Annotated in this window: 98 protein-coding genes and 1 pseudogene (2 of these 99 running past the window's edge); 47 read left to right on the top strand and 52 right to left on the bottom strand. The window is 64.6% G+C overall.

Annotated features, from left to right (window positions below):
- The 4 genes from P0D80_RS21310 to P0D80_RS21295 form a co-directional block, all read right to left on the bottom strand.
- Positions 1–545, bottom strand: the 5' portion of a protein-coding gene (locus P0D80_RS21310) for an ABC transporter permease (RefSeq protein ID WP_408286556.1). Its footprint begins 364 nt before the window's first position; 545 of the gene's 909 nt are visible here — the first part of the coding sequence; its start codon is at positions 543–545; the stop codon falls past the left edge of the window.
- The gene (locus P0D80_RS21305; protein ID WP_408286554.1) at positions 542–1,879 is read right to left on the bottom strand and encodes an NAD(P)/FAD-dependent oxidoreductase; all 1,338 of its coding nucleotides are present in this window, start codon (positions 1,877–1,879) and stop codon (positions 542–544) included. The genes P0D80_RS21310 and P0D80_RS21305 overlap by 4 nt, the downstream gene beginning before the upstream one ends.
- A 4-nt stretch (positions 1,880–1,883) precedes the next feature.
- Positions 1,884–2,597 (bottom strand): HAD-IA family hydrolase, encoded by a 714-nt coding sequence (locus P0D80_RS21300; protein ID WP_408286552.1) that lies wholly within the window; start codon positions 2,595–2,597, stop codon positions 1,884–1,886.
- A gap of 65 nt (positions 2,598–2,662) precedes the next feature.
- Positions 2,663–3,739, bottom strand: coding sequence for an ABC transporter ATP-binding protein (locus P0D80_RS21295; RefSeq protein ID WP_408177776.1), 1,077 nt, complete (start codon positions 3,737–3,739; stop codon positions 2,663–2,665).
- 101 nt (positions 3,740–3,840) lie between these two features.
- On the opposite strand from P0D80_RS21295, the gene P0D80_RS21290 reads away from it, so the two are divergent.
- Positions 3,841–4,812: a LysR substrate-binding domain-containing protein gene (locus P0D80_RS21290; protein ID WP_408286551.1), complete on the top strand. Its 972-nt coding sequence runs from the start codon at positions 3,841–3,843 to the stop codon at positions 4,810–4,812.
- Positions 4,813–5,056: 244 nt separating this feature from the next.
- A complete protein-coding gene (locus P0D80_RS21285) occupies positions 5,057–6,541 on the top strand; it encodes an esterase-like activity of phytase family protein (RefSeq protein WP_408286550.1) in 1,485 nt (494 codons plus the stop codon).
- Positions 6,542–6,627: 86 nt separating this feature from the next.
- Here P0D80_RS21285 and P0D80_RS21280 read toward each other — a convergent pair whose 3' ends face one another.
- Positions 6,628–7,215 (bottom strand): TetR/AcrR family transcriptional regulator, encoded by a 588-nt coding sequence (locus P0D80_RS21280; RefSeq protein WP_408177778.1) that lies wholly within the window; start codon positions 7,213–7,215, stop codon positions 6,628–6,630.
- Between the two features lie 197 nt (positions 7,216–7,412).
- Between P0D80_RS21280 and P0D80_RS21275 the strand changes: the two genes are divergently transcribed.
- Positions 7,413–8,189 (top strand): SDR family NAD(P)-dependent oxidoreductase, encoded by a 777-nt coding sequence (locus P0D80_RS21275; RefSeq protein WP_408286589.1) that lies wholly within the window; start codon positions 7,413–7,415, stop codon positions 8,187–8,189.
- Between the two features lie 58 nt (positions 8,190–8,247).
- Here P0D80_RS21275 and P0D80_RS21270 read toward each other — a convergent pair whose 3' ends face one another.
- From P0D80_RS21270 to P0D80_RS21240, 7 genes are all read right to left on the bottom strand, one after another.
- On the bottom strand, positions 8,248–9,213 hold the full coding sequence (locus tag P0D80_RS21270; protein WP_408286548.1) for a D-2-hydroxyacid dehydrogenase: 966 nt from the start codon (positions 9,211–9,213) through the stop codon (positions 8,248–8,250).
- An 18-nt stretch (positions 9,214–9,231) separates the two neighbouring features.
- The gene (gene tkt, locus P0D80_RS21265; protein WP_408286546.1) at positions 9,232–11,295 is read right to left on the bottom strand and encodes a transketolase; all 2,064 of its coding nucleotides are present in this window, start codon (positions 11,293–11,295) and stop codon (positions 9,232–9,234) included.
- A 144-nt stretch (positions 11,296–11,439) separates the two neighbouring features.
- Positions 11,440–13,299 carry a TRAP transporter large permease gene (locus P0D80_RS21260; protein WP_408286545.1) on the bottom strand — a complete coding sequence of 620 codons (1,860 nt, stop codon included), beginning with the start codon at positions 13,297–13,299 and terminating at the stop codon, positions 11,440–11,442.
- Positions 13,300–13,303: 4 nt separating this feature from the next.
- Positions 13,304–14,347 (bottom strand): TRAP transporter substrate-binding protein, encoded by a 1,044-nt coding sequence (locus P0D80_RS21255; RefSeq protein WP_408286544.1) that lies wholly within the window; start codon positions 14,345–14,347, stop codon positions 13,304–13,306.
- A 168-nt stretch (positions 14,348–14,515) separates the two neighbouring features.
- Positions 14,516–15,280: an SDR family NAD(P)-dependent oxidoreductase gene (locus P0D80_RS21250; protein ID WP_408286542.1), complete on the bottom strand. Its 765-nt coding sequence runs from the start codon at positions 15,278–15,280 to the stop codon at positions 14,516–14,518.
- Positions 15,281–15,368: 88 nt separating this feature from the next.
- Positions 15,369–16,367 carry a transketolase family protein gene (locus P0D80_RS21245; RefSeq protein WP_132381757.1) on the bottom strand — a complete coding sequence of 333 codons (999 nt, stop codon included), beginning with the start codon at positions 16,365–16,367 and terminating at the stop codon, positions 15,369–15,371.
- Positions 16,364–17,209 carry a transketolase gene (locus P0D80_RS21240; RefSeq protein ID WP_408286540.1) on the bottom strand — a complete coding sequence of 282 codons (846 nt, stop codon included), beginning with the start codon at positions 17,207–17,209 and terminating at the stop codon, positions 16,364–16,366. The genes P0D80_RS21245 and P0D80_RS21240 overlap by 4 nt, the downstream gene beginning before the upstream one ends.
- A gap of 134 nt (positions 17,210–17,343) precedes the next feature.
- Between P0D80_RS21240 and gcvA the strand changes: the two genes are divergently transcribed.
- The 10 genes from gcvA (at position 17,344) to P0D80_RS21190 (ending at position 30,324) form a co-directional block, all read left to right on the top strand.
- A complete protein-coding gene (gcvA, locus tag P0D80_RS21235; protein ID WP_207915768.1) occupies positions 17,344–18,234 on the top strand; it encodes a transcriptional regulator GcvA in 891 nt (296 codons plus the stop codon).
- Positions 18,235–18,638: 404 nt separating this feature from the next.
- On the top strand, positions 18,639–19,274 hold the full coding sequence (locus P0D80_RS21230) for a hydrolase (protein WP_132381763.1): 636 nt from the start codon (positions 18,639–18,641) through the stop codon (positions 19,272–19,274).
- 236 nt (positions 19,275–19,510) lie between these two features.
- Entirely contained in the window at positions 19,511–21,379 is a 1,869-nt protein-coding gene (locus tag P0D80_RS21225) for an amidohydrolase (protein ID WP_408177786.1), read from the top strand.
- Positions 21,380–21,418: 39 nt separating this feature from the next.
- Positions 21,419–22,888 (top strand): mechanosensitive ion channel domain-containing protein, encoded by a 1,470-nt coding sequence (locus P0D80_RS21220; protein WP_408286537.1) that lies wholly within the window; start codon positions 21,419–21,421, stop codon positions 22,886–22,888.
- Positions 22,889–23,027: 139 nt separating this feature from the next.
- Positions 23,028–23,669 (top strand): HD domain-containing protein, encoded by a 642-nt coding sequence (locus P0D80_RS21215; protein WP_408177788.1) that lies wholly within the window; start codon positions 23,028–23,030, stop codon positions 23,667–23,669.
- A gap of 99 nt (positions 23,670–23,768) precedes the next feature.
- The gene (locus P0D80_RS21210) at positions 23,769–24,020 is read left to right on the top strand and encodes a DUF1427 family protein (RefSeq protein ID WP_408177789.1); all 252 of its coding nucleotides are present in this window, start codon (positions 23,769–23,771) and stop codon (positions 24,018–24,020) included.
- Between the two features lie 48 nt (positions 24,021–24,068).
- Positions 24,069–25,016, top strand: coding sequence for a glyoxalase (locus P0D80_RS21205; protein ID WP_408286536.1), 948 nt, complete (start codon positions 24,069–24,071; stop codon positions 25,014–25,016).
- On the top strand, positions 25,006–26,520 hold the full coding sequence (locus tag P0D80_RS21200) for an alginate export family protein (protein ID WP_408177791.1): 1,515 nt from the start codon (positions 25,006–25,008) through the stop codon (positions 26,518–26,520). The genes P0D80_RS21205 and P0D80_RS21200 overlap by 11 nt, the downstream gene beginning before the upstream one ends.
- A gap of 82 nt (positions 26,521–26,602) precedes the next feature.
- The gene (locus tag P0D80_RS21195) at positions 26,603–27,118 is read left to right on the top strand and encodes a DUF3331 domain-containing protein (protein WP_408177792.1); all 516 of its coding nucleotides are present in this window, start codon (positions 26,603–26,605) and stop codon (positions 27,116–27,118) included.
- A 170-nt stretch (positions 27,119–27,288) separates the two neighbouring features.
- The gene (locus tag P0D80_RS21190) at positions 27,289–30,324 is read left to right on the top strand and encodes an ATP-binding protein (protein WP_408286534.1); all 3,036 of its coding nucleotides are present in this window, start codon (positions 27,289–27,291) and stop codon (positions 30,322–30,324) included.
- A 7-nt stretch (positions 30,325–30,331) separates the two neighbouring features.
- Here the strand turns inward: P0D80_RS21190 and P0D80_RS21185 are convergent, their stop codons facing one another.
- From P0D80_RS21185 to P0D80_RS21170, 4 genes are all read right to left on the bottom strand, one after another.
- Positions 30,332–31,252: a LysR family transcriptional regulator gene (locus P0D80_RS21185; protein ID WP_132381779.1), complete on the bottom strand. Its 921-nt coding sequence runs from the start codon at positions 31,250–31,252 to the stop codon at positions 30,332–30,334.
- Between the two features lie 102 nt (positions 31,253–31,354).
- On the bottom strand, positions 31,355–34,642 hold the full coding sequence (locus P0D80_RS21180) for an autotransporter (protein WP_408286532.1): 3,288 nt from the start codon (positions 34,640–34,642) through the stop codon (positions 31,355–31,357).
- 81 nt (positions 34,643–34,723) lie between these two features.
- On the bottom strand, positions 34,724–37,888 hold the full coding sequence (locus P0D80_RS21175) for an ATP-binding protein (RefSeq protein WP_408286531.1): 3,165 nt from the start codon (positions 37,886–37,888) through the stop codon (positions 34,724–34,726).
- A 186-nt stretch (positions 37,889–38,074) separates the two neighbouring features.
- Positions 38,075–38,698 (bottom strand): GNAT family N-acetyltransferase, encoded by a 624-nt coding sequence (locus tag P0D80_RS21170; RefSeq protein WP_408286529.1) that lies wholly within the window; start codon positions 38,696–38,698, stop codon positions 38,075–38,077.
- A 323-nt stretch (positions 38,699–39,021) separates the two neighbouring features.
- On the opposite strand from P0D80_RS21170, the gene P0D80_RS21165 reads away from it, so the two are divergent.
- Positions 39,022–39,504 carry a hypothetical protein gene (locus tag P0D80_RS21165; RefSeq protein WP_408286527.1) on the top strand — a complete coding sequence of 161 codons (483 nt, stop codon included), beginning with the start codon at positions 39,022–39,024 and terminating at the stop codon, positions 39,502–39,504.
- 139 nt (positions 39,505–39,643) lie between these two features.
- On the opposite strand, the gene P0D80_RS21160 is transcribed toward P0D80_RS21165, so the two are convergent.
- The 11 genes from P0D80_RS21160 to sctU all read right to left on the bottom strand — a co-directional run bounded on the left by P0D80_RS21160 (position 39,644) and on the right by sctU (position 49,676).
- Complete coding sequence (locus tag P0D80_RS21160) at positions 39,644–40,099, bottom strand: CesT family type III secretion system chaperone (protein WP_132381789.1); 456 nt, start codon at positions 40,097–40,099, stop codon at positions 39,644–39,646.
- A 189-nt stretch (positions 40,100–40,288) separates the two neighbouring features.
- Complete coding sequence (locus tag P0D80_RS21155; protein ID WP_162831287.1) at positions 40,289–40,456, bottom strand: hypothetical protein; 168 nt, start codon at positions 40,454–40,456, stop codon at positions 40,289–40,291.
- Positions 40,457–40,611: 155 nt separating this feature from the next.
- Complete coding sequence (locus P0D80_RS21150) at positions 40,612–40,860, bottom strand: type III secretion protein (RefSeq protein ID WP_132381791.1); 249 nt, start codon at positions 40,858–40,860, stop codon at positions 40,612–40,614.
- Positions 40,861–40,911: 51 nt separating this feature from the next.
- Positions 40,912–42,189: a type III secretion protein gene (locus tag P0D80_RS21145; protein ID WP_408286524.1), complete on the bottom strand. Its 1,278-nt coding sequence runs from the start codon at positions 42,187–42,189 to the stop codon at positions 40,912–40,914.
- Positions 42,190–42,345: 156 nt separating this feature from the next.
- Positions 42,346–43,380, bottom strand: a complete 1,035-nt coding sequence (locus tag P0D80_RS21140) for a hypothetical protein (protein ID WP_408286523.1) — start codon at positions 43,378–43,380, stop codon at positions 42,346–42,348.
- Positions 43,381–43,429: 49 nt separating this feature from the next.
- The gene (gene sctS, locus P0D80_RS21135) at positions 43,430–43,693 is read right to left on the bottom strand and encodes a type III secretion system export apparatus subunit SctS (RefSeq protein WP_132381797.1); all 264 of its coding nucleotides are present in this window, start codon (positions 43,691–43,693) and stop codon (positions 43,430–43,432) included.
- Positions 43,694–43,706: 13 nt separating this feature from the next.
- Positions 43,707–44,357 (bottom strand): type III secretion system export apparatus subunit SctR, encoded by a 651-nt coding sequence (sctR, locus tag P0D80_RS21130; protein WP_132381799.1) that lies wholly within the window; start codon positions 44,355–44,357, stop codon positions 43,707–43,709.
- Entirely contained in the window at positions 44,341–45,726 is a 1,386-nt protein-coding gene (sctQ, locus tag P0D80_RS21125) for a type III secretion system cytoplasmic ring protein SctQ (protein WP_408286520.1), read from the bottom strand. The genes sctR and sctQ overlap by 17 nt, the downstream gene beginning before the upstream one ends.
- On the bottom strand, positions 45,723–46,433 hold the full coding sequence (sctP, locus tag P0D80_RS21120; protein ID WP_408286518.1) for a type III secretion system protein SctP: 711 nt from the start codon (positions 46,431–46,433) through the stop codon (positions 45,723–45,725). Before sctP ends, sctQ begins: the two co-directional genes overlap by 4 nt.
- A 10-nt stretch (positions 46,434–46,443) precedes the next feature.
- On the bottom strand, positions 46,444–48,474 hold the full coding sequence (sctV, locus tag P0D80_RS21115) for a type III secretion system export apparatus subunit SctV (RefSeq protein ID WP_408286587.1): 2,031 nt from the start codon (positions 48,472–48,474) through the stop codon (positions 46,444–46,446).
- A gap of 86 nt (positions 48,475–48,560) precedes the next feature.
- Positions 48,561–49,676 (bottom strand): type III secretion system export apparatus subunit SctU, encoded by a 1,116-nt coding sequence (gene sctU, locus P0D80_RS21110; RefSeq protein ID WP_408286517.1) that lies wholly within the window; start codon positions 49,674–49,676, stop codon positions 48,561–48,563.
- A gap of 333 nt (positions 49,677–50,009) precedes the next feature.
- Between sctU and P0D80_RS21105 the strand changes: the two genes are divergently transcribed.
- The 10 genes from P0D80_RS21105 to sctC all read left to right on the top strand — a co-directional run bounded on the left by P0D80_RS21105 (position 50,010) and on the right by sctC (position 59,764).
- On the top strand, positions 50,010–50,609 hold the full coding sequence (locus tag P0D80_RS21105) for an HrpB1 family type III secretion system apparatus protein (RefSeq protein WP_132381807.1): 600 nt from the start codon (positions 50,010–50,012) through the stop codon (positions 50,607–50,609).
- Positions 50,610–50,623: 14 nt separating this feature from the next.
- Positions 50,624–51,022 (top strand): type III secretion protein HrpB2, encoded by a 399-nt coding sequence (locus tag P0D80_RS21100; RefSeq protein WP_132381809.1) that lies wholly within the window; start codon positions 50,624–50,626, stop codon positions 51,020–51,022.
- A 34-nt stretch (positions 51,023–51,056) separates the two neighbouring features.
- Positions 51,057–51,923 (top strand): type III secretion system inner membrane ring lipoprotein SctJ, encoded by an 867-nt coding sequence (sctJ, locus tag P0D80_RS21095; RefSeq protein WP_408286515.1) that lies wholly within the window; start codon positions 51,057–51,059, stop codon positions 51,921–51,923.
- Between the two features lie 18 nt (positions 51,924–51,941).
- Entirely contained in the window at positions 51,942–52,718 is a 777-nt protein-coding gene (locus tag P0D80_RS21090) for a type III secretion protein HrpB4 (protein WP_408286513.1), read from the top strand.
- Complete coding sequence (sctL, locus tag P0D80_RS21085) at positions 52,703–53,497, top strand: type III secretion system stator protein SctL (protein ID WP_408177808.1); 795 nt, start codon at positions 52,703–52,705, stop codon at positions 53,495–53,497. The genes P0D80_RS21090 and sctL overlap by 16 nt, the downstream gene beginning before the upstream one ends.
- A complete protein-coding gene (sctN, locus tag P0D80_RS21080; RefSeq protein ID WP_408177809.1) occupies positions 53,494–54,843 on the top strand; it encodes a type III secretion system ATPase SctN in 1,350 nt (449 codons plus the stop codon). The genes sctL and sctN overlap by 4 nt, the downstream gene beginning before the upstream one ends.
- Positions 54,843–55,370: a type III secretion protein HrpB7 gene (locus tag P0D80_RS21075; RefSeq protein WP_408286510.1), complete on the top strand. Its 528-nt coding sequence runs from the start codon at positions 54,843–54,845 to the stop codon at positions 55,368–55,370. The genes sctN and P0D80_RS21075 overlap by 1 nt, the downstream gene beginning before the upstream one ends.
- A complete protein-coding gene (gene sctT, locus P0D80_RS21070) occupies positions 55,367–56,230 on the top strand; it encodes a type III secretion system export apparatus subunit SctT (RefSeq protein WP_408286508.1) in 864 nt (287 codons plus the stop codon). Before P0D80_RS21075 ends, sctT begins: the two co-directional genes overlap by 4 nt.
- A gap of 189 nt (positions 56,231–56,419) precedes the next feature.
- Positions 56,420–57,895 carry a helix-turn-helix transcriptional regulator gene (locus P0D80_RS21065; RefSeq protein ID WP_408286506.1) on the top strand — a complete coding sequence of 492 codons (1,476 nt, stop codon included), beginning with the start codon at positions 56,420–56,422 and terminating at the stop codon, positions 57,893–57,895.
- Between the two features lie 78 nt (positions 57,896–57,973).
- Entirely contained in the window at positions 57,974–59,764 is a 1,791-nt protein-coding gene (sctC, locus tag P0D80_RS21060; RefSeq protein WP_132381825.1) for a type III secretion system outer membrane ring subunit SctC, read from the top strand.
- A gap of 110 nt (positions 59,765–59,874) precedes the next feature.
- On the opposite strand, the gene P0D80_RS21055 is transcribed toward sctC, so the two are convergent.
- On the bottom strand, positions 59,875–60,942 hold the full coding sequence (locus P0D80_RS21055) for a response regulator transcription factor (RefSeq protein WP_408286504.1): 1,068 nt from the start codon (positions 60,940–60,942) through the stop codon (positions 59,875–59,877).
- Between the two features lie 495 nt (positions 60,943–61,437).
- Between P0D80_RS21055 and P0D80_RS21050 the strand changes: the two genes are divergently transcribed.
- From P0D80_RS21050 to P0D80_RS21035, 4 genes are all read left to right on the top strand, one after another.
- Positions 61,438–62,535, top strand: coding sequence for an aromatic ring-hydroxylating dioxygenase subunit alpha (locus P0D80_RS21050; protein ID WP_408177814.1), 1,098 nt, complete (start codon positions 61,438–61,440; stop codon positions 62,533–62,535).
- Positions 62,535–64,493 carry a 2-succinyl-5-enolpyruvyl-6-hydroxy-3-cyclohexene-1-carboxylic-acid synthase gene (gene menD, locus P0D80_RS21045; protein WP_408286501.1) on the top strand — a complete coding sequence of 653 codons (1,959 nt, stop codon included), beginning with the start codon at positions 62,535–62,537 and terminating at the stop codon, positions 64,491–64,493. The genes P0D80_RS21050 and menD overlap by 1 nt, the downstream gene beginning before the upstream one ends.
- The gene (locus tag P0D80_RS21040) at positions 64,490–65,854 is read left to right on the top strand and encodes a polysaccharide pyruvyl transferase family protein (protein ID WP_408286499.1); all 1,365 of its coding nucleotides are present in this window, start codon (positions 64,490–64,492) and stop codon (positions 65,852–65,854) included. The genes menD and P0D80_RS21040 overlap by 4 nt, the downstream gene beginning before the upstream one ends.
- Before the next feature lie 247 nt (positions 65,855–66,101).
- A complete protein-coding gene (locus tag P0D80_RS21035) occupies positions 66,102–69,632 on the top strand; it encodes a hypothetical protein (RefSeq protein ID WP_408286497.1) in 3,531 nt (1,176 codons plus the stop codon).
- Positions 69,633–69,679: 47 nt separating this feature from the next.
- Here the strand turns inward: P0D80_RS21035 and P0D80_RS21030 are convergent, their stop codons facing one another.
- Both P0D80_RS21030 and P0D80_RS21025 read right to left on the bottom strand, forming a co-directional pair.
- Positions 69,680–70,756, bottom strand: a complete 1,077-nt coding sequence (locus P0D80_RS21030; protein ID WP_408286495.1) for an LLM class flavin-dependent oxidoreductase — start codon at positions 70,754–70,756, stop codon at positions 69,680–69,682.
- A 20-nt stretch (positions 70,757–70,776) separates the two neighbouring features.
- Positions 70,777–71,439, bottom strand: a complete 663-nt coding sequence (locus tag P0D80_RS21025; RefSeq protein WP_408286493.1) for a DUF3455 domain-containing protein — start codon at positions 71,437–71,439, stop codon at positions 70,777–70,779.
- 389 nt (positions 71,440–71,828) lie between these two features.
- Between P0D80_RS21025 and P0D80_RS21020 the strand changes: the two genes are divergently transcribed.
- From P0D80_RS21020 to P0D80_RS20965, 11 genes and pseudogenes are all read left to right on the top strand, one after another.
- A complete protein-coding gene (locus P0D80_RS21020) occupies positions 71,829–72,710 on the top strand; it encodes a TylF/MycF/NovP-related O-methyltransferase (protein WP_408286492.1) in 882 nt (293 codons plus the stop codon).
- On the top strand, positions 72,707–73,861 hold the full coding sequence (locus P0D80_RS21015) for a cupin-like domain-containing protein (protein WP_408286490.1): 1,155 nt from the start codon (positions 72,707–72,709) through the stop codon (positions 73,859–73,861). Before P0D80_RS21020 ends, P0D80_RS21015 begins: the two co-directional genes overlap by 4 nt.
- Positions 73,858–74,265 (top strand): hypothetical protein, encoded by a 408-nt coding sequence (locus P0D80_RS21010; RefSeq protein ID WP_132381840.1) that lies wholly within the window; start codon positions 73,858–73,860, stop codon positions 74,263–74,265. Before P0D80_RS21015 ends, P0D80_RS21010 begins: the two co-directional genes overlap by 4 nt.
- Before the next feature lie 631 nt (positions 74,266–74,896).
- A pseudogene (locus P0D80_RS21000) lies at positions 74,897–75,169 on the top strand (hypothetical protein); the annotation flags it as partial.
- A gap of 206 nt (positions 75,170–75,375) precedes the next feature.
- Entirely contained in the window at positions 75,376–76,089 is a 714-nt protein-coding gene (locus P0D80_RS20995; RefSeq protein WP_132381842.1) for an alanyl-tRNA editing protein, read from the top strand.
- A gap of 20 nt (positions 76,090–76,109) precedes the next feature.
- Positions 76,110–76,964, top strand: a complete 855-nt coding sequence (locus P0D80_RS20990) for an AraC family transcriptional regulator (RefSeq protein ID WP_408286489.1) — start codon at positions 76,110–76,112, stop codon at positions 76,962–76,964.
- 366 nt (positions 76,965–77,330) lie between these two features.
- Positions 77,331–77,705 (top strand): hypothetical protein, encoded by a 375-nt coding sequence (locus tag P0D80_RS20985; protein WP_408286487.1) that lies wholly within the window; start codon positions 77,331–77,333, stop codon positions 77,703–77,705.
- A gap of 8 nt (positions 77,706–77,713) precedes the next feature.
- Positions 77,714–80,029: a type VI secretion system Vgr family protein gene (locus P0D80_RS20980; protein ID WP_408286486.1), complete on the top strand. Its 2,316-nt coding sequence runs from the start codon at positions 77,714–77,716 to the stop codon at positions 80,027–80,029.
- Between the two features lie 14 nt (positions 80,030–80,043).
- Complete coding sequence (locus tag P0D80_RS20975) at positions 80,044–81,213, top strand: DUF2515 family protein (protein ID WP_408286485.1); 1,170 nt, start codon at positions 80,044–80,046, stop codon at positions 81,211–81,213.
- Entirely contained in the window at positions 81,213–82,136 is a 924-nt protein-coding gene (locus tag P0D80_RS20970) for a hypothetical protein (RefSeq protein ID WP_408286483.1), read from the top strand. The genes P0D80_RS20975 and P0D80_RS20970 overlap by 1 nt, the downstream gene beginning before the upstream one ends.
- 13 nt (positions 82,137–82,149) lie before the next feature.
- Entirely contained in the window at positions 82,150–82,437 is a 288-nt protein-coding gene (locus P0D80_RS20965) for a PAAR domain-containing protein (protein WP_408286482.1), read from the top strand.
- A 124-nt stretch (positions 82,438–82,561) separates the two neighbouring features.
- On the opposite strand, the gene P0D80_RS20960 is transcribed toward P0D80_RS20965, so the two are convergent.
- The 12 genes from P0D80_RS20960 to P0D80_RS20905 form a co-directional block, all read right to left on the bottom strand.
- Positions 82,562–82,960, bottom strand: coding sequence for a hypothetical protein (locus P0D80_RS20960; RefSeq protein WP_408286480.1), 399 nt, complete (start codon positions 82,958–82,960; stop codon positions 82,562–82,564).
- An 11-nt stretch (positions 82,961–82,971) separates the two neighbouring features.
- Positions 82,972–83,640, bottom strand: coding sequence for an RraA family protein (locus P0D80_RS20955; protein ID WP_408286478.1), 669 nt, complete (start codon positions 83,638–83,640; stop codon positions 82,972–82,974).
- Positions 83,637–84,686, bottom strand: a complete 1,050-nt coding sequence (locus tag P0D80_RS20950) for an amidohydrolase family protein (RefSeq protein ID WP_408286475.1) — start codon at positions 84,684–84,686, stop codon at positions 83,637–83,639. Before P0D80_RS20950 ends, P0D80_RS20955 begins: the two co-directional genes overlap by 4 nt.
- Positions 84,687–84,783: 97 nt before the next feature.
- Positions 84,784–86,106, bottom strand: coding sequence for an MFS transporter (locus P0D80_RS20945; protein ID WP_408177831.1), 1,323 nt, complete (start codon positions 86,104–86,106; stop codon positions 84,784–84,786).
- A 103-nt stretch (positions 86,107–86,209) separates the two neighbouring features.
- Positions 86,210–87,130 carry a LysR family transcriptional regulator gene (locus tag P0D80_RS20940; protein WP_408177832.1) on the bottom strand — a complete coding sequence of 307 codons (921 nt, stop codon included), beginning with the start codon at positions 87,128–87,130 and terminating at the stop codon, positions 86,210–86,212.
- An 85-nt stretch (positions 87,131–87,215) separates the two neighbouring features.
- Positions 87,216–88,166 (bottom strand): LysR family transcriptional regulator, encoded by a 951-nt coding sequence (locus tag P0D80_RS20935; RefSeq protein ID WP_408177833.1) that lies wholly within the window; start codon positions 88,164–88,166, stop codon positions 87,216–87,218.
- A gap of 29 nt (positions 88,167–88,195) precedes the next feature.
- On the bottom strand, positions 88,196–88,903 hold the full coding sequence (locus tag P0D80_RS20930; protein ID WP_408286472.1) for an EthD family reductase: 708 nt from the start codon (positions 88,901–88,903) through the stop codon (positions 88,196–88,198).
- A gap of 2 nt (positions 88,904–88,905) precedes the next feature.
- Positions 88,906–89,463 carry a 4-hydroxyphenylacetate 3-monooxygenase, reductase component gene (hpaC, locus tag P0D80_RS20925; protein WP_408286470.1) on the bottom strand — a complete coding sequence of 186 codons (558 nt, stop codon included), beginning with the start codon at positions 89,461–89,463 and terminating at the stop codon, positions 88,906–88,908.
- 23 nt (positions 89,464–89,486) lie between these two features.
- Positions 89,487–90,704: an acyl-CoA dehydrogenase family protein gene (locus tag P0D80_RS20920; RefSeq protein ID WP_408286468.1), complete on the bottom strand. Its 1,218-nt coding sequence runs from the start codon at positions 90,702–90,704 to the stop codon at positions 89,487–89,489.
- A 57-nt stretch (positions 90,705–90,761) separates the two neighbouring features.
- Positions 90,762–92,120 carry an MFS transporter gene (locus P0D80_RS20915; protein WP_408286466.1) on the bottom strand — a complete coding sequence of 453 codons (1,359 nt, stop codon included), beginning with the start codon at positions 92,118–92,120 and terminating at the stop codon, positions 90,762–90,764.
- 544 nt (positions 92,121–92,664) lie between these two features.
- Positions 92,665–94,137: an NAD-dependent succinate-semialdehyde dehydrogenase gene (locus P0D80_RS20910; RefSeq protein WP_408286464.1), complete on the bottom strand. Its 1,473-nt coding sequence runs from the start codon at positions 94,135–94,137 to the stop codon at positions 92,665–92,667.
- A gap of 180 nt (positions 94,138–94,317) precedes the next feature.
- Positions 94,318–95,334, bottom strand: coding sequence for a LacI family DNA-binding transcriptional regulator (locus P0D80_RS20905; RefSeq protein WP_408177839.1), 1,017 nt, complete (start codon positions 95,332–95,334; stop codon positions 94,318–94,320).
- A gap of 204 nt (positions 95,335–95,538) precedes the next feature.
- Between P0D80_RS20905 and P0D80_RS20900 the strand changes: the two genes are divergently transcribed.
- From P0D80_RS20900 to P0D80_RS20875, 6 genes are all read left to right on the top strand, one after another.
- Complete coding sequence (locus P0D80_RS20900) at positions 95,539–96,678, top strand: ABC transporter ATP-binding protein (RefSeq protein ID WP_408286463.1); 1,140 nt, start codon at positions 95,539–95,541, stop codon at positions 96,676–96,678.
- A 121-nt stretch (positions 96,679–96,799) separates the two neighbouring features.
- Entirely contained in the window at positions 96,800–98,053 is a 1,254-nt protein-coding gene (locus P0D80_RS20895) for an ABC transporter substrate-binding protein (RefSeq protein ID WP_408177841.1), read from the top strand.
- 86 nt (positions 98,054–98,139) lie between these two features.
- Positions 98,140–99,045 (top strand): carbohydrate ABC transporter permease, encoded by a 906-nt coding sequence (locus P0D80_RS20890; RefSeq protein WP_132381878.1) that lies wholly within the window; start codon positions 98,140–98,142, stop codon positions 99,043–99,045.
- 19 nt (positions 99,046–99,064) lie between these two features.
- Positions 99,065–99,916, top strand: a complete 852-nt coding sequence (locus P0D80_RS20885; protein WP_408286460.1) for a carbohydrate ABC transporter permease — start codon at positions 99,065–99,067, stop codon at positions 99,914–99,916.
- A gap of 37 nt (positions 99,917–99,953) precedes the next feature.
- Positions 99,954–101,918 (top strand): beta-galactosidase, encoded by a 1,965-nt coding sequence (locus tag P0D80_RS20880; protein WP_408286458.1) that lies wholly within the window; start codon positions 99,954–99,956, stop codon positions 101,916–101,918.
- Between the two features lie 138 nt (positions 101,919–102,056).
- Positions 102,057–103,217: a glycoside hydrolase family 53 protein gene (locus P0D80_RS20875; RefSeq protein WP_408286456.1), complete on the top strand. Its 1,161-nt coding sequence runs from the start codon at positions 102,057–102,059 to the stop codon at positions 103,215–103,217.
- A gap of 16 nt (positions 103,218–103,233) precedes the next feature.
- Here the strand turns inward: P0D80_RS20875 and P0D80_RS20870 are convergent, their stop codons facing one another.
- The 6 genes from P0D80_RS20870 to P0D80_RS20845 form a co-directional block, all read right to left on the bottom strand.
- A complete protein-coding gene (locus P0D80_RS20870; RefSeq protein WP_408286454.1) occupies positions 103,234–103,563 on the bottom strand; it encodes a hypothetical protein in 330 nt (109 codons plus the stop codon).
- Positions 103,564–103,756: 193 nt separating this feature from the next.
- A complete protein-coding gene (locus tag P0D80_RS20865; RefSeq protein ID WP_132381886.1) occupies positions 103,757–105,115 on the bottom strand; it encodes an MFS transporter in 1,359 nt (452 codons plus the stop codon).
- A 75-nt stretch (positions 105,116–105,190) separates the two neighbouring features.
- A complete protein-coding gene (locus tag P0D80_RS20860) occupies positions 105,191–106,393 on the bottom strand; it encodes a porin (protein ID WP_132383248.1) in 1,203 nt (400 codons plus the stop codon).
- A gap of 374 nt (positions 106,394–106,767) precedes the next feature.
- Entirely contained in the window at positions 106,768–107,112 is a 345-nt protein-coding gene (locus P0D80_RS20855; RefSeq protein ID WP_132381888.1) for a cupin domain-containing protein, read from the bottom strand.
- 34 nt (positions 107,113–107,146) lie between these two features.
- Positions 107,147–108,136, bottom strand: coding sequence for a succinylglutamate desuccinylase/aspartoacylase domain-containing protein (locus P0D80_RS20850; RefSeq protein WP_408177847.1), 990 nt, complete (start codon positions 108,134–108,136; stop codon positions 107,147–107,149).
- 33 nt (positions 108,137–108,169) lie between these two features.
- Positions 108,170–109,252 carry a tartrate dehydrogenase gene (locus P0D80_RS20845; RefSeq protein ID WP_408177848.1) on the bottom strand — a complete coding sequence of 361 codons (1,083 nt, stop codon included), beginning with the start codon at positions 109,250–109,252 and terminating at the stop codon, positions 108,170–108,172.
- 135 nt (positions 109,253–109,387) lie between these two features.
- Between P0D80_RS20845 and P0D80_RS20840 the strand changes: the two genes are divergently transcribed.
- On the top strand, positions 109,388–110,335 hold the full coding sequence (locus P0D80_RS20840) for a LysR substrate-binding domain-containing protein (RefSeq protein WP_132381894.1): 948 nt from the start codon (positions 109,388–109,390) through the stop codon (positions 110,333–110,335).
- A 50-nt stretch (positions 110,336–110,385) separates the two neighbouring features.
- On the opposite strand, the gene P0D80_RS20835 is transcribed toward P0D80_RS20840, so the two are convergent.
- The 4 genes from P0D80_RS20835 to P0D80_RS20820 all read right to left on the bottom strand — a co-directional run bounded on the left by P0D80_RS20835 (position 110,386) and on the right by P0D80_RS20820 (position 114,322).
- Positions 110,386–110,883 carry an Lrp/AsnC family transcriptional regulator gene (locus P0D80_RS20835; RefSeq protein ID WP_011491802.1) on the bottom strand — a complete coding sequence of 166 codons (498 nt, stop codon included), beginning with the start codon at positions 110,881–110,883 and terminating at the stop codon, positions 110,386–110,388.
- A 53-nt stretch (positions 110,884–110,936) separates the two neighbouring features.
- Positions 110,937–112,334, bottom strand: a complete 1,398-nt coding sequence (locus tag P0D80_RS20830) for an aspartate aminotransferase family protein (protein ID WP_408177849.1) — start codon at positions 112,332–112,334, stop codon at positions 110,937–110,939.
- 183 nt (positions 112,335–112,517) lie between these two features.
- On the bottom strand, positions 112,518–113,444 hold the full coding sequence (locus P0D80_RS20825; RefSeq protein ID WP_408286452.1) for a 2-hydroxyacid dehydrogenase: 927 nt from the start codon (positions 113,442–113,444) through the stop codon (positions 112,518–112,520).
- Positions 113,445–113,449: 5 nt separating this feature from the next.
- Entirely contained in the window at positions 113,450–114,322 is an 873-nt protein-coding gene (locus P0D80_RS20820; protein ID WP_408286450.1) for a GNAT family N-acetyltransferase, read from the bottom strand.
- A gap of 278 nt (positions 114,323–114,600) precedes the next feature.
- Here P0D80_RS20820 and P0D80_RS20815 point away from each other — a divergent pair, with 278 nt between their 5' ends.
- Positions 114,601–115,343: the 5' portion of an aldehyde dehydrogenase family protein gene (locus tag P0D80_RS20815; RefSeq protein WP_408286448.1), read on the top strand. 742 nt of this gene lie beyond the right edge of the window; the window shows 743 of its 1,485 coding nt (coding positions 1–743); it begins with the start codon at positions 114,601–114,603; its stop codon lies off the right edge, out of view.

Here is a 115,343-nt window from a genome sequence, read left to right as displayed (position 1 = left end):
AACGGCAGCAGGATATGCACCATTGCGATGACCGTGCCGAACTGGTTGTAGGCGAGCTGCACCGGCCGGTCGACCAACCCTGAGGCGATCAGCGCCTTGTTCACGAGTCCCGTGCGCTGCAACAGCACGAGCCACGCGTAGGTGCGCACGAGTACGCTGGTCCAGAACGGCAGAATCACCATGCCGAGGACGAGCGCGCTCAGCTTCGGCGGCGACGAGGCGGCGAAGTAGGCCACCGGATAGCCAAGCAGGAGCGTGATGACAGTCACGACGATGCTCAGCTTGAACGTCAGCAGAAACGTTTCAAGGTAGGCGCCGGTGAACATGCGGCGGTAGTTTTCGAGCGTGAAGCCGTCGTGATAGATGGACTGCCACGACAGCCACGCGAGCGGCACCACCAGCAGCACGACGATCACGAGGAGCGCCGGCGTCATCAGGAGAAGCATCGTGCGATCCTCGCGGCGCTGATAGCGCGCGGCGGGATCGGACTCGGTGGCCTGCATCAAGGTGGTTCCCTGGAGCATCCGTTTGGCGGTTGTCATCATGCACCTACGGCGTCGAGAAACTGATACCACGCCGCGACGAGTCTCACACCCGGCGCGCGCAGCGAATGAAAGGGCACGGGCCGCAGGCCGGGCGCGCCGAGCAGCGAGAGCTCGGGCGTTTCGCCGAGCGCGAGCGCGGCGGCATGCTGGCCGAGCAGGCTCGCCATCGCGACCCCCGCTCCGTTATACCCCAGACAAAAGGTCGTGGCGTCGTCGCTGCGTCCGACATGCGGCAGCGAATTGAACGTCATGCCCACATAGCCCGACCAGCGATAGTCCACACGCACGTCCGCGAGATCGGGAAAGAGCGCGACCATCGCGCGTTGCAATGCGTCGAAACCCGTTGTTTGCCCTTCCTTGCCGAACGCGTCGCGTCCGCCGAACAGCATGCGGCCGTCCACTTTGCGGAACCACTTCATCATGCGCCGCGTTTCGGTGTAGCTGCGGCGCTCGACCATGAGACGTGCGTCAAGCTCGGCGGGCAGGCGCTCGGTGGCGATCATTGCGCTGCGAAACGGCACGAGCTCGCGCTGATACGCCGAGGTCGCCGCCGTGAGATCCGAATACGCATTGGTCGCGACGATGACCTGCTTCGCGCGCACCGTGCCGCCGGGCGTGCGCAGCGTCACGCGTGTCTCGCCGGACGCGCGTTGCATCTGCTGTACCGGCGTCAATTCGTAGATCGGCACGCCGCGCAGCGTGAGTCCGCGCGCGAGTCCGCGCACGTACTCGAGCGGCAGAATGGTGCCGGCGTCCGCGCTCAGCACGCCGCCGACAAAGCCCTTCGAACCCGTCTCGTGCTCGATGGTGGCGCGCGATTGCACGGTCATCGAGGTATCGCCGAGATTCGTGCGAACCCAGTCGACTTCGGCACGAATCGCGGCGAACGCGGCCTCCGTGTGAGCGCAGCGCAGGCTGCCGGTATGTTCGAAGCGGGCGCGCGTCAACTGGAATTCGTCTACCAGCGTCTCGACGACGCGCACGCCTTCATGCGCGAGACGATGCATGCGCTTCGCGGTATCGAGACCGTGCAGCTTGTCGATGGTGGGAAACGACAGTCTGAACTTCGACGACACCACGCCGCCATTGCGCCCGCTCGCACCCCAGCCAACCGGATTCGCATCGAGCACCACGCACTCGACGCCGCGCTTTTGCAGCGCATACGCGGCGGCGAGGCCCGAGTACCCCGCGCCGATCACGGCGACCTCGACTTCGAGATCGCGCGCGAGCGGCACGCCGGTGCTGACCGCCGCACCGGCGCCTGGCGATGCCGCGAGGAGCGCCCGCCAGAGCGAATCAGGCGCGGGCGTGTGCAGTGTCATCGGCGCAAGCATCGGCTCAGGCCGCGAGACGCGCTTCGGCTTCGACGGCGTCCGCAAGCGCGCCGAGCGTCGCGAACTTGAAGGTCGGCGTGGTCACGGTTTCCGGCACGGGCGTGGCGCCGAAGCCCTTCACGTTCTGACGGCGTTCGATCCAGCAGGTCGCGTAGCCGAGCTTCGTGGCGATGCCGATGTCGTGATACTGGCTTTGCGCGGTGTGCAGGATTTCGCCGAACTTGTAGCCGAACGCTGCCTGACGGCCGCGGTTGTATGCGAAGAATTGCGGGTCGGGTTTAGCGACGCCGGTTTCGTCGCAGCAGACGGTGTCGTCGAACGGATCGCCGAGCGTGTGCGCATAGGCCGAGAGTGCCACGCGGTCCGCGTTGGTCATCGCGACCAGGCGGAAGTGTTTGCGCAGACGCTTGAGCGCCGCGACCGAATCCGCGAACGCCGGCCATTCGAGCACGTCGCGCTGGAAGGCGGCGGCCGATTGCGCGTCGTCGGGCAGACCGAGTTCTTTCGCGAGCGAGAGATAGACGTTCGCCATTTCGTGGCTCGACCGGCCCGGATAGGTCGCGCGGCCACGCATGTACGGTTCGAAGATCTGGTCGTCGGTCAGGTCCTTCGCTTTCGGGCCGCCAATGCGCCGCACGGAGGCGAGCACGCCGCGCTCGAAGTCGATGAGTGTGCCGACGACGTCGAACGTCAGGACCTTGAAATCGGTGAGCTTCATGAAATCATCCTTTTGCAGTATGCGGTGAATCGGAGAGAGAGTGCCCCACGCGTGGGCGGAGAAAATCAGGCGGGCACGACGATCGTGTCCTGCGGGTCGAGCGTCACGCTCATCTGTGCGCCCGGCTGCGGGATGCGGCGGCGTGCGTCGTGGCCGCCGGGCTGCCGGAGACTGATGGCGGTGCCGTCGGCGAGCGCGGCGAACACGCGCAGGCTTTCGCCCTGATACAGCACCTCGGTGACGCGGCACGACAGACGGTTCACGCCTTCCTGGCGATCGCCGCCGTCGATCACGAGTTTTTCGGTCTGCACCGCGAGCAGCAGTTTGTTGCCATGCGGCAGCGGATGCGCGGTGCGCAGCACGGTATCGCCGAGACGCACGGCGTCGTCGCCGGCGCGCGTCACGTCGAGCAGCGTCGCCTCGCCGATGAAGCTCGCCACGAACGCGTCGCACGGCCGGTCGTAGAGCCGCTCGGGCGTGTCGATCTGCACCAGGCGGCCGTTCTTCAGCACGGCCACGCGGTCGCTCATGGTGAGCGCTTCGCGCTGGTCGTGCGTCACGTAGACGATCGTCGCGCCGAGCTTGCGATGCAGCCGGCGCAGTTCGATCTGCATGGTTTCGCGCAGTTGCTTGTCGAGTGCCGAGAGCGGCTCGTCCATCAGGATCAGTTGCGGCTCGAACACCATTGCGCGAGCGAGTGCCACGCGCTGCCGCTGACCGCCGGAAAGCTGGCTGATGCCGCGGCTCTCGTAGCCGGAGAGTTCGACCATCGCGAGCGCGTCGGCGACTTTCTTCGCCCACGTGCCTTTCGGCAGACGGCGCGCGCGCAGCGGAAACGCCACGTTCTCGCCGACGCTCATATGCGGAAACAGCGCGTAGTTCTGAAACACGATGCCGATGTCGCGTTTGTGCGGCGGCGCGAATGTAATGTCGCGTTCGCCGACCCAGACCGCGCCCGAACTCGGCTGCACGAAGCCGCCGAGAATGCCGAGCAAGGTGGTCTTGCCCGAGCCCGAAGGGCCGAGCAGCGAGACGAATTCGCCGGGGGCGATGTCGAGTGAAACGTCGTCGAGGGCCACGACCTGGCCATAACGTTTCGCTGCCGATCGGATCGAAACACCTGTTTTCGCTCGTGCGTCCATTGCGTCCTGTCTCGCTGAAGAAGCCTGCGTTAGGGAAAATATAGGCTGCGTCCTTTTTGGCGGCAATTCCCAAATTGTTGGAGAAGGCATAACATCAGGTCATGCCTAACCTTCGCAAAAAACTTCCGAGCGCCAATGCGCTGTTCGTGTTCGAAGCTGCCGCGCGCTGCGGCAACTTCACGCGCGCGGCGCAGGAGTTATATGTGAGCCAGCCCGCGGTGAGCCGCATGCTGGCGCGCATGGAAGACCATCTCGGCGTGCGCCTGTTCGAGCGGGTGCGCGGCGGCATCGAGCTGACCGAGAACGGCAAGATCCTTTACCGGAAGATTTCCGAGGGCTTCAACGGCATTGAAGGCGCGATCCGCGAGATCGAGGCGCGCGCCACGGGTGTGGAGTCGGTCACGCTGTCGGTGTCCACGGCCTTCACCACGCACTGGCTGATGCCGCGCATGAACCGGCTGAATCAGGCGTTCCCGAACGTCGACTTGCGATTCCAACTGATCTCGGGGCGGATCGGCGGGCCGCTCGTCGACGTCGATCTCGGCATGCGCTTTCGGCGCGAGGACGAGATCGGCGAGAACAGCGTGCTGGTCATGCCGGAGACGCTGCTGCCGGTGTGCAACCGGCGCTATGACGAAACCGCCGCCACGGAGGCGGGGCGCGCGCATGGCGACACGGTGATCGTCATGGACGACGGCGAGCGCGGCTGGCATGAGCGCTTTGAAGCGTTCGCCGCACACGGGCGGCACGCCGCGAGCATGCTGAGCTTCAACGACTACGCGATCGTCGTGCAGGCCGCGTTGCTCGGCCAGGGTGTCGCGCTCGGCTGGCTCAACGTGGTGTCGCACTGGCTGCTGGAGGGCGCGCTTCAGCCAGCGGAACAGGAACTGATCGTCACGAACCGGCGTTGCTGTCTGGTGTGGCCGGAGAGCCGCGCGCTGCGGCCGGCCGCGGCCGACGTGCGCGACTGGATCATCGAGGAAACGCGCGCCGACGTGCGCGCGGTCGATCGCGCGTATCCGAAGCTCGGGCTGCGCCGCTCGCTGGCCGACGCAGGATTGGCGATCGGGTAGGGTTCGCGGGCGCTCAGCGACTTTTCTGGCGCAGTGCAATACTGCCGCGTCGCTTCGAGGCTGGTTCTCGACGTCATTATTCGGTCACGAACCTCACGCAGTATTACCGACGGCCTTCAATCGGCCGACGGGCCGCAGGCCGGCCCGCCTTCACTTCTTTCGCACCTCCACGCGGACCAGGCGCCCATGTACGACGCCGCGCGCCCGATCCGTCGACAACAAGCATTCCACTCAAGGAGACACCGTGGCTCGTTCAAGAATCTTTGCTCTGACGGCGATCGCTTCGTCGCTTTTCGTCGCAACGGTCGCGCACGCCGGCGTCGATCTTATTGCGGTTGGCCAACTGAGCGGCCTCACGGGCGATCTATCGAAGGAAACCGCGGCGCCGCTGGAGAACGGTGTGGCGGGCAATCTGCTCGGCGGCCTCGGTTCGGGCATCGGTTACGCGGGCTGCCATACGTTCGTCGCCGTGCCGGACCGTGGCCCGAATGCCGTGTCGTACAACGCGGCGATCGACGACACCGCCTCGTATATCAACCGTTTTCAGACCTTGCGCCTGCGTCTGAAACCCGGCGCGGCCGGCGCCTCGCTTCCGTACACGATGACGCCGACCCTGCTCGCCACGACGCTGCTCCACACCAACGACAGGCTGGTTTACGGCACAGGCGCTGCCGCGGGCGTGCCTAACGGCGCGCCGGCGCTCAACCGCCGCAATCACACCAGCTACTTCACCGGCCGCTCGGACAACTTCGATCCGACGCGCCTGTCGACGGACGACCGCGACGCGCGCTTCGATCCCGAAAGCGTGCGCGTGAGCAATGACGGCGACAGCGTCTTCATCTCGGACGAATACGGCCCTTACGTCTATCGTTTCGATCGCCGTAGTGGCCGCCGCATCGACACATATAAGCTGCCGGACGCATTCGCGGTTGCCACGCTGAGCCCGATCGGCAACGACGAAATATCGGAGAACACCTCGGGCCGCGTCGCCAACAAGGGCATGGAAGGCCTCGCGATCTCGCCGGACGGCAAGACGCTGTTCGGCGCAATGCAAAGCCCGCTGATCCAGGATGGTGGCGCGAACGGCGCTTACACGCGCATCGTCAGGATCGACGTGCGCACGGGCAGGACGACCCAGTTCGCGTATCCGCTGACGAACATCGGCACGGCGGCCAAGCCTAAATATCCGACCATCAGCGACGTGGTCGCCGTCAACGATCACGAATTGCTGATGGACGAGCGGGACGGGCAGGGGCTAGGCGACAATTCGACGGCCGTGTTCAAGAAGGTGTTCCATATCGACCTGAACGGCGCTCAGGACGTGAGCAACACGAGCGGCGAGGCCGGCCTCGCGCCGTACGCGGTGCAGAAGACGCTGTTTCTGGATGTGGTCGCCACGCTCACCGCGCACGGCTACAACGCGAACGATATTCCGGCGAAGCTGGAGGGTCTCGCGTTCGGTCCTGACGTCGTGGTCGGCGGTGTGAAGAAGCACACGTTGTTCGTCGCCAACGACAACGACTTCCTGGGCACGATCACCGACACCAACCATCCGGCCGGCATTGCGAACCCGAATCAGTTTTTCGCCTTCGCGTGGGACCCGAGCGACTTGCCCGCGTACGTCGCGCAAAAACTGCCCGGCGTGGATGACGATCGTCACGGCGATCATCGTCATGACCACGGCGACTCGGACCGCACGTGCGGCCCCGATCGCGACGACGATCATTGAGCCGCTGACGCGCGCCTCGCATTTCCCGACGCGCATTGAAGCAACAGAAGGGCGGCGCCGGTTGATGCCGGCGCCGCTACATCAAGCTAAGCGTCACCGCCTTGCGCCACGATCAGATCCAGCGAGCCCGCGAGAATCGATCTGGCGAGTTCGGGGTCGTCGACGGCGCGCGCGAGCGTCACCGCGCCGACGATGGTCGCGACGATGCCGAGCGCCAGGTTTTCGCTATCGCCGGCCAACGTCTGCGCGATTCGCGATGCCAGTTTGTGCACGTATTGCGTGAGACGATCGCGAACTTCCGGTGCCGCGTGCCGCGCCTCACCGGCAAGCGCGCACAACGCGCAGCCGTTGCCCGGATTCTTGATGTGTTTCTCGCTGAGAAACATTTCGCCTAACGCCCGCAACGGTTCTTTCTTCGCCGACCCGTTCGAATTCGCCGCCGCGATCGAAGCGGCGATACGTTTCTCGCTTTGCGCGACGGCATATTCCAGCGCCTCGACGATCAACGCGTCACGCGACTCGAAGTGGCCGTAGAACGCGCCATGCGTGAGGCCGGCGCGCCGCATGCAGTCCGCCACGCCGAGCGCCTCGATCCCGTCTTCCCGAATCTGCCGCGCCGCCGTTTCCAGCACACGCTGACGGCTTTCTGCTTTTTGCGCCTGCGAGTAGCCCATTTCCGTCACCCCTCTTGACAATCTGCATGATGAGCATAATACTGAAAATGTGCATGATGATCAACATGCAGATTGTTGGATGAGGGCGTCTTTGGCGGATGTCCGTACGCGGCGGCGTTTTTGGGCCGCCTAACCGTTACAGGCGTCGCACGGCCGTGATTTCCGGCGCGTTGGCGGCGCAATCTAGGAGAGAGATGATGCGTTTCACGGGAAAAACAGCGTTGATTACCGGTGGGAATAGCGGCATTGGTTTCGTCACGGCGAAGCTGCTGATTGCCGAAGGCGCGCAGGTGGTGATCACCGGCCGCGACAGTGCGAAGCTGGATCAGGCCGTGTCCGAACTCGGCGAAAATGCGCTGGGCGTGCGGGCCAATCTGGATAACGAAGCGGATATCGACTCGTTGTTCGAACAGATCAAGAGCAAATTCGGGTCGCTCGATATCGTGTTCGCCAACGCCGGCATCTCCGGTCCGACGCCGCTCGGCGGCACGACGGCCGCGGCGTTCGAGGCGATTCTTCGCACCAATCTGACCGCGGTCTTTCTGACGGTGCAAGCCGCATTGCCGTTGATGAGCGAGGGTGGCGCGGTCGTGTTGAACGGTTCGGTGATGCGCGAACTCGGCTCGCCTGGTTCGTCGGCGTATTCGGCCACCAAGGCCGGCATCACGGGCATGGCGAAGGTCTTCGCGTCGGAGTTGGTGCAGCGTGGTATTCGCGTGAATACAGTGATCCCCGGCGGCACGCGCACGCCGATCTGGACGCGTGGCGCGCGCGAAGGCGCGACGCTCGACGGAACCGAACAGGCCCTCGCGCCGCGCGTTCCGATGGCGCGCCTCGCCGCGCCGGAAGAAGTGGCGGCAGCCGTGCTGTTCCTTGCTTCCAGCGATGCGTCGGGAATGACGGGCGCGGAGATCGTCGTGGATGGCGGTACGATCGGAGCCCCGTGGGGCGCGCCGATTTTCCGTCAGGCTTGATGCGGCGGTAGCGATAGACAGCCGCGCCGGACGATGAATCGGCGGCGCGGCTATCGATTCAATACGCTCCGCTCACCAGATTGTTCGGCGCACCATCGACGAAGTTCTCGATGTTATCCATCAACTGATTCGCCAGACTCTGCTGCGCCTCGTCCGATGCCCACGCCACGTGCGGCGTCAGAATCACATTCGGCCGGCCGGCGGCGCGCAACAGCGGGTTATCGTCGGCGGGCGGCTCGGCCGCGGTCACGTCGAAACCCGCGCCGCTGATCAGCCCTTCATCGAGCGCCTGCACGAGCGCCGCTTCATCGACGAGTCCGCCGCGCGCCGTGTTGATGATCAGCGGCCGGCGCTTCATCGCGCGAAACTCGGGCATGGCCAGCATGTTGCGCGTGTGCGGGGTGAGCGGGCTGTGCACGGTGATGATGTCGCTGGTCGCGAGCACTTCATCCCACGGCGTGTACAGCGGGCCGAGCCCTTCGCGTCCCTTGTGCGCCGCGAACATCGGCTGCATGTCGAAGGCTTTGCCGAGTTCCGCCATGCGCTGCCCAAGCACCCCTTCACCGATGATGCCGAGCCGTGCGCCGGCCAGATCGTGAATCGCATGCGTGAAGAAGCAGAACTGCCCGGACTTTTGCCACTCGCCGGCGAGCACATCGTCGCGATAGGCGACCAGATTGCGCCGCAGCGCGAGAATCAGCGCGAAGGTATGCTCGGGCACGGTGTTGATCGCATAGCCGCGAATATTGCTCACCGCAATGCCAAGCCGCTGGCAAGCTGCCTTGTCGACGCAATCCGTGCCGGTCGCGGCCACCGCAACGAGTTTCAGATCGGGCAATTGCTCCAGCACTTCGCCGGTTAGCGCGACTTTGTTGGTAATCGCAATCGATGCGCCAGCGAGGCGCTGGATTAATTGATCCGGCGTTGTGCGGTCGTGCTCGATCAACTGATGCTCGAAGCGCGGCTCGCGCAACACGATCTGCGGGGCGAGGGTCGTGCGGTCCAGAAAAACGATCTTATGCATGGTCAAGTCCCCGATGATTTACAGATGCCGCTTCGCTTCAGCGACGATATGCTGCGCGGTGATGCCGAAGTGCTCGTACAACGTCTCCGCCGAAGCCGACGCGCCGAAACCCGTCATGCCGACAAAGCCGCCGCGTTCGCCGAGATAGCGGTCCCAGCCGAAACGCACCGCCGCTTCCACGCCGACTCGCACCGTGCCGGAACCGAGCACGGCGGCGCGATAGGCGTCGTCCTGTTCGTCGAAAATCTCCCAGCACGGCATGGACACCACGGCCGTCGCGATGCCTTCGTCCTGCAACTGGCGGCGCGCCTGCAAGGCCAACGCGACTTCAGAGCCGGTTGCCAATAGCGTCACGGCGCGCGCGCCACCCTCGGCTTCGGCCAGCACGTAAGCGCCGCGCTGCGAGAGCGGCTCGGCGCTATATTCACGGCGCACCAACGGCAGCGCCTGGCGCGCGAACACCAGCGTGCTCGGCCCGCGCCGATGTTGGAGCGAGAGCGCCCAGCACTCGGCGGCTTCGACGGCATCGGCGGGACGCAGCACGAGCATGTTCGGCATCGCGCGCAGCGAGGCGAGAATCTCGACGGGTTGATGCGTCGGTCCATTTTTGCCGACACCGATCGAATCGTGGCTGAACACGTAGTGCACCGGCAGGCCCATCAGCGCCGCCATGCGCATGGCCGGACGTTGATAGTCGGAGAACGCCAGGTAGGTGACGCTGGTCGCGATCACGCCGCCGTGCGCGGCCATGCCATTGGCCATCGAGCCCATCACGTGTTCACGCACGCCGCAATGGACGTAGGCGCCGCTGCGGTCCTGAGCGGTAAAAGCATGCAACCGGCGCTTGTGGCCGGTGGGCGCTTCGAGATCGGCGCAACCGACCATGCGTTCCGGCAACAACGGCGCAAGCAGATCGCTGATCTCGCCCGATACGGTGATGCCGGGCTGCGGCTCGTCGCGCTCCACGGCGCGCTTGCGGTAGTCGTCGAGCACGTCGCGCCAGCCTTGCGGCAGATGGCCTGACTGGATCCGTTCGAACTCGTCGCGCTGTGCGGCGGGCAACGCAGCGAGACGTTCGTGCCATGCGTAATACTGCGGGTCGCTACGCCGTCCTGCCGCGTGCCATGCTGCCAGAATCTCCGCGGGTATCTCGAACGGCGCGTGCGGCCAGCCGAGTGCGTCGCGCGCCGCGTCGGCGTCCGCCTGGAACAGCTTGCCGCTATGGCCGCCGCGCTGCCCTTGCAGGCGCGCAATGCCGCGGCCGATCACGGTCTTGCACGCGATCATCGAAGGCCGCGGGTCCGCGCGGGCGATCGTCAGTGCCGCCGACACCGCTTCGAGATCGTGCCCGTCGACTTCGACCACATGCCAGCCGCCGACGCGAAAGCGCGCGCAGACGTCTTCGCTGATCGAGAGGGAAGTGCTGCCATCGTCGGTAATCTGATTGTCGTCCCAGCAGAGGATCAGCTTGCCCAGTTGCAGATGCCCGGCCAGCGAAATCATCTCCTGACCGATGCCTTCCTGCAGACAGCCGTCGCCGACGAACGCATACGTGTAGTGGTCGATGAGGTCGCTGCCGAATTTCGCAGCGAGATACGCTTCGGCGATCGCCATGCCGAACGCGTTGGCGATGCCCTGGCCGAGCGGGCCCGTAGTGGCCTCGATACCGTGCGCGGGTTCGTACTCGGGATGGCCCGCGCAATGCGAGCCTAGCTCGCGAAAGGTCTTGATCTGTTCCAGCCCGATCGCGCCATATCCGGTGAGATACAACAGCGAGTACAGCAGCAGCGAGCCGTGGCCGTTCGACAGCACGAAGCGGTCGCGGTCGGGCCAGGTCGGATCGGCGGGATTGAATTTCAGGTGGCGCGTGAACAGCGCGGTCGCGATTTCCGCCATGCCGAGCGGCACGCCCTGATGGCCTTCGCCGGCGCGCAGAATCGCATCGATGGAGAGGAAGCGGATCGCGTCGGCCAAGGGCAACGGCGCCGCTTGCGTGGCTGATACCGACGCGACCTGCGGCGGTGAAGTGATCGAAGCAGACGAAGCGTTCGGTGCAACAGATAGGGCTTCGGTGGTGGACATGGCAAAAGGCTCCTCTACGCCGCTGCGTCATGCGCCGCGGGCGGTGATCGGACAAATCTAACGAACCGGCCTGAAGGAACGGGCGGAAGAACATCGCGCGAGGCGGGGCACGCCGCATGCCTCGCGCTTGAAGGACTCAATGGCTCAATGCAGGAAGCCCGTCGAAATCCACGGCACGGCGGCCACGATGATCAGCCCGGCCATCAACGCGGCGATGTAGCCGAGAATCGGCTTCATGCCTTCGTCCGGATGGATGCGGCTCACCGCGCACGCGGAGTAGTAGCCCACGCCGAACGGCGGCGCGAAGAGGCCCACGCCCATCGAGAGGATCACGACCATCGCGTAATGCACGTCGTGGATATGCATGGCCCGCGCAATCGGAAACATCAGCGGGCCGAACAGCACGATGGCCGGAATGCCTTCGAGTACGCTGCCGAGAATCACGAACATGCAGATCGACGCCGCCATGAACATCGCCGCGCCGCCCGGCAAACCGCCCAAGGTCTGCGCGAGTTGCCCCGAGAAGCCGGATTGCGTCAACGCCCACGCCATGGCGGTGGCCGCGCCGATGATCAGCAGGATCGCGCCGGACAGCGTCGCGGTATCGATCAGCATCGGCTTGAGGCGCGTCCACTCGAAACGGCGGTAGATCAGCAAGCCGGCAAGAACCGCATAGGCAATGCCGATGGTGGAGACTTCGGTCGCCGTCGCGATGCCTTCGACCACCGCCGCGCGAATCACGAACGGCAGCGCGATTGCCGGAAACGCGATCACGAGCTTGCGCAGAATCTCGCCGCGAGTCGCGCGCTTGACGCCCGACATGTCTTCGCGCCGATAGCGCCATTGCACGACGATGCACAGCGTGATCGCCAGCACGATGCCCGGCAGCATGCCGCCGGTGAAGAGCGCCGAAATCGACACGCCGGTCACCGAGCCGAGCGTGATCAGCACGAGGCTAGGCGGAATCGTTTCGGTCTGCGCGCCGGTCGCGGCGAGCAGCGCGACCAGGTCGCCGGGTTTCGCGCCGCGTGCTTTCATCTCCGGAAACAGGACCGGCGCGACCGCCGCCATGTCGGCGGCTTTCGATCCCGAGATGCCCGACACCAGATACATGGCGCCGACCAGCACGTACGAAAGACCGCCGCGCACGTGGCCGAGCAGGCTCGCGAGAAACGCGATCATCGCCGCGGCCATGCCGGTCATCTCGATCAACTGGCCGAGAAACACGAAGAGCGGCACGGAGAGCAGGATCAGATGCGACATGCCTTCGTCCATCCGGCCGACCACCACCGGCATCGGCGTATTCGTGGTCAACGCGAGATAGCCGAAGGTGGCGAGTCCGAACGAGAACGCGATGGGCACGCCGCTCAGCACGCCGAGCGCCACGAGGCCGACGAAGAAGATCAGCAGGTTCAGATTGCCGAGGTCGCGTAATTCCGGCCCGAGCGCGATGAAAATGCCGACCAGCGCGCCGACCGACGCGAGCGCGCCCAGCACGAGGCGCCAGTTGCTCATGCGCGCGAGCCGCACCACGGCGACCAGCAGCATCAGCGCCGAGCCGACCGGCAACGCGGCGGCGCGCCACGAGTTGGACAGTTCGAGCGCGGGCGTGGTGATGAACGACTCGTCCTGCGCGAAGCTGATTGCCGGGCCGATCACCATCGCGAGAAACGCGATCGGCGCGGCGATCGCCACCACGTCGAGGAACGCGCGCACGCCTGGCGGCGCCATGCCCACGAGCGCCGTCATCCGCATATGCTCGCCGCGCCGCAAGGCGATCACGGCGCCGAGCATGGCGAGCCACAGGAACAGCATCGAGGCGAGCTCGTCGGACCAGACGAGCGGCGAGTGCAGGATATAGCGGCTCGTCACACCGGCCAGCAGCACGACGATTTCGGCGAGCACCAGCAAGGCGGCGGGAATCTCCACCAGGTGCCCGAGCGCCGAATCGAGCGCGCAGGCGAAGCGGTGCTGCCGCTCGTGCGAATATGAGATCGTGGTCATCGCATTACCCCAGTTTTCCGACGGACTTCTCCAGCAGACTCCAGGCTTCGTCGCCGTATTTGCTCTTCCAGTCGTGGTAGAAGCTCGTCTTGGCTAGCGCGCCGCGGAACGACTCGCGGTCCACGTCGATGAAGGTGATGCCCTTCGTCTTCAGATCGTCGCGCAGGGAGCTGCTCAGCTTCGCGATGTCCGCGCGCTGCAGCATCGCGGCTTTTTCGAATAAGCGCGTGACGATGGCGCGGATATCCGCCGGCAGCCGTTCCCACGCGGCGCGGTTGCCGAGAATCCAGTAACCGTCCCACACGTGCGAAGTGAGGCTGATGTACTTCTGCACTTCGTAAAGCTTGGCCGTGGCGATGATCGGCAGCGGATTTTCCTGGCCTTCCACCACGCCGGTTTGCAGAGCCGAATACAGTTCGTTGAAGTTGATCGGCGCGGGACCGGCGTCGAGTGCCTTGAACAGCGAGGTCAGCATCGGCGCCTGCGGCACGCGGATCTTGAAGCCTTTCAGATCGGCCGGCGCACGCAGCGCACGCGTGGACGAACTGATCTGCCGGAAGCCGTTGTCCCACACCTTGCTGACCGACACGATGCCGGACTTGCCGATCTGCGCGCGAATGTAATTGCCGAGGTCGCCGTCCATGGCTTTCCACACCGCGTCGTAGTCCTTGAACGCGAAGCCGGTGTTGACGATGCCCGCGGCCGGCGTGAGCGTCGCGAGAATCGACGAGGCCTGGTTGAAGAACTCCACGCCGCCGTTGCGCACCTGCGAGAGCAGATCGGTGTCGGAGCCGAGCTGGTTCTGCGGAAACAGCTTGATGTCGAGGCGGCCGTTGGTCGCCTCGCGAATGTGATTGATCGCCTCCTGGGCGCGGATATTGACCGGATGAGTCGGGTCCTGGCCGGTGGCGAGCTTGTACGAAAACTCGGGCGCTGCCATGGCGCGCCGCGAGACGCTCCATAACGGCACGGCTGCGGACAAGGTCGCACCGGCTTTCAGAAAGGTGCGGCGGCTGATGCCCTGCGGGGCGTTCGAACGGTTAGTCATGGTGTCTTCCTCCAAACCTGGATCGCGCGTCGTTATGTTTTTCGAACTTCGAGCGCGGCGGCTGCACGTGTCGCGCGCCGCGCCTGGTTGTTATCCACTACTGTGTCTCCATCGCTGCCGCCGGCCTCCCGCCAGACGGCTCGTCCTGCTGGACGAATCGGCCTTGAATCAGCCGTGAATCAGCATGCCGCCGTTCACGTCGATCACCGCGCCGGTGATATACGAGGACAGGTCCGACGCGAGGAACAGGAACGCGCCGGCTACGTCGTCGGGCACGCCGAGGCGATTCAACGGAATGCCCGCGAGAATCTCGACGCGCTTGTCGTCACTGATCTTGCCGGCGTTGATGTCGGTCTGGATCAGACCCGGCGTCACGCAGTTCACGCGGATGCCGTCGTTGCCGAGCTCGCGCGCCATCGCTTTCGCGAGACCGAGCACACCGGCTTTGGCCGCCGAATAGTGCGGACCGCCGAGAATGCCGCCGCCGCGCTGCGCCGATACCGACGACATGCAGCCGATCGAACCGCTCTTCTGCTTCTTCATTTGCGGCACGACCGCTTGCGACAGGTACAGCACGCCGCGCAAATTGACGTCGAGAATGCGATCCCAGCTTTCCGGGTCGATGTCGAGCAGCTTGGCCGCCTGGGTGATGCCGGCGTTATTGATCAGGATATCGATCGAACCCAAATCGGCGACGGTGCGCTCGACAGCAGCCTGGCATGCGCCGCGATCGGTGACGTTGCACACATAGCCGCGATGCTCCGGCCCGATCGAAGCGGCGGCTTCGATCGCGGCCTTTTCGTTGAGATCGAAAATGGCGATGCGCGCGCCATGAGCGGCGAATTTGCGTGCGGTCGCCATGCCGATGCCGCGCGGCGACGCGCCGCCGGAAATGACGGCGACCTTGCCGTCGAGAAGACGTGACTCTGACATGATGCGGATCTCCTGAGTGTGATGCTTATGTTGTGCTGCGTGGTTGGCAATCGGTGATTACGATTTGCCCTGCGGATCGATTCAATGCCTAGCGCAGCCAGCCTTTGATCGTGTCGCACATCGCCTCGGTGGAAATGCCGTAGCGGTCGTGCAGTGTCGGCAGCGCGCCGGCATCGAGAAAGGCGTCGGGCAGGCCGATCTGACGGAAGGGCGGCGTGACGCCGTTGGTCAGCAGCACGGTGGCCACCGCTTCGCCGAGGCCGCCGATCACCGTGTGGTTCTCCGCGACGATCACGAGACGCCCCGGCCGGCGCGCTTCGCGCAGCAGCGTGACGGCGTCGAGCGGCTTGATGGTCGGCACATGCAGCACGCCCACGTCGATGCGGTCCGTGGCGAGCGCCTTGGCCGTTTCGAGCGCACGCATCGTCATGATCCCGGACGAGATGATCAGCACTTCGGCGCCGTCGCGCAGCAGCTTGGCTTTGCCGAGTTCGAACTGATAGTCGTATTCGTCGAGCACGACCGGCACGTTGCCGCGCAAGAGCCGCGCATACACCGGGCCGCGATGGTCGGCAATCGCCGGCACCATCTGTTCGATTTCGAGCGCGTCGCACGGATCGATCACCGTGAGGTTCGGCATCGCGCGGAACAGGGCGAGGTCTTCGGCCGCCTGGTGGCTCGGGCCGTAGCCGGTCGTGAGGCCGGGTAGCGCACAGACCAGCTTGACGTCGAGGTTGTCCTCGGCGATCGCCTGGTGGATGAAGTCGTAAGCGCGGCGCGCGGCGAACACCGCATAGGTGGTGACGAACGGCTGCGCGCCTTCGTGCGCCATGCCGGCGGCGGCGCCCATCAACAGTTGTTCGGCCATCCCCATCTGATAGAAGCGCTCGGGGAATTCCTTCGCGAACAGATGCAGGTCGGTGTATTTGCCGAGGTCGGCGGTCATGCCGACCACTTCGGGGCGATTGCGCGCCAACTCCACCAGCGCGTGGCCGAACGGCGCGGAGCGGGTGATCTGGCCTTCACCGGCGATCGAGGCGATCATCGCCGAAGTCTTCAGACGCGGTTTCGGTGCGGCGGCGCTCATACGGTTCTCCCGGCTTCCAGCGCCTGCAGCGCGAGTTGCCACTCGTGCGCATCGACGCGGATAAAGTGGTTCTTCTCGCGTGCTTCGAGGAACGGCACGCCACAGCCCATGCGCGTATCGCAGACGATGATCCGCGGCTGCGCTTCGGGATGCGCGCGCGCCGCATCGAACGCGGCGACTACCGCCGCGAGATCGTTGCCGTCCACGCGCTGCACGAACCAGCCGAACGCCTGCAACTTCTCGACCAGCGGCTCGAACGCCATGACCGCCGAAGACGGCCCGTCGGCCTGCTGGTTGTTGACATCGACCATCGCGATCAGGTTGTCGAGCTTCCAGTGCGCGGCCGACATCAGGCCTTCCCACACCGCGCCCTCGTCGAGTTCGCCGTCCGAGAACAGCGTGTAGACGGTGGCGTTCGAACCCTTGCGCTTAAGACCGAGGCAGCGGCCGACCGCAATCGTCAGCCCCTGGCCGAGCGAGCCGCCGGACATCTCCATGCCGGGCGTATAGCTCGCCATGCCGGACATCGGCAGGCGGCTGTCGTCGCTGCCATAGGTCTCGAGTTCTTCGTCGGCGATGATGCGGGCTTCGATCAGCGCCGCGTACAAGGCGATCGCGTAATGACCGTTGGAGAGCAGGAAGCGGTCGCGGCCTTCCCAGTCGGGGTCGTCGGCGCGATAACGCATGGCGCGGAAGTAGGCGACCGCCAGCACGTCGGCAATGTCGAGCGCCTGGCCGATATAGCCTTGGCCTTGCACCTCGCCCATACGCAGGGCGTTGCGGCGGATCTGATAGGCGTGCTCCGCGAGTTCGGGATACGGCGCGGTTTCGCTGATGTTCACTGTTGTCTCCTAGGTCTTTTGCGTGGGCCGCATTGACGCCGCAGCCAGTGATGACAAGCGTAATCGCGCGCCTGCAAGCGCTCAAACGAATTAAGATGGGTCGATAGATGAATTGATTTCACGTGGATGCTGCCATGCACAATCGCGTCACTCTCAAGTCGATACAAGCCTTCGAAGCGGCCGCCCGGCTTTCGTCGTTCGCGCTCGCAGCAGAAGAACTGTTCGTGACGCCCTCGGCGATCAGCCATCAAATCAAGCTGCTCGAAGAGCAATTGAGCATTCGTCTGTTCCATCGGCTGCATCGCACGGTGCTGCTGACGGACTCGGGGCGGCAATACGCAGAGGAAATCACTTCGGCGTTCGCGCGCATCGATGCGGCCACGCGCGAGATCGGTCGCGTGGCGAAGAGCGACATCCTCACGATTCACTGCACGCCGAGTTTCGCGACCCAATGGCTGATGCCGCGCATCGCGCGCTTCAGCGCGGCGCATACCGATATCGACGTGCGTTTGAATGCGTCTTCGGAAGCGGCGGACCTGATTTCGGAAGCGGTCGATATCGACATTCGCTATGGTCCGCGCAAGCTGCAACCGGCCGGCACCCTGGTGCTGGAGTTGCCGCCGGAGACGATCGTGCCGCTATGCGCGCCGGCTCTGATGAGCGGCGACTATCCGCTCATCAGCGTCGCGGACCTGCAGCACCATCCGCTGATTCACAGCGAAGGTTGTCTGGTCGGCTGGCGGGACTGGATGCGTTTGCATCGGAAGACGCGGGTCGATATTGGACGCGGGCCGCGCTTCGACCGTTCGTTCATGGCGTTGAGCGCCGCGGTCGACGGCCTGGGGGTGTGTCTGGAGAGCCTGCTGCTTGCGCAACGCGAGCTGGAAACCGGGCGGCTCGTCGCGCCGTTCGGTGTGGAGGGACTCAGCGTGAATGGCTATACGTTGAATCTGTTGAAGTCGCGTGCCGACTTGCCGAAGCTGCGCAGCTTTCAGGACTGGCTGTTTGCTGAATTGGAAAGGTGAGATGCGCGGCCGGACTTCGAATGGCGAGGTTCGTCTGGCGATTCGCCGACGGAATTCCAGACGGGCTAGCCAGGCTTCCTCTCCAGTCTAGTGTTGTTGAAGGACGTCCCGTCCTGACGATGCATCACGCGACATCGCAGCCTTCAATGCATGGTGCGAGGCACTGTAGAGAACTTCAGATTGCTTAATTGTTCTGAATGCGGATCTTCGCCGGTCGGCGTTATCAGCGCGCGCCGTGCGTCGCGCCGCACGCTTTCATTGGGTCTTTTTTAATAACGATTAAGGACTTCGACAAGGACTCCGCGCAGCGCCGTCGATAAACTCGGTTCCAGTTTTTCACTCGCTGCTCGAGCGAGCACGGCAAGTCACTCAGACTGCTTTGTCCATTCAATACGGAGCCCGTAATGCCGAAAGAACTCTTGACCCCTGATTCATGTGCGGTTGCCCTGATCGACTATCAGCCGCAGATGTTCTTTGGAACGACGTCGCATGAGCGCACCACCATTCTGCACAACGTCCAGGCGATCGCAAAGGCCTCGAAGCTCTTCAAAGTCCCGACGATCCTGACCACGGTGGCCGCCAAGTCGTTCAGCGGCGACATGGTGCCGGAAGTGCAATCGGTGTTTCCAGAGTACACGCCGATCGACCGCACGTCGATGAACTCGTGGGAAGACGTGAATTTTCGCAAGGCCATCGAGGCGACCGGCCGCAAGAAGATCGTGATCGCCGGCCTGTGGACGGAAGTGTGCGTGTCGTTCCCGACTATCCAGATGATCAACGAAGGCTACGAAATCTACGTGCCGACCGACGCCTGCGGCGACATCACCACGGAAGCACACGAACGCGCGGTACAACGCATCATCCAGGCCGGCGCGGTGCCGATGACCTCGTTCCAGTACATGTTCGAACTGCAACGCGACTGGGGACGCAGCGAAACGTACGAAGGCTGCATGGACATCCTGAAGGCGCACAGCGCATACGGCATCGGCGTGCGTTACGCCAAGTCGATTCTCGGCGAGCACGCGAGCGAAGCAGGCTGATTCGCCGCGGCCGGCGTGACATGACGCCGGCCAATCCGTATCGACAGACGCCGGGCCGTTCGGCGTCGGCGTGCTGGCGTCCCCGATGCGCCGTTGCCGGCCGCAGCACCTGTTCGAATGCTCGATGGAAGGCGCGCCCCGTGTGCGCCTCCAGGCCTCCCTGTTTCCCGATTTCCGGGCTTGCCCGGACATAGCTCCGCGCGCGCCAACCGGAGCGTTCTCCCATGAGGATCGCCATGACTTCCACACCTTCCGCGCCGACGCCGGCCGAGGTCGTCTTCTTCAACGGCAAGATCGCCACGCAGGACGACAAGCGCTCGTTCGCCGACGCGCTCGCCGTGGCGAACGGCCGCATCGTCGCCGCGGGATCGCGCGATGCAGTGATGCGGCACGCCAACGACGCCACGCGGCACGTCGATCTGAAAGGCCGTACGGTCATTCCGGGCCTGAACGACTCGCACCTGCACATCATTCGAGGCGGCCTGAACTTCAACCTGGAGTTGCGCTGGGACGGCGTGCCGTCGCTGGCGGACGCGCTCGACATGTTGCGCAAGCAGGTGGCCCGCACGCCGGCGCCGCAGTGGGTGCGCGTGGTGGGCGGCTGGAACGAATTCCAGTTTGCCGAGCGCCGCGGACCGACGCTCGAAGAAATCAACGCGATTGCGCCGGATACGCCGGTGTTCGTTCTGCATCTGTACGACAGTGCGCTTCTGAATGCAGCGGCATTGCGCGCGGTCGGCTATACGAAAGACACGCCCAATCCTCCCGGCGGCGAGATCCAGCGTGACAAGCGCGGCAATCCGACGGGCATGCTGATCGCACGGCCCAACGCCGGGTTGCTGTACGCGACGCTCGCGAAAGGCCCGAAACTCGCGCCCGAGGATCAGCGCAATTCCACGCGCCACTTCATGCGCGAGTTGAACCGCCTGGGCGTGACGAGCGCGATCGATGCGGGCGGCGGCTATCAGGCCTATCCCGACGACTACGCCGTCATCATGGACATGGCGAAGCACAGCGAACTGACCGTGCGTATCGCCTACAACCTGTTCACGCAGAACGCCAAAAAGGAAATCGAAGACTTCGCCAAGTGGGTGAAGATGACCAAGCCCGGCGAGGGCGACGATTTCCTGCGCATGAACGGCGCTGGCGAAATGCTGGTGTTTTCCGCGGCGGACTTCGAAGACTTTCTCGAACCGCGTCCCGATTTGCCGGACGCGCTCGAGGACGAACTCGAGACAGTCGTCAAACTGCTGGTGGCGAACCGCTGGCCGTTCCGTCTGCATGCGACCTACAACGAATCGATCGAACGCTTCCTGAACGTGTTCGAACGCGTGAATGCCGAGATTCCGTTCAACGGGCTGCGCTGGTTCTTCGATCACTGCGAGACCATCACGCAGAAAAATATCGAGCGTGTGCACGCGCTCGGCGGCGGCATTGCGATCCAGCATCGCATGGCGTATCAGGGCGAGTACTTCATCCGTCAATACGGTGAGGAGGCGGTGAAGCGCACGCCGCCGATCCGCCACATGCTCGACGCCGGCCTGCCGGTCGGCGCGGGCACGGATGCGACGCGCGTCGCGAGTTTCAATCCGTTCGTCTCGCTCTACTGGATGGTGTCGGGCAAGACGGTGGGCGGCACGTCGATGTATTCGAGCGAGAACAAGCTCGACCGGATGGAGGCGTTGCGCCGCTACACGGTGGGCAGCGCATGGTTCTCGAACGAGGAAGACCGCAAGGGCGCGCTGGTGCCCGGCCAGTTCGCGGACTTCGCGGTGCTCAGCGAAGACTACTTCTCGGTCGACGAGAGCCGCATCAAGTTCCTCACCTCGAACATGACGGTGGTGGGCGGCAAGGTGGTCTATGCGGACGACGAGTTCGCGCCGCTCGCGCCGCCGGACTTGCCGGTCAGTCCGTCGTGGTCGCCGGTCACGGAATTCGGCGGCTACAGCCGTTACAAGCCGACCGCGGTCGCGTGCGTGGACGGTTGCGTCAATCTGTGCGGCGTGCATGCCCATGCGCACGGTTGGGCGTGGCGCAAGAACGTGCCGGTCAGCGATTCGAATGGTTTCTGGGGCGCGCTGGGATGTAGCTGTTTCGCGTTCTGACAGCCACCGCTTCGTGCCACCCGACAAGCGAGAACCTTTATGCCGACCCTCGACGATGGCGTGCTGTATGGGCTAGGCATCCTGGTTCTCGATTTCCTCGCCTGGCGGTTCATGAGCCGTAAAACGGACAAGGGGCGTCTCGCGCTGCGTGCGCTGATGTTCGGCTTGTCGACTTACGTGCTGTTCAGTTATGGCATGAATCCGCTGCGTGCGGCGCCATGGCCGGACGAGCCGTTGCGCCATCTGCTCGCGCAATTGCTGGAGGTGGTGTGGTGGTTGCAAGGGGCGCGGCTCGTGACGATCGTGCTGGATCGCACGGTGCTGCCGGAGACATGGCACGAGGAGCGCCTGTTTCAGGACGTGCTCGGTGCGCTGGTGTTCCTCGCGGCCGGGGTCGGTGCGATTGCCTTCGTGCTTGAACTGCCGGTGCGCGGCCTGCTCGCGACCTCGGGTGCACTCGCGATCGTGCTCGGTCTCGCGATCCAGAGCACGCTCAACGACGTGTTTTCGGGCGTGGTGCTCAACGCAACGGAGCCTTTTGCGATCGGCGACTGGGTCACCATCGGCGAGGTCGAAGGCAAGGTGGTGGAGACCAACTGGCGCGCGACCAGCCTGCTCAACGGTCAGGGCAATATCGTCGTGATTCCCAACAGCGTGGCGGCGCGCACGAATATCGTCAACGCCAACCAGCCTTCGCACACGCACGGCATCAGCGTACTGCTGCCGGTCAAGCCGTCGATCCGGCCCGCTACCGTGTTGCAGGCGCTCGCCAACGCCGCCGCCAGTTCGGAGAACGTGCTCGCGGATCCGAAGCCGGTCGTCAGCGTGCGGCGGGCGACCAATGACGCGATCGAATACGAGATCGTCTGCTACGTCGATGCGCTCGGCAAGAAGACCGAGGTGCGCAACGAGCTGTTCGATCTGGCGCACCGGCATCTGTTATCGCGCGGCGTGGTGCTGCGTTCGTTGTCCGTGCCCGAACCCGTGGTCGACGCCGCGGATGAAAAGCAGCGCCTGCTGCGCAACGTGCTCATCTTCCAGACGCTCGACGACGGTGGGATCGCGGAGTTGGCCGCGCAACTGACATGCCACGAGTTCGACATCGACGAGACCATCTACAGCGCCGCCGATGAAAGCAGCCACGCGCTGCACATTCTGGCGCGCGGCGTGGCGAAAGTGAGCGTGCCGAAGGACAGCGGCGAGGTCGAATTGCGCCGGCTCGCGCCGGGGGACTCCATCGGTCAGTCGGGCATCCTCGCCGGCGTTAGAACTGGCGTGGTCGTTCATGCGATGACGCACGCCACGGTGTTCCAGCTCGACAAGGCCGCGTTGACGCCGATTCTCGCGCGGCGTCCCGAAGTGGCGCGCGAGATGTGCCGGCTGCTGTCCGAACACCATGAAACGGAGAAGCTGATGCTGGCGTCGACGGACGACGCCGACCCAAGCTCCGGCGGTCTGCTGCAATGGATTCGCGACGGCGTTCGGCGCATCCATGAACTCACGTTGTGAGCGCAGCGAGACGCGCCGCATCGATTCAGTCTTTTTAAGGATTCGCCAAAGTCTTTATGAGGTTAATTCGGTACGCTGCATTGATCGGTCGGTCGGCGATGCGCACCCGCGGCGGCGTGCCGGATAGGGAGAAGATGACATGAAGAAGAACATTGCGGGAGTCGGCATTCCCGACAGTCCGATGGCGCGGGCGGCAACCGATCAGATTCGGGCCGCGGAGTCCAGCTTGATGTTTCATCACGCGCTCAGGGCGTTTCTGTTCGGCGCGCTGACCGGCTCTCGCGACAAGCTGACGTTCGACCCGGAGTTGCTGTACGTGAGCGCGTTGTTTCACAACGTCGGTTTGAATGTGCGACACCGGCGCTCTCCGTATCGCTACGAGGTGGACAGCGCGAATGAGGCGCGCGACTTCATGCTGCAGTACGGCGCCGCCGCCGGCGCGATCGACGAGGTCTGGGCGGCGATCGCGTTGCACACCACGCCGGGCATTCCCGAGCATTTGTCGCCGCTCGTCGCGCTGGTGAGCGCGGGCGTGCAGATGGATATTCGCGGTGCCCGTTATGACGAATTCACCGCGCAGCAGCGCGATGAGATCGTGCAGGCCTGTCCGCGTGAAGCCGGCTTCAAGAAGAAGATCCTCGAAGCCTACGCGCGCGGCATGGAGCATCGTCCCGAGACGACGTTCGGCACCGTGAATGCCGACGTGCTGGACCGGTGGGACCCGAACCATCGCCGGCTGAATTTCTGCGGGCTGGTGCTGGGTTCCGACTGGGCGAATTGACGCGGTTCGCCGCATATGACGACTGGCTCGCCGCGTGTCGGACGCCGCCTGGAAACGGGCCACGCGAACGCCGCAAGCGGGCATCGAAAGGAAATCAGAATGGGCTACATCATTTCATTGGGCGTTGGCTTCGGCATTGGACTTCTCTACTGGCTGCTCAAGGTGCAGTCGCCGGCGCCGCCACTGATCGCGCTCGCCGGCCTGCTTGGGATGGTGCTGGGCGAGCACGCGATACCGGTCGTCAAGGCGCAGTTTTTCGCGCAGACGGCCACGGTTCGGGTCGCCGAATCGCAGCAGAGCACCTCGGCGCAAAAGCCGGCCACGCCCGGCGCGACAAAAGAGGGCGGCTGATCCTGCAAGCCGTCCGTTCAGATCTTGCTAACACCATCGGGTAATCACATGTTCACTTCGCTTCAACGCTTTCGTCCCATCGCGGCCTTCTGCGCTGCCGTGTTGATCGGCCTCGCGCCGGTGTCGTCCGCTTTCGCCGATAACGGCCCGCCGGAAGTCTCGAACAAGACCGCGCTCGCGGCGCGCATGCCCGACGTCTCGGTCGGCGCGCAGTACGACACGACACACGTGTATGTCGCTTCGGCGGATCTCGACGCGTTCGTCACCAGCTTTCTCGCCACGTTCGGCGGCAAGGCATCGCCGCGCGCGGTGTTCACCGTGACGCCGACGCCGAGCAAGACCGCGTCGCAATACGTGCAGACGCCGGTCGGCATGCTGTCGGTGTTCGGCTTCGAAACGCCGATTCCCTATCCGTTCGGCAATGAGCGGACCGGCTATCTGGTCACCAACATCGACCAGGCGGTAAAGGCGGCGCGCGCGGCGGGCGCCGACGTGCTGGTCGATAGCTTCGACGATCCGATCGGCAAGGACGCGATCATCCAGTGGCCGGGCGGCCTGACGATGCAGCTCTATTGGCACACCAAGGCGCCGAACTATGCGCCGCTGCACAGCGTGCCGGATAACCGCGTCTATGTGTCGCGTTATGAAGCCAACAACTTCGTGCGCCGCTGGCTGCATTTTTCGCATGGCAAGGTCGTGTCGGATAACCCGCGCGCGGATGCCGGCGTGATTGGCCGGCCTGGCGAGACGATTCGCGAGATCCGGATCAATTCGGGCTTCGGCCGCATGGTGGTGTTCGTCACGGACGGCAAGCTGCCGTTCCCGTTCGGACGTGAAACGACCGGCTATGCCGTCGACGATCTGACGCAGACTCTCGAGCGCGCACAAGCGGCCGGCGCGAAGGTGCTGTCGCAGCCGTATAGCAGCGAAGCAGGCAAGAGCGCCGTGCTCGAATTCCCGGGTGGGTATATCGCCGAAGTGCACGATGTCCAGTAAAGCAGGCCTCATCCAGAACTTGCAGGCGTTGCGGCGGCGTTCGGCGCTGCGTGCCGCCCGTGCGCTGTTGATCAGCACGGGACTGGCGGCCGCGCTGCCGGCGTCGGCGGCGGATACGGCGCTCGGCGGCGCAGAGGATACCAGCACGACCGGCGCGCCCAGCAGCACGGCAGCGGCCGCAAGCACTTCATGCGCGCGGCCGGCTGTCATGTTCAATCGCTGGCAGGAAAACTGGTCGGCACTCGCCAATCCGTGCGTGCCGAAGAAGCCCTTCGATTCGCTGAAATACATTCCGCTGTTCGGCAATCCCGACGCGTATATCTCGCTCGGCATGGTGCTGCGCGAGCGGCTCGAAATGAACGACGCGCCGCTCTTCGGCCTCGGTTCGGGCCGCGACGACACGTACGTGCTGCAACGTCTTGAAGTCCACGCGGATGTGCGCCTCGGCCCGCACGTGCAGATCTTCACGCAGTTCGAGGATGCACGTCCGTTCGGCAAGGACAACGTCTCGCCGGTCGACAAGAATCCGCTCGACTTGCGCCAGGCGTTCGTCGCCATCACCGAGCCGCTCGGACCCGGCACCTTCAAGTTTCGTGTCGGCCGGCAGGAGATGGCGTTCGACTTGCAGCGGTTCATCTCCGTGCGTGACGGCCCGAACGTGCGCCAGGCCTTCGACGCCATCTGGGCTGACTATGAAACCGGCCCGTGGCGCTGGATCGCTTATGCGACGCAGCCGGTGCAGTACCGCGACAACTCGGATTTCGACGACGTCTCCAATCGCGACCTGACGTTCAGCGGCGTGCGGGTGGAGCGCAAGGCCGTCGGTCCGGGCGACCTGTCCGCCTATTACTCCCGCTACAACCGCAGTAATGCGCGCTTTCTCGACGCCACCGGCGACGAACATCGCGACGTGTTCGACGCGCGTTACGCGGGCTCCGTCAATCACATCGACTGGGACGCGGAGGCGATGTATCAGTGGGGCCATGTCGGCAGCAAGACGATCGGCGCATGGGCGGTGGGCACGCTCGCCGGCTACACGCTGGCTTCGTTGCCGTGGACCCCGCGTCTCGGCCTGCAAGTGGATGCGGCCTCAGGCGACACGCATCCAGGAGACAGCCGCATCGGCACCTTCAATCCGCTCTTTCCGAACGGCTACTACTTCGCGCTCGCTGGTTATACGGGCTACTCGAACGTGATTCACGTCAAGCCGTCGCTCATCGTCAAACCGAACAGCAAGCTGTCGCTGCTCGCGGGCGTGGGGCTGCAATGGCGCGAGACCACCGCCGACGCGGTGTATCAACAAGGCTCGGCGGTCGTGCCGGGAACCGCCGGACACGGCAGCCGCTGGACCGGTTTCTACACGCAGCTGCGCGCCGACTATGCGGTCACCGCGAATCTCGCCACCGCGCTCGAAGCCGTGCATTTCCAGGTCGGTCCGTCGCTGCGCGACCTGGGTGCGCGCAATTCCGACTATGTAGGCGCCGAACTCAAGTTCGGCTGGTAACGCCGTATCGGCACCATGTCGTCAGCGAGGCGTGTCGGAAGAGGGATCCGGTTCTACCCGCAAACACTTCGGGAGCAGCATCATGCATATCGACACCCCCTTGAAGCAACGCACCGAGACGGCTCAGCACGAGACGCGCGATCGTCGTGAAGCGTACTGCCAGGTCAGCGAGAACCCGTCGGCGATGCCGGACGACGGCCGGGCGCCAGTGTGGAACCACGTGATCAACCGGCTGTTGGCGGACTATTGCAATGAGACCGAAGGTGAAGCCTATCTGAAGGCGCGGGCGAAACGCGTCGCCGCCGCGCACGCGCCGTCGCGGCATATCCAGATCGAAGTGCTCGAGCGTCTGTCGGATACGTCGATTGCCGTGCTCTGGCAGGATGCGACCCGTTGCCAATATGTCGACCAGGTGTGGATCTGCTGCCGCGCGCGCAGCAAGGGACGCTGCGCTTTGAGCGGCGCGACGATTCGCCGTGACGATGCGATCTACAAGCCGAGAGTACGCAGCGCGATCCCGGCCAATGCCGACGCCATGATTCTGGCTTCCGTTATCGCGTGCATGCCGTCCACTCTCATGTCAGGCGACTCGCGCTAGACCGCGCGATCCGCAGCCGGCAGCCGCTTGCTCAGTACAAAAAATTTGAACGATAGGATCAGTTTTTTCCGCGCATGCGTACTCGCGGTTGATCTAGACTTCGGGGACGCTTCGCTGAGCAGTCAGTCCTCAGCGGTTCCTCATCCCGCTGTGTCTTGGATACTCAGGCAATGACCCGCATTGGCCCGCTTCAGGTGGACCTCGCCAGCCGAGAGCTGTTGCTCGACGGACAGCCTGTGCGCATCGGCACCCGTGCATTCGACATACTCGCCGTGCTGATCGCCGCGAACGGCGCGCTGGTGTCGAAGGACGCCCTGCTCGAACAGGTATGGCCGGACACCATCGTTGAAGAGAACAATCTTCAGGTGCATATGTCCGCCTTGCGCAAGGTGCTGGGCGAGAGCCGCAACCTGATACAGACCGTGTCGGGAAGAGGCTACCGGCTGGTATCCAGAGAGGCTTGCGCGGAACAGCCGGCCAACGCCGTTCGCGACAACGCGCCCGATACCTCCGAACCAGTCCCGTCGGTTCGCAACGTCCCCAACAATTTGCCTGCCACTAGCTCGTCGCTGATCGGCCGGGATCAGGCCATCAGCGACGTTGCGCAGGCGCTCGCTTCGACGCGCCATGTCACGCTCGTCGGTTCCGGCGGGATCGGCAAGACCCGTCTGGCTATCGAGATCGCGCGCAGCTCGCTGGCGCACTTTCCGGAAGGCGTCTATCTGGTGCCGCTGGCGTCCGCCGTCGACGCAAATAGCGTGCTTGCCATGTTCGCCAACAGCGTCGGCGTGAGCGCGGCGAGCGGCCCGCTTACGCTGGCGCGCGTCAGCAAGGAACTCGGCGAACGGCGCGTGCTGTTCGTACTGGATAACTGCGAGCACGTGCTTTGCCCCGCCGCCGAGCTGGCCGAAGCGTTATTGAACGTGAGTCCGGCCATCCGGATTCTCGCGACCAGCCGCGAGCCGCTGCGTGTCGTGGACGAGCACCTGTACTGGGTGGCGTCACTCGACGTGCCCGCGCGCGACGATGAGAGCCAGCATGTTTTGCAACGCAGTGCCGTGCAGTTGTTCCTGTCACGCGCCCGCGCGATCGACGCGCGCTTTTCGTTTGACGACCGAAGCATTCATCTGACCGGCACCGTGTGCCGCCGCCTGGATGGCATTCCGTTGGCCATCGAACTGGCGGCGGCGCGCGCTGCGATACTCGGCATCGAGACGCTCGCCGACCATCTCGACGACCGCTTCAACATGCTGACGGGCGGCAATCGCACGGCGCTGCCGCGCCACCAGACCTTGAAGGCGACGCTCGACTGGAGTCACGCCTTGCTCGACGACACCGAGCGCACGACGTTGCGCCGGCTCGGCGTTTTTGTGAACAGCTTCACGATCGATTCGGCGATCGCCATGGTGAGTGACGAAGGCTTGCGTGAGTCCGGCGTGATCGCGGCGCTATCGGGACTCGTCGAAAAATCGCTGGTCGTGATGCACGCGGAGCGCGGCAAGGCAAGCTACCGGCTGCTGGAAACCACGCGTGCCTACGCGATGCAAAAGCTCGACGACAACGGCGAGCGGCGCCTCGTCACGCTCAGGCATGCACGTTATTTCGCGGACCTGGTCGCATTCGATTCGCCGAGCAATGCGCGTGAAGCACATGAAGCCCATGACACAAATGCCGGGGGCGTCGGCCCGGAGCATTGGCGCCACCACATGCGCGAGCAACTCGACGATTTGCGAGCCGCGTTGGCCTGGGCGTTATCACCGAAAGGTGACGCTGCGCTGGGCGAAACGCTGGCGGTGAAGTTCGTGTCGCTGCTTTATGAACTCTCGCTGGTCGACGAATGCTGCGTGTGGGCAAGGCGTGCTCTTGACACCGTGGACGCGATGCATCAGGGTGCGCGCTCGCCGCGCCATTTGCGCTTGCGCATGCAGCTGCTCGCCGCGCTCGGTGCGGCGCTCGTCCATGTGAACGGACCGAACCGGGAAACGCTCGGCATCTGGGCCGAGGTGCTGGCACTCGCGATCGCGTCGGGCGATCAGACGTTCGAAGCGCGCGCGTTGTGGGGAATGTGGAACGCGAGCCAGTCGGCCGGTGCGGCGCGCAATGCGCTGGCGTTCGCGCGGCGCTTCGCGTCGCTCGCCGCGCAGACGGGCGATACCGCCAACGGGATTCTCGCTCATCGCTTGCTCGGCATTGCCTCGCACTACGTGGGCGATCAGCAAGAGGCGCGTGCCTCGCTCGATCAGTTCTTGCAGCACACCGGCCGCTTGCAATATCGGCTGCCGCTCGGACAATCCATCGATCAGGGCGTGGTCGGCCGCGCGACGTTTGCCCGCCTGCTCGGCTTGCAGGGCGCGCGCGATCAGGCGCTCAGAGTCGCCGAGGCATGCGTTGCGCAAGCATGCCGGCAGGAACAGGCGATGGTCACGTGCTACGTGCTGGTCGAGGCGGAAATTCCGCTGGCGCTGCTGGCGGGCCGGCGAAAGCGGGCGGCTCAGGCCATCGCGCTGTTGCGGGACGTGTCGGCGCGTGCCGGGCTGCGGGTGGCGCATGCGTGCTGCCGCTGTTTCGACGAATACCTGCATTCGCTGGACGACACCAGTGCGCAGCGTGTGCGTAGCTTCCGCGCCGCGCTGGGCGATCTCCAGGCGCTCGAATATGCCGCGCCGCGCGCCATGCTTGCCGCGCAATACAGTCTCGCGCTCGGCCGTGCCGGACAGCGGGAGAAGGGCATCGCCGCCGTGGCCGACGCGCTCGCGCAGGGCGATGAGACCGGCGACCAGTGGTATGCCGCCGAACTCAGACGCGTGCATGCCGAATTGCTGCTGATGGAGTACGCCGGCCAGTCACCGTTCGGCGATGCGGCGACGCATGCACAGGCGAGTCTCACCGCGGCAATGGAGGAATCGTTGGTACAGGGTTGCCGCTCGTTGCAACTGCGGGCCGCGACCAGTCTCGGGCGGCTTTGGCATGCGCAAGGCCGAAGCGTCGAGGCGGTGCAACTGGTGAAGTCAGCCTGCGCGAGACTCACGGAAGGCCGCGACTGGGACGACTTCAAGGCCGCTAAAGACTTGCTGCGTGTCGCGACTGAAGCGTGCGCGCCGGTCGGTACTTCCGCCGGCGGCGATACGCGGATGGACACGAATGCGCATGCCACTGCAGCACCGTTCGACGACCCGCCGCCGGACGAGATCAGCGAAGCCTGCTAGTCGAACCTCAACCGTGCAGCGTTCGCTGTTGCACCACTTCGTCGATCAGGTCTGGCCGGTTCAACTGCTCGACCCACCATTGCAGCGCCTTGCCGCATTCGTTGTCGCGCCACGCCAGATAGAAATGCGTGACGTCGCGCATGCCGATCACTTCCTTTTGCACCAGTTCGCCCTGGCTCAGCGCCTCGACGGCGAGGCATTCTGGAATCGTGCCCGCTGCCAGGCCCTTGATCTGCGCGGCGAGTTTGGCCTCGAGCGTCGGCACCGTGAGCACTTCCTGATTGACGGCGAGCGCGATCGTGCGCGGCGCGAGTTTGCGTGACGTATCGCCGATCGCGACCGCGCGATGGCGCGCGACGACGTCCAGCGTGAGCGGTCCGGGTATCGACGCCAGCGGATGATCCGGCGCCACCACGAACACATGCCGCAGCGAGCCGATCGGTTTCGCGATCAGATTGGGAATGGGCGGCGGATCGCCGGCCGCGCCGACGATCAGGTCCGCGCGACGAGTGAGCAGCGCGTCCCACGAGCCGCCCAGCACTTCTTTCGACAGATGCAGCCGCGTGTCCAGCTTGAGCTTGTAGAACTCGCTGACGTGATGCCAGAGCAGATCGAACGGAATGATCTCGTCGACGGCAATGTGCAGATCGGCCTCCCAGCCATGCTGGATTCGCTTCGCCTTGAATTCGAGCGCTTCGGCCGCCTCCAGCAGACGGCGGCCTTCCTCGACGACCACACGCCCCGCGTGCGTCAGCGTGGCGCGCCGGCCGGTGCGGTCGAACAGCTTGACGCCGAGATCGAGTTCGAGTTTCTGAACCAGATAACTCAGCGAGGACGGCACCTTGTGAAGCGTTTCGGCGGCGTTCGCAAACGTGCCGGTTCGATCGATTGCATCGAGCACCTGCAGGACTTCAAAAGATAGATTCATGGAGAAGAGCCGGCTCTGTCGGATACGTTCAGCAGGATGTTCAGGATACTGGATTTCCTGAGCTCCGCAATGATCCGGCCGCACTCACCACACGTCCCGCCTCTAACCGTCCAGCCGATCCACCAGCGCAAACGGAATACTCTCCGCAAACAGTTCGCGGTCGCCCGTCGCGCTGGTCTGCGTATTCAGCTGCAGCGCGAAATTGAAACCCGGGCTGCGCGTGCTGGTGGTGCGCTCCTTGACCTTCAGTTCGATCGGCATCCAGGAGGCCGGATCGTTGAGAATGCTGTCCACCTTCGCGTCGATTTGCGCGTGCCCCGCGGCGGCCTCGGCGGGCGGCAACTGTTTCGACATTGCCGCCAGCATGTCCAGTTGCTTCGCCGCGCCGCGCTTGAGCCGGTAGCGGTGGAAGTAGGTCTGATTCGGCCGCCGGTTCGCCTTCACGTCGCCGAGATGGCGGTCGAGACGTTGCGCCGCGAGCGTGCGCGCTGGCGTTTGCTGCGGTTCGGGACGGCCATTCAGCCGCGCGTCCTGGCGTTCGCCTTCCTGCTCGGCGAGCACCTGTTCCGTGAACAGATCGAGCCACTGGTCGCGGCTCGCGTCGAGCGCGCGCGTGTAGGTTTCAGCGCTGGAATACTCGGTGTCGAGCAGACACGCGCGATGCGTCAGCGCGCCGTCCTCGCGCACGAGTTGCACTTTGGCGAGGTGGCTGTCGTCGGCGAAGGTCATGGTCGCCGAGGGTGCGTCGAGCGAGACGAGGCCCACCCCCACACTCGACGCAGGCGCACCGACCGCTTTCGTGGCGCTGACGGTTCCGCTCAGCCGTCCGATCAGACGCGAGCCCGCGCCCACCCGATGCTGCTCGATCTGCATGCGGCCGCTTTGTTCATTTGAATCGAGCGTCTGCTTCGCGGTCTTTTCATAGCCGATGCCGATGTTCGCGCCCGCGCGAAACGGCGAGCCGATCTTCGGCACGGTCACGGAGACGCCGGCATCGGCGGACCCGCCGCGCTTGACGGTGCGTGCCACCGAGTCGGTCCAGCTGATCGACACGTCGGGGTCGTCGAAATAATGGTCGGCGAGCCGGTTCCAGGTGCCACGCGCGCCACCCGAATTTGCGCCGTGCGCCTCGGTCGTCTCGTCGAACACATGATCGATGATGCCTTCGAGTTTCGCGCGCATCGCGCTGTCGTCGTAGCCGGTGCCGTTCCGATTGACACGGCGCGCCACCCGCAGCGATACGCCGCTCGGCTCGGACAACTCCTGCGAATGCAGCACGGCCTGCGTGGTCAGCCCGGCGCGCAGCTGGGTCAAGCCGACGTCGACGTCGTAGCCCACCAGCACGCCGACGCCCGCATGCCGCAGCTGGGTTTTCGCGGTGCCGACGAACATCTCGACGCCATGCGTGCCGCGGCTCAACTCGACCACGGCTTCACGGGTTTGCGACGCGCGCAGATCGACGCGCGGCGCGATCGGCACCGCGCCCGCATGCAGCACCTTGCTCAGATTCGCGGAGAGCCCGCGCGTGCTCACGCCGATGCGGCGGCCATCGGTCAAGCGCAAGCGCGAACTCGACTGCAGATCATGCGCGACGTCCTTGAGCGTTTGCCGGACCGCGTCGGCGCTGTCGGCCTGGGCGGCCGGGGCGGGCGGGCGCGCCTGATCCTTCAGGGCCGACACCTGCGTCCAGAACGGCGAATCGGCGGGCACCCCGGCGACCTTGCCCCATGCAGCGAGCCGCTCCAGCTTGAACGGCTGTTTCGCGATCGACTTGAACGGCTTGCTGCGCGCGAGCGTGTGCGGATCGGTGTTGGCCCAGCGCGTGGTTTCGGCGCGCAGGCGATCGAGCGTGGCGGGTGAGCCGACATCGCGCGGCTGCAACTCGGCGCACATCTGCTGCGCGCGTTCGGTGACCTGGTGCAACTGATCGGCATCCATCCGGCCGTTCGGAAAGCCGCCCGACTCGAGCCACACATGCAAGGCCGCGAGTTCGGCAATCGACTGCTCCGGACGCGCGTGCGAAAGCGCGGCGGCGGCGCGCATTTCCGGACGCTCGCGCAGCGGCTCCAGCGCCCCGCGCATGGCCTCGTCGAGTTTGCCCTGCTCGGCGCCGATCGTTTTGCGCGGCACGCCCTGGGTGCCGAAGCGCAGCGCCGAGAGCGGCGAGCTGCGTTTGCCGGCGAGACGCGGCAGGAAACTCTTCCAGCGGTTTTCGCCAACCCGGTCGATGGTCTTCGCGGAGAACTTGTTCAAACGCTCGCGGGCTTGCGACAGGTCGCTGCCGCGTCCGTCCTCGCGGAAATTCTGACGCCACGCGAAGAACGCGCCTTTCTGATCGGCACTCAGTGCCGCGCGTCCTTGCGTGGTCAGTGTCGAGGCGGCGTCGTAGGCTTGCCAGGCGAGCGGCGTTTCATTGAGCGGCGCGCCTGCTGCCGGTGCCGCGCGCGCGGCGACGGCGGCGGGCGCGGGGTCCTGCGCCGGGCCTGCGCCGTGGAGCGGCGGATCGAGCGCATCGGCGGCTTGCAGCATCATGCGTTGCGCGAGTTGCGTCGACACATCGCCGGGGGCGGGTTGGCCGCGATGGCGCAACTGGCTGAGCGCTTCGAAACCGGCGTCGGTGCGCGCCAGTGTGCGGGCCACCTGCCAGGCGCCGGCTTCGGCGGGCGTGCTCGAGCGGGCGGTGTGCATCTGCGCGAAGTCGAGATGTTCGAGGGCGTCGAGCACGTCGTTGGCGCTGGGCGCGTCGCCGATCCTCGCGCCGTGCAACGCCTGGGCGACGAGCGAGCCCCGGCTGGTCGGCAAGGCCGCGTCGGGGCTGCCCAAAGCGGCCAGCCGATGCGAGAGTTCGGCCTGCGCGAGCAGATCGTGCGACGGACCGGGCAGTTGATGGCGCACGTACTCGCTCAACGCGGCCTCGCCGGTCATGGCATCGAGCGGGATCGCCGTCGATGCTTCGTTGCCGTGCTCCACCGCAAGCGCGGTGTTCGAAGTGGAAGAATCCGCGGCGCGCGCCGTTTTCCCCAGCGCCTGGCGGCTTTGCCGCTCGGTCTTGGCCAGCGCCGTTCCCGCCGCGTTCGACCCTGCTACCGGCTTCGCCGCATAACGCTCGCCGTCGGCGGTGAAATCGGCCGGCGCGAACGGCTTGCCGTGCTGACTGGTTTGCGACAAGGCGGTGCTGACGTCGAACTTGCTCGCCCGCAGCCGCGCGCCGGTCCGCGAGGGCGTGTTGCCGAGCCGGCCCAGCAGCGTGTCATCGACGAGCGGCCGGGCCTGCGGCGTGCCGGTGGGCGGCGTGGCGGGCGCACCGCCGGGCCGCTGCGCGGGCGTTTGCGCCGCTTCGGTGTCCGGCGTGTGGGGCAGGTGCGGCGGCAGGGCATGAATGTCGGACATGGCGCGTGGCGTTCAACGAGCGGCAGTTGAACCCACGGTATTAAGCGCGTGTGACACCCCCATGCAGCGTGCGAAGCGAAGTCACCGCACGCGAAGCAGCCCCGCGGCGGCCGAAGCGTGCAGCGCTTCGAGATCGACGGTGATGCGCAGTTCGAGCCGGCGCGCGCCATGCTGACGCGCGCGCAGCAGCGCGTCGTCGAGCAACTCGCGCACCGTGCGCGGGTCGTCGCCGGTGCGCAGGCGCAGCATGGCGTCCAGACGCAGCAGCTCGGGCACGTACCAGAGCTCGCCGGTGCGCTCGCTGCGGCTCACGGCGTCGCGCAAGGTAGCGCCGAGCGACACCGCGAGTTCCGGCTTGCCGTGCAGCGCAATGCGCGGCAACAGCGTGGCGATGAACGCGATGTCGGGCACATAGATGCGCTCGCGCGCGATCCGCTTCAACGCGCCGGCAATCAGGCGCCACGCGGCTTCCTCGTCGCCGCGCCGGGCCTCGAGCCAAAGCTGGAAATCGAGCCCGAGGCGCAGCCAACGCTTGACGCCTGCCGCACGCGCGCGCGTGACCAGCGCCGCGGCGCACGACTCGGTGAGCGCGATGTCGTCGTCGAGCGCGGCGAGCGCGCAGGCAAGACCGAGCGCGATGCAGCACGCGAGCGGTTCGCTCTCGTCGGCGGAGTCGCGGATCGTGACGCGCGGCGGCGTCGTCAGATGCGGTTCGCCGACCAGCCACAGCGCGACGGCATGAATCGCGCGCGCCACGAGATGCAGCGAGAGTCCATAACTGGTGGCCACCGCGTTGGCCTCGCGGCTCAGGTCTTCGTCGATGTCGTCGGCGGTGTCGTCGTTCAGGCCGACCACCGGCGCGAGCAAACGGATCGCGGTGTCGAATTCGCCCGCGTACGCCTTGACGATGCCCTCGATGCGCCGCGCGTTGATGCTCACGGCGGCACTCTGCGCGACCGGCGCGATCTCGCTGAATTCGTTCGCGAGGCGCCGGCATTGTTCGATCTCGCCGGCGTCGAGCGCGCACATCACGAGGCAAAAGAGCGCACGCAGGCGGTAGGGCGTGTCGGCGCAGATATTGGCGAGTTCATAGGTGCGCTGCCAGCTCTCGACGATCTCCGCCGACGCGCCGCGCCTGAGCATCAACGCACGCGCGAGCACGGCGCGCAGCCGCATTTCGTCGCGGATGCGCCGCATCGACACGCTGTCCACCCGCGCCAGCACGGCACGCACCCAGCCGATGTATTCGTCGACGAGCGCGAGCGCCACCCAGATCGGCGCGGTGTTGTCGAGCAGCTCGATGCACAGCTCCACCTTGTCGACGGACACGGCCCATTCGAGCGCGGCGCGCAGCGCGTCGATGTCGTGGCGGCTGTGCGCGGTGGCTACGGCGACGCCCGCGCCGAACCGGCGCGCCATGTCGCGCGCGACGAACTGCGCATGATGCAGTTCGGCCTCGGCGCTTTCGCGATTGCGCTCCAGCGCGTCGAGCGCGAAGCGGCGCACGGCGGGCGGCAAGCGCAGCCGCAAGGCGCCGTCGCAGTCGACGGCATTCACGAGGCCCGCGTCCATCAGCGTATGGAGCTGGCGTTCCAGCAGATGCGGCTCGGGCGGGCCGAAACCGTAGTCGCTGCCGAACGCGCCGAGCATTTCATAGGCGGCGTCGTGCGAGAACGCGGTGGCGAAAATGCCGAGCCGGCGCAGCATGGTGCGAGTGGGCGCTTCGAGCGCCGCGTACGAGAGATCGAGCATCACGTGCACGATCGCCGCGCGCGGCAGCACGATGCGGCGACCGCCGCTGCGATACGTCATGACGGTGTCGAGTTCGCGCGCGAAGGCCACGATCGCCTCTTCCGGCGGCACGCCCGCGCGCACCTGGCCGGCAATGGTCGCGGCCGCCAGTTCGAGCGCGAACGGCACGCCGTCGACGCGCCGGCAGATCAGCGCCGCCGCCGCGAACGTGGCCGGCGCGATGCCGCTCACTTCCGGCAGCGGCGCGTGCAATGCGGCGGCCTTCACGCAGCGCGCGAGGCGGGAGAAAAGCAGCCGCAACGCGTCGTAGTCGAGTGTGGCGGGCGTGCCGTCGATCTGCTCGGGCGGCACGCGCAACGCGGCCACCGGCACGGTGGTCTCGCCGCCGATGAAGAGCGGCGACTCGCACGTGGCGATCACATGCAGGCCGCCCGTGTTGGCGACCAGCGTGTCGATCAGGCTGGCCGCCGCTTCGCTCAGATGATCGCAATGATCGACGATCAGCAGCATGCGGCGCTCGCCGATCTGCGCGGCCAGATTGGCGGCGCTGGCCAACTCGCTGGCCGGCTCCAGCCCGACGGCCGCGCCGATCGCGTTGGCCACGCGATCCGGTTGCGCGAGCGAGGCGAGCGCCGCGCAGAAGTCGCCGTCGGGAAAGTGCGGCGCGAGATGGCTTGCGGCTTCGATCGCCAGGCGCGTTTTGCCGACGCCCGAGGCGCCCGTCAGCGTGACGATGCGGCGCGTGGGCACCAGCGCGAGCAATTCCGACAATTCCGCATGACGGCCGATGAACGGCGACGGATCGATGATCTGCGAACGCAGCGAGGTGACCGCGCTGGTCGGCATCAGCGCGGGGAACGCGGACACGGCCGGCGCGACCGCCGCGGCGAGACTCGATGCGCCGGCGACGGATGCGATCGCGGCGGACGGACTGTACGGCGCGCTGCTGAAGCGCGCGGTGCGGGTGGAGGCCGAACCGGCCGCGCCGAACGCGGCGCTATAAGCGGACGCGGCAGTCGCGGCGGACAACGCGCGGGCCGGCGCACCGAACCGGAACCCGGCCGTGGTCAACGGACTCGCCGCCACCGTCGTGGCGAACGAGGTGGCCAGCGACGCGGCAATGCTGCCGGCGTTCGCCACCGCGAGATCGAGCCCGGTGTCCGGCGTTTCGAGCACGCGGACCTCGCCCGCAAAACGGTAGCCGCGGCCGGCCACGGTGACGATCAGATCGCGGTCGCCGTCGAGCGCGCGGCGAATCGCGGAGATTTGCGCCTGCACCGTGTTCGCGTCGACATTGCTGCCCGGCCAGACGATTTCGCGCAACTCGGCGCTCGACACCACGCGGCCGCGTGCGTCGAGCAGCGCCGCGAGCATCGCGAACGGACGCGCGCCGAGTTCGATGACGGCGCCGTCGGAAATCAGCAGGCCCACGTCGCGCGCGAGCCAGAATCGCGAGAAAGCGATCACCTGACCAGTGAGCCGCGGTAGCGACATGATGAATCTCCGGCGTAGTAGTGTTTCGGTCCACCGGCGAGGAATACTCGCGAGGCATGCATAACGAAATGCCGCGCTGCGGCTATTCGTCAGACCAAAGTATTATCGCCCGAGAAGTGAACAATTGCCTGGACTGCGGACACTTCTTCAATGCAGGGTGCGCCGTCGACGGTTAAAACGCTTGCTTCACGCGTCCGCGAGACTCCATTGCATGGTATTGCGCAACCACGCGACGCCTTCGCTGGCCGGTTCGGGCGGCACCGGTGCGGGACGCGTGAGCGCGTAGAGGTAGCTGTCGGCGGCGGCGAGGCCACGGTTCGGACGCGGTTCGTGATTCGTCAGGCGCGCTTCCTGTACGAAGCCGAGCCGCTCCATCGAACTGTGCGCGGCGCCATCCACGGCGCAGCACGCGAATACGCGGTACACGCCGGGCTGCTCGATCAGCCAGTCGATCACTTCCTGCAAGGCCAGCACACCGGCCCGGCGCCGCCGCGCGCCGCCATGCCGGCTGATGATCACGCCGATCTCCACGCGCGGCAGCGTCGGCTTCAATTCGATCAGCGCGGTCAGGCGGCCGGTCTCCTTGCATTCGAGCGTGTAGCGGATCAGGCTGCCGTCGTCCCAGCCGCGCCGCGCCTCGACGATGAATTCCGCGGTCTGGCTCACGCCGGTGTGGCGCAGCACAGGCAGGTCGCGCATCGTGTCGGCGTCGCCCAGCATCTGGTCGAACAGGGCGGGAGCGTCGGCGGGGCTCAGGGGGCGTAGCCGCAGATACGGCGTGTCCAGAGTGTCGAGCGGAGTGAAACGCATGAGTCGGATTCCGAGTGAGCGACGAACCCCGGCAGTGTGGCGCCGTCGCATGACCGGCGCACGACGCGCCGCGAATCGGCGTAAGGGCGCGCGAAGACCTGGCAGCGGGCCGGGCGGCTGGCGTCGGCCCGCCGCTGAACACGCAAGTGCGGCGGCTACGGTGTCGTGCTGCTGAGCGCTCGCGCTTCGTATCGGTGCACGCGAGTTCGCACGCCGGCAGCGGGTTTCGTACGCTGCTTGTAAGGTCGAACAGGATGCCTGTTCGACGTCCTTGTCTTGTGCTTCGCGTTGACGGCGCACATTCACACCAGGAGCCCCGCACCATGCCGAATTCCCCATCGATCGGACGTTCGAGCAGTACGCTGCCGCTTTCCGACTCCAACGCCCCATCGTCGTCGTCGCCGGCGGACGGCGGCAAACCCGCCGGCGGCTTGCCGCACGCCGGTCCACAAGCCGACGACAAACTGGGCGCACTGGCCGGCAACGGCAGCGGCGCCGCGGCGGGCAAGGGCGCGCGCGCATCGTTCGCGGCGAAGGTGCCGTCGCCGGCCACTTCGACAACGACTGCGCCGGGCGCGGCTCAGTCGGCCGCTCAATCAGCCGCTGGCGGCGCGCCGGGGCGCGCCGGACGCCTCGGCGCTTTCTCGCAAGGCGCGGCGACACTCGCGAACGGCGCCACCGGTGTCGCAACGGTGGGCGTGAACGTGGTCGGCGGCCTGCTGCAACTGGAACAGGCCGCGGTCATGCAGCTCGCCGAATTGCTGAAGCAGGGCGCGCGCAACGTGGAAGAAGCATCGAAGGGATGAGGCGTGCAACGAGGTCCGCCAGGCGCGGACCTCGTGTAAGCGTGTTGCGGGTGCAGTGCCTGCGTTGCTGGTGAGTGGCGTTGCTGGTTGCCCTTGTGATTGCTCCGGCGTTGCTTGATCGGTCGCGCTCGGCGTTGCATCACGCCCGCAGCCAGAAAAACTCTCCCGACGCGATCCCTTCGAACATCTCGTCGTTCGACTCCACGATGTTCTGTCGCCAGTAGCGCCCGTGCTCCGCGTAGTGCGCGAGCAGATCGGCGAGCGCCTCGCCGTTCAGATCGTCCGCGAACGGCAGCCGCAGCACCAGCACGACGCCGCCGGTATCGGTGTCGAGCCCCAGTTGCGCCTGGTCCTGCGCATAGATCAGCAGGTTGGCCTCCAGCATCAGCCGGAACACGACGAGCGTGCGTCCGGCCGTGACCGTGCCGAAATGGAAATTCGCGTACATCGCGTCGAGATCGCGCTCGAAGTAATCGAGCCGCACGTCGAAGCCCTCGACTTCGATCGACCGCGTGCGCAGCACATGGTCCGCGTCGCCGAGACCGACGGTCGCGCACAGATCCATGATCAGGCTGGTGTAACGCTCGCTGCTCATTCTCGACCCTTGCTTGGCGGTTGCGCGCGGTGCCCGGCTGGCCGGGCGTTCTTTTGTCCGCTTCGTGAGCGGCGGACGCCGCGCCGCGCCTCTCGCGCATGCCGAAAAAAACACGGCCGGACCTCGTGTGCGACGGGGCCGGCCGCGTGCGGACCGCCGCCTGTGGCGAACGGCCCGCGTCTGCAATGCTTAGCCGCCGCGCGAAGCATCCTTGACGTTGCTTGCGCCGCTCTTCGCGATGTTCGCCACCGATGCATACATGCTTTGTTCAACTTGCATCTGGGCGGACATCATCGTCATCTGGTCCATTTCCTGCGTGAGACCAGCCATCATTCCGCCTGCGCTTCCTACGGACATAAGAACCTCCAGTGACTATGGGTAGAGAGTGAGTGGCCTACATCGAGACCTGCCGCCGCGCCGGCCGCTCCTGAGAGCGGGCCGCCGCGGCAAGCGCGTTATCCGCGTGCCGCGCGCGTGCTGCGCCGGGCATGCGGTGAGCCGCCGCGTCGCGCTCAGGCGCGCGCGCCGGCCTGTTTTTCCTGCAGCCGCGCGATCACGCGCGACGCGGCGAGAAAGCCGCGATACAGCTTCGCCAGATTGTTGCGATCGAGGTCGGTGGCGCCCTGCGTGTCGCTGATGCGCTGCGCCGTCGCGTCGAGCGCCTGGCGGATCGCTTCCACTTTGGGCGCGCCGGCCGGATCGGCGAGCGTCTTCTGCAGGTCGTTGAATTCGCTGGCGTGGGCTTCGAGCTGCTCGTACATGTCGATCTCCTGGTTGTCCTGGTTGAAGCGTGGCGGTGTGCCGTTGATGGGTCAGCTCGACGGACCGCGCGGCTGGGCCGGCGGCAGTGTCGCGGGATTGGGCAGTGGCACGACGCTGGCCGCGCTGCGAGTGACGGTGTCGTTGTCCACGATCGAGGCGTTGGCGGTGTTTTGCGTGTTGCTCGCAGCGGTTTTGCTGTTCGCTGCCGCGTTCGTGTTCGTGGTGGTTGTGTTACTGGCATGGCCGGCCGCGTTCGCATCCGCAAGCGCCGCGCCGCTTGCACCGGCGGCTGCATTCGCATTCGCAGCCGCATCGCCGTCCGACGCCGGCGTGTCGATCGCGTAGATGTGTTTGACGCCATCCGGCGTTTGCGCGTAACGGACGTCGTCGGAGGAAATCATTTCGGAGTACGCCGCCGCCGCTGGACCGGCCGCCATGACGTTGGAGTTTTCCGCGGCCTGCACCACGATGTTCTTCACGTTCGGATCCAGATCGGCCCGCACGCGCGCGAGCGCCGCATCGAGATCCGCGCGGCTGCTGACCGCGCCGGTCACCGCGAAATTGCCGTCGCCGAGATAGCGCACGTGCGCGCCCGCCACGCCGAGCGAATCCTCGATGCTGCGCGCGTCGTTCTGCGCGACGTCGTAATTGCGCGAGATGCCGGTCGGCGAAATGCGCGCGAACAGATTGCGCACGGCGTCGTCGTCAGCGGGGCTCGTGACCATGCCGGTCACCACCACCGTGTTGCCGACCGCGTGCGCCTGCAAGCCGGTCACATGGGCCGCGGCCAGCCCTTCGTTGACGCGCTGCGCGCGGTCGTCGGCATTGCGCGGCAACGCGGCGCGGCTCATCTGTGTCGTGGTCAGCAGCGAACCCGCGACGATCACGATGCCGAGCACGAAGCACGCCACGACCGCGCCCACATAGCGGCGGCGCTTCTTGCGCTCGGCGGCGAAGCGCGCTTCGGCGGGGCGCGTCAGCAGCATCGACAGCAGGTCGAGATCGGACGGCCACGCGGCGTCGTCCGCGCCCACGCACAGAATCATGTCGTCGAACTGCATCGGCACGAAGTCCACCAGCAGCACCACTTCTTCGCCGGCCACCGGCGGCGCGGCCCGCCCGTCCGCGGTGTCGGCCATCTGCACCGCTGCGGCGACGCGCTGTGCGCTGACCACACCGCTCGCGTCGACGTGCAGCAGCGCATCCGCGCCGCGCCAGTCGGTGAGGCGGATGTCGGCATCGTCGTCGGCGCCGACGCGATGCGTGCCCGGCGTGAGCTGCAATTGCGCTCCCGCGTGGACGCCCGTCAGTATCCGCAGCAGTTTCATCGTGCTCGCACAGGGTGGGTGGGAGAAGCGCCGGAGAAGCGCGCGGCTTGCGCGCTCAGGCCGGCTCGATCGACCTTAATGTAGCCGCGCGATGTGGCGTGTCAGCGAACGGATGCGAAGGCGCCGCATGCGATGCGAAGCCGCGCGGCAAACCGTTTAGCGGCGGTTGTCTGGAAAGGCGCGGCGTGGTCCAGGCGGGCTTGCGGGGGCGTCGGATGGGGACGGCGCTGTGCCGCCGGCGCCGTGCGGGCTCGCTTCAGCGGCGAGGCGACGGGATGCACCAGACGCACCAGATGCGCCCGAAGCCGAAGCCCGCCCAAGCACCCCGCCGCGCAGCCCGCACAACGTATCGATCGAGCGCCCGAGCTGCGCCGCGTTCGACGGCTTATCCGCGTGCAGCCACAGCAACGGAAACAGCAGGTTGAAACGCTGCACGCGCTCGGGCGGCGGCAGACGCGTGACGGCTTGCCCGGACGCACTGCCCGCGCGCTCACGCAGCGCGGCCACGCCCGAACTCGCCCCCGGCTGCGCGGCGGCAAGACTGCCGATGCGCTGCTGCACACTGAGCAGATCGATCGACTGCTCGAGCACGCGCGCGTCGAGCGGCATCTGCGGATTGGCGGCCAGTTGCTCGCGCAAGTTCAGCATGTCGCTGCGCCATGCGTCGCGCACCGCCGCCGCGCGCGCGCTTTCCTGGCCCGGCTGCGCGTACTGCGCGGCGACCGCGTCGAGCCGGCCGGACGGCGGCGGTGGCACGGCGCCGCGATCGCCGCGCGCCTTGATCCCGGCCGCCGCGCCCGTGCCGTGCTCGTCGCTGTGATCGCCTTGCGAATGACCGCCGCCGCCCCCGCGTCCGCCGCCGTCGCGGTTGACCTTCTGGCCTTCCGCGTGATGCGCTTCGGCGTCGTCTGGGCCATCGTCGTCGAGACCCGCGCCGTTGCTGCGCTGTTTCTTGGCGGCGCGTCGTTTGCGCGCCAACTGGTCGGCCATGCGCTTCGCGCGCACCGAACTCACCGAGGGTCCGCGTTGCGCGTCGCCGCCATAGGTGAAATTGGTGGTGCCGCGATACAGCGCCGCGAATTGCGCGCCGTTACGCGCGCCTTGCGCGTTGGCCGATTTCTGCTGCGCCTCGGCCGTGCGCTGCGCGTGGGCCGCCGCTGTGTCGCTGCCCTGATGGGAGATTCGGCTCATGTCGCGCGCCTCGCAAAGTGGCCCGGTTCAACGGCCGACCTGCGCCGCTTCAGAGCGGCACGGCCGCCTGCATCAACTCGTTGGCGAAGTGCAGGATCGCCGCGCACGAGAGCGGCGCGGCGACCACGATCACCACCGTCACCGCGATCAGCTTGACCGCGTGCGACAAGGTCTGATCCTGCATCGACGTGATCGCCTGCAGGAACGACACGCCGAGACCGACCACGGCCGCGACGATCACCGCGGGCAGCGACACGGTCAGGCACAGCAGCATGCCTTCGGTGGTGAAGCGGATTAGCGAATCGATTTCCATCTGGTCTCCCGCGCTATTTGTAGGACATCACGAGGCCGTGAATCAGCGTCGACCAGCCGTCCATCACCACGAACAGCAGCAGCTTGAACGGTATCGCGACGTTGGTCGGCGTGACCTGGTTCAGGCCCATCGCGAGCAGCACGTTTGCGATGATCAGATCGATCACGATGAAGGCGATGTACAGCAGAAAGCCGATCTTGAACGCGTCGGTCATTTCCGTCAGCGTGAAGGCGGGCGCGAGCACGATCAGGTCGTCTTCCTTGATCTGCGCGGCTTCTTCCTTCGGCCACACCACCGAAGCCGAGCGCAGAAAGAAGCGCTTCTCGCGCTCGTTGGTGTGCTTGACGAGAAACGCGCGGAACGGCTCGCGCGCCGCGCCGAACGCCTGTATCAGCGCCTGCGATGGTTGCGAGGCAAGTTGCTGGCCTTCGAGCGTCTTCGCGGCGAGCATGCCGATCGGCGCCATCACGTAAATGGAAACGAGAATCGCGATGCCGTTGAGCACCATGTTCGGCGGCACCTGCTGCACGCCGAGCGCATTGCGCAACAGACCCAGCACGACGACGATCTTCGCGTACGAGGTGACCACCATGGCGACGAAGGGCAGCAGGCTGATCGCGACGACGACCAGCAGCAGCCCGGTGATATCACTGAATTGGACCATGCCTGTGCGCCATGCGAATGATGCGGATACCGAGATGTTCGCCGACCGTCACCAGCTCGCCATAGCCAATGGTCTGTCCATGCGCGACGAGCCGCAACTGGGCGTCCGCCACGGGAACGGGCAGTTCGAGCACATAGCCTGGGCCGAGCGCCGACAGTTGGGCGAGCGGTAGGGCCACCGTGTCGATCTCGAACTGCACCGGCAGTTCGAGTTCTCCGATCCGGATCGGATCGGCGGGATCGTCGATGGCGAGCCCGGCGTCGGCGCTCGCCGGGTCCAGCTCTTCTGACATGTTCGGCTCCTTGACGATGACGAGCGCGTGCCCGTCGATTTCCACAGCGGCGCACACGCGGGTGAGCCCAGGGGTGCCCCACGCGGCGACGGCACGCGGCCGAGCGTGAGACGCGGATGAGTCGTCCGATGCACCGAGCAGCGCCGCATCGAGCGAAGGGAAGGCGGCGCGCAGCAGCACGTCGCCGGGTTCGAGCGCATTCAGCGTGTCGACCGGCAAGCGCTTCACGCCGAGGATCAGGCTGCCCGGCACGTCGAGGTCGGCGCTCGCGTGTGCCGACGAATGGTTCGATGCGAATGCGCCTGGTGTCGGGTTCAGCGCCTGGGTCGCGTCGGTATCGCTGCGCAATAGCCGGTCGAGCAGGTCGTAGCATGCGGGCTCGGCGAGAACGGCAGCCTGATAGCGGCGCTCGGCAAGTACGAACGAGAGCGCGACGACCGGTGGCGTAGCTGCGTGGGCTTCGCTCGTGAGCTTGCGCATCGAAGCCGAAGTCGAAGTCGAAGCGATATCGCACAGGCGCGCCCGGCGCACGGCAACCACACGCGGATCCTTGAAGCCGGCGCCGGCGAGCCGCTCGAACAACGGCGCCAGCACGACGCTCGCGACGGCCTGGCGCAAGGCGACATCGGCGGGCGGTTTGGTGCTCAGCGCGTCGCTATCCGGCCATGCCGCGATCGACAGCGCCGGATAGGCGCGCAGATCGAGCGCCACACGCAGACCGGTTGTCGTGCCGCCGTCAACCGGGGCGAGCATGAGTTCGATGACGCCGGGATCGGCGTAGGCGGCATCGAACGTATGGACATCGGTCAACGCCGCGCGCCATTCGGTGATGCCGAGCGTCACACGCAGATGATTGGCGACGCGCGTATCGCAGATCGTGCGCGTAATGCGCGCGTCGCCGTGGGACACGACCGGCATGCGGAACGGCACGATCACTCGCCGATGCGCAAGCTCCGCCGCGCCGCGCGACGGCTCGCTGACCGATGCGCGTTCACGCACCGCACGCGGGTCGGTCACGGCTTCGTCTTCAGTCGTCGGCTCGTCGAGCGGATAGGTCATGCGCAGGGAATCTGTCACCAGACAGTGAGTTCGATTTCGCGGGCTTCACCCCACGCGCGCAGCAAGGTGTCGAGTTCTCGTTCGAGCAGTGCGCTATGTTCCAAGAGTAATTGCCGCGCCGCCGTATCCGTCGTATCGAACCGAAGCTGCAGACTGAAACGCGAAAGCGTCAGATACAGCGTGGTGTGCGGCAACAGTTTCTGATCGAGCGGCAGTTGCACTTCCCAATTGCCTGCTTCCGCAATCGACGGATCGCCGCAGAACGCGCCGATCTCGCGCGCCAGCGAGCCGAGCAGCTGCACGAAGCGCTGTTGTTGCCGATACACGGCGGACACGACCGGTTGCGCGGCATCGGCGACACGTGCGCCGATCGCGAGGCGTTCGGGCGAAAGCGTGAGTTCGGTATTTGCGCCTGAGCACGTGCTCTGTTCAGCAGCATCGTGACCGGCGTCGCCTTCGTGCGGGAAGAACGGCTGCGGCGCGGCGGGCGCCGATGCGGTCTCTGCGTCTTCATTGGCATCCGCATGACTGCCGCCTTGCGAGCCCGCGTGGGCATCGGCATCCGCGTTGTTGTTCAGCCGATGCAACGCGCGGCGGCGGCCGAGCAACGACGCGTAGTCGAAGCCGCGGCCACGTGAAGCGGAACGCGAAGCGGCGTCTTCTGGTGTGTCGTTATCCGCTTCGCCCGGAATCACACGCACGTGGCGCGAAGCGATATGCGTCATCGCCGCGACCTCAGATCGACACGCGGCCGAGCGGCCGCAATTCGACGTGCTCGCCGAGTTCCTGATACGAATACACCGCGAGCCAGTTGAGGCGCGCCTCGATCATGCGTCGCACGTAACGGCGAATATCCATCGAGGTCACGAGCGCCACGCCCTCGCGCGGCACCGCGCCGACGAAGGACTGGATCTTGTCGATCAGCAGCGCGGCTTCATCGGGCGGCAAGGCGAGAAAATTGCCGGTCGGCGTTTGCTTGATCGACTGCCGGATATGCTGCTCGACCGGCATGTCGAACAGCACCGCCGACAAGGTCCGCTCGCCGCTTGCGGCGCGATGCGCGAGAAAGCGCGAGAGATCGCCGCGCACGTACTCGGTCAGCATCAGCATGTCTTTCTCTTTCGGTCCCCACGCGATCAGACTTTCCATGATCGTGCGGACATTGCGAATCGAAATCTGTTCTTCGAGCAGACGTCGCAGCACGTCGGCGATACGCTGCGGCGGCAGCACTTTCTGCACTTCGGCGACCAGCCCCGGATAGTCACTCGCGAGCTGGTCGAGGATCCATTGCACTTCCTGAATGCCGAGAAAGAGCGGAGCGTGGCGCCGCATCAACGCGACGCAGGCGTGTGCGATGGCCTGCTCCGCACGCCATACGGGTGTTTTCGGCGGCACCGAGCGTTCTTCCAGCCAACGCGTCGGCGTGCCGCTCGTGTCGATCGGCGGCCCCGGCTCGCATTGCGCGACGAGCACCTCCAGCGCCTCGCTCTCTTCGCTAGTGAGCGTCACCGGTGCCGCCGAATGCGCGAGACGGCTCGCTTCGGGCAACATCACTTTGCCGGCGGGGAGTCCAATGGTGAGTTGCGGAACGTCGTGAACGAGGATCTGGCAAGTGGACGCCGGCAATGCGGCATACGTCCACATCGTGATGCCCGGAAACGGCAGGCCGAGTTCTTCCTGAAGCCGCGCGCGTTCGGTTTCGAACGACTTGTCGAGCGCGGGCATGGTGAGCCGCGCAACGAGGTCCGGCGCGATCCGCACGCCGAGCGGGCAGGTGAACTGCGGCGCACGCGCCAGAATCGCGGGCACGTCGATCTTCGCGCCCGAGCGTTGCATCGCGTGCAGCGACTCGCGTTCATGGCTGCTCTGCTGCGGCTTCTTCGTGTTCAAACGCCACGCGGTAAACGCCAGCGTGCCGGCGAGCAGCAGGAACAGCGCCGCGGGAAAACCAGGCACGGCAGCGAAACCGAGCAGCAGGATGGCCGCGAAGTACAGCGCGCGCGAACTGGAACCGAGCTGGCGGCCGATCTCGTCGCCGAGCGAACCGGGCTTGGCTTGCCGCTCGTCGGCGACGCGCGTGATCATCACGCCGGCTGCCACGGAGAGCAACAGCGATGGAATCTGCGACACCATCGCATCGCCCACCGAGAGAATCGAAAAACGGTTTGCCGCTTCGCCCGCGCTCATGTTGTGATACGCGACGCCGACCGCAATACCCGCCACGATATTGATCATCGTGATGATCAATCCGGCAATCGCATCGCCCTTGACGAACTTCATCGCGCCGTCCATGCCGCCATGCAACTGGCTTTCGACGGCGAGCGTCGCGCGCTTGCGGCGGGCTTCCTCGGCGGTCAGCAGATTGGCGCGCAGGTCCGCGTCGATACTCATCTGCTTGCCGGGCAGCGCGTCGAGCGTGAAGCGCGCGCCGACTTCCGCGACGCGTTCCGAACCTTTCGCGATCACGATGAACTGCACGGTCGTGATGATCACGAACACCACCAGCCCGACCACGAGATTGCCGCCCACCACGAGCTCGCCGAAGCTCTCGATAATGTGGCCCGCCTCGGCATGCAACAGAATCGACTTGGTCGACGCGATGTTCAGCGACAAGCGGTACAGCGTCGTGAACAGCAGCAGCGACGGAAACGCGGAAAGCGACACCACGTCCGGCACATACATCGTTACCATCAGCAGCGTCACGCTGATCGTGATGTTCACGCCGAGCAGAATGTCGATCAGCGTCGGCGGCAGCGGCAGGATCATCAGCGAAATGATCGCGACGATCAGCGCGACGATACCGATTTCACCGCCAGCAGGGAGTTTCAGCGTCTTCAGCATGGTGGGTCTCGTCAATGGAGGGCGGGCGGCGGAGTCGTGGTGTGAGGCGAAGTGCTGTCGTCGGGTGCGAGTGCGCCTTCGTTGCGCCGCGCGCCGATCGATTCGACCCAGCGCAGAATGGCCGCGACCGTCTCGAACAGTTCTTCGGGAATCGGCTCGTCGAGACCGACCTTGTACAGCGCGCGCGCCACCGGCGGGTTGCCGATGATTGGCACGCCCGCATCGCGCGCCGCGCGCCGCAGCGCGGCGGCGCTCTCGTCCATGCCTTTGGCGATCACGCGCGGCAGCGGGTGTTCCTCGGGGGCGTAGCGCACCGCGACCGTATAGTGCGTGGGATTCACCACCATCATGTTGGCCATGCCCACTTTCGACTGCGGCGGCGCATTCAGCATTTCGCGCGCGAGCCGCCGCCGTTCACCCTTGATGCGCGGATCGCCTTCCTGATTCTTGTGTTCGCGTTTGACCTCGTCCTTGGACATCTTCATCTTCTTGAGGAACATGAAACTCTGCAGCTTGACGTCGGCGGCGCCGACCAGCACGAACACAGCCGCGGCCACCATGAAGACCTTGAGCAGCAGATCCCAGAACATGCGCACCAGTTCCGGCAGCGGCTGATAGAGCGAACCGACGATCAGCGGAAACAACCACTTGATGGTCTGCCACATCACGCAGAACACGATCACCGCCTTGACGATCATCTTCGCGCACTCGATCAGCGTGCGAACCGAGAAAATCCGCTTGAGGCCCGCCATCGGGCTGACGGCTTTCGGGTCCGGCGTGACCGGCTTGGTGGCGATCTGCATGCCGACCTGGCCGATCGAGCCGGCAATCGCGGCGAGCGCCGCGATGCATACGCACGGCACGATCGCCGACAGCGCGAGGCCGCCGATCTTGTACAACTGCGTCTGCATATTGGTGAGCGAATGATCGCCGTTGACGAAGCCGGTGGCGATCGTCACCGCCTCGCGCATGGCGTCGCTGAAGTGGCTCGCGCCCGCCATCAGCAGCAGCACCACCGCCGACATCGAGATCGAGTCGGTCAAATCGCTGCTGCGGGACACCTGGCCTTCCTTGCGCGCGTCCCGCAGCTTTTTCTGTGTTGGCTCTTCGGTCTTTTCGTCGCTCATGTCGGCTCGGTCGCGATGTGAGGAGGGCAGCGCCTCATAGTCCGCCTGACGATAGCGCCCGCACCCGCCTCGCGTGCCGGGCGAGGCGAAGCGGGCGCGCGCATTACGAAGCGCTTTGATTCGCCGCCGGCACGCAATCCGCACCGTGATCGCGCCGTTGACGCGCGAGCATGGACAGCGCTGTTACGCAAACGGCACGGCTTCGCATCCGTTGCGGCCACTTCGCATTCGACGGCTTGCCGCCGCGCGGCGGTTGCTATGTTTGCGTCATCCTTCCCGACCGGCTGCGAACGGCACGGTCGACCTCAACGCTTCTGTCAGGAGCCCATCGCCATGACCGTCAGCACGCCGGATTACCTGAATTGCAGCCCCGATGTCGTCGGCGGCCTGATCGAAACCGTCTCGACCGCGTTGCTCAGCAACTTCCCGAAGGTGTCGGCCGACCCGTACGACATCGAACTCGTGCTCGACGCGCTGCGCGTGCTGCGGCCGCGCGTCGCCGAAATCGATACGCTCGACGGCATCCTGCACATGGTGCGCGGCCACTGGGACGATGCGATTCACGTGCTGCGCCAGGTCGGCGAAAACGCGCCGCGCTTCGGCTACGCCAAGGCGCTGCTCGCGTTTTGTCTGTCCGCGAAAGGCGACCCCGACTGGAAACAGTGCGCCGCCGAAGCCATGGAAAACAATCCGACGCGCGACACTCAATCGCTGGTGCGCGCGCTCGAAGCTCGCGAAGACCTGCTCAACGCGATGAAGGTCAAGCGCGCGGGCGGCCAGTTCGTCACGCCGAAGTCGTGCGAGGCGCTGGCTGAATTCGACGCGGAAACCGCCGAAGGCGCGCAGTCCGCCGAACCCGCGACCGCAGCGGCGCCCGCACCGGCCGCGGCCGCGCCGGTCGATTATGCGCACCAGTCGTTCCTGCGCGCCTGACCACGGAGCCGCCCATGACTGTCAATGCCACCACGACCGCCTTGCAGGCGTCGCTTGAGCAGATGTCGCAAAGCGCGGGCGCCGCGCCGGCCGCGCAGACCACGCCTGAACTGGCGGACAAGTTTCAGTCGCTGATGCAGAAAGGACAGATGAGCGCGCCCGCCACGCCGCAGCAGGACGGCACGGCGGTTGCCTCGAAACTGGTGGCGGCGCAGGACGCCGAGTTGCAGCATACCGTCAACGACGCGCTGCAACTCGCGCAGCAGGCGCCGACTATGTCGATGAACGAGATGAGCGCGGGCACCATCCGCATGACGCTCGAACTCGCCAGCACGCAGCTCGATCTGGAAGCGAAGATGGGCGTGGTGGATTCGTCGAAGTCGGCGATCGAAACGCTGATGAAAAACCAGTAACCCGTCATTCAACTTCGTCACGGACGCCGTCACCATGCTCGACCGATTGCCCGCTGTGCAGCCCGCCGTGCCGCCTGTCGCGCGGCCGGCCCGCCGAGCCGCGCCGCTGCTCTGCGTGCTGGCGCTGTGCGTCATGCTCGGCGGCTGCAAGAAGGAGCTGTACGGCAATCTCTCCGAGCAGGATGTCAACGAGATGGTGGTCGCGCTGCTGGAACGCGGCGTGGATGCGTCCAAGGACACGTCGGACGCGGGCAAGACATGGTCGCTCGATGTCGACGACGCGCAGATGGTGCGGGCCATGGAAGTGCTGCGCGCGCGCGGTCTGCCGCACAGCAAGTTCGACGACCTCGGCGGCCTGTTCAAGAAGGACGGCCTCGTCTCGACGCCGACCGAGGAGCGCGTGCGTTTCATCTACGGCACCTCGCAGGAGTTGTCGTCGACGCTCTCGAAGATCGACGGCGTGCTGGTCGCGCGCGTGCAGATCGTGTTGCCGAATAACGATCCGCTTGCGCAGACCATCAAGCCGTCGTCGGCGGCGGTGTTCATCAAGTACCGGCGCGACTCCGATATCGGCGCGCTGGTGCCGCAGATCAAGACGCTGGTCATGCACAGCGTCGAAGGGCTCACCTACGATCAGGTCAGCGTGACCGCGGTCGCGGCGGATCCTGTCGAATACTCGCAACTGCCGCAAAGCAACGGCGTCCCGGCGTGGTGGTTCGGCGTGCTGGCCGGGGTGATCGTGCTGGCCGCGACGGGGCTGCTGGTGCTCGCGCGCCGTGGCGTGATCGCCGGACGGCCCAGGAGCGGCGATGCCGCCGGCAACGCGGATGCCGCGGCTGGCGCGAGCGGGCGCTTCGCCGGACTGCTGGCGCGCTTGCGGCGTCTGCGTCCCGCGAACTGATCCGCCGACGCGGCTACGATGAACGCGCCGACCGATCTACCCTTCATGCGCGTGGCCGCGGCGCTCGATGCGTATCGCCGCAATCTCGCGAGCGCGGCCCGCTGGGCCGATCCCTCATGGAGCGCCGCGTTGCTCGGCGCGGATGCCGTGCAACTCGAAAGCTGGCGCATGGCGCTCGAACGCGCGAACAGCGCGGCGGTGGAGAACTGTTCACACGCGCTCGCCGATGCCGCCGCTGTCAAGCTGCCCGCCTTCGCGTCGCTCACGTATAGCGCGCTCAAACCGACGCCGTCCGGCGCGGCCCAGCCGAATGCCGTGCTGCTCGACGTGCTGCCGGTGCGTCACGCGCTGCAGGTGCTGCGCATGCGCGCCCTGTCGTTCCGCCGTGCCGAAGCGCGGCGTCTGATCGACAAGCGCACCCGTTCGCAGCTTTCCGAGTGGACCGGTGTCGGCGTCGACCGTCTCACGCAGGACGCGCATCTTGCCGATGCCCCCGATATTGCGCGCCTCGCCGCGCGCGCCGCGATGCCGCCGCTGACCGCGCTGGATGCCGGCACGCTCGCCGTCGAAGGCTGCGCGTTGCTGCTGCGCGACCTGGGCCATGTGAACGGTGCGAACGGCACCGGCGGCAGTGCGCGCGTGCCGTTTCCGCTGCTGCGTCTCGCCTTGCCGCGCGTGCTGCCGACACCGGCGTGGCTCGTGTCCGTTCCCGATTCGATCGACGCGGCCGGCTCGGCGCGCCTGTTCGCGCGGCTGTCCGATCTGCTACCGGAGTTTGCATGGCTATTTGGTTGAAGCGCGCGCGCTCCGCTTTCGGCGAAAACGACGCGCACGGCTGGTCCGCGCGCGTCGGCGTGGTCAGCGATGTGATTCCGCGCGCGACCTTCGGCGAACTGCTGTCGATCGACGAAGCCTACGCCGCGCTCGCCATCGAGCGCGAGGCCCTGCTTGCCGACGCGCGCGACGAAGCGGCGCGCATCGTCGATGCGGGTCATGCTCAGGCCGCGGAGATCGCCGCCCAGGCGCAGCGCGACTACGACACGGCCAGCGAGCAGGGCTATCGCGACGGTTGCGACCGTGCGCTCGCCGACTGGATGGAGCGTCTCGCCGATGTCGCCGACGCGCAGAACCAGTTGCAGATGCGCATGCGCGAGCGGCTCGCGCAGATCGTGGCGTCGGCGGTCGAGCAGATCGTGCGCGTCGAGCGTCACGAGGCGTTGTTCGAGCGGGCGCTCGCCACCGTCGACCGGATCGTGGAAGGCGCGACCTATCTGCGCGTGGCCGTGCATCCCGACGACTACGCCGAAGCCAAAGCCACCTTCGATCGGCTCGCCTCGCGCTGGCGCGATCTCGGCCAGCCGATCCCGCTTTCCGTGATCGCCGACAAGCGGCTCGATCCGGGCAGTTGCGTGTGCGAGTCCGACTTCGGCACGGTGGATGCGAGTCTCGACACGCAATTGCGCGCCATGCGCAGCGCGGTGTCGCGCGCGTTGAAGCGGTCCGTGGAAGAGGCTGATGCCGGCGGCGAGGAACCCGCCACGCCCGCTGCGCCAGACGGCGAGGAAGCCGCATGAGCACGCCGTGGCTGACCCGCACGGTCGATTTCGACCGTCTCACCGACGAGATCGAGCGCGAAATCCTGGCCGTGCCGGGGGTGGCGCGGACCGGCAAAGTGCTGGAAGTGATCGGCACGCTGATCAAGGTGGCCGGGCTCGATCTGTCGCTCGGCGAGCTTTGCGAACTGCGCGCGCCGAACGGCACGCTGCTGCAACACGCCGAGGTGATCGGTTTTACGCGCGACGTCGCGTTGCTCTCGCCGTTCTCGCGCCTCGAAAACATTTCGCGTTCGACGCAGGTGATCGGGCTCGGACGTTCGCTCGCCGTGAAAGTGGGCGACATGTTGCTCGGCCGCGTGATCGACAGCCTGGGCGAACCGGTCGACGGCGGGCCGCCGATTCATTCCGATACCTTGCGGCCGATCTTCGCCGCACCGCCCGACCCGATGAGCCGCCGCATGATCGATGCGCCATTGCCGACCGGCGTGCGCGTGGTCGACGCGATGATGACGCTCGCCGAAGGCCAGCGTATGGGCATTTTCGCACCGGCCGGCGTTGGCAAGAGCACCTTGCTCGGCATGTTCGCGCGTGGCGCGTCGTGCGACGTCAACGTGATCGCGCTGATCGGCGAACGCGGCCGCGAAGTGCGCGAATTCGTCGAGCTGATTCTCGGACCTGAAGGCATGGCGCGCTCGGTGGTGGTGTGCGCGACTTCGGATCGTTCGTCGATGGAGCGCGCCAAGGCAGCCTACGTCGCCACGGCAATCGCCGAATACTTTCGCGACCGTGGCCAGCGCGTGCTGCTGATGATGGACTCGCTTACGCGCTTTGCGCGCGCCGGCCGCGAGATCGGCCTTGCCGCCGGCGAGCCGCCGGCGCGGCGCGGCTTTCCGCCGTCCATCTTCGCCGAATTGCCGCGCCTGCTCGAACGCGCGGGCATGGGCGAAACGGGTTCGATCACCGCGCTTTATACCGTGCTCGCCGAAGACGACAGCGGCAGCGATCCGATCGCGGAAGAAGTGCGCGGGATTCTCGACGGCCACATGATCCTGTCGCGCGAAATCGCGGCGAAAAACCAGTATCCGGCGATCGACGTGCTCGGCAGTCTGTCGCGCGTGATGCCGCAAGTCGTGCCGGACGGCTACGTGCAGGCAGCCGCGCGGATTCGCGAATTGATGGCGAAGCATCGCGAAGTCGAGATGCTGCTGCAGATCGGTGAGTATCAGCCCGGCACCAACGCGCTCGCCGACGAGGCGATCGCCAAGGCCGACGCGATCAAGGCGTTCCTTTCGCAGCGCACCGGCGACTATGCCGCGCCGAACGACACCGAGGCGCAACTCTACGACCTGAGCGGGCTCGGCTGATGAGCGCGGGATCGAAAGGCCTGCAGCAACGGCGCATCGTCGCACTGGAGCGATCCTGCACGCGGCGGCGCCGTCTCGACGAGACCTTGCGCTTCACGCTCACGGCGCAGCGCAGCGCGCATGCGCCGCTCGAAGCCGCACGCGACGCGAAGGCGGCACAAGTCGCGCACGAAGCGGGCGTGCTGCAGTTCTACCAGCATCGCGTGGACGGCATGATGACGGGCACCGAAGCCTTCTCGCTCGACGACCTGAACAACTGCCGGTTGTATATCGGCGTGGTGAACGACCGGCTGCGCGTGTTCGAAACAGAACTCGCGCATGCCGAAGCCGCGGTGCAAGCGAACCTCGCCGCGATCGCGCAGACCCAGCGCGAGATCGCGTTGAATCAAGGCCGCATCGATCTATGCGGCGAACGGATTCGCGACATCCGCCGGGTTCAGGAGAATGCCGCCAGCGACGCGAGTGACGAAGAGGCCGAGGAAACCGCGCTGGCGCGGCGCTTCCAGGCGCGCGGGGCGCACGCATGAACGACATCGCATCGGCGTTGCCGCAACTCGGCTCGCTGCTGGTCGGCTATATCACGTTGATCGGCGTGTGTTCGCTGCGCCTGTTCATCGTGATGTTCATTTTTCCGCCGACCGCCGACGGTCTCCTGCAAGGCGTGGTGCGCAATGCCATCGTGCTGCTGTTCAGTTCGTACGTGGCCTACGGCCAGCCTGCCGCGTTCATGCAATCGCTGCACGGCGTGCTGCTGCTCGAAGTCGGCTTGCGCGAGGCGTTGATCGGACTCGCCATCGGCTTCGCGGCTTCGGTCGTGTTCTGGGTCGCGGAAAGCGCGGGCACGTATATCGACGATCTGACCGGCTACAACAACGTGCAGATCACCAACCCCATGCGCCAGGAACAGTCGACGCCGACCGCCACCTTGCTCAGCCAGATTGCGTCTGTTGCATTCTGGGCGCTCGGCGGCATGACGTTTCTGCTCGGCACGCTGTACGAGTCGTATCACTGGTGGCCGATTATCTCGGCGGGGCCGAACGTGTCGAACATTCTCGAATCGTTCGTGCTCACGCAAACGGATTCGCTGATGCAATCGGTCGCCAAACTCGCGGCGCCGATGATGTTCATTCTGCTGCTGATCGACTTCGCCTTCGGCTTCGCCGCGAAGTCCGCTTCGAAACTCGATCTGATGACGCTCAGTCAGCCGGTCAAAGGCGCAGTCACGGTATTGATGCTCGCGTTGTTCGTCGGCATCTTCGTGGATCAGGTGCGAGACCAGGTGACGTTGCGCGGTCTCGCCGCCGAGTTTCGCGTGCTCTCCGATACGACCAAGACGCCGGCCGCGAACGATGCGCCCAATGCATCCGCGCCCGTAGCGAAGCCTTGAGGTTATGTTGAGAATGCATGCGCAACGTACCGCATTGCAACGGCGTCGCGGCAAAACTCAAACCTTCTCAAATGCGCCGCGAATATCAGATTAATTGAAACTTCGCTTGATGCGAATCGTTACATTGACTCCACCGAACGCAACGCGCGTGCCGCGTGCGACGCGTTCCTGCACTCAGAGGAGTCGTCCATGTTCTCGATGCTTTACTTCCCCGTGGTGTCCGCACTCGCGACGCCCGCACCTTGCAAACACACGCCACTGTCCGGCCGTTTCCTCGACACCTTGCTCGACGGCAAGGTGAGCGCCGCGAGCCAGCTCGCGAGCCGCTGGGCCGACGAAGCGGGTCACGCCGAAGCCGCGCCGCATGCACTGCAACTGCACGCGGATCTGCAACTGATGCTGGGTATCGAAGTCGAGGCGGAAGAGAACTACCGTCGTTCGCAGAAACTGATTCGTTCGTCGAAGCATGCGATCCGCACGGCGTCCTGCCGCAATGCCGCGTGGCAGGCGTTGTTCCGTCACCGGCTCGGCACCGCGCTAGCCTGTTTTTCGCGTGTCGCGGACGAACCCGAGATCGAGCCGGCTCGCGCGGTGGAAGCGCACTTCGGGATCGTCTGCGTGCTCAATGAACTGGGCCGCACCAGCGAAGCCGCCGACGCGCTCGACGATCTGTTCGAACGCGTGGAACGCGATCTCGACGATGCAGCGGGCCATTGGCACGCACTGCTTGCCACGATGCGTTTCGACCTGGCTGTGCAGATGGAAGTGCGGGCCGCGACGGCGCTGCGCGATCACGTCTACTGGCATTCGGGTTTGTCGAGCGAACACGCGCCGCGGTCCGGTCAGGGCGTTGACATGAGCGTCGACGGTCTCTCGCGCGCGGTGTTCGGTGTGCGCTCGCCATTGCTGCGCGCGCGTATCGACTATCTGCAGCAGTTGCGCCTCGCCGCCTGCGCGGATCGCGATGCGATCGGCGAATTGCAGCGTCATTTGCAATGGTCGCGTGAGCAGGGTCTCGGCGACTATCAGCGCACGCTGCGACTGGAAATCGCACTCGCGACGCTGGCGGGCGCGGCGCCGCATCTGGCCTGCTCGATTCTGGAGCCGCTGCATCAGATCGGCCGCAACGGCACCACCGGCCACCGTCAGCTCGAATACCTCTACTGCACCGCGAAAACGCGCCAGGCCGAAGGTCGCGCGCAGGAATCGCTGCAACTGTATAGCCGCTATGCGCTCGTTGCGATGCAGTGTCTGCGCGAAGACTCGCAGGCCCGCGCGCCGTTCCTGCAACGCAGCGCAAAAGCCTCGCCGCAACTCGACGATGTGGGCGCGCGCCTGCCGGCCAAGTATCGCCGCGCATACAGCTATGTGCTCGACAACCTGGACCGGCGCGATCTCTCGGTGCGCGAGGTGGCCGCGGAAATCGGCGTGACCGAACGCGCGCTGCAAAGCGCCTTCAAGAATTTCCTCGGGCTGTCGCCGACTGAATTGATCCGCCGTCAGCGCATGGAACGGATTCGCGCCGAACTCACCGACCGCTCTTATTCCAGCGATCGTGGCGTGCTAGGCGCGGCGAGCAAATGGGGCGTGCAGAACCGCTCGACGCTCGTCAACGGATATCGCAAGCAGTTTCATGAAGCGCCGTCCGAGACGCTCGAACGATAGCGCGTTCGCTGCCGCTCGCCGCGGCGGCGTGCGACTTGACTCGCGGTTTCTTTCCTTCACCTTCACTCAGTCGACTCCATGAAATCGAAGACGCTCTTCTGCGCCGCGTGGCTCGCGGCGTCCCTCACGCTGGGCGGGCTGCAACCCGCCAGCGCGGCGCCGGTGCGATGGCGCAGCAACGCGGTGCATATTGCCGTCGAAGGCAAGGACCTGAAAGACGTGCTGCGCGATTTCACCGCAAGCCAGGGCGTGGCCGCATCGATCGCGGGCAACGTTCAGGGCACGGTGACCGGCCGCTTCGACACATCGCCGCAGCGCTTTCTGGACACGCTCGCCTCGACCTTCGGCTTTGTCTGGTTCTATGACGGCAGTGTTTTGTCGATCAGCAGCGCCAACGACGTCACGCATCAGGTGATCAAGCTCGATCATGCGTCGGCCGCGGATCTGCGCGCGGCGCTGCACACCATGAGCGTCGACGACTCGCGCTTTCCGGTGGTGTACGACGAAAGCGCGGGCACGGCCATCGTCAACGGGCCGCCGCAGTATGTGCAGATGGTGAGCGAGATCGCCCGTCGTCTGGATGACAACGCGAGCCGCCGCAGCGGGTCGGTGATTCGCGTGTTCAAGCTCAAGCATGCATGGGCCGCCGATCACAAGGTGCAGATCGACGGCAACACGATCACGGTGCCGGGCGTGGCGACCGTCCTGTCGAACATGTATCACGCGAAACAGGGGAGGGGCGGTGGTGGTGGCCAGTCGCAGACTTCGATGTCGCCGAACATGCAACGCGTACCGCCGATGACCGACGTGGGTGGCGGCGACAGCGGCGGCGGCCAGGTGTACAACCCGCCGTTGCCGCCCAATATGGCGGACGGGCAGGGCGCGACGCTCGGCGGCCTGGTCGGCAATGCGCAGCCGTCCAACTACGGCAGCCCAGGCAATGTCGGCTATGCGAATGCGCCGGGCGGTTCGCCGACGAGCCCGCCGAGCGGCGGCGATCTCTCGTTGCCGATCATGCAGCCGGACCCGACCACCAACTCCGTGCTGATTCGCGATACGCCACAGCGTATCGACCAGTACGCGACGCTGATCGATCAGCTCGATACGCGGCCCAAGCTGATCGAGATCGAGGCGCATATCATCGAAATCGACGACGACGTGCTGGCGCAGATCGGTGTGGACTGGCGCGCGCACAACAGCCATCTCGACTTCCAGACCGGCACCGGCACGAATCAGCAGAACAGCTTCGCGAACGGCTCGATCAATCCGAACTTCGGCACCACGACGCTCGCCGACGGCACCACGGTCGTTTCCGCGACGCCGGTGGGCGCCTCGATTACCGCCGTGCTCGGCGACGCCGGGCGGTATCTGATGGCGCGCGTCAACGCTTTGCAGACCACCTCGAAAGCGAAGATCGATGCATCGCCGAAGGTCGCGACGCTCGACAACGTCGAAGCGGTGATGGACAACAAGACCAAATTCTTCGTGCGCGTATCGGGCTATACGTCGGCGGATCTGTACAGCGTGTCCACGGGCGTCTCATTGCGCGTGCTGCCGATGGTGGTGCAGGAAAACGGCCAGATGCGCATCAAGCTCGAAGTGCATATCGAGGACGGTCAGCTCACCGGTCAGCAGGTCGACAACATTCCGGTGATCACCAGCAGCGAGATCAATACGCAAGCCTTTGTGGGCGAGGGGGAGAGTCTGCTGATCGCGGGCTATAGCGTGGACAACGACTCGAACGGCGTGACCGGCGTGCCGGGTCTGTCGAAGATTCCGCTCATCGGCGCGCTGTTCCGGTACAACAACGACCAGCGCTCGCATATGGAACACGTCTTTCTGTTGTCGCCACGGGTGCTCGATCTGTAATCGGCATGCGCCGGAGTTCGATGTGAAGGCAGGGGCAAGGGCGGTCTGAACCGCGCTTGCCCCTGCTTGCGTTCGATGCGGTGCGCGGCCTCGTTAGCCGCGCGTCAACTTTAGCGCCGGCGTGCATTGCCTCTCAATAGCGCCGCGGGCACCGAGAACGACGTCAGCGCCGGCGAAGCCTCGCTGCCTGGCAACTCCTCGCCGTGCGCCGCGAAGCTCGCGACCGGGTGCACGAGGTGCGCCGTGCCGCCGTGCCACATCGCGGCATACTGGCCCCACGGTTGCGCGTTGCGCGCGGCTTCACTGTCTTTCGCATGCACGTCCAGCGTCATGCATGGTCGGGCCGTCGGCGCGATGCATTTGCTGGCGGCTTCCTTGCGATCGATGTCGACGGCCTGGGTGATTGCCGCAATCGCATCGGCGGTTTGCGCGGCCGGCTGGATTTCGGGCAGGCCGGCGATGATCGCTTCGCTCTCCGTCTTGCCGTCGCACAACTCGACGCGATATCCGTGCGCATACATCGTGCGAAGCTGAACGCCGGATGCGCCGTTCAATCCCAGTTTCTTGCGCAGCTTGTAGATATGCTGTTCGAGCGTGCGCCCGACGATATCTTCGGTGCTGCTCCAGATCGCACCCGCAATCTGACGGCGGCTCACGTACTCGCCGGCGCGTGAGAACAGCAGCCACGCAATTGCGAATTCGCGCACCGTCAGGCGGATTTCGCGTTCGTCGATCAGGACCGTGCCCGTGCGCCGGTCGAGACGGTAAGGGCCGAGTTCGGCCCAGTCTTCGGCTTGCACCGGCGTCGGCGACTGGAACCGGCGCAACGCCTGGTAGGTGCGGACTTCGAGTTCGCCACGGTCGATCGGCGAGAGCACGACGTCGTCGGCGCCCACTTCGAAAGCGCGCTCGATGCTGTCGCGATCGGCGAACGCGCCGATCACGATCAACGGCGCGCGGCGGTCGCCGTAGCAGGCGCGGCGCGCGAATACGGCGCGCGTCGCGTCGATGCCCGTGGCGGCGTCGACGAGGATGGCGTGATAGTCCTCGCGATAGATCGCCCGCGACAGCGCGACGTCATCGAGGAAGCGGCAGCATTCGATCGTATCCTCGCGAAAGCATTGGCAAATCAGATTGAACAGGCTGCTGCTGGTGGTCATCACGGCGAATTTCAACATGCCCTCCCGGGACAGATGCTTAAGGTTGCTTCCTGAATCGCATTGCGTGTCCCGCAAATTACGGCCCTTAAAATATCAGGGCTGTAACGAATTGTTTCGCCCCAAGATGTATTGAAATAGCATGAAAGGTCGCTGATTTGTTTGGCACGGCTTTGTTCAGGTGAATAAGCGTGCAGATCGCCGGTATTAGCCGCGAGATGCGCGGCGGTACGCAATTACGGTAGCAATTTCCGTTACCTTTTCCAGTTCCGGTAAAAGAGACTTAAGCCGCCCGGAATCGCACGCGAAGCAAGGTTCGCAGCACCTTTCAGCGTTGCAAGGCATATTTACCTTTGTTGAGAATCTGGAAAGCCCAATTTAAGGAAGATGGCTTCGCGTCGCCATGAGCTTTGTTGAATCTGTGAGACGGCCGGCTAATTAGACTCGCACGTGGCGGGCGCAAAAGCGGCGCCGGGCCGTATTTCTTTCTCCGACGATTCCATTGCGAGTGCGTTCATGTCCTTTCTGTTAAACGCCTGGTATGTCGCCGCTTTCGCGCACGAGGTTCACGCCCGCAAGCCATTCGCACGCACGCTGCTCGGGCGGCCCGTGGTCTTGTATCGCGACGCCGAACAGCGCGCAGTCGTGCTCGACGATCGCTGTGCGCATCGCTTCGCGCCGTTGTCGCAAGGGCGGATCGTCGACGGCGCGCTGGAGTGTCCTTATCACGGGCTGCGCTTCAGCGCGAGCGGGCAGTGCGTCCACAATCCGCACGGCGACGGCCGGGTGCCCGCGGGCGCGAAGGTGCGCGCCTATCCGGCGCTCGAACGTTACGGTGCGATCTGGTTCTGGCCCGGCGATCCCGCGCGCGCCGACGCCGCGTTGCTGCCGCCGTTTCCGTTCGTCGATCCCGCGGTCAACATCACGCACGACGGTTATCTGCACACGCGCGCGCACTATCAGTTGAGCGCCGACAATCTGCTCGATCTGAGCCACTTCCAGTTTCTTCATCCCGACACGCTCGGCAGCGAGGCGATTGCGCGCGGCGACGTGCAGTCGGGCAATCTCGACGACATTGTCTGGGTGCGCCGCAGCGCATACGACGAAGCGTTACAGCCGTTCGTCGCGCAAGGCTTCGGCATTGCGCCCGGCACGCGCGTGGATCGCTGGATGGACGTGCGCTGGACGCCGCCCGGACTGCTGTCGATCGTGGTCGGCGTGACGGCGGCGGGCATGCCGCGCGAAGCCGGGTTGATCGCGCCGTCGGCGCATTGGCTTACGCCGGAGACCGAACGCACGACGCACTACTTCTTCGCGTTCGGCTTGCCGAACGAGATGGGCGAAGCCGCGCTCGCACTTGTGCGCTATGCCGTCGAAGGACTCATGAAGCCGTTTGAATGCGAGGATCTGCCGATGCTCGAAGCGCAGCAGAACAACCTCGGCGACAACGACTTCTGGGCGATGCAGCCGGCGCTCCTGCCGATCGATGCCGGTGCGATTCGCGCGCGGCGCGTGATGGAGCGGCTGATCGCGGCGGAGCGCGGCGATCAGCCCGCGCCCGCGCGCACGATGGCGATTACGCCGGTGGCGGTTGCTTCGCGCGTGGTGGCTTGATGGCCACGGTACTGGACGTTGCAACCACGGGCAGCGGCGAATCGCGTCGTGCGGCTGGGGTCGTGGAGGGCGCATCGCTCAACGCGGTGTGGGTCGAATGCATCGTCGAAATGCTGAGCGCGGCCGGTGTGCGTCATGCGGTGCTGTGCCCCGGTGGACGTGCAAGCGCCATGTGCCTCGCATTCGACGCGCATCCGCGCGTGGCCGTCGAGATGGTGTGCACCGATGAACGCAGCGGCGCTTTCGTCGCACTCGGACTGGCGAAGGCGAGCGGCTCGCCGGTGGCGCTCGTCACGACGTCCGGCTCGGCGATTGCGAACGTACTGCCGGCGCTGACCGAAGCGGACACTGCCGACGTGCCGCTCGTCGTGCTCACCTGCGACCGTCCGCGAGCGTTGCGCGGTGCGGGCTTTGGACAGATGGCCGATCATCTCGGCGCGACGCGCGCGTTCGTGCGCGCGCAGGCGGATCTGGCCGATCCGGTCGATTCGGCGCACGCGATGTCACAGGCGCGCGGTGCGCTGGCGGTTGCGCTTGCCGCAATGGTCGAGGGCGTTGCGGATCGCGAGGGCGTGTTGTCGCGTGCCGATGCGCATCCGCCCGCACGGCGGCCGACGCGCGGGCCGGTGCATGTGAATGTGCCGCTGGCGGGCGTCTACGATGCGGTGGAGACGCAGCCGGTTTCGGTGGAAACGGTGCGTGCCGCGCGCGCGCCGATGGCGTCGTGCGAAGCCGCCGTCTCTTCGCAAGCTCATACGCCCGATACGCGCGCGGTCGAAATAGTCGAGCGCATCATGGCGCGCGTGTGCGCGAAGCGCGGCGCCCGTCCGCTCGACGACGGCCTGCACGGCCTGATCGTTGTCGGCCCCGAACCCGGCGTGCCGCTCGACGCCATTTTCGCGTTGGCGGCCGCGACCGGTTTTCCCGTGCTCGCCGATGCCGGCAGCGGCTTGCGGTCGGGGCCCGCAGCGCTGGCTCCGCAAGCGGCGTCGCGTGGCGCGGCGGGTGCGTTGATCGTCAACGCGTTCGATGTGTTCGGCGGCGCCGCGCGGCTCGCCGCGGCGCGCGCGGAATTGATCGTGCGCTTCGGCCTCGCGCCGGTGATGCCGGTGCTGCACGCGTACCTCGAAAAGCAGGCCGACGTGCCCACGATCAAGATCGCGTCTTGCGGCGTGGCGCATGACTATCTGCATCAGGCGCTCGATCCGCGCGACGTGTTGGCGGCGCCTTCGGTGGGTGCGTTGCGTAAGCTCGCCGAAGCGCTGTGCCGTATTGCCCCACCTCCACGCGCCACGCCCGTCGCCTTCTCCTGGCGCGACCGCTGGGCGAGCGTCGCGAGTTACGGCGCACGCGAGCGTCGCGCTTGTGTCGCGTCGCTCGAATGGGGTGAAGTGGCGGCGGTTCATCGCGTGCTGGCGGCGCCGGGTTTTGCCTTCGTCCATCTCGGCAATTCCATGTCGATGCGGCATGCCGATATTGGCTACGACGTGCGCGCGATACGACAGGACGTGTATGTCAACCGCGGCGTGAGCGGCATCGACGGCACGCTGTCGACCTTCATCGGCGAGGCGCTCGCAAGGCGCGACGCCGGCTTGCTGTTGCTCGGCGATCAGGCTCTGGTCCACGATCTGTCGGCGTTGGCGAGCGCGCAGCGCGTGAGCACACCGGCATGCGTCTGCGTGATCGACAACGGCGGCGGCGCGATCTTCGACTTCTTACCGATTGCGCAGGCGCCGGCGTATCGGCGCACGATCCGCAATCCGTACCGCCTCGACATCGGCGCGCTGGCGCAGGCTTTCGGGTTGGCGCATCGGCGTGTCGAGACACGCGACGCACTCGACCATGCGCTCGCCGAAGCCGCCGCTCACCCGGGCGTGACGCTTGTCGAAGTCGCCGTCGAACCGCATTCCGGCGCGATGCAGATGCATCAGCTTGCACAGGCACTGGGAGCGGCATGATGGATTGGGGCATCGTCGAGAGTCCGCTGGAGCGTTCGCTCGCGGCGTTGAACCGCTATGCCAGTGCAAGCGCACCAGACGAAGTCTTTCTCGACGACATGCAGCAGCGCATCGGCGCCGCGCGTCGCGCGCCCGATCGCGACGGCTCGCGTGCGCGGGGTGACGCGCCGCGCGTGCTATTACTCGGCTACAGCGGCGCGGGCAACACCGGCGCCGATCTGCGCACGATCGAGACGATCGCGCAACTGCGACGCCTGCTTGCGCCGTGTGAGCCCCGCATCACGCTGTTCGCGCTCGGCGATTGTTTCGATCATCCGCTATTGGCCGGCACCCCGCGTCTTACGCCGGCGCTCCCTTATTTACCCGATGCGCTCGACGCCGCAGTGCGTGACGCCGATCTCGTGCTGAACGTGGAAGGCTCGACTTATACCTCGAAGTTTTCCGATTCGCTGGCGGGCGTGCTGATCGGCGGGATCGCGCTCGCCCATGCGCATGAGCGGCCGGCGATTGCCTATGGTGTCGACAGCGGCAGGATGAGTGTTGCGCTCACCCGCTTCGTCGAGCGTAACGCCGAGTCCGGCGAGATCATCTGCCGCAACGAGGCTGTGCGCGCGCAACTCGCTTCGCTCGGCGTGCGCACGCATGCGGGTGCCGATACGGCGTGGACCTATCGGGCGCCGTCTGAAGCAGGCAACGTGGCGCAAGGTGCGCGGCGCGTCGCACTGTGTCCGAACAATCCGTTCTGGTGGCCGGTGCATGCCGACGCCGCACGGGCCCGCGAACTCGACGCGCGCAGTGAGGCATCGCCGTTTCGTTATGGGCCGCTGCATTTCCACACTTGGGACGCGGCGCGCGCCGAAGCCTATCACGCGTATCTCGACCGCTTCGCGCGGATCGCCGTCGAACTGAAGGCGCAGGGCTATACGCCGGTGCTCGTGGGCATGGAGCAACTCGATCGCAGCGCGTGCGCCGATCTGGCGGCGCGTGTGCCGTTCGCCATCGATACCGTCGCGCGCGGCCCGCATACGCTCGACGAAGTGGCCGCCACGGTCGCGCATGCCACGTGCGTGGTGACGACGCGCTATCACGCGGCGGTGCTGGCGATGTCGCACGGCGTGCCGGTGTTCGGCCTTTCGATGGACACGCGCATCGAGCGCTTGTTGAGCGAAGCGGGCTGCGCGCAATGGAGCGCAGCATGCGATCACGAAGACGGCGCCGATGCCGCGCTCGAAGCAATCGCATCGCTGCGTAACGGCGAGGTGCGCACCGCACTGATCGCTGCCTACGATGATTACGCGCGGATACAACGCGCCCGTTTCGACGCGATGGGCGAGAGATTGCGCGTCGTGCTCGGGGGTTAAGCGCGATTTCATGCCCCTTGCATCTTGCATCTTGCACCTTGCACCTTGCACCTTGCACCTTGCACGTTTGCGCGTGATCAACGCGACCAGCAAGCACTTCATGCGGGCTGCATGGAAATGATCCGGCCTCTGTCATCAGCGTGACAGAAACTTCGTTTTGCCGTTCGGCAGTTCCGGTTTGTCGCGGATCGCGGTGTCCCTTTCCGATGTACTAATGGATCGAGCCCCGAAAATCCCGGAGAACGCCATGTCCACACCGTCGATTCCAAGCTCTCATCACGGGGGGCACGTGCCGGGCGAGAACAACGGCGAGCACGGCTCGAATGATCCCGCCACGCAATCCTCTTCTTCAACGACACCGACTCCGACCGGCGAAGGCAATGCCCAATTGTCCAGGCTCGGCAAGCTGAAGGCGAAGCTGTCGGGCGTGGCCAGGCGCACGGGCGAGGGCGTCGCGTCGATCGAGTCGCCGCTCGGCTCGACCGCATCCGGCGGCTATCTGGGGTGGGGCGCGAATAATACGGTGTCGTCCGGCGGCGGGGTGGCGAGCGCGTCCGGCCACGTCTCGGAAGGCACGAAAACGGTCGCCGAAGTCACGGGTGCCCTTGGCGCGGTGCCGCAGGCACTGGATATCGTCTCCACCGCAGTCGGCACGGCGCACAAGGCTTTCACCTTGTCGAAACATGCGCAGGCAGTGAGCACCACGGAAAAGGGCACGCTCGAAGGGGATGAAGCGCGGCGCGTGCTGCCCCAAAGCAAGGGCAATCTCGGACGAGCCGTGCCCGGCGCGATCCGCGATGTCGGACTCGGTTCGCTGAATATGGCGAGCCGCATGCAATCGGTGGCGCATCCGGGCACGTCGCTGTATGGCAAGCCGCCCCATCCGGTGAACGCGGACGGCGGCCTCGCCATTGCCTCCGGTGCGATGTATGTGGCGGCCGGCGCGCTGCAGAGCAGAAAAGTCGATCGCGGCGTGCAGCGTACCCATGCGTTCGGCGCCGCGCTCAACCATCCGGCGAGCGCACGCGAGGACACGACGAGCGAGACGATGCAGGCGCTCGACGATTTGCACAGCAGGCGCGATATCGACCCGAACGTCTATTCGATCTTGCGTCAGCGCAGCGAAAGCGACGTGCGGAAATTCGTCGAGAATTTCGACGCGCTAGGTCCCGACGGACAGCGTGCGCTGAACAAGACGCTGCATTTCGCGGGCGAGCAGAACAAGCTCAATGTGCTGAACTTCACCCGCAAGACGAATCTGAACACGGCGAGCACGCGCCGCGCGATTCGCGAGGACGTGATCGATGCGTTCATCAAGTCCGATCTGAATCAGGGCGGAGCCAACGCGGCGCTGGAGCAAGCCGGAACCAGCGCGGCGGCGGAGGAGGGCGGAACCGGTACGGTGAGCGAGCATGGCGGGGCCGGCGCGGTGGCGGACCCGGCGCGAATCAACGCGGTGCTCGACGAGATGAAGACGGTCAGGAAAGAGTCGCGCGGCAGGCGCGTCGGCCCGGACCTGAGCACGTTACCCGACGAACTCAAGACCGGCGAGCTCGACAAGAACGCCTTGTCGGCCATCGCCCGTTCAGGCAATCCGGAGGCCTTTCTGGCCCGCTACCAGAACCTGTCCGCCGCCGACAAGACGCGCGTGCGCGACACGCTGCACTTCGACTCGTGGCGTTTCTGGAGAAGCGATGCCACCTTGCCCACGACGAGATATCAGCGCAGCGATATCCGCGTGGCGCTGGTGAAGCATTTCTCCGACGGCGCGACAATCGAGCGGCTGCAAACGCTCAAGCGGCGCTACAACGGGAAGGTCGTGCCGTTGAAGGCGAGCGGCATACCGGCGCAGACCGCCGAGCCGCCCGAGATGCTGAAGCATCACGTGACGGCATACCAGGGGCTCAACCTCGATAACCTCAAGGAAGAAAAGCGCCACGCCAAGGTGCAGATCGCGTATGGCGGAGTGAACATGGCGATGGGCGTCGCCGAACTCGCCGTCAATCCCGTGGCCGCCGCGACTGCCGGACAGCTGAGCGCGTCGCGCGCGGTGCTGAGTCCGGTGTATCTGATCTATGCGGGGCGCCGCGGCATCGTCAGCTATATCACGCAAAAGAACGCGCGGCCGATCGACTCGAAGATGCACGAGGAAGCGCTAATGCGCGCGATGCCACGTCTGCGTGAAAGAATCGAAACAGGCGGCGCGCCGACGAAGGATCTGAAGAACCGCGACATGTTTCTGCGCGGCGAACTGAAGCTCAGCGAAGCGGATATCAGGAAGCTCAACGCACTGGAGTTGAGCGGCAACCATGCGGGCGCGCGGGAGTTTCTCGCGGCAAAGCATCCCGAGAACAATGTATTGATCGCGCTGCGCAAGCTGGCCGATGAACGCGGCGGGGTGAGCTCGGAGTTTCATCGCAACGAGGCGCGCAAGCTGATCGACGACGAGGCTCAGACATACGACTCCGACGAGTTGCGAGCTATCGCCGACGGCTCGAATCCGGATGAGTCGTTTGCCGCACTCAAGACGCACTTTCTCGAGCATGCGGCTTACCGGCCCGACACGGCGATCAGAACGTTATCCGAACAATTGTCCGCGGGTACGGTGAAGGGCGAGGTGGGTTTCGACAAAGCCCCTTACCAGGGCAGAAATCCCGACGACATCGCCACGGAGTTCAGAACGCGCTTTGCGCAGGACAATCCGCCGTTCGCGATCCGGCAGTTTGTCGCGAGCTGGCGGGCGGGCGGCGAGGGCGGCGTGCAGGCGCGGAACATGTTGCGCGATTGCCGCTTCACCGAAAAGGACATCGCCACCCTCAATGACATGCCGGAGAAAGACGCGTGCAAGTGGCTCGAAGGTCATCTGTTCGGTGAGAACGTGCGGCGACGTTTTTCCATGGTCGCGCTCGACCAGCCGGGCCGCAATCGCGCGGCGAATGCGGCCCGGCATGTGCAGCTCGAACCGTCGGACGCAGCCGAGCCTTTGCAGTGGCGCAGTCATTTCGAAGAGGCCGGCGTCGATGTGATCGACAACCCCGGCACGCCGGGCCTCGATTCGATGTTGTACGCGCTGCATCAGAATTTCTCGGGTGAAAGCGACGCGTCTTCGAGCACGATGCATAAGCAGGTGATGCAGGCGCGCGAGGCGGTGATCGGAGAGTTGCGCAGAAACCGGACCGAAGCCGAGGCGGGGAATCAGAGTCAAGCTGAAGGTGAGGGCGAAGCCAGCCATGCTCGGCCGCTGCTGCCTGTCGATGTGGCGCGTGACGCGGAGACTATCGTGAACGTCGCGGCGGGCGTTTTCGGCAAGCCGGGTGCGACGGTCGCGCTTGTCGATACGGCGGCTGGGCAGGGGCTTCGGCGTATTGGCGGCACGGGTGGCGCCAATGCGCCAATTGGCGCGGTGGTGTGCTACGACAGTCAGTCGAAGCGCACTTTCACGCTGCACGGCGGCAAGCCTGACTTGGGGAACGCGCTGGGTCGTGGGCCTTCGAGAAGCGGGAGCGTCGCATCGTCGGGGGCGGGCAATGTTTTGCCGTCGAACAACGCTAGCGCATCGACATCGAATAATACGGCGGCATCGGCTAACGTTATCGCGCCGGCAGTGAGCGCGGCAGAGGCATCGACGCCGGACAACGCCACGACCTCGACATCCACGACGACCACACTTTCATCTTCCCCGCGCGCCAGCACCGAAAGCAGCCGCCCACCGCAATTGCCGACCATCGAGCCTGTAGGCGGCTTCCTGGGAGAAGTCCTCGGCAGGATGAACGAGTAGTCTCGCTCGAGCGGGGCCGCGTTGCGGACCCGCGTGTCACCGCAACATCACCACGCTAGTGTCGACTCCCACGCATGCGGCGCTTTCTCCTCGCCCGAATCACGGTCACGCGCGAACGCCGGCATGACGTCCCGCGCGAACCGGTGCATCGACTCCATCGCCATGTCATGCGGCATCGAGCCGAACCAGAAGCTCGCGCTGAAGTAATCGCAGCCGAGGCCTTGTTGAATCCGGCGCAACTGGTGAATGCATTCGTCGGCGGTGCCGATCACGAGAAAGTCGCTGCGCAGCACCGCGTCTGACGGTTCGTCGGGTAGCGGCGCCGCCGGCACGATGCCGTCGACCACCTCGCCCATGTCGTGACGCAGACGCAGCGTCGCACGTCCATTCCAGCGCGCATACTCGACGGCCTCGCGCGCCTGCGCCTCGTTTTGCGCGACGAACACGGGCCGCTGCGTGCCGATGCGCACGCTGGCTAGCGCGCCCGCAAGGTCCGGATAGTGGCGCCGTACGTCGGTCAGCTTCGAGATCGGTTCGAGCACGCCGGTGAAGAGATTGGCGCGCCGCTTCACTGCCTGTTCGACCGACGCCCGCCGGCTCGAATTGACCACCAGCCACAACGGGATTGCACGTTGCAGCGGTTGCGGCACGAGGCCCGTGCGCGGCACGCTGAAGTGCTCGCCGTGATGCGAGAACAGAGGCTCGCGCAGCGCTTTGAGCAGCACGTCGATCGCTTCGTCGTCGCGCGCCGAGGTCGTGCCTTTGACGAGCTGGAAGCGCTCGTACTGGTAGCTTTGGTAACCGCTGCCGAGCCCGGCTTCGACGCGTCCGCCGCTCAGCACGTCGAGCGTGGCGAGTTCTTCCGCGATCACCAGCGGATGATGCAGCGGCACCGGCACGATCGCCGGCCCAAGCCGCAAATGGCGGGTGCGCGCGGCGATATGCGAGAGCAGCATCAACGGTCGCGACGAGTGCGAGTAATTCGTGAAGTGATGCTCGGCGAGCCACAGATGACTGAAGCCGAGCATGTCGGCGGCTTCCGCCATGGCGATGGCGCGCTGGTAAAGCTCGGCGGCGGGCGCGGGCTCGGGAGCCGGCAACGTCATGAACAAACCGAATTGCATCGTCGACTCCTGAGCGAATGTCAGTGCGCGGCCTGGTTCGCCGACAAGGCGACCGGCGCGAGGCCTTTGGCGCGATAGAACATGTAGGTTGCGCCATACGGTACGAGCAGATGCGCGCCTTCGACCTCGCATTCCGGCTGCGGCGGCAGGCCGCCCGAGGTATCGATGCGCTGGATCGAACTGATGTCGGCGAAACGGCCCTCGCCGGGACGCGGCGCGGCGACGAAGCGCGCCGTGTAGCGCACCCACGTCAGCGCATTCGCGCCCACCTGGCTTTCCGCGGCGACCTTGCCGATCACATAGCTGCCGTCGTACGAGAGGAAGTAGCGGCCCGGCGCGACAGTGCCGGCGCTCTGGCCGTACGAGTCGACGAGGATGGCTTCCGAACCCAGCGGGTCCCACAACAGTTGGGTGCCGTCGCGGGCGACGCCGGGCAGCGCCATGCCGGGCTGCGTGGCGGCTTTGATGCGCCGGCACACGTAGGTTTCGTCGCCGTGCGTGGTCATCACTTCCTGCAACACTTCGTGCTGGCCGGCGCGCAGTTTCGTGGGCAAGGACGCGTCGGAGGTGGGCGGCGGCATGGGCGGCGTCGCGCAGGCGGCGAGCGCCAGCGCGCAGCACGCGGCGAGGCAGGTCAGCGACGGGCGCAGCGAGGGCGCGAGGCGGGGCGGAAAACCAGTCATCGGTGGCAAGGAAGGGCGAGCGATGCTGCCATCACACCTGATCCGGCGCGTGGATGGGGGCGTCGATACGAAAGAGCGGATTGAAAAGCGCACGTGGCGGATGGGGGCGCGTCGGCGCTGTGAAGCTTGGCGGCGAGATAGCGCAGCAGCGGCAGGCGGTGTTCGCGTGACCATGCATCCGTTCGCGATCCCGTCGAACGTCAGCCGGCGTCGGTCGATACTGGCTCAGGTTTGCCGCCGCGATCATCACGGCACACGTGACAGCGTCTTCGCAGTTCTCCTTCTGACAACGGCCCGCGCCCCCACCCGAACTGGCGATGGAATTGACTCTCTCGACTCCCCCAGGCGTGTCCTTTGACTCCTTGCTCGATCCGGAACCGCGGTCATTCATGCCGCTTACGCAAGACGTTCGCGCCGCCGCCTATCTGGCGATGATCCGCCGCTACATCGGCGGCGGGGCCGTCGAGCCTGACGGGCTCGCGCCATCGGACAACACACGCGCGGCACCGCCGATCACCGCCGCCGAATGCAGCGCGCGTCTCGCCGCTGCCGACCGCATGTTCGCCGACTGGCTCGCGCCCCTGCAGCGCACGGCAGCCGAAGTCGCCGGCGTCGAACCGGCGCGCATGGCGGATGCGCTCAACCACATGCACCACGAGTCGCGCCGTCTGACGATGTGCGACGACGTGCTGCTCGATAACGTCGTGGCACTGGCGCGCGGGGTGATCGATCAGCAGGTGCCGGGCGACTTCATCGAAACCGGCGTCTGGCGCGGCGGCGTGACCATTCTGATGCGCGCCGCGCTGACCGCGTTCGGCGATCGTGGCCGCAACGTATGGGTCGCGGATTCGTTCGCTGGCCTGCCCGCGCCGGACCCGGCCAGCGATTTGCGCGAGGCTATCTGGCATCACCTGATGGGCGCGGTCAGTCTGCTGCGCAGCGATCTGGCGACCGTGCGCGAGTCGTTCGCGCGGGCTGGGCTGCTCGATCGCCGCGTGCGCTTCCTGCCGGGATGGTTCGCCGACACGCTGCCGGATGCGCCGATCGAGCGCCTCGCGTTGATGCGGCTCGACGGCGACTGGTACGAATCGACGCGCGTGGCGCTCGAGGCGCTATATCCGCGTTTGTCGCCGGGCGGCTTCGTGATCGTCGACGACTACGGTTTGCCGACGGGTTGCGCGCGCGCCGTGGACGAATATCGCGCGCTGCATCGGATCGATGCGCCGCTGGTGCGCGTCAACGGCCAGGCGGTCTACTGGTGCAAGCCATGATGAACGCGCTGTTGCACGCGCGGCTCGCAGAGCATTACCTGGCGCCGCCGCAAACGGTGGCCGTCGATCTGATCGTCAGCGATTGCGCGGACGAGAGCCGCCGTTTCGTGCTCGGCCCGATGATCGAATCGACACCGATTGCCGCTCGCAACCCGTATTGCGCCGCGGCGCGCATCACGTTGAACCGCACGCTGTTGAGCGCCATGCTCGACGACCCGACCGGTTTCGACCCGCGCAGCGCCGCGGCCATGGTGCTTGGCGGCGTGCGGATCGAGGGCTCGGCGCGGCTTGCCGCGTATTGGCTGCAATTGCTCAAACGTCCCTCGGCGGCGGGCCGCGCGGCGCTCGAACGCGCGCGGCGGCGCGCGCCGCCCTCGCTCGACGATGTACCGACTTTACGCGTAAGCGATGGCGACGCTCATGACCTGTGCGCGGTACTTGCCGACACGCTCGATGCTTGCGTGCCGCTGCTATTGCGCGACATGATCGACTGGCCGGAAGTTGCGTGGACGCTCGATGACTGGCGCGCCCATGAAGGCGCGACCGTGTTGCGTGTGGACCCATCGAGCGGCGGCGCGCAGAGCGTCGCCGATTTCATCGACGGATTCGCAGCGCATCACGCGTCCGACGCGGGCGCCGCGACCTATACCGAAGGCTGCCTGTTGCCGCCCGCGTGGGAAGCGCGCTTTTCACTGCCGATGCTGCCGGCCCGCCTGTTCGGCGCGGGACAACTGTGGTTTGGGCGAGCGAGCGCGGCTGCGCTGGTCACGCGTTTGCACTGCGATCTGGCGAACTCGTTTCTTGCGCAGATTCACGGCCGCAAACGCGTGCGGCTCTATTCACCCAGGCAAGAAAACGCGGTCTATGCGCTCGATGCCTTCAACACATACCGGCCGTGCCGGGTCGATGCGGCAGTGCCCGACTTGACCCGCTTCCCGCGTTTCGCCGATGCGCAAAGTGTCGACGTCGTGCTGGAACCAGGCGACCTGCTGGTGATTCCAACCGGCTGGTTTCACTGCGTGTGGGCATTAGATCACGTGCTGTCGATCAGCCGTTTTGCCGACGACGCAACGACTGCGGCGCTGCTGCGCGAAGCCGCGCCGTCACGAACGAATCTATCCAACACAGCGACTACATCGAGGACCGGATGAACGCAGCAAACCGAAGCGACCCGCGGCATGTCCGCTATCTGCCATGGATACGCCGCGTGTCGGCGGCGATGGTGTTGACGTCGGCGGCGCTGTCGACCCCGCTTGCCGCATACGCGCAGGCCTCGTCGGCGATGACGCAGGTCTGCACGATGCGGGCGAACAACGCGAAGCTGATCGCGCAGGACCGCGACGCCGGCGTGAGCAAAGCGGACGAACTGCACAAGGCACAAGGCGTGGCCGCGGCGATGCCGATCGAACGTCAGGTCTATGCGCAGGCGGAGTTGTCGATTTTTATTGAACGTCTATACGGACGCTACGCCAAAATGCCGCCGCAAGAGGCCTACGACAAGTATCTGGCCTACTGCGAAGCACAAGCTGCGCGCGGCGCCGCGCAGTTCCAGTGACGGCCGGCGGCACGCACTTCGCTTCGCATTTCCGGCGCGCTTTTCGGATGCGCCGGAATCGTCACGATTCGCCCAATTAGCATTAGACGACCCCGGACCGCCGCTCTGTTCGCTTCACCTCCGCTGTGCCGATGGCGGTCGATCTTTCCTTGCCGAGGACTCCATGACCGTTATCGCCAACGACTCCGTCTCCAGTCTTGCCACGCCCAGCTTCGACAGCTCGTTCAGTACGGAAAACCAGAGCATCCAGCAACTGGAGCAGCAGGTCGACCAGATGATCAATCAGGCGCTGCAGCAGAGTTCCTCTTCGCTTGGGCAGAACGCGACCGCGCAGGACGCGGCGGGCACGCTCGCGAGCTATATGAACCAGAACGGCATCAAGTCGCTCGATCCGAACCAGCTCTATCAACTGGCGAATAACCCGCCGGCCGGTACGCCGCCCGCGGTGTCGTCGGCGGCGTCGTACATGTTGCAGAATCCCGATGTCTACCAGCAGATCGAGACCCACGACGTGGCCGGCGCGGACGGCATCTCCGGCGTGGGTAACTTCGAGTGGGCGGCGCAAGGCGGCCTCGATAGCGAGCCACCGCCGGCGACGGCCAATACGCTCGATTCCACGTCGACCCAGGGCGCGATGATGGGCGCGCAAAGCGCGGCCGGCGCGCTGTCGAGCTATATGAGCCAGAACGGCATCGCGTCGCTCGATCCTGACCAGTTGTACAAGCTGGCCAACAATCCGCCTGCCGGCACGCCGCCCGACGTGTCCGCCGCGGCGTCGTACATGCTGCAGAATCCGGACGTCTACAAGCAGATCGAGACTCACGACGTGTCCGGCGCGGACGGCGTATCCGGCGTGAGCAACTTCCAGTGGGCCGCGCAAGGGGGCCTCGACCAGATGGCCTCGGGCAGCGGCTCGTCTCCTTTCAACGAGCTGAACGTCGATCTGTCGCTGGACGCGTCGAACAATCCGAACTACCCGCAGACGCTGTCAGCCTGATCGAAAGCCAAGTCGCGGCGATCCGCCCCCCGCAGGGCATTTTTAACCAAGACGGCCTCCCACGGGACTGGTTATGCTAGGCATACTCAGTCAATTCCTGCGAGGACATCAAGGTGCCGCATTATCTTTGCCATGAGCAGCCGGACCTGCTGGACTTTGAAACGGCCGTGATCGCCGCGCGGCCCGGCGCGGTCGTGCTGGGCCGTTCCGCCCTGCATCCGGGCGGCGGCGGCCAGGTGTCGGACGCGGCCACGCTGACGCACGCGCACGGCGCGGTGCGCATTACCGGCGTCGCGGCGGAAGGCGACCTACTCTGGCATCTGCTCGACGAACCGCTGGAGCTGGCCGGCAACGTGCACGTCGCCATCGACGCGGCGCGCCGCGCCACGGTCGCCCAGCTCCATACCGGTACGCATATTCTCAACGCGCTGGTGTATCAGCGCTTTGCCGGCGCGCTCGTGACCGGCGCGCAGATCAATGCCGACGGCACCGCGCGCATGGACTTCGATCTGCCGGACGCGGATAACGACGCGCTGCGTCTGCTGGAAGAACCCGTCAACGAGGTGATCCGCAACGCCATGGACGTGCGCGCCTACTATGTCGGCGCCGATGAGGCGAAAGCGACGCAAGGTCTGATCCGCAGCCTCTCGGTGGCGCCGCCGCCGACGCCGGACGGCACGGTGCGCATCGTCGAGATCGGCGATCTGGACCGGCAGGCGTGCGGCGGCACACACCTGACCAATACCGCGCAGTCGCGGCCCATCCGCATCGCGAAGATAGAGAACAAGGGCCGCCGGAATCGCCGGGTCAGAATCGAGCTGGTTTGAAGGGCATGGGGGCGCGAGCTATGGAGACATCGGATAAAAGCGAGCCGGAAGTGGTCTGCTGGCGCGACGGCGCGCTCGACGGCGCATGTCTCGCGAGCGCCCGTTATGGCAATCACAAGTTCGACCGGCATCTGCATGACGAACTCGTCATCGTCATGACGGAGACCGGCGCGGGCCAATGTCATACGCGCGCGGGCAGCGAGGTGGCCGGGCCCGGCAGCGTGCTGGTCTTCGGGCCGGGCGAATACCATAGCGGCGAGGTCTGGGAAGGCCGCGAATGGATTTATCGCGCGATCTATCTCGACATGGAAGGGCTCGGCGCGCTCAGTGCGGTTTTCTCTCCCGACGCGCGCGCCGACAAACCGCTGCTGATTCCGCCGGGGCTGTATCAGGATCCGCATCTCGCGGGCCTGCTCGTGAAGGCACATGCGAGCCTGGATGAACAGGGCGCCGTCTCGCTGATGGAGCGCCAGGCGAACTGGTGGGCGGCGATGGGGATGCTGGTCGGGCGCTATGGACGCTCAGGTCAGGAGTTGGGCGAACCCCGGCGCGAAGCGCGCAAGATGGAGCTGGTGCGTGAGTATGTCGCCGCCAATTACGAGCGCGATATCTCGGTCGATGAGCTGGCGGAACTGGTGGGGCTGAGCCGTTATTACCTCACGCGTGCGTTCTGCAAGGAATTCGGGCTGCCGCCGCACGCCTACGCGACGCAGGTGAGGTTGCTGGCGGCGAAGCGCATGCTTGCCTCGGGCCAGAGTGCGGCGACCGCTGCGGCGGCTGTGGGCTTCTACGATCAAAGCCATCTCAACCGGTTGTTCAAGCGGGCTTATGGGATCACGCCTGGGGTGTATGCGGCGTTGAAGCCGGGGCGGTAGGCGGGTTTGCCTTGTCGGCGGTGCCGCGTGCGGATTGCAGCCCGCGATGCAGGATAGTCCGATTTCTGAGCAAGGATTGCACGCGTCTTTAAGCCCGTTCAATAGCTCGATGCGAGTTTGAGATATGTTTTGTTATCCAAACTATATATAAGTTAATGTCTTGACCAATCTTTACAGTTGTCCTATATGCGATTGCCGCTGCCCCCCGGATAATTGGCAGGCAATTTCTAAAAAGGATAGCCGCAGTGAAGAATGGGAGTAAGCATCCGCCCGTTGGCTTGGGAGACGAGGCGCAATATAGCCGGACGTTGATCGAAGTCTCGTTCAGTCTGGCAAATACGTTTCACGTCGGGCCGGGGCGGGTTCATGTATAGCCCCATTCAGTCACGCACCCTCAGCGCGACGTGCGATGCCTTCCCCACCGAGTACGGTGAACCGATCCTGTCTCCCATTCGTCTACGTGGCACCGAGGCGCTCGGCAAGCTATACAAATACACACTCGACATGGCGACGAAGTACTCGCCGAGAATTTCCCAGATCGACACCAAACTGCAGGTCGTGCCAGATAAATTGATTGGCAGGGACATCACCATTGCGATCGAGTTCGACGGGAAGGGAACCTTCATTCCCGGCTTGCCCGGGAACCGGAGCCAGAGCAACCTGGGCGCGGGCACCCGCCTGATATCGGGTGTCATCACGCGTATGCAGTTCACGGGCGCCGACGACCGCCACGCGTACTAAGGTTCGTCGTGCGTCCGGCCTTGTGGCTGACCACGAAGAATTCGCGGAGCCGCATATTCCAGAATAAGAGCGTGGTGGATATTACGCGCGAGGTGCTGCGCGATTACCCGATCCTGTTTGAAGTGAAGGTGTCCGCGCACGGATTAAAAGGTGGCTACCCGCTGCGCGACTTCGTACGGCAGGTGTGGGAATCCGACTTCCATTTTCTGACCCGGCTATGGCGAGAATGGGGCATTTACTACTTCGAGGATAGCAACAGGCTGGTGCTATGCGACGGGCCCGGTGTCCACGAGCCGCACCGGAATGCCTATGACTCGATCCGTTACCACGCGCCCGACGGTGCGCGTATCGATGAGGAACATATCCACAAGCTGAAGGCGTCGCGCAGGATCACGGCGGCCAGGGTGAGCGTGATCGATTACGACTACACGCGTGGGAGTCAGAAATTTACCGAGGAACATGATGCGTTCGGGGAACTGGAGCAGGCCGAAGAGCGCCACTGGGGCGACTACTCACAGCCCCTTGCCGGCGCAATGGGCCTGTCGGGCCAGCCGAACAACTATCTGGAGGAAGCACACTATCTTGCGGGTGTGCGCGCCCATGCGCTTTTCTCGCGCAACGAACGTCTCAGGGGCCAAGGCAACCTGCTCGGCCTGAAAACCGGCAGGACATTCTTTCTCACGGATCACCCGGAGTCGGACATCAATGCCGAGTACCTGGTGGTGTCCACCGCGCTCGATATCCGCAACGTGAGCGAGACGACGATGTCGGGCAGAACATCGGCCAGAACGCCAGGCGCGGGCCAGTACCAGTGCGTGACCGACTTCGTGCTGCAGTCGCCGAACCGGTTCTTCAGGAACAGGCCGAAGAAGAAGCCCCGCTGTCACGCGGAGACGGCCGTGGTGGTCGGTCCCAAGGATCAGAGGACCTGGGTCGATGCGTACGGCCGGGTCAAAATCTGCTACCTGTGGGACCTGGAAACGCCGAGGGACATAAACGCAAGCTGCTGGGTGCGCGTGTCTTCACCATGGCAGGGCGACTCGTTCGGCACGATCTACGTGCCGCGTATCGGCCAGGAAGTGACGATCAACTACCACGAGGGGGATCCTGACAAGCCGTATATCGCTGACCGGATGGTCAACCGGCTCAGACAGCCGCCGTGGAAACTGCCGGCCAATCATGCGCTGAGCGGCACACGCACGCGAGACCTGGCAGGATTCCAGGCTAACCAGATCGTCGCTGACGACACGCCCGGCAAACTTCAGGTACAGGTCAGCAGCGACTACGCGCAGTCACGGCTGGTGCTCGGCTATAACACGCGCATCGACGGCAACAAGGGACGCACAGAGGAACGTGGCCAGGGCTGGGAACTGGCGACGGACGCATGGGGCGTGCTGCGTGCAGGCCAGGGCATGCTGATCAGCACCGAGACGCGCACGGGTGCAGCTGCCCCCGCGAAGGACATGGGCGAGACGGTGCAGCGGCTCACGCAGGCGCGTGACCAGCACGAGACGCTGGCCAATGCAGCGGTTCAGGCGCGGGCTCACGACCAGCAGGACCAGTTCGATATTGCAGGTGCGCTGAAAAAACAGAACGACGAGATCAGGGGAACGAAAACCGGCGAACCAGGAGACTTTCCTGAACTCGCCAAGCCTCACCTGCTCATTGCGTCCCCTGCCGGTATTGAAGCGACCACCGCTGGCAGCACGCACCTCGCCAGTGGCGCGCACACGGCTTTGACCAGCGGCGGGCACGTTAGCGTAAGCAGCGGCAACAATCTTCTGGCATCCGCACGAAACGCCATTCGTCTCTTCGCGCACAAGCTCGGCGTGCGGCTTGTTTCGTACGCGGAGGATATCGATATCACGGCACTGAAAAAGAACATCAACTTGCTGGCGAAACTCGATATCACGCAGACTGCGGAGGGCATCACGATCAAGGCCACAAAGCAGCTACTGCTCAACGGTGGCGACAGCTACATCCGGCTTGAGGACGGAAAGATTACCGTAGGGGCGATCCATTACCAGGTCAACGCAAAGCTGAGCAACCTGGCGCCCGAACCGTTAGGCGTGGATGCGAAGGGCATGCCGACAGTCGAGGCCAACGACGAAAGATTCAAGGTATTGACGCCAACCGGTGAGCCGCTCCCCGGTGTTGACTACAGGATGACAACGCTATCCGGCGGCCATATCTTCCGCACCAATTCGGGTGGCCATTCACCGGCGCTGAATTCGCCCGATCAACAAGACGTGAAGTTCGAATTGCATTGGGACGAACTGGCCCCCGCGTCGGGTAAGTCGCACACCCCTGGCACACACGAATAAACAAGGAACGAGTAGTGGCAGCCAATCTTCAGGCAAGCGGGCAGACGAACCCGCAACCGAACACGTGCGTGGATGCGCAGTGTGATTGCGACGTCATCTGGTCGCTTGCGCAGCAGTTCGCGATGCGGCAGATCTCCAACCATGTGCGCGCCGACCATGGTATTCCGGACTACCGGGACAACGAGCATTACGTGTCTGGCGCACAGGTTGAGAACGCCCGCCCCGAGTTCGTGAGCAACTACGCCGTGCGGGCACGGCGCATCGCCTCGGCCTATGCCCGGATGTACCTCGAGGAGTTTCATCTTGGGCAGAAGGACAAGATCGGCCGGTTCTACTGGCTGGGACTGGGCGCGTTCGCTGCCAAGCAGGTGGCGGTCACGCTGGAGTTGAAACGGGTGCGCATAGCCAGATGGAGCGCGCTGTATGAAGGTTTGGGTAACGGCAATCTGTGGCTCTTCAATGATGTACTGCCCTGGCATTATGGCTATGCGGCGGGGGCGGCGACGTTCAGTGAATGTGTGACGGCGCGCGATAGTCGGCACTTCGTCGATGCGGTCGGAAGAAACTTGAGTAATCAGAAGGGCTTTGAGAGGTCGATCGATAAGACTCCGTATGAGATCGATGGTGAGACTGGAGTCAAAAAGCAGAAGCTGGGTTATTTACGTGCCACGCCGCTGGTGGTCGAGGGGTTTGCTAAGGTGGCGGATTGGGAGACGGCGTCGCCGTACAAACGACCTGGAATCGCGCTCGACCATCTGCTCTGCATTGCGAAGCATGAACAAGGCGAGGTTCTTCAAGGTCTGATTTACGACGATCAAAATTTCGCCTGGTGGCTGAACCGTCAGCATGACGGGCTCGCCGCATCCGACGACACGTCATTCAATGACCGGATGGAATCCTCGCGCTACTTTCCATCGGACGGATCCGATCTGGCTGGAATGGCACTGATTCGGGCGCTAGTGCCAAATCTGCAACTGGTTCTGACTTCCGACGATACGACCGATGACCCGGATTTCCTGTCGGTAGCCCCGGACCGGACCGTCTTGCAAGATTATCGGCAGCGGATGTTCTGGATCAAAGGAGTTGCCAAGAAATATCATGGCCTTATGCAGGGAGCGTACAAACAGAAGATGCAGGACTCGCTCGTTAGGATCGGTCAATGGGGCGACTTGCCGGACAAGTGATGAACTCAAAAAAACTAGCTTACTTTTCTGTGTGCCTCGGGGTCATTGCAATATGCATTGCTGCCGCAACACACTTTCTGAATTTCAGTTCGCTCTCTTCAAAAGGTACCAACATGCCTCCCACCCTCACGCTAGTTCGTCTCGGGGACCCGAAAGGCTCCGATCTGGCCGGAGTCGGCTCCTCCGTCGACAATCATCCGACTGGCGCGATGTTCTACCAGCGGGAATGGACAGGCGGGAAACTCGGCGTGGTGGAATATGAGCAAGGCAAACACAGCTTCACAGTAGAGAACGTACTAGGTGCCATTGGCTTTGCCGACAAGGACGAGCCCGAAGGGATCTACAGTTGGGACATCAGTTTCGGTGTCAGTGCTGAGCAGGCTGACGCGCACCAGCTTGCCCGTGATCGCGTCATGGAGGTCCTTGCCAAATTGCGGGCAGCGGGCTGGAAGCGATATATCGACGTAGAAGACCCACGCCTTACTGGCAAGCAGGCTTGGAATTTCGCCGCTTCGCGCGCAGCAAACTGGGCGTACTCGCTGGATTCTACCTACACGCCAACGATGGATGAATGGATCAAAGCAAAAGGGAAATTTCCAAAGTGGGTTTTCTATGCGGATGGCGTATATCTTGAGTTTTCGATTTTTGAGAGCAACATGGGAGGCTTCGTCGGTAAGAGTACGTATCTTCTGGGTGTGAACGTAAAGAACGAGTACGCTTTTTATGGTCTTGGCTACTTCCCCGGCGATGCCGAAAAAATTCATAACTGGAAAGCCCTCCTTCCCGCCGAACTCGAAAAATACCACGCGATGAGACTCAAGACGGAAGCCGCGCTCAAAGCCCAGGGCTTCACGATCGACACGACGCATCAAGACCCACCGATCAAAGCGCTTCAATCGCTTTCCGGTACGGCGACCCAATAGGCGAGAACCTGCAATGGAACGGGCAAACCTGCAAGGAAAAGCGCAGATTGTCGTAGGCGACACCACCAGTCACGGCGGCAAGGTGATTTCCGGCAGTCCTTCATCGACCTGGAGCGCAGCGGAAATCCCCATTGCCCGGAAGGGCGATCGGGTGACGTGTCCGCTGTGCGCGCCACATCTGTTTGAAATCGCCGAAGGTCTGGTCGGCTGCGATGATTTCGGTCAGCCCATGGCGGTGGAAGGTCACAAAACGACGTGTAACGCGATCCTGATTGCGCAACCTGCGCCGCGCGGCAATTGACTTCACGGTAACAAGAAACGAGTAGTGGCAGCAGCTTCAGGCAACCGGACAAACGAACACGTGCGAGGATGCGCAGTGCGACTGCAACATCATCCGGTCGCTCGTTCGACTCGCCCGCCCCCCATCACCCCTCCAAAGGCACATCCTCAATCAACTCCGCCTTCACCGCACGAATCCTGCGGTCGACGAAATACCCACCACCTTCCACATACCGCAGATAAAGCCGCCCGCACAACGAGCATTGCCACACGGCGCAGCGGTTATACGGAAAGTACCGCGGCGCGATAGGCGCATCCGCTGCCCAGTAACTGGTCTTTCCCGGCAGATACTCGCTGAACGTCGGCTCCGGATCGTCCTCCGGCAACAGCGTGCCGATTTCCTCGAACTGCGTTTCATCGAGCGACAAAGGCTGAGATTGCCAGCCGTCGAGCGGCGTCTTCGTGCACGAGCAGGGCGCAGTGGCGCGCGTCTGTGCATCGCGCGCGAGTTCGAGGAGTGTTGCAGCGTTCAGATATCGCGCCATGAAGTCCACTATCAGTTGTTCATCATCCGTTCCCGGTGCGGAACGACCCACGAGCGGTCGAACCTGCCGTCGGCAATCGACTTCAGCGCCGCCGCTTCCTTCGCGTGCTGACGGCGCGCGCCTTCGATCACCGCCTCCACGTCGGCGGGGGCGATTGCGAGCAAGCCGTCTTCATCGCCGACAATGATATCCCCTGGATGCACTACCATGCCGCCGACCGTGATCGGCACGTTGATTTCCCCCGGTCCGTTCTTGTACGGCCCGCGATGCGTCACGCCGCGCGCATACACCGGAAACTCCCGCTGACGCAACGCACCGACGTCGCGGATCGCGCCGTCGATCACGAGGCCCTGCACGCCGAGACTTTCCGCGTAGCTCGCCATGATCTCGCCCATCAGCGCCTGCGTGAGGTCGCCCGCGCCGTCGATCACCAGCACGTCGCCGGGCCGGCAAAAGTCGAACGCGCGATGAATCGCGAGGTTGTCGCCCGGCCGCGTGTGGACCGTGACGGCGGTGCCGGCCATCGGACGCGTCCGATGATAAGGCCGCAAGCCCACCATGCCGCTCGCGCGCGCCATGTTGTCGCTCAGCAGCGAGACGGCCAGTTCACGGAGTGCTTCGAGTGTGGCCGGGTTGGCCTGCGCTGCGGAGTCGTATTCGCGCCATCCGATTGGATTCATACCGTTGCCCCTTGAGTTCCTTGTGCTGCGAGTTGTCGATCGAGTTGACGCGAGAGCCGCGGATACACGGCGTGCGCGTTGTCTTCGTAAATACGCTGGCGGTCCGCGTCGCTGAGCCATTCGATGGCGTCGATATAACGGCGCGTGTCGTCGTAATAGTGGCCGGTCTCCGGATCGATGCCCTGTACCGCGCCGATGGTTTCCGACGCGAACAGGATGTTGTCAACCGGAATGACCTTGGCGAGCAGTTCCGCGCCGGGCTGGTGATACACACAGGTGTCGAAGAACACGTTCTTCAGCAGGTATTCACTCAGCAGCGGACGCTTCATGTCCTGCGCGAGTCCGCGATACCGCCCCCAGTGATACGGTACCGCGCCGCCGCCATGAGGGATGATGAAGCGCAGTGTCGGAAAGTCGGCGAACAGGTCTCCCTGCAGCAACTGCATGAACGCCGACGTGTCGCCGTTGATGTAATGCGCGCCCGTCGCGTGAAAATTGGGATTGCACGACGACGAGACGTGGATCATCGCCGGCACGTCGAGCTCCACCATCGCTTCATAGAGCGGATACCAGGAGCGGTCCGTGAGCGGCAAGCCGGACCAGTGGCCGCCGGACGGATCCGGATTCAGATTGCAGCCGATAAAGCCAAGCTCTTCGACACAGCGCCGCAATTCCGCGATGCAGTTTGCGGGCGGCACGCCGGGCGCCTGCGGCAACTGACACACACCAACGAAGTTGCGCGGGAACAGTTCGCATACGCGATGCACGAGGTCGTTGCATTCGCTTGACCAGAGCGCGTTGGCTTCGGCAGTGGCGAGGTGATGGCCCATGCCGGCCGCGCGCGGCGAGAAGATCGTGAGGTCGGTCCCACGTTCGCGCTGAATCCGCAACTGGCCGCCCTCGATGCTCTCGCGAATCTCGTCGTCGGTAATGACAGGGCGCGGTGGCGGCGTGCCGCCGTCCTTCAGCGCGGCGATCTGCTGCGTGCGCCAGGCTTCGTGCTGACGCGGCGAGGTCGTGTAGTGACCGTGGCAATCAATGATCATGGTGTTCAAATCCTGTGAGTTGTCCTTGCGCGCGCACATGGCGCGCGCAGATTCAGTCGGCTGTTTTTCCAAACTGTGTGTGCGGCCGCTTCGCTTCTCAGGCGCGCGGGGCGGCGTCGCCGGCGGCGAGCGAATTCGCTTCGTCCTCAGCCGGTGTGACTCGCATGACCAGCGCGATGATCGTCGCGACAATCAGAAAGGCGGCGATCGTCAGCAAAGCCAGCTTGAAGTTGCCGGTGGCGTTGCGCACGAGGCCGATGCTCCACGGACCGACCAGCCCGCCGAACTGTGCGATGGTGTTGATCAGCGCGATCGTCGCGGCGCCCGCCGCGCCGGTTCTGAACGACGACGCGAGGCTCCAGAACAGCGGGTTGCCCGCATAGATGAACAAACCGGTCACGCACAGCAGCGCATAAGCGATCACCGGGTTCGGCGCATACGCGCTGCCGGCAATGGCTAGCGCGCTCATGCCGTACACGAATGCGAGGTGCTTCTTGCGATCGCCGGTGCGGTCGGAACTGCGGCTGATGAGGAAGGTGCCCAATACGCCGAGCAAGGGCGGCGCGGCCGACAGAAAGCCGACTTCGAGATTGCTCAGATGGCCGAGACTCTTGACGATCTGCGGCAGCCAGAGGAAGAGGCCGTAAATACCGACCAGCGCGCAACCGAACAGACACGCCAGGCTCCATACGCGGATGTCGCCCGCCACGCGCAGCAGCGGAAAATGCGTGTTGCCGCCCACGGCCTCGCGCTCGGCGGCGAGTGTCGACTCGAGCCAGCGCTTTTCGTCGTCGGACAGCCAGTCGGCGTCGGCGGGGCGTTCGGTCATGATGCGCAGCGTCAACAGGCCGAGCAGCATGGCCGGCACGCCTTCGAGGATGAACATCCACTGCCAGCCCTGCAAACCGAGAATGCCGTTCGCGTAGGTCATCAACGCAGTCGAGATCGGACCGCCCAGCACCGCCGAAAACGAACCGGCGATGATGTAGCCCCCAACCGCACGCGCACGGTAACGCACCGGAAACCATTTCGTCAGATAGACCGCGACGCCCGGCAGAAAACCCGCTTCCATCACGCCGAGCAGAAAGCGCAGCACGTAGAAGCTCGAATCGTTGAACACGAAGGCTGTGGCCGCCGCGACCGCGCCCCACGTCAGAAGAATGCGCGCGATCCAGCGGCGTGCGCCGACGCGATGCAGCAACAGGTTGCTCGGCACCTCCAGCACCATGTAGCCGACGAAGAAGATGCTGCCTGCGAAGCCGAACACGGCCGGGCTGAAACCGAGCTGCTTGTTCATGTCCAGCGCGGCGAAACCGATATTGATCCGGTCGAGATAGTTGAAGAACATCATCGCGAAGAGCAAGGGCATGAGGCGCCCGTAAACTTTTCGCATGGTTACGGCTTCGTTGATCGCGGTCATCCTGTCTCCTACCTTGCGGCGACGGCCGTAGCCGTGGCTGCGTTCTAATCATGTGTGAGGTCAATCATACGAACGCGCGGACAGGGAGTCCAAGACCGGTTGCTTATGCTTCTATAATTTTTTGCTTATAGTGTGCCTCGGTGAGCGGGGCGGGAAGGCAAGCCAGAAATGCCCGCAGGTGAGGCGAAGCATCGTCGGTGCGAAAGGTGGCCGCGAGCGTGGAGCGGTACGACGAGCCCGGTCCCGTAAGGTGACGGTAAACCACGTCGGTGCGTCCGTGCCGCGCCACCGATTCGCCGATAAACGTCACGCCGAGACCCGCCGCAACCAGGGCAATCGCGGTCTGGATTTCATAAGCCTCATGCGCGACGAGCGGTGTGATTCCCGCATCGCGATAGAGCGACTGCACCGAGCGTTTGAACTGGGCGTTCTGATGCTTTGGATAGAGAATCAGCGGCGTATCGGCGAGATCGGCAATGCTCACCTTCTTGTGCGCGGCAAGCGGATGGCTGGGTTCGAGCGCGGCCACGACGCGCTCGCGCAGCAGCGGATACGACGTGCAACCTTCAACCGTCAGCGGCTGCCGGCCGATGCCGATGTGAATGCGCATGTCGCGCAGCGCATCGGTCTGTTCCTCGGTGAGCATCTCGAAGAGTTTGAGTTCGACTTGCGGATACGCTTTGTGAAATGCCTTGAGCGCCGGCGGCAAAACGCTGTACATCGACGAACGGGTGAATCCGACGCTCAGCCAGCCGCGCCGGCCGACGCCGATTTCCTGCGCGACGAGCGTCACCTGTTCCAGAGAGCCGAGTATCTGACGCGCCTCGCTGCACAGATAATGGCCCGCCTCGGTCAGACTCAGCGGACGTCTTGCCCGATCGACCAGTTGCGTGCCGAGCCGTTCTTCGAGTGAACGGATCTGCTGGCTCAGCGCGGGCTGCGCGATATGCAGACGCTCGGCGGCACGGCTGAAATTGAGCTCCTCCGCGAGAATCACGAAGCACTGCAGGGCTCTGATGTTCATATCGGTTTTCCTGGTCTCCTGTTCAGGTGGCGGGGCAATCCTTGCGCCTGAAATAAGCCACTAGCCGCGAATCGGCCTGACGCCCTCACGATTCAGCCGGCGCTCGCGTCGTTGCGCTAATCGACGGTTGATGGAACATGCCGTAAATCTCATCGAGCAGCCAGGCAATGCCCGGATCCGCTGAAAATTGCGAGTGCGAGTGGACCTGAATTTCGATGGGTGGCAGCGCGAACGGCAAGGGCAGGATGCGAAATGCCTTGTTGCGGTTGAAGCGCTGCGCAATACTCCGCGGAAAAATCACGGCAAGGTCGGTATGCTGAACGATCTCCGGCGCCACCACGAAATGAGGCAGGCGCAGCACGATATCCCGGCGCAGATTCAATTCTTCCAGCCACTGTTCCACCATCCGGTGACCGGTCGCGTTGGTGCTGGCATACACGTATCGCAAGCTGGCGAGGTCCTCCTTGGTCGGCTTCTGTTTGCGCAGCGGATGACCGGCGCGCACCACGCAAACATGTTCGTCGACGAAGAGCGTCTTGCTCACGCAACCTGGATCGAGACCGGGCACATAGCCGAGCGCCAGATCGATCTTGCCGCTGCGCATGGCCGAACTCACCGAATCGACGGAAACATTCGCAATCTCCAGGCGAATGCCGCGCGCGCTGCGGTCGAGCATCGAAAGAAGCGGCGGCAGGAAATAGAACTCCGACATATCCGACATGGACACACGAAACACGCGCTGCGCCGTGGCGGGATCGAACTTGGCGATTTGTTGGACCGCGTCGTTGATGATGCCGAACGCCTGCGTGAGCGGCGCGTGCAAGCGCAGGGCGGCGTCGGTGGGGACCATGCCGGTGGGCGTGCGAACGAACAGCGGATCGTCGAATAAAACGCGCAACCGGCGCAAGGCGTGGCTGACCGCCGGTTGCGTGAGTCCGAGACGCTCCCCTGCGGCGGTCAGGCTGCGCAGATCGGAGATGGCCAGAAATACGCGCAGGAGGTTCAAATCCGTAATGCCGGGGTGCGACTTGGTCATGACGTTCGGATCGCGGCGAGAGAGGGCATTTATTTGGGTTTCAGATTACCGTAAATGCTGCGCATAGGGAAATGCAGCGTCGCGCCGCTGTAGGGCGGAAAGGTGTTGAAGTCCTGCTTCATGCTGGCGCGAATCGGCGACGCCAGGGCAGCCGCTAGCGACGCGGGATCGTCGAAGACGACTTTGTTGCGTTGCATGGCCGTGGCGCGTTCGATGCCGAGACCCGAGCGGTAATCGAGCCGCGTGTAGATTTCGAGTTCGCGAATGCCGGGCAATTGCGCCATTAGCGGTGGATGATGCGCCAGGTAATGCGAGAGCCATGCGTTGAAGTCCTGCGCTTCGCCTTCGTAGCTGACGAGGTAGGTGCAGCGTTCGGCGCGAGTGCCGAAGTCGCTTGGATCGGGGGTGGCGAATCGCCTGACCGCCATCGCTTGCTGGGTGAAGGTGAGACCCGTGCTCGAAGATTCGTTTACGACGTCGTGTATTGCGCCCTCAGGTTGCAGCGCTTGTTCAAGCAGGTCGAGGTCGTCGAAGTACCCTTGCAGCACGCAGCGAGGTCGGGCGGAAGCGTCGGACTTCGACAAAGGATCGCAGTCGTCCGATTCCGCGGGCAGGTGGATCACGAAACGGCGTAGTCCCTCTACGTCTCGCTGTGTAAGTTCGAACCGCATTTGATCGAGAGCCCGCGTATCACGCGCAGGCTTACCGTGGCCAACGAGAAAGAAGCAGACTTCCACATTCACCTCGCGCCTTGCGCGGCAACCGACGGCGACGCCGCCGCTTGCGGCCGCGTCAGCCGATGAAACTGCCTGCCGAAATAGATCAACCCATCGCCATCCGAGCGCAACGCAATGTGGTGGATCTGCGCGAACATGACCGAGTGCGAGCCGACCGTCTTGATGTCGACGATCTCGCCTTCGAGACTGGCGATCGCATCCGCGAGCACCGGCGCCGACGACGCGCCGCTCGTCCATGCATGGCGTCCGAAGCGCTCGTCCATCGAGCACGCTGTCATGCCGGCGAAATCACGCGCGAGTTCCTGGCACTCGGCGGCAAGCACGTTGATGCACACGCTGCGGTTGCGATGCAGTACGTCGTGCACATAGCTGGCCTGATTGATACAGACGAGCATGGTCGGCGGCGCGTCCGTCACCGAGCACACCGCGCTCGCGGTGATGCCGCAGCGGCCGCCGGGTCCGTCCGTGGTGATGATGTTGACGGCGGCGGGCAGGCACGCCATCGCATCGCGGAAACGCTTTCTGGTGTCTTCGATCGTCACGTTCTTTTCCTGTTGCATGGCTTGAGGCAGGGCGTGCCGAGTCACGGAAAAGGCGTGACGGGCGGCACACCGGCGAACAATGCGCCGGATGCGTCGTACGTGCCTTCGCCCAGAAACGCATGCTGCGTCACCACGATCGAATCCCGCACGAGACGCTGCAACCGGTTCTCGCGATAGATCGCGGCGATGCCCGCCATCTGATAAGCCTGCATCACCACTTCGGCGCCGATCTGCGCGGCGTGCGTCGCGCTGAGGCGCAACAGATTGGCCTGTTCCTGCGACACGGGATCGCCGTCGATAATCGTCCTCCACGCGGCTTCGGCGGATTCGTAGAAGAATGCACGGGCACTGCGCCAGTTGGCCTCCGCTTTCGCGAGGCCCGAGCGGTAATAGCCGCGATCGGCGAGGCGCGGCGCGCCGGTGGTGGTTTTGGTCGAGCCGGACAGGCCCGTCAGCAGATCGAGCGCCGCGCGTGCGAGGCCAATGTTGACGGCCGCGTGCACCTGCGCCTGATAGGCGACGGCGGGGTAGCGGTAGAGCGGTTCGTCGATCAGTGCCGCGCCGCCGCGCACGAAGGTCCATTGCGCATCGACGAATTTCTCGCGCAGCCGCAAATCGTGGCTGCCGGTTCCCTGCATGCCGACCACGTTCCAGTTCTCGACGATCTCGACTTCATGCGCGGGGAACACGGCGGTGAACGGTTTGCCCGCGCCCGCATCGCCGGAATTGGCGGGCGTGCCGCCGATGCCGACGCCGATCCAGTCGGCGCCCTTGCAGCCGCTCGCGAAGCGCCACTGCCCGCTGACCACGAAGCCGCCCGACGCTTTGGTGGCGGGTTGCAGCGGATAGAGGCCGCCCGAGAAAACCTGGTCGGGGCCGGTGGTGTAAATCTGCTGCTGCGTCTCGATCGGCAATGCGGCCAGATAGGTATTCGCCGAGCCGAATGCGGCGACCCAGGCGGCCGAGCCGTCGGCGATCGCGATGCGTTCGAGCATTCGCAGGAATTGCGCCGGCGGCAGCGCGTCGCCGCCGAAACGTTGCGGCGTGCTCGCGCGAAAGATGCCGGCGCGCTTCATCTTCGCGATCATGTCGCGCGGAACGTGGGAGAGTTGATCGAACTCGTCGCGGCGGCGCTCGATCTCGCCGATCAGCGCGTCGAGTGTGATCGGGCCGGCGTAGTCGGGATACGGATCGGCGTGATCGATTGCGCGAGGTTCATAGGCGTAGGTCGAAAGACTGCTCATCTGAAGGCTTTGCATGATGACGGCTTGGGAGTGGGAGTGAATGAGTGCGGACGAAGTGGCGTCGATAAAGCGTTAAGCACTTTCGTGTTCGACATGCTCTCTGGCTTTCGCCTGAAGCCGCAGCGCCTTTGGAAAGGTCTCCGGTGCGAAGCAGGTGGCGAGCACTGTGATCAAACCGAGCACGACGAGATAAATCGCCACCGGCGCAGCGCTGCGGTAGTGCGCGAGCAGCGCGGTCGCCACCATCGGCGAAAGTCCGCCGCCGAGTACCGATGAAATCTCGCGGCCGATACCGAGCCCCGAGAAGCGCAGATGAACGGGCAGCAACTCGCTGATGAAAGCGGGCTGTGCGCCCTCCAGAATGCCGAGCGTGATGCTGTTGGCGAGTACGAGCGCGGTGATGACTTTCCACAGCACGCCCGAGCCGAACAACGTGAAATACGGATAGGCGACCAGCACCATCGCCACGGCGCCGGCGAGGTAGACCGGCTTGCGGCCGACACGGTCCGTGAGACGGCCCATGAACAAGGACACGGGAATCATCAGCAGCATCGACACAGTCAGGCCGCCCAACACCCAGCTCGATTTGAGGCCGATGAACTGACCATACGCGATCGAGAACGCGAAGAAGATGTACGACGCCGCGCCTTCACCGAAACGCAGGCCGAACACCGTCAGTACCTGGCGCGGACATTGGCGCAGCACCTCGACGATCGGCATACGGGCATCGCGGCGAGTCGCCTTGACCTCGGCAAACTCCGCGCTTTCGTCGACGGAGCGGCGCATCCACAGACCGAGCGCGACCAGCACGGCGCTGCAGAGAAACGGCACGCGCCAGCCCCAACTGTGGAAGTCGGCGGGCGAGAGCGTTTGCACGAGCAGAAACGCGGCGGTGGACAGCACGAAGCCGAATGCCGCGCCGCACGGACTCCAGGCTGCCAGCCCACCGCGCCGGGAGGCGGGCGCGCTTTCGTGAATCAGCAGGATGCTGCCGCTCCATTCGCCGCCGGCGGCGAGACCTTGCAGAATGCGCAGCAGCACCAGCATGACGGGCGCGGCGAGGCCGATCTGCTGATACGTCGGCAGAAGACCCATGCAGACGGTGGCCGTGCCCATGACGAGCAGCGTCAGCATCATGACCGTCTTGCGGCCGTAGCGGTCGCCGATATGGCCGCACAACACGCCGCCGATGGGCCGCGCGATGAAGCCCACCGTAAAGCCGCCGAATGCCGCGATCGTACCTGTCAGCGGATCGCTGCCGACCGGAAAGAACAGCTTGCCGAATACGAGAGCGGCAGCGGTACCGTAGAGAAAAAAGTCATACCATTCGAGAACCTGCCCGAGCACGGCGGTCGTCACTGCGCGACGAACCTTGCTGGTGGGCCGGGTTGAGGTTAGGGATGTCAGAGCGGCTGTCGCGTCAGAATTCATGGCGGGTCATGGCAGGTGGAAGGTCACGATGTGGAGGGTCGCGCGTTCTCGCCATGTTGTTCGGCAGGAGCGGCGAGACGAGCCCGGCAGGCATGATCGAACGATAGGACCGGGAAATAACGCGGTCAAATTCGGGCCAAAAATGGCCGTCATGAATCGTGTGCATGACGGTGACGGTACTTCGCGCGAGGCCGTTGCGGCGACGGGCGTGTTGGCGTTCTCTGGAGAGGGGAACGGGCTTTGATTCGGGGAGCTGAGATTTGGCGGAGTGCAGAGCGAGCCGCTGAACGGCGGTCTTATCCTGCGAACAACGGAGGGGATCTGCAATGCAACTGACCGACTTCGATACGCTGAGCTTCGACTACTTGCTTCTTTCACGACCGTGAACCGGCGAAAGCGGCCGTGCCGGCGTCGTGCTGGATTTATCGCAGGCAAATGAGAACTGCCGCCTCGGCGCATCGCCTCTCACAAGTGAGAAGCGATGGCGTTCGGCGGCAGAGCGTTCCTGCATCAAGACATCAAAGCACTAGCAACGAGAGGCTCGTCAATCAAGGCCGCCCTGACACATGTACTTGATCGACATGTAATCGTCGAGTCCATATTTCGACCCTTCGCGGCCATAGCCCGATTCCTTCACGCCGCCGAACGGCGCCGCTTCGCTCGACACCGCGCCTTCATTGATGCCGATCACCCCCGCTTCGAGCTGCGCGGCCACGCGATTGATGCGCCGCACGTCCTGCGTGTAGAAGTAGGCGGCGAGACCGAACGGCGTGTCGTTGGAGAGGCGGATCGCTTCGGCTTCGTCATCGAAACGGAATAGCGGCGCGACCGGGCCGAAGGTTTCTTCGCAGCAGACGAGCATGTCGTCGCGCGCGTCCGTCAGCACAGTCGGCGCGTAGTAGTTCGGGCCGAGTTCCGTCAAACGCTTGCCGCCGACCAGGATTTTCGCGCCATGTTTGACGGCGTCTTCCACGTGACGGGCAATCTTGTCGATCGCGCGTTCGTTGATCATCGGGCCGATCTGCGCGTCCGGGTCCGTTGCGGGCGCAACCTTCAAAGCGGCGACGCGTCGCGCGAGCAGTTCGGCGAAGCGCTCATAGACGCCAGCTTGCACATACACGCGGTTCGGACACACGCAGGTCTGACCGCCATTGCGGAACTTCGCCGCCATCAGGCCGACAACGGCCGCGTCGAGATCGGCGTCGTCGAACACGATGAAGGGCGCGTTGCCGCCCAATTCCAATGACAGCTTCTTCAACGTGCCCGCGGATTCTCGCGCGAGATGCTTGCCGACCGGCGTCGAACCGGTGAACGTGATCTTGCGCACGCGCGCGTCGGCGAGCCAATCGGCCACGGCGGCAATGCCCTGTTCACGCGACGCCGACAGCATGTTCAGCACGCCATCCGGTAAACCGGCTTCCTGCGCGAGCGCGGCGAGGGCGAGCGCGGTGAGCGGCGTGTCTTCGGCTGGCTTGGCGACCACGGTGCAACCGGCCGCGAGCGCGGGCGCGATCTTGCGGGCGATCATGGCCAGCGGGAAATTCCACGGCGTAATCGCGGCGACTACGCCGACCGGTTCCTTCACCGCGCTCATGCGCTTGCCGCGCTGCTGCTGCGGAATCAGATCGCCGTAGATGCGGGTCGCTTCGTCGGCGAACCACGCCACATACGACGCGCCGTAAGCGACTTCGCCGCGGCTTTCCGCGAGCGGCTTGCCCTGTTCCATCGACATCAGCTTCGCGAGGTCGTCGGTATTGGCGACGATCAGCGCGTGCCAGCGGCGCAGAATCTCGGCGCGCTCGCGCGGCAGCTTGTCGCGCCATGCGGGGAATGCGCGGGCGGCGGCGTCGGTGGCGGCGCGCGCGTCCACGGCGCCGCTGTTCGCGACTTCGACGATCGTTTCGCCGGTGGCCGGGTTGGTGACGGCAAAGCGGGCGCCGTCGGCGGCGCCGGTCCATGCTCCGTCGATCAGATTTAGCGGGCGGATCAGTTCATTGCGTGTCAATGCGAGAGACATTCGGTTGCTCCTTCAGGTTGCCCTTGACGTAGCGAGGCTCGCGGCCGCGTACGCGCGTCGATTGATGGATCGATGCTACGCCTCTACCGCAATCGATGAAATTGCCAATCGAGGCGCCGGCGGTTTGCACGCCGTTTTTTTTCGGCGATGACAGCATTTTCTGCTGATTACCCTGCAAATTCATTTCAACCGTCGCGGGCCGGTCGACGCGCGTACCACTAAGGTGGGCGGTGGCGCGAGCACCATCGACGGCTGCTGGTGCGGCGTCTGGATCAGCCGGATCAGACTTTCGATCGACAACTCCGCGATCGCCGCGGTTTGAATCGCGACCGTCGTGAGGGCAGGGTGCACCTGGTGGGCGAGTTGAATGTCGGTAATGCCGATCACCGAAACGTCGTTGGGCACCGAACGGCCCAGCGTGATCAGGGCCTGCGCCGCGCCGATCGCGAGCAGGTCGTTGGTCGCGAAGATCGCGGTGAGGTGCGGCCGGTTCGCCATCAGTTGCATGCAGGCGGCGTAGCCGGCGTCGATCGAGTCGCGGATCTGCAGCACCGCGGCCGCATCGGCCTCGATGCCGGCGGCACGCATCGCCGCGCGAAAACCGTTGGAGCGCGCGTCCTGCAAGCCGCCGCAACCGTCGCCGATCAGGAGGCCGATTTCGCGGTGGCCGAGTTCGAGCAGATGCCGCGCGGCCAGCTCGCCCGCGTGAGCAAAGTCCACGGCGATGCAAGGCAGCGCGGGCGGCGCTTCCGGGTGTTCCCACATGGCCAGCAGGATCGGCGCGCTGTGCGTGGCCGACGCGCACAGGTCGTTGATCGTGATGTCCGTGTTCATGACGAGCACGCCGTCGGCCAGCGTGCCCGCGATCTGGTTCAGATAGGCGCGGCCGATCTCGGCGTCATCGTCAGTATTGCAAACCATCAGGAAGTGGCCGGCTTTGCGCGCGGCGCGCTCGGCGGCCAGCACGAACTCGGGGTAGAACGGGTTCGAGATATTCGACAGCATCAAGGCGAGCGTCGACGAGCGGCCCTCGGCCAGCGCACGCGCATTCAGATTGGGCCGGTAGCCGAGATCGGCGATTGCCTTGAGCACGCGTTCAGCCGTTTCCGGGCGCACTTTCTCGCGGTTGCGCAGCACGTTGGAGACGGTCGCGGCAGTAACGTGAGCGCGCTTCGCGACTTCGGACAAAGTGACCATATGCGATTTATCCCATATTCAGGGAATGCGATTCAAATGTTGCAAGCTGAGGACGACGTTGATAACTTGCTGGAAAACACAGCGGAGACACCCACCATGACTTTTTCCCTCGAACTCAAATTTAAGCGATTAAATGCTTGCCGCACAAGGGCTGGCCACTTATTTTTCACAGAAATTTAAGCGGTTAAATCCGAAGGAGGCATCATGGCGGCGATTCGTTTGACGAATGTGCAGAAGTCGTACGGTGACCATCCGCCGGTGATCCGACGCGTGAATCTGGAAATCGCGCAGCACGAGTTCTGTGTCTTTCTTGGGCCGTCGGGTTGCGGCAAGTCGACCCTGCTGAGAATGTTCGCCGGTCTCGAAGACCTGAGCGAAGGCGAGTTGCACATCGGCGGCCGTCTCGTGAACGACGTGCCCGCCGCAGCGCGCGGCGTGGCGATGGTGTTCCAGAGTTACGCGCTGTTTCCGCACATGACCGTGTTCGACAACATGGCATTCGGACTGAAACTCGCGAAACAGCCCAAGGACGTGATCGACAGCAAGGTCCGCGAAGCCGCGCGCATTCTGCAATTGGATGATTATTTGCAGCGCTATCCGAAGGCGCTTTCGGGTGGTCAGCGGCAGCGCGTCGCAATCGGCCGGGCGATAGTGCGCGAGCCTGGCGTGTTTCTGTTCGACGAGCCGCTCTCGAATCTCGATGCCGCGCTGCGTGGCCAGACGCGAGTCGAAATCGCCCGTCTGCATCAGCGCTTTGCCAACGCGAGCGTGGTGTACGTGACCCACGATCAGGTTGAAGCGATGACCCTCGCCGACCGGATCGTGCTGCTGCACGCCGGCGCGGATGCGGAGCGCTTCGGCAGCATCGCGCAGAGCGGCGCGCCGCTCGAGTTGTATCACCATCCGAAGTCGCGCTTCGTGGCGGGCTTCATCGGTTCGCCGCGCATGAATTTCATCGACGCCGTAGTCAACTCGATCGAACCAGGCAGTGTGACGGTCTCGTTGCTAAAAAGCGGCGAGCGCTTGATCGCGCACGTCGATGGTCAACGCTTGCAGCGCGGCCAGCCGGTCACGCTCGGCGTGCGGCCCGAACATCTGCGCCTCGATGGCGACGATCAGTTCGTGCAGTGCACGACGGTGCTCTCGGAACGGCTCGGCGAGCACAGCTATATTCACGCGGATCACGCGGCGGGCACGCTCATCGCCAAGGCCGCGGGCGATACGCCGATCGGTTCCGGCGAGCGCATCGCCATTCATGTTCCGCCTTCCGCGTGTCATCTGTTCGACGCGGATGGATTGGCATTGCGGCGAAGCGCGTTCGAGCCCGAGCGGGCCGCCGCTTGAGTTTTCATTCGTGAGCGCTGAAAACACCCACTGATTCATCAAAGCCGAATTCCGCCACAGAGCGGGTTACATCGCCGGCAGCCAAACGCTGCCGGTCAACAAGGTATCAAGGAGACACAAGATGATTGCTCTTCGCCTTCGCCGTCTTGCACACGTGTCGATCGCAGCCGCGCTGGTTGCCGGCTCGCTCTGCTGTGCCGCCGTCGACGCCGCCACGCTCAACGTCAACGTATCGGCGCGCGGTAATCAGCGCTCGACGTGGCAGGACGCGTTCGACAAGTTCAAGAAAGCCAATCCCGATGTCGATCTCAAGGTGACCTACATCACCGAGGAAGCGTACAAGGTGCAGATGAGCGGCTGGCTCGCCACCGATCCGCCCGACGTCGTCTCGTGGCACGACGGTGAGCGCATGGCGTATTACGCGCAACGCGGCCTGCTCGAAGATCTGTCGTCGGACTGGAGCAAGAACGGCTGGTCGCAGCAGTACGCGTCGGTGAAGGAAGCGTCGACGTATAAGGGCAAGCAGTACGCGGCGCCGCTCGGCTATGACGCCTACGGCTTCTTCTATCGCAAGGATCTGTTCGAGAAGGCCGGCATCAAGAGCGAGCCGAAGACGTGGGACGAATTCCTCGATGCCTGCAAGAAGCTGAAGGCGAGCGGCGTGGCGCCGATCGCCGTGGCCGCGCGCGATAGCTGGACGCTCGCCGCCTGGTTCGATTATCTCGATCTGCGTATCAACGGCAACGCATTCCATCAGCAATTGATGGCGGGCGAAATTCCGTACACCGATGCGCGCGTCAAGAAGGTCTACACCGCGTGGAAAACGCTGATCGACGATCACTACTTCATCGACAACGCGCTCTCCTACGACCTCGATTCGATCGCGCCGTTTCTCGTGAACGGCAAGGCGTCGATGATGCTGATGGGCACGTTCTTCTCCGCGAGCATTCCGGCGAACCTCAAGCCGCAAACCGGCTTTTTCCGCTTCCCGGTGATCGATGCCAATGTGCCGATGGCCGAAGACGGTCCGGTCAACGTACTGCTGATTCCCGCGAAAGCGAAGAACAAGGCCGACGCGCGCAGGCTGCTCGCCTTCATGGAACAGCCGCAGATCAACGCCGATCTCGCGAAGGGCTGGGGTCAACTGCCGTCGAACAGCCAGTCCGCGGAACCTGAAGACGCGATTTCGAAGGTCGGCTTCCAGACGCTCGCCAACACCAAAGGCGGCATTGCGCAGTTCTACGATCGCGACATGCAGAAGGAAATGGCCGACGAAGGCATGAAGGCGATGCAGCAGTTCTACAGCGATCCGTCGCAACTCGACGCCGTGCTCGTGCGTCTCGAAGCGACCCGCAAGCGCATCTACCAGAAGTAAAGAAATAAGCCCTGGAGCGCCGGCGACGTAGCAACGGCCGGCGCTCGTCCTCGATTCGTCTTCGATTTTCCGACGAGGCCCGATCCATGTCTCATTCCGCAGCGCGCCGCTTACCCGCGGCTTCGCACCGTCACGTCTCGACGACGCGCCGTCACCAGCACCGCGCCGCGTTTTTCTTCCTGTTGCCGGGCTGCGCGTTGTTCTGCCTGTGCGTGGTGTATCCGATCATCAGCAGCATTTCGCTCAGCTTTTACCACTGGGACGGCATGACGCCGAAGACCTTCGCGGGTTTCGACAACTACATCGAGCTGTTTCATGCCGACACGTTCTATACGGCGCTCAAGAACAATCTCATCTGGCTCGTGCTGTTCCTGCTCGCGCCGCCGCTCGGCCTGCTGTTCGCGTTGTATCTGAACCAGCATATCCGTGGCATGCGCGTCGTGAAGTCGCTGTTCTTCGCGCCGTTCGTGCTCTCCGGCGTGGTGGTCGGTCTCGTGTTCAGCTGGTTCTACGACCCGGGCTTCGGCTTGCTTCGTCTGATTGTCGGCCACGGTATTCCCGTGCTCGGCGATCCGCACACGGTGACGTTCGGCATCGTCTTCGCCGCGCTGTGGCCGCAAACACCGTTCTGCATGGTGCTGTATCTCACGGGCCTGACCGGTATCAACCCGGAAGTGGTCGAGGCGGCGCGCATGGAAGGCGCCAAGGGCGTGAAGTTGCTGTGGTACGTGATCCTGCCGCAACTGCGGCCCGCCACGTTCATGGCTGTGGTGCTGACGGTGATCGGCGCGCTGCGCAGCTTCGATCTGATCGCGGTGATGAGCGGCGGCGGTCCGTTCGACAGCTCCACCGTGCTCGCCTATTACATGTACGACCAGGCCATCAAGTACTACCGCGAAGGCTATTCCGCGGCGATTGCCGTGGTGCTGTTCGCCATCATGCTCGTCTACATCGTGTTCCATTTGCGCCGCATGTTGCGCGAAGAACGCTGATCTCCAGGAGTTACGCGTCATGTATCCGCTTCCCGTCGAACGCTGGAAACCGCTCAATCGCACGCTTTACAAAGCGTCGCTGCCCATCGCGCTGCTGATCTGGCTGCTGCCGATGCTGGCCGTGCTCATCACGTCGATCCGTTCATCGGACGAGCTTTCGCAAGGCGATTACTGGGGCTGGCCCAAACACTTCGCGCTGATCGAAAACTACGGTGCCGCGCTCACGCAAACGCCGATGCTGCATTACTTCACCAACAGCGTGCTGATCACGGTGCCGTCGGTGATCGGCGCGATCGTGCTGGCGTCGATGGCGGGTTTTGCTTTGGCGACCTATCGGTTTCCGGGCAATACGGCGGTGTTGTTCGCGTTCGTCGCCGGCAATTTCGTGCCGATCCAGATCCTGATGATCCCGGTGCGCGATATGGCGCTGAAGGTCGGACTCTTCAACAGCGTCTGGGCGCTGGTGATTTTCCACGTGTCGTTTCAGACCGGGTTTTGCACACTGTTTCTGCGCAATTTCATCAAACAGTTGCCGTTCGAAATGATCGAGGCCGCACGCGTGGAAGGCGCGAGCGAATGGACTATCTACCTGCGCATCGTGCTGCCGCTGATCCGGCCCGCGCTCGCCGCGCTAGGCATTCTGGTGTTCACGTTCGTGTGGAACGACTACTTCTGGGCGCTGTGTCTCACGCAAGGCGACGACGCCGCGCCGATCACGGTGGGCGTCGCGGCGCTCAAGGGCCAATGGACGACCGCATGGAATCTGGTCGCCGCCGGTTCGGTGCTGGCCGCGTTGCCTTCCGTGCTGATGTTCTTCGCGATGCAGAAGCATTTCGTCGCCGGTCTGACCTTCGGTGCAAGCAAGGGCTGAGCGCCTGTTCGACGTCATCTAACAACGAGACTTTCTCATGCAACTTGGTGTCTGTTATTACCCGGAACAATGGCCGCGCACGATGTGGGCCGACGACGCGAAACGTATGGCCGAGCTCGGCATCACGCATGTGCGGATTGCCGAATTCGCGTGGAGCCGGATGGAGCCGCGCGCCGGCGAATTCGTGTGGGAATGGCTCGACGAAGCCGTCGCCACGTTGGCGGCCGCCGGGTTGAAACTCGTGCTCGGCACGCCGACCGCTTCGCCGCCGAAGTGGCTAATCGACGCGTATCCGGAAGTGCTGCCGGTGCGCGCCGACGGCACGCGGTGGAATTTCGGCTCGCGCCGTCACTACGATATATCCAGCGAAATCTATCGCCGCGAGTGCGTGCGAATCGTCACGGCGATGGCGCAGCGCTATGGAAGGCATCCCTCCATCGTCGCGTCGCAGACCGATAACGAACTCGGCTGCCACGATACCGTACCCAGCTATTCGCCAGCAGCGCTCGGGCGCTTTCAAAGCTGGCTGCGGCGGCGCTATGAAACCGTCGAGGCGCTCAACGACGCGTGGGGCAACGTGTTCTGGAGCATGGAGTACCCGTCGTTCGAGGCGATCGGCTTGCCGAACCTCACGCCCACCGACGCCAATCCGATTCATCTGCTCGACTTCCGCCGCTTCATGTCGGACGAGGTGGCGAGTTTTCATCGCGAGCAGATCGATGTATTGCGCGAGTACGCGCCGAAGGCGGACTTGCTGCACAACTTCATGGGTTTTTTCACGACCTTCGATCACTACCGCTTCGCCAAAGACAATGCGCTCGATGTCGCCGCGTGGGACAGCTATCCGATCGCGCGCACCGAATCGATCGCGCTGCCCGACGAGCAGAAGGCGCGTTATGCGCGCACCGCGCATCCTGATGTTTCCGCGTTTGACCATGACCGCTACCGCGCGATAGGCAACGGACGCTTCTGGGTGATGGAGCAGCAGGCCGGGCCGGTCAACTGGGCGGCGTGGAATCCGGTGCCCGCGAAAGGCATGGTCCGGCTGTGGGCTTACGAGGCGTTCGCGCATGGCGCGGAACTGGTGTCGTATTTCCGTTGGCGTCAGTGTCCGTATGCGCAGGAACAGATGCATTCCGGGCTCAATCTGCCGAATAACGAATTGTCGCCGGGCGGCCTCGAAGTGCAACAGGCGGCGCGCGAGATTGCAGCTTGCGCCGCGCTGTCGGAACTCGCCGCGCCGTCGCGCGCATCTGTTGCGCTCGTATTCGACTACGAGACGCAATGGATGTTCGAGATTCAGCGTCATGGCAAAACCTTCGATTATCAGACGCTCGCGTTCGACTACTACGAGTCGTTGCGCGAACTCGGGCTCGACGTCGATATCGTGTCGAGCCGCGCGGATCTAACGGGCTATGCCATGGTGGTAGTGCCCAGCATTGCGGTGATCGACGACGCGCTCGTGCATCAGATCGAGCGGAGCGAAGCGCAATGGGTCTTCGGCCCGCGCAGCGGCTCGAAAACCGACAGCTTCGCCATTCCTTCCACTCTGCCGCCCGGCGCCTTGCAACGCGTTCTGCCGATGCAGGTGCTCGAAGTCGAGACGTTGCGGCCCACGCTGGCGCCCGCGGTGTCGATCGGCGGCATGCATGGTGCGGCGATACATTGGCGCGAGCACGTGCGGGCCAATGGCGACACGCAGGTCGACGCGCAATTCGACGACACGTGGCCGGCGATTCTCTCGCACGGCAGGATCCGTTATATAGCGGGCTGGTTGTCGCACACGTTGCATCGCACGGTATTGCAACAGGCGGCGCACGAGGCCGGGATCGACACGCAGCTATTGGCGGAAGGCTTGCGCATTCGGCGACGCGGCGATCTGACGTTTGCGTTCAATTTTGGCGCGGAGCCCGTGCATGCGCCGGCGCCGACAGGTGCGACGTTCGTGCTCGGCGATGCGTTGCTGAAAACGGGCGATGTCTGCGCGTGGAAGAACGCCTGAGGCCGTTGACTGTTCGACGGAATCGAATCGAATCGAGTCGAAAAAGTGTGTGTTTGTCGGAGGGTGAAACTCAAGCGCTTCAACCTGGGACCAGGCGGCCTTCAGAATAGCCGCCCATCAATAGATGGAGGATGACAGATGAACAGAAGAGAAATGCTCGGCTGGCTCGCATCGACGGCGGCGGCAGCCGGCGCCGGTGCAACGCTCGGCGCACCGGCGCTCGCGGCCGAACTGCAAGCCTCGAGCCGTGGCAGTCGGTTTGCAAAAGGCGCGGACCTATCGACGCTGCTCGAACTGGAGGCGAACGGTGCGAAATTCTATGAGCACGGCGTACCGCACGACTGTCTGCTGCTGCTGAGAAGCCACAGCGTCGATTCGATTCGTATCAAGGTCTGGAACGATCCTGGCAATCCGAACTTTTTCCCGGCCGATCAAAGTCCCGCTGCCGGCTACAACAATGCCGAGCATGTGCGTGTGCTCGCGCGCCGCGCCGCCGCGCTCGGCATGCGCGTGCTGATCGACTTCCATTACAGCGACTGGTGGGCCGATCCGGGCAAGCAGTATCCGCCGCACGCTTGGGCCGGCAAGGACATCGTGCAGACCTGCGCATTGCTGTCGGAGTACACGTCGAGCGTGCTGAAGATGCTCAAGCGCGACGGCGTGCATCCGGAGTGGGTGCAAGTGGGCAACGAGATCACCGGCGGCATGCTATGGCCGCTCGGCAAATACGATCAGTGGGACAACCTCGCGCAATTGCTGAAGGCGGGGCACGACGCGGTCAAATCCGTCGATGAACGCATCAAGGTCATGCTGCATGTGGACAGCGGCGGCAACAACGCGACGAGCCGCTGGTGGTTTGACAGCGCGACCCAGCGCGGCGTCACGTTCGATGTGATCGGCTTGTCCTACTACCCACAGTGGCAAGGCTCGCTGAGCGACTTGCAGAACAATGCGAACGACCTCGCGACGCGCTACGACAAGGATGTGATGGTGGTCGAGACCGCATACCCGTGGACCACCAGCGACGGCGATTCTGAACCGAACTCGATGACCAACGTGGGGTCCGCGACTTACCCGCAGACCCCGGCAGGCCAGGCGCAGTTTCTCGGCGCGTTGACGGACATCGTCAAGGCGATACCGGACGGCCACGGCAAAGGCGTGTTCTGGTGGGAGCCCGAATGGATTCCGACGCCGAACGTCGGATGGAAAGTCGGCACCGGCGATCAGTGGGACAACAACACGTTGTTCGATTTCCACGGCAACGCGCTGACGTCGCTGGATGCATTTCGAAAACGCTAGCGGCTAGAGCCAGCCGCTATTGCGTGGGCGCCTGCGCCTTATTACGGTTCGCGCAATCCGACGTGAACATCATGCTCGCCTGATCCGGCGTCATGTGCGGCGCGTCCGGGCTGTAGATCCTCTCGATGATGGCGCTGACCGCTTGCCGGTCAGCCGCATCCTTGTAGTACTTGGCGGCCTGATCGAGTGCTTGCGCCTTGGTCTTTTTGTGCGCGCGCCACGAGGCGACCTGCCCGGCGATATCGCCGATCGCAAAGCATTGGTCGCTGACGGTTTGCGCAACGGCTTGAACGGCCGGCTGCGCGAGACACACCGCAAGCAGCGCGGATACGACTACGCGTTTCATTCCCTGAATCCTGTGGTTAGATGAGCAACGGTGCGAAAGCGCTGGCATCTACCACCGCGGCAACCGAATGGGTCAACAACCGCGTAGTTTATCGGGAAGTGACGCGTCGCGTTTTCTGACGCGAGGCAGCAAAGAAAAAGCCGCCTCGAAAGGCGGCTTCAAACAACCATTAGATCATCCCGCGCACGGCCGCTCAATGCCCGAACGACTCCGCCTTCGACGCGCCCACGTTCGTCACATGCGGCCGTGCCGCCTGCTTGATCAGCAAAGCCACGCAAGAAATCAGACCCGCCACCGCGACCATCGCGAAGATGCCCCCGAACGTGAAATGGCGGCGCGTCAGTTCGGCCACGAGGAACGAACCCGCGATCCCGCCGAAGCGCCCGATGCCGAGCATCCACGCCACGCCCGTGCCGCGGCCTTCGGTCGGATAGAACGCGGCGGCGAGCGCCGGCATCGACGATTGCGCGGTATTCATCAACACGCCGGCGACGAACACGATGAACACCAGCGCGCCCACGTTGCCCACCGCCTGGCCGATGAAATACACGCTCACGGCCGTCAACGCATAGCAGGCCGCGATGATGCGGTTCGCGTTGAAGCGGTCCATCAGCACGCCGCACAGCACCGCGCCCACGCCGCCAAGCGGGAACAGCGCGGAAATCAGCGTCGCGCGCTGCGGCGTGAGTCCGGCGTCCTTCAGCAGGATCGGCATCCAGTTGATCGACGCGTAGAAGATCACGAGGCCCATGAAATAGGCGATCCACAGCATCACAGAACCGATGATGTACGAGCGCGACAACACCACCGCCATGCCCTTGCCGCCGGTCTGCGGCGCGGTTTCGGTCATGATGAAGCTGCCCGCTTGCGCCGCTTCGCTCGAAATGCGCGCGAGCGCCGTGCGAATCCGTTCGACCGGCTGGCTATTGGCCACCATGTAGCGGACCGATTCCGGCATCTTGATCACCAGCAAGATCAGGAGCAGAAGCGGCGTGATGCCGCCGAGCAGCAGCACGCTGCGCCAGCCGAAATGCGGAATCATCCACGCGGCGAGGAACCCGCCGAACGCGGCGCCGAGCGGGAAGCCGCAAAACATCAGGTTGATCAAGGTCGCACGGCGGCGATCCGGGCAGTATTCGCCCATCATCGTCACGGCGTTCGGCATGGCCGCGCCGAGGCCGACGCCGGTGATGAAGCGCAGCGTCGTCAGTTGCTCGATGCTGGTCGAGAATGCCGAGCCGAGGCACGCCACGCCGAACAGCAGCACCGAGCCGAGCAGCAGCGAGCGTCGCCCGAGCCGGTCGGACAGCGGTCCCGAGCCGAGCGCGCCGCAGGCGAGGCCGAACAGCGCCGCGCTCAGCACGGGCGCGAGCGCCGGCCTGGTGATGCCCCATTCGGCGATCAGTGAAGGCGCAATGAAGCCGATCGCGGCCGTGTCAAAACCGTCCAGCAGGACGATGATGAAACACATGAAGAACACGAGCCACTGGAACGGCGAAAAGGGATGTTCGTTGATGAAGGTCTGAACGTTCACAGCGGTGCTGCGGTTCATGATGTTCTCCTCACTGCTGAATACGGAAAGGCTCGTGAGTACGAGCCTTTTCTTTTTATACGATCGGACGCCGTTTTAGAAGCGGTGCACGATGCCCACGCCGGCGGCGAACTGGCTGCGCGACGACGACGGCGCGCTCTGGAAGCCGTCGCCGATGGTTGCCGTCGCGCTGATGATGTGGCCCGAACCGGCGGTGCCCAGCGTATTGCCGTTGGTGCGCTGGAATGCCTGCAACGCATAGAGGCCGGTGCGCTTCGACAACGCATAGTACTCGGACAGGTTGACCTGCTGGTACTGCGCCGAACTCGTGATGCCATTCGCCTTGGTGGCGCGCGTGTAGCTGTAGCCGGTCGCGAAGTCCCACGAAACGGTCGGCTTCCAGTGCAGCACGACGCCGCCCGTGTTGAAGATCGCCGTATCGCGGAAGCTCGAGCCGACACCCGGAATGTACTGCACATTCGAGTAGGCCGCGGACACGTCCCAGCCATTGCCGAAGTTATAGCCGCCGGTCACGGCAAAGCGCTGTTGCGCCTGCGCCGTCTGATAGCCGTTGGTCACGGCCGACACGCCCGGCTGTGCGCCGTTGTTCGACACGGTCGAATCCGCGCCGTAGGCGCCGCCGCCGAGCGTCGAGTTGTTGATGCGCATGAAGCCGACCGCGACGCCGACCGGGCCGTTGATGTACTGCACCGCACCGCTCCACGTCGAGCCGCGATTCAGGCTGCCCGGCACACCACCGAGCGAGTACGAGCCGCTGAACGTGAAGCCGTACAGTTTCGGCGAGGTATAGACCAGCGAGTTGTTCGCGCGGTAAATCGTGTCGAGCGCGTCGACGTCGCCCGGGTGTGCGCCGTAGAAGCCGGTGAGCCACGTGGTCGGGCTATACGGCGACAGCAGCGAGTAGTACGCGGTGTACTGGCGGCCGGCCTGCAGCGTGCCGTACGTCGGGTTCGTCACGCCGACCCATGCCTGGCGGCCGAACATCGCGTTCGTATATTGCTGCGCGCCGGTGGCGGAATTGAAACCCGACTCCAACTGGAAGATGGCTTTGGTGCCGGCGCCGAGGTCTTCCGCGCCCTTCAGGCCAAAGCGGCTGCCGGCCCACACGCCTTGCACCATCTTCACGTTCGATTTGCCGCCCGAGGTCGAGCCGAGCGAAGGGGCCTGGCTGCTTTGATAGCCGATACCCGTATCCACAATACCGTACAGCGTCACGCTGCTTTGCGCGAAAACCGGTGCGCTGGCCAGAGCGGCGATCGCGCAGGCGAGCCGGGTCATTGTGATATTGCGATTCAAGAGGTGTTCTCCAATTCGACCTGCCTCGACTGCGACGGCAGTCCCGGCGACCCAGTCGTCATCAAATTCTTGTGTGCGACTTGTTCGCATATAGAACTGTGATTCTTTATACGAACAAGTCTGCACTGTAAGCAATATGACAAGGAAGGGTCAACGCGGGATTACCCGACTTTGTTGCGGATGCACATCGGTTGGAAAAAGAAAGGCGCTGGACAGCGAGCAGGGTCACGCGGGCCGCGGCGCGCGTCGGCGCGCCGGGAGGGGATGGGATTGGGAAGAGAGAGGAGCGCCAGCCTGACAGGCACCGCATGGTGCGGCGCGGCGCCCGGTGCGACGCGTGACGTGTAACGCGGCGTTCAGAAGATGACGTAGACCTTGCGCATCGTCTCCTCGACTTCCCAAAGCCCTTCGGTATTGGCTTCGAAGAAGAGCGTGTCGCCGCTCTCGAAGTGGATGGTCTCCTCGTTATCGGGCGTGAAGCGGCCGCGCCCCGCGATGAAGTGCATCACCTCGGCCTGCTTGACCGAGCGGCGGTAAGTGCCGGCGGTGCATTCGAAAATGCCGGTATCGATGGATTCGCTGCCCTTGATGACGCGTTGCACGCCCGACACCTGAATCGGCGTCGTGCCGGGCAGCCCGGCCTTGCCCCAGTCCTCCAGATTCTGCAGATTCACGCTTTGCTTGAGCTGCTGTACCTTCATCTTCTCGTTACCTTTTGAGTGTGCACGGGTCGTGTCATTGGCCGCTGGTTTGGGTGCTCGTCACGGTCTGCTCGATCTTGCCCAGCCGTACGACGGTCACGCCGGGCCGCAGTTGCCGCAGCGAAGGCATGACGAGCATGCAGTTGTCGTAGGGTGTGGTGACCGCCTCGCCGTTCGACCAGCCAATCACGGCGCCGGCCTCGGCGAAGATCTCCAGCCCCGTGTAGGGCGCCGCGAATCGAAAATCCATGCTGGTGGCCACCACCGGCTGCGTCACGCGGACGATGTGCTGCGCGGGCGGCAACGGCGCGAGCCAGCCCGCCGGCAGATCCGCTTCGTCGACCACGCCGGCCAGCAACAGGAAGCGCGCGGTGGTGTCGCGCGCGACCGCAACGGCGCTTTGTTCCCAATGCTGTCCGCATTCGATCAGCAGTGCGTTCTTCGCGCTGGCGGGGTCGCCGAAGCCTTCGTAGTCGCGCATGCGGCGGCCTTCCGGATGGCCTTCGTCGCAGATCACGGTGGCGGGCGTGCCGAGCCGCACGGCGAGGTCGATGCCTTTTGGCAGCGGTCCCGCGACGATCAACGGTTTGCTCTTCTCGTGCATGGAATGCAGATCGAGCAGGGCGTCGACCGTGTCGATCACCGGCCGCATTGCGCGCGCACGCGTCAATTCACTGGACGTGCGCGACGCGTCGTCGAGCACCGCGGCGGTCCACACGCGATTGAAATCCTGATTGACGAAGCGGGCCGCATCGGGCTCGGCGGGATCGAAGCGCTGATACGCAGCGACGTTCGCGAACGCCAACGTGAGGCGCCCGCGCCGCGGCCGCAACCCGCGCCGCAGCAATTCGTCGACGACGATCGCGCCGCACACCTCGTTGCCGTGCGTGAGCGCATTGATCATCACGTGCGGACCCGGCGCGCCCGAGTCGAACGTATGGACGTAGGCGATGCCGGACGCCGATTGTTCGTGGCGCGAAATATCGGGGAATTCGACTTCGATGGGGTAGGCTTCCATGCTCATGCGAGTTGTCCTGGCAGAGAGTGAGCGAAAGACTCAGGCGAGCTTTGCCGCGATCGCCTGGCCGACTTCGGTGGTGTTTGCTTTGCCGCCGAGGTCGCCGGTATGCGGGCCTTCCACCAGCGTCGCTTCGATCGCGGCCAGAATCGCGTCGTGCGCCTCGCGCTCCTTGCCGGCGTGATTGCCGAGGAAGTCGAGCATCATCGCGGCCGACCAGATCATCGCGATCGGATTGGCGATGTTCTTGCCGGCGATGTCCGGCGCCGAGCCGTGCACCGGCTCGAACAGCGAGGGAAACTTGCGGTCCGGGTTCAGGTTGCCCGACGGCGCGAGACCGATCGTGCCCGTGCAGGCAGGGCCGAGATCGGACAGGATATCGCCGAACAGATTGGTGGCCACCACCACGTCGAAGCGATCCGGATTCAGCACGAAGCGCGCACAGAGAATGTCGATGTGCTGCTTGTCCCACGTCACGTCCGGATACTGCGCGGCGACGCCGGCCGCGCATTTGTCCCACCACGGCATGCTGATCGCGATGCCGTTGCTCTTGGTGGCCACTGTGATCTTCTTGCGCTCGCGCCGTTGCGCGAGATCGAATGCGAACTTCAGCACGCGTTCGCTGCCGTGCCGCGTGAAGACGGATTCCTGCAGCACGAATTCGCGCTCCGTGCCTTCGAACATCACGCCGCCCACCGACGAATATTCGCCCTCGGTGTTTTCACGCACGATCCAGAAGTCGATGTCGCCCGCCTTGCGGCCCGCGAGCGGCGAAGGCACGCCGGCAAAGAGGCGGGCCGGGCGCAGGTTGATGTACTGGTCGAATTCGCGGCGGAACTTCAGCAGCGATCCCCACAGCGAAATATGGTCGGGCACCGTGTCGGGCCAGCCCACCGCGCCGAACAGGATCGCGTCGGCCGATTGCAGTTGCGCTTTCCAGTCGTCCGGCATCATCTTGCCGTGCTTCGCGTAGTACTCGCAGCTCGCCCATTCAATGTGCTGATACTCCAGCTCGATGCCGAAGCGCGTTTTCACCGCTTCCAGCACGCGAATGGCTTCGGGCATGACTTCGACGCCGATGCCGTCGCCGGGAATGACTGCGATCCGATATTTCTTCGACATGTTGTGCTCCTCCGTTGGGCTTCTGGATGATTCGATAAGGGCTATTTTATTCCTGCTGTTTGAGACTAAAATGGTCGCTTTAGTTAAGCCACTGTGCACGATTCGTGTACAAACGCCGCTGCCATCCATCAACCTATGAGCGCCGTCCCATCACCCGATCTCGGCGATTTGCGCGTGTTTTGCGAAGTCGCGCGCAAATCCAGTTTCAGCGCGGCGGCGGAGGCCTTGTCGGTGTCCGCGGCGTACGTCAGCAAACGCATCAACGTGCTCGAGACTACGCTCGGTACGCGTTTATTGCACCGTTCCACGCGCCGGGTCGCGATCACGGAAGCGGGCGAGCGCGTCTACACGTGGGCCGAAAAGATTCTCGACGATGTCGATCAACTCGTGGAAGACGTCTCCACCACGCGCCGCATTCCCGGCGGCAAGCTGCGCATTTCCAGCAGCTTCGGCTTTGGCCGGCGCTTCGTGGCACCCGCGCTCGCGCGCTTTTCCGAGCGCTATCCGCAATTGAGCGTGCGGCTCGATCTGTTCGACCGTCTCGTCGATGTGGGCGGCGAAGGCTTCGATCTGGATGTGCGCATTGGCGACGAGATCGCGCCGCATCTGATCGCGCGGCGGCTCGCGTCGAACTATCGCGTGCTGTGCGCGTCGCCCGGCTACCTCGCGCGGCATGGCGCGCCGCGCCAGCTCGCCGAGCTGTCCTCGCATGCGTGTCTCGCCATCAAGGAGCGCGACCATCCGTTCGGTCTGTGGCGATTGACGGTGCGCGGCGAGGCGGTCTCGATCAAGGTCACGGGACCGTTGTCGACCAATCACGGCGAAGTGGCGGTGGAGTGGGCGCTGGCCGGACGCGGCATCGTGCTGCGTTCCATGTGGGACGTGCGGCCGCTGCTCGAAAGCGGCCAGTTGCAGCAGGTGCTGCCCGAGGTCACGCAACCGGCGAATCTGTGGGCGGTGTATCCGGCGCGGCTCGCGCAATCGGCGAAGGTGCGGGTCTGCGTGGACTTTCTCAGCGAGGAATTCGCGCAATCGAGTCCGCCGGCCGACGGTGCAGCAGGCGCAGACATGGCGGAACGTTGAACGCCGAACCCTGAGCGGCAAGGTTCGGCGGATCAAGGACAAAGCAATGCCTAGTGATGATTCTGCGAGAACAGCGTTTCGAGCGGGTAATGGCTCTTCACGAACGGCGACTTGATGATCACGTAGCTGAAGTACTTCTCGATGCCGATATCGCGTTCCAGCAAACCTTCCACGATGCTCTGGTAATGGCTCACGCTGCGCGTGACGAACTTCAGCAGGTAGTCGTAACCGCCGCTTGCCAGATGGCACTCGACAATCTCGTCGACGTCGCGAATCGCATTCACGAACTTGATGAAGTCTTCCCGCCGATGATCGGCGAGCGTGACTTCGGTGAACACGATCTGCACGTCGCCGAGCTTTTCGAGCTGGATCTGCGCACCGTAGCCGATGATGTAGCCGGCTTTCTCCAGACGCTTGACCCGGATCAGGCAAGGACTGGGCGACAGGCCGACCGCGTCGGCAAGCTCGACGTTGGTTATGCGGCCTTTCTTCTGCAATTGGGAAAGTATGCGCAGGTCAATCCGGTCTAGCTTGCAGTCGCTGCTCATCGTAACGTTGTCGCTCCGGCGATCGGTGTGTGGGGCTGGGATGGCCCTCTACTCTAGCATGCGGTGGCATGAGTTTTGACCTTCAACGCGGCGCGCACGTCGGCTTGTGCGAGAACGTCGTCGAGGGTCTTTTCAAGCCGTTCGAACATCAGATCGAACTCGGCCTCGGTGTACGAGAGCGCCGGTGCGAAGCCGAGAATGTTGTCGCCGAAGGCGCGGAAAATCAGGCGGTTTTCATACGCGGCGGCGGCGATCCGTTCGGATAGTTTCAACGCCGGGTCGAAGCCCGCCTTGCTGTCCTTGTCGGCGACGAGTTCGAGCGCGCCGAGCAGGCCACGGTGGCGCGAGTCGCCCACCAGCGGATGCGCGAGCAGCGCGTCGAGGCCTTGCGCGAAACGCGGCGCGCGCGCCACGCCGTTCGCGAGCAGCCCGCCTTCGTGATACAGGCGCAGCACTTCGAGACCAATGGCCGCGCTCACCGGATGCGCCGAATACGTATGGCCATGACCGACCACCGCTTCAGCGTCGCCGTTCGCAATGCCCTGATAGATTTCGTCCGACATCAGCACGGCGCCCATCGGCGCGTAGCCCGAGGTCAGGCCTTTGGCCACCGTCATCAGATCCGGCTCGACGTTTTCCCCTTGGCACGCAAACAACGGACCCGTGCGGCCGAATCCGGTGATGACTTCATCGGCGACGAAGAGGATGCCCAGCTTACGGCAACTTTCACGCATCGCCTTGAGCCAGCCGACCGGCGGCACGATCACACCGCCCGAGCCCTGAATCGGTTCGCAGAAGAACGCGGCGACGTTGTCAGCGCCGAGTTCGGCCACCTTCGCTTCGAGCGCGGCCACCGAGGCGGCGATCAGCGCGGCGTCGTCGGCGAAATCGCCGCGGTACGCGTACGGCGACGGCAGATGATGCTGGTTCGGCAGCGGCAGATCGAAGTTGCGGTGGAACGCGGGCAGGGCGGTGAGGCCGGCGCCGGTCGTCGACGAGCCGTGGTAGCCGCGTTGCAGCGCAATGATGTGCTTCTTCGACGGACGCCCTGTGGCGTTGAAGTAATGCGTGATGAAACGCAGTGCCGAGTCCACCGCGTCCGAACCGCCGAGCGTGAAGTACACGTGTTGCAGCGAAGCGGGCGACACCTCGACCAGCTTTTGCGCGAGTTCGATGGCGGGCTCCGAGCCGAAATGGAAGTAGCCGGTCGCGTAGGGCAGCTTCTGCATCTGCGCGGTGGCGGCATCGACGATGCTCTGCTGGCCGTAGCCGACGTTCACGCACCAGAGTCCGGAAAACGCGTCGAGCAGTTCGTTGCCGGCCGCGTCGCGCAGAAATGCGCCGCTGGCGGACTCGAGGACGGTGACGCCGCGTGCTTCGTGCACGCGGTAGTTGATGACCGGATGAATCAGATGCTTGCGGTCGGCTTCAATGAGCGATTGAATCGGCATGATGGTTTCTCGTCGCGGGAAGGGGCTGTTGACCGTTCCATACTACTGATCAGCGACGATCGCCTGCTCACCTAAACAATTGCCTGAAAAGCGCGCACGACGCGTTTTGATGCGCGGTCTTGGCATTTTCTGCTGCGGACGCTGAAAAGCGGCGCCGCGCGGGCGTTTCATGCGGTGCTGCCCTCAATAGCCTTGCGCGCGGTCGATCTGGCCGACCATCGGCAAGCCTTCGCGATGGCGGCGCAGATTGTCCAGCACCACCTCGACGGCGGTTTCGGGCCGCGTCGCGCTGGCGATATGCGGCGTGATGCGCACGCGTGGATGCGTCCACAACGCATGACCAGCGGGCAATGGCTCGGGATCGGTGACGTCGAGAATGGCGTTCTGCAACTGGCCGCTCTCGAGCGCCGTCAGCAAGTCCTGCTGATTCAGATGCGGACCGCGGCCCGTTTGAATCAGCGACGCGCCGCGCGGCAGCTTCGCGAACAACTGCGCGTCGAGCAGCCCGCGCGTGGCAGGCGTAAGCGGCAACAAGCAGATCAGAATATCGGTGCGCGCGAGAAACGCATCCAGTGCGCTTTCGCCCGCATAACACGCCACGCCTTCGATCTCGCGACCCGAACGGCTCCATCCCGCGCAGTCGAAGCCGAACAGGCGCAACCTTTCCAGCACGGCCGTGCCCAACACGCCAAGCCCGAGCACGCCGACGCGGCGTTGACTGGCCGGCTTGAGCGGCAGCTCGCGCCAGACCTGCTGCTGTTGCTGAAGCCCGTAGTCGAACAGATCGCGATGAATCGTCAGCACGGCTTGCGTGACGTACTCGACCATGCCTTCGACGATCCCCGGCTCGATCATGCGAACGACCGGCACATGCTCCGGCACGCCCGAAAGATCGAACTGGTCGATGCCCGCACCGACCGAGAACACGACTTCCAGATTAGGGAAGGTGCGCGTCGGATCTTCCGGTGGCTGCCAGGCGGCGAGATAACGGATCGCGGCCGGATCGCCGAGATCGGGCCAGATATGAAACGGCAGCTCCGGCGCCTTCTGCGCGAAGAGTTTCGCCCACTGGGCGCCGCGCGCCGGGTCGGCTTTATAGAGGAAGGCCATGATGGTCAGCAGATTGCCTGGTTGATGATGCCGTATTGCAGGTAATGCGCGTCCTGTGCGCCGCTCGCGGGTTCGACCGGCGTGGCGGGGCGGACCATTTTGACGACCGTGTCCACGCGCGGCAAGCCCAACTGTTCCAGCCACTCCGTCAGACCGCTATCGCCGGGGGTATCGATACGCACGAACACGCCTTCATTCAGCGCCAGCCAGTGACTGATGAGTGCCTTGGCGCGGCTCGAATCCTCGGAGGCGGGCGCGACCACTGGACCGATCGCAAAGCCGCGTCCGAAGCGGCGAAACAGTGCGAAGCCGATCAGTTCGCCGTCGCGGTCGAGCGCGATGCCGTCGGCGGTGCCGAGCAGCGCGGGCAGGACTTCGCCGCGATCCAGACCGCTGGCCCGCGACGCCAGTTCGACCAGCCGCGCGGTGTCGCTCGAACCGAGCGGGCGCAATCGCTCGCCCGGCGGCAGCGACACGAGCGGCGGCTGGAACGCCGCGCCCTGATGCTGGTCGAGCGTGCCGGCCGCGCGAAAGCCGAGCTTTTCATAGAGCGGCTGGCCGGCGGTGGTGGCGTGCAGGAACGTGACGCGGCCGCCCAGTTCGTCCAGCACCAGGTCCATCAGCTTTCTGCCGATACCGCGCCCCTGGCTTGCCGGCGACACGATCACCATGCCGAGCGAGGCGCGCTCGGCGCCGTATTTCCAGCACAGCGCGGTGCCGATCACGCCGCTCGCGTCTTCCGCGACGAAACCCACGCCCAGCTGCGCGACGAATCTCCAGTCGTCCGCGCGATGCGGCCATTTGAGTTCGACCGTCAACGCGTGCGCGGCGGCGATGTCGTCGAGGGTGAAGCGTCTATAGGTAATCGAATCGGACACGCCGTACTCCCTGATTGACTGAAGGCTTACGCCGTCACTGTGTCATCCGGTGCGCGGTGTGACTAGGACGATCTTTTTATCGCGGGCCCCGGAAAGAGCCCCGTTCAAATTCGATGCAAAACGCCAGGTCTGGGCGCGCATTACAGGTGAGTTCTGCTGCGTGGCGATTTTTGTCGGCGACATATGCCACGCCCGCGGCTCTACGATTTTGTCATGGCGGCGGCGTTCACGAAACGCACCGCACGGACCACCAGCCAGTCACACAGGAAACCTTGCTCATGGACAGCTTCAATCCGGACGACGTCGCGATTCGCAGCGGCCATTACATCGGCGGTGAATATGTAGATGTAGAGGCGGGCGAGCGCCGCATCGAGGTGGCGCGGCCGTCGGACGGCGTGGTGTACGCGTCGGTGCCGCTCGCCGATGCCGGCATGGTGGACCGCGCGGTCGAGAACGCGTGGCTGGCTTTCAAGCACAGTGGCTGGGCGCGCATGGCGCCGCGTGAGCGCGCGAAGATCCTGCGCCGCTTCGCCGAGCTGGTCGAAGCCGATGCGCCGATGCTCGGCCGGCTGGAAGCGCTCGGCTCGACGCGCCCGATTGCGCAGGCAATCGGTTGGGACGTGCCGTTCACCGCCGAGGGCATTCGCTTTTACGCCGAGTTCGCCGACAAGCTGGGCGGCGACGTCGCGGCCACGGATCACGATCATCTCGGCATGACGATCGCCGAGCCGTACGGCGTGATCGGCGCGATCGCACCGTGGAATTTCCCGCTGGTCATGGCCTCGTGGAAGATCGCGCCCGCGCTGGCGGCGGGCAATGCGGTGGTGCTGAAGCCTTCGGAGATGACGCCGTTCTCGGTCCTGCGGCTCGCCGAACTGGCGGTGCAGGCGGGCGTGCCCGCGGGCATCTTCAACGTGATTCAGGGCGATGGGCGCGTGACCGGCGACGAACTGGTGCGTCATCCGAAGATCAGCAAGGTCACTTTCACGGGTTCCACGCGCACCGGCGCGTCGATCATGGC

Origin of the sequence: Paraburkholderia sp. RL17-373-BIF-A, assembly GCF_046030175.1 — a bacterium.
Lineage (GTDB): Bacteria > Pseudomonadota > Gammaproteobacteria > Burkholderiales > Burkholderiaceae > Paraburkholderia.
Note: the sequence above shows the minus strand (reverse complement) of the source record. Positions and strands in the feature narration are given on the sequence as shown.

Coding starts and splice junctions, on each gene's coding strand:
- P0D80_RS21305 (WP_408286554.1), bottom strand. CDS start 1,879: ATGCTTGCGCCGATGACACTGCACACGCCCGCGCCTGATTCGCTCTGG.
- P0D80_RS21300 (WP_408286552.1), bottom strand. CDS start 2,597: ATGAAGCTCACCGATTTCAAGGTCCTGACGTTCGACGTCGTCGGCACA.
- P0D80_RS21295 (WP_408177776.1), bottom strand. CDS start 3,739: ATGGACGCACGAGCGAAAACAGGTGTTTCGATCCGATCGGCAGCGAAA.
- P0D80_RS21290 (WP_408286551.1), top strand. CDS start 3,841: ATGCCTAACCTTCGCAAAAAACTTCCGAGCGCCAATGCGCTGTTCGTG.
- P0D80_RS21280 (WP_408177778.1), bottom strand. CDS start 7,215: ATGGGCTACTCGCAGGCGCAAAAAGCAGAAAGCCGTCAGCGTGTGCTG.
- P0D80_RS21275 (WP_408286589.1), top strand. CDS start 7,413: ATGCGTTTCACGGGAAAAACAGCGTTGATTACCGGTGGGAATAGCGGC.
- P0D80_RS21270 (WP_408286548.1), bottom strand. CDS start 9,213: ATGCATAAGATCGTTTTTCTGGACCGCACGACCCTCGCCCCGCAGATC.
- tkt (WP_408286546.1), bottom strand. CDS start 11,295: ATGTCCACCACCGAAGCCCTATCTGTTGCACCGAACGCTTCGTCTGCT.
- P0D80_RS21260 (WP_408286545.1), bottom strand. CDS start 13,299: ATGACCACGATCTCATATTCGCACGAGCGGCAGCACCGCTTCGCCTGC.
- P0D80_RS21255 (WP_408286544.1), bottom strand. CDS start 14,347: ATGACTAACCGTTCGAACGCCCCGCAGGGCATCAGCCGCCGCACCTTT.
- P0D80_RS21250 (WP_408286542.1), bottom strand. CDS start 15,280: ATGTCAGAGTCACGTCTTCTCGACGGCAAGGTCGCCGTCATTTCCGGC.
- P0D80_RS21245 (WP_132381757.1), bottom strand. CDS start 16,367: ATGAGCGCCGCCGCACCGAAACCGCGTCTGAAGACTTCGGCGATGATC.
- gcvA (WP_207915768.1), top strand. CDS start 17,344: ATGCACAATCGCGTCACTCTCAAGTCGATACAAGCCTTCGAAGCGGCC.
- P0D80_RS21230 (WP_132381763.1), top strand. CDS start 18,639: ATGCCGAAAGAACTCTTGACCCCTGATTCATGTGCGGTTGCCCTGATC.
- P0D80_RS21225 (WP_408177786.1), top strand. CDS start 19,511: ATGACTTCCACACCTTCCGCGCCGACGCCGGCCGAGGTCGTCTTCTTC.
- P0D80_RS21220 (WP_408286537.1), top strand. CDS start 21,419: ATGCCGACCCTCGACGATGGCGTGCTGTATGGGCTAGGCATCCTGGTT.
- P0D80_RS21215 (WP_408177788.1), top strand. CDS start 23,028: ATGAAGAAGAACATTGCGGGAGTCGGCATTCCCGACAGTCCGATGGCG.
- P0D80_RS21210 (WP_408177789.1), top strand. CDS start 23,769: ATGGGCTACATCATTTCATTGGGCGTTGGCTTCGGCATTGGACTTCTC.
- P0D80_RS21205 (WP_408286536.1), top strand. CDS start 24,069: ATGTTCACTTCGCTTCAACGCTTTCGTCCCATCGCGGCCTTCTGCGCT.
- P0D80_RS21200 (WP_408177791.1), top strand. CDS start 25,006: ATGTCCAGTAAAGCAGGCCTCATCCAGAACTTGCAGGCGTTGCGGCGG.
- P0D80_RS21195 (WP_408177792.1), top strand. CDS start 26,603: ATGCATATCGACACCCCCTTGAAGCAACGCACCGAGACGGCTCAGCAC.
- P0D80_RS21190 (WP_408286534.1), top strand. CDS start 27,289: ATGACCCGCATTGGCCCGCTTCAGGTGGACCTCGCCAGCCGAGAGCTG.
- P0D80_RS21185 (WP_132381779.1), bottom strand. CDS start 31,252: ATGAATCTATCTTTTGAAGTCCTGCAGGTGCTCGATGCAATCGATCGA.
- P0D80_RS21180 (WP_408286532.1), bottom strand. CDS start 34,642: ATGTCCGACATTCATGCCCTGCCGCCGCACCTGCCCCACACGCCGGAC.
- P0D80_RS21175 (WP_408286531.1), bottom strand. CDS start 37,888: ATGTCGCTACCGCGGCTCACTGGTCAGGTGATCGCTTTCTCGCGATTC.
- P0D80_RS21170 (WP_408286529.1), bottom strand. CDS start 38,698: ATGCGTTTCACTCCGCTCGACACTCTGGACACGCCGTATCTGCGGCTA.
- P0D80_RS21165 (WP_408286527.1), top strand. CDS start 39,022: ATGCCGAATTCCCCATCGATCGGACGTTCGAGCAGTACGCTGCCGCTT.
- P0D80_RS21160 (WP_132381789.1), bottom strand. CDS start 40,099: ATGAGCAGCGAGCGTTACACCAGCCTGATCATGGATCTGTGCGCGACC.
- P0D80_RS21155 (WP_162831287.1), bottom strand. CDS start 40,456: ATGTCCGTAGGAAGCGCAGGCGGAATGATGGCTGGTCTCACGCAGGAA.
- P0D80_RS21150 (WP_132381791.1), bottom strand. CDS start 40,860: ATGTACGAGCAGCTCGAAGCCCACGCCAGCGAATTCAACGACCTGCAG.
- P0D80_RS21145 (WP_408286524.1), bottom strand. CDS start 42,189: ATGAAACTGCTGCGGATACTGACGGGCGTCCACGCGGGAGCGCAATTG.
- P0D80_RS21140 (WP_408286523.1), bottom strand. CDS start 43,380: ATGAGCCGAATCTCCCATCAGGGCAGCGACACAGCGGCGGCCCACGCG.
- sctS (WP_132381797.1), bottom strand. CDS start 43,693: ATGGAAATCGATTCGCTAATCCGCTTCACCACCGAAGGCATGCTGCTG.
- sctR (WP_132381799.1), bottom strand. CDS start 44,357: ATGGTCCAATTCAGTGATATCACCGGGCTGCTGCTGGTCGTCGTCGCG.
- sctP (WP_408286518.1), bottom strand. CDS start 46,433: ATGACGCATATCGCTTCGCGCCACGTGCGTGTGATTCCGGGCGAAGCG.
- sctV (WP_408286587.1), bottom strand. CDS start 48,474: ATGATCCTGCCGCTGCCGCCGACGCTGATCGACATTCTGCTCGGCGTG.
- sctU (WP_408286517.1), bottom strand. CDS start 49,676: ATGAGCGACGAAAAGACCGAAGAGCCAACACAGAAAAAGCTGCGGGAC.
- P0D80_RS21105 (WP_132381807.1), top strand. CDS start 50,010: ATGACCGTCAGCACGCCGGATTACCTGAATTGCAGCCCCGATGTCGTC.
- P0D80_RS21100 (WP_132381809.1), top strand. CDS start 50,624: ATGACTGTCAATGCCACCACGACCGCCTTGCAGGCGTCGCTTGAGCAG.
- sctJ (WP_408286515.1), top strand. CDS start 51,057: ATGCTCGACCGATTGCCCGCTGTGCAGCCCGCCGTGCCGCCTGTCGCG.
- P0D80_RS21090 (WP_408286513.1), top strand. CDS start 51,942: ATGAACGCGCCGACCGATCTACCCTTCATGCGCGTGGCCGCGGCGCTC.
- sctL (WP_408177808.1), top strand. CDS start 52,703: ATGGCTATTTGGTTGAAGCGCGCGCGCTCCGCTTTCGGCGAAAACGAC.
- sctN (WP_408177809.1), top strand. CDS start 53,494: ATGAGCACGCCGTGGCTGACCCGCACGGTCGATTTCGACCGTCTCACC.
- P0D80_RS21075 (WP_408286510.1), top strand. CDS start 54,843: ATGAGCGCGGGATCGAAAGGCCTGCAGCAACGGCGCATCGTCGCACTG.
- sctT (WP_408286508.1), top strand. CDS start 55,367: ATGAACGACATCGCATCGGCGTTGCCGCAACTCGGCTCGCTGCTGGTC.
- P0D80_RS21065 (WP_408286506.1), top strand. CDS start 56,420: ATGTTCTCGATGCTTTACTTCCCCGTGGTGTCCGCACTCGCGACGCCC.
- sctC (WP_132381825.1), top strand. CDS start 57,974: ATGAAATCGAAGACGCTCTTCTGCGCCGCGTGGCTCGCGGCGTCCCTC.
- P0D80_RS21055 (WP_408286504.1), bottom strand. CDS start 60,942: ATGTTGAAATTCGCCGTGATGACCACCAGCAGCAGCCTGTTCAATCTG.
- P0D80_RS21050 (WP_408177814.1), top strand. CDS start 61,438: ATGTCCTTTCTGTTAAACGCCTGGTATGTCGCCGCTTTCGCGCACGAG.
- menD (WP_408286501.1), top strand. CDS start 62,535: ATGGCCACGGTACTGGACGTTGCAACCACGGGCAGCGGCGAATCGCGT.
- P0D80_RS21040 (WP_408286499.1), top strand. CDS start 64,490: ATGATGGATTGGGGCATCGTCGAGAGTCCGCTGGAGCGTTCGCTCGCG.
- P0D80_RS21035 (WP_408286497.1), top strand. CDS start 66,102: ATGTCCACACCGTCGATTCCAAGCTCTCATCACGGGGGGCACGTGCCG.
- P0D80_RS21030 (WP_408286495.1), bottom strand. CDS start 70,756: ATGCAATTCGGTTTGTTCATGACGTTGCCGGCTCCCGAGCCCGCGCCC.
- P0D80_RS21025 (WP_408286493.1), bottom strand. CDS start 71,439: ATGACTGGTTTTCCGCCCCGCCTCGCGCCCTCGCTGCGCCCGTCGCTG.
- P0D80_RS21020 (WP_408286492.1), top strand. CDS start 71,829: ATGCCGCTTACGCAAGACGTTCGCGCCGCCGCCTATCTGGCGATGATC.
- P0D80_RS21015 (WP_408286490.1), top strand. CDS start 72,707: ATGATGAACGCGCTGTTGCACGCGCGGCTCGCAGAGCATTACCTGGCG.
- P0D80_RS21010 (WP_132381840.1), top strand. CDS start 73,858: ATGAACGCAGCAAACCGAAGCGACCCGCGGCATGTCCGCTATCTGCCA.
- P0D80_RS20990 (WP_408286489.1), top strand. CDS start 76,110: ATGGAGACATCGGATAAAAGCGAGCCGGAAGTGGTCTGCTGGCGCGAC.
- P0D80_RS20985 (WP_408286487.1), top strand. CDS start 77,331: ATGTATAGCCCCATTCAGTCACGCACCCTCAGCGCGACGTGCGATGCC.
- P0D80_RS20970 (WP_408286483.1), top strand. CDS start 81,213: ATGAACTCAAAAAAACTAGCTTACTTTTCTGTGTGCCTCGGGGTCATT.
- P0D80_RS20965 (WP_408286482.1), top strand. CDS start 82,150: ATGGAACGGGCAAACCTGCAAGGAAAAGCGCAGATTGTCGTAGGCGAC.
- P0D80_RS20960 (WP_408286480.1), bottom strand. CDS start 82,960: ATGGCGCGATATCTGAACGCTGCAACACTCCTCGAACTCGCGCGCGAT.
- P0D80_RS20955 (WP_408286478.1), bottom strand. CDS start 83,640: ATGAATCCAATCGGATGGCGCGAATACGACTCCGCAGCGCAGGCCAAC.
- P0D80_RS20950 (WP_408286475.1), bottom strand. CDS start 84,686: ATGATCATTGATTGCCACGGTCACTACACGACCTCGCCGCGTCAGCAC.
- P0D80_RS20945 (WP_408177831.1), bottom strand. CDS start 86,106: ATGACCGCGATCAACGAAGCCGTAACCATGCGAAAAGTTTACGGGCGC.
- P0D80_RS20940 (WP_408177832.1), bottom strand. CDS start 87,130: ATGAACATCAGAGCCCTGCAGTGCTTCGTGATTCTCGCGGAGGAGCTC.
- P0D80_RS20935 (WP_408177833.1), bottom strand. CDS start 88,166: ATGACCAAGTCGCACCCCGGCATTACGGATTTGAACCTCCTGCGCGTA.
- hpaC (WP_408286470.1), bottom strand. CDS start 89,463: ATGCAACAGGAAAAGAACGTGACGATCGAAGACACCAGAAAGCGTTTC.
- P0D80_RS20920 (WP_408286468.1), bottom strand. CDS start 90,704: ATGCAAAGCCTTCAGATGAGCAGTCTTTCGACCTACGCCTATGAACCT.
- P0D80_RS20915 (WP_408286466.1), bottom strand. CDS start 92,120: ATGAATTCTGACGCGACAGCCGCTCTGACATCCCTAACCTCAACCCGG.
- P0D80_RS20910 (WP_408286464.1), bottom strand. CDS start 94,137: ATGTCTCTCGCATTGACACGCAATGAACTGATCCGCCCGCTAAATCTG.
- P0D80_RS20905 (WP_408177839.1), bottom strand. CDS start 95,334: ATGGTCACTTTGTCCGAAGTCGCGAAGCGCGCTCACGTTACTGCCGCG.
- P0D80_RS20900 (WP_408286463.1), top strand. CDS start 95,539: ATGGCGGCGATTCGTTTGACGAATGTGCAGAAGTCGTACGGTGACCAT.
- P0D80_RS20895 (WP_408177841.1), top strand. CDS start 96,800: ATGATTGCTCTTCGCCTTCGCCGTCTTGCACACGTGTCGATCGCAGCC.
- P0D80_RS20890 (WP_132381878.1), top strand. CDS start 98,140: ATGTCTCATTCCGCAGCGCGCCGCTTACCCGCGGCTTCGCACCGTCAC.
- P0D80_RS20885 (WP_408286460.1), top strand. CDS start 99,065: ATGTATCCGCTTCCCGTCGAACGCTGGAAACCGCTCAATCGCACGCTT.
- P0D80_RS20880 (WP_408286458.1), top strand. CDS start 99,954: ATGCAACTTGGTGTCTGTTATTACCCGGAACAATGGCCGCGCACGATG.
- P0D80_RS20875 (WP_408286456.1), top strand. CDS start 102,057: ATGAACAGAAGAGAAATGCTCGGCTGGCTCGCATCGACGGCGGCGGCA.
- P0D80_RS20870 (WP_408286454.1), bottom strand. CDS start 103,563: ATGAAACGCGTAGTCGTATCCGCGCTGCTTGCGGTGTGTCTCGCGCAG.
- P0D80_RS20865 (WP_132381886.1), bottom strand. CDS start 105,115: ATGAACCGCAGCACCGCTGTGAACGTTCAGACCTTCATCAACGAACAT.
- P0D80_RS20860 (WP_132383248.1), bottom strand. CDS start 106,393: ATGACCCGGCTCGCCTGCGCGATCGCCGCTCTGGCCAGCGCACCGGTT.
- P0D80_RS20855 (WP_132381888.1), bottom strand. CDS start 107,112: ATGAAGGTACAGCAGCTCAAGCAAAGCGTGAATCTGCAGAATCTGGAG.
- P0D80_RS20850 (WP_408177847.1), bottom strand. CDS start 108,136: ATGAGCATGGAAGCCTACCCCATCGAAGTCGAATTCCCCGATATTTCG.
- P0D80_RS20845 (WP_408177848.1), bottom strand. CDS start 109,252: ATGTCGAAGAAATATCGGATCGCAGTCATTCCCGGCGACGGCATCGGC.
- P0D80_RS20840 (WP_132381894.1), top strand. CDS start 109,388: ATGAGCGCCGTCCCATCACCCGATCTCGGCGATTTGCGCGTGTTTTGC.
- P0D80_RS20835 (WP_011491802.1), bottom strand. CDS start 110,883: ATGAGCAGCGACTGCAAGCTAGACCGGATTGACCTGCGCATACTTTCC.
- P0D80_RS20830 (WP_408177849.1), bottom strand. CDS start 112,334: ATGCCGATTCAATCGCTCATTGAAGCCGACCGCAAGCATCTGATTCAT.
- P0D80_RS20825 (WP_408286452.1), bottom strand. CDS start 113,444: ATGGCCTTCCTCTATAAAGCCGACCCGGCGCGCGGCGCCCAGTGGGCG.